Annotated in this window: 100 protein-coding genes and 2 riboswitches (1 of these 102 running past the window's edge); of the genes, 51 read left to right on the forward strand and 49 right to left on the reverse strand. The window is 71.4% G+C overall.

Annotation, left to right across the window (positions count from 1 at the left end):
* The first annotated feature begins 460 nt into the window (after positions 1 to 460).
* The 3 genes from chvE (at position 461) to mmsB (C7C45_RS01860) (ending at position 4,469) form a co-directional block, all read left to right on the forward strand.
* Positions 461 to 1,603: a multiple monosaccharide ABC transporter substrate-binding protein gene (gene chvE, locus C7C45_RS01850; RefSeq protein WP_110561870.1), complete on the forward strand. Its 1,143-nt coding sequence runs from the start codon at positions 461 to 463 to the stop codon at positions 1,601 to 1,603.
* A gap of 80 nt (positions 1,604 to 1,683) precedes the next feature.
* The gene (gene mmsA / locus C7C45_RS01855; protein ID WP_110561871.1) at positions 1,684 to 3,222 is read left to right on the forward strand and encodes a multiple monosaccharide ABC transporter ATP-binding protein; all 1,539 of its coding nucleotides are present in this window, start codon (positions 1,684 to 1,686) and stop codon (positions 3,220 to 3,222) included.
* Positions 3,219 to 4,469 (forward strand): multiple monosaccharide ABC transporter permease, encoded by a 1,251-nt coding sequence (gene mmsB, locus C7C45_RS01860; RefSeq protein ID WP_110561872.1) that lies wholly within the window; start codon positions 3,219 to 3,221, stop codon positions 4,467 to 4,469. Before mmsA (C7C45_RS01855) ends, mmsB (C7C45_RS01860) begins: the two co-directional genes overlap by 4 nt.
* A 597-nt stretch (positions 4,470 to 5,066) precedes the next feature.
* Here the strand turns inward: mmsB (C7C45_RS01860) and C7C45_RS01865 are convergent.
* Positions 5,067 to 6,446 (reverse strand): CBM96 family carbohydrate-binding protein, encoded by a 1,380-nt coding sequence (locus C7C45_RS01865; protein ID WP_110561873.1) that lies wholly within the window; start codon positions 6,444 to 6,446, stop codon positions 5,067 to 5,069.
* Positions 6,447 to 6,661: 215 nt separating this feature from the next.
* Between C7C45_RS01865 and C7C45_RS01870 the strand changes: the two genes are divergently transcribed.
* The 4 genes from C7C45_RS01870 to C7C45_RS01885 all read left to right on the forward strand — a co-directional run bounded on the left by C7C45_RS01870 (position 6,662) and on the right by C7C45_RS01885 (position 11,897).
* Positions 6,662 to 7,948, forward strand: coding sequence for an MFS transporter (locus C7C45_RS01870; protein WP_110561874.1), 1,287 nt, complete (start codon positions 6,662 to 6,664; stop codon positions 7,946 to 7,948).
* A complete protein-coding gene (locus C7C45_RS01875; protein ID WP_110561875.1) occupies positions 7,945 to 8,928 on the forward strand; it encodes a TolB family protein in 984 nt (327 codons plus the stop codon). Before C7C45_RS01870 ends, C7C45_RS01875 begins: the two co-directional genes overlap by 4 nt.
* A gap of 115 nt (positions 8,929 to 9,043) precedes the next feature.
* Positions 9,044 to 10,570, forward strand: a complete 1,527-nt coding sequence (locus C7C45_RS01880) for an alkaline phosphatase D family protein (RefSeq protein ID WP_110561876.1) — start codon at positions 9,044 to 9,046, stop codon at positions 10,568 to 10,570.
* 13 nt (positions 10,571 to 10,583) lie between these two features.
* The gene (locus tag C7C45_RS01885) at positions 10,584 to 11,897 is read left to right on the forward strand and encodes a hypothetical protein (protein ID WP_110561877.1); all 1,314 of its coding nucleotides are present in this window, start codon (positions 10,584 to 10,586) and stop codon (positions 11,895 to 11,897) included.
* A 59-nt stretch (positions 11,898 to 11,956) separates the two neighbouring features.
* Here the strand turns inward: C7C45_RS01885 and C7C45_RS01890 are convergent, their stop codons facing one another.
* The 6 genes from C7C45_RS01890 to C7C45_RS01915 all read right to left on the reverse strand — a co-directional run bounded on the left by C7C45_RS01890 (position 11,957) and on the right by C7C45_RS01915 (position 20,636).
* A complete protein-coding gene (locus C7C45_RS01890) occupies positions 11,957 to 12,883 on the reverse strand; it encodes an ABC transporter ATP-binding protein (protein WP_110561878.1) in 927 nt (308 codons plus the stop codon).
* Positions 12,880 to 15,909, reverse strand: coding sequence for an FtsX-like permease family protein (locus C7C45_RS01895; protein ID WP_110561879.1), 3,030 nt, complete (start codon positions 15,907 to 15,909; stop codon positions 12,880 to 12,882). Before C7C45_RS01895 ends, C7C45_RS01890 begins: the two co-directional genes overlap by 4 nt.
* A gap of 78 nt (positions 15,910 to 15,987) precedes the next feature.
* Positions 15,988 to 16,635, reverse strand: coding sequence for an ABC transporter ATP-binding protein (locus C7C45_RS01900; protein WP_110561880.1), 648 nt, complete (start codon positions 16,633 to 16,635; stop codon positions 15,988 to 15,990).
* A 283-nt stretch (positions 16,636 to 16,918) separates the two neighbouring features.
* Positions 16,919 to 17,485: a TetR/AcrR family transcriptional regulator gene (locus C7C45_RS01905; protein WP_110561881.1), complete on the reverse strand. Its 567-nt coding sequence runs from the start codon at positions 17,483 to 17,485 to the stop codon at positions 16,919 to 16,921.
* A 52-nt stretch (positions 17,486 to 17,537) separates the two neighbouring features.
* Complete coding sequence (locus C7C45_RS01910) at positions 17,538 to 18,203, reverse strand: hypothetical protein (protein ID WP_110561882.1); 666 nt, start codon at positions 18,201 to 18,203, stop codon at positions 17,538 to 17,540.
* Positions 18,204 to 18,233: 30 nt separating this feature from the next.
* Entirely contained in the window at positions 18,234 to 20,636 is a 2,403-nt protein-coding gene (locus tag C7C45_RS01915; protein WP_110561883.1) for a PEP/pyruvate-binding domain-containing protein, read from the reverse strand.
* A gap of 122 nt (positions 20,637 to 20,758) precedes the next feature.
* On the opposite strand from C7C45_RS01915, the gene C7C45_RS01920 reads away from it, so the two are divergent.
* Positions 20,759 to 21,418: a M23 family metallopeptidase gene (locus tag C7C45_RS01920; protein WP_110561884.1), complete on the forward strand. Its 660-nt coding sequence runs from the start codon at positions 20,759 to 20,761 to the stop codon at positions 21,416 to 21,418.
* A gap of 72 nt (positions 21,419 to 21,490) precedes the next feature.
* A complete protein-coding gene (locus C7C45_RS01925; protein WP_110561885.1) occupies positions 21,491 to 21,721 on the forward strand; it encodes a DUF2188 domain-containing protein in 231 nt (76 codons plus the stop codon).
* Between the two features lie 51 nt (positions 21,722 to 21,772).
* On the opposite strand, the gene C7C45_RS01930 is transcribed toward C7C45_RS01925, so the two are convergent.
* The 4 genes from C7C45_RS01930 to C7C45_RS01945 form a co-directional block, all read right to left on the reverse strand.
* The gene (locus tag C7C45_RS01930; protein ID WP_110561886.1) at positions 21,773 to 22,777 is read right to left on the reverse strand and encodes a COG1361 family protein; all 1,005 of its coding nucleotides are present in this window, start codon (positions 22,775 to 22,777) and stop codon (positions 21,773 to 21,775) included.
* A gap of 16 nt (positions 22,778 to 22,793) precedes the next feature.
* Complete coding sequence (locus tag C7C45_RS01935) at positions 22,794 to 23,342, reverse strand: hypothetical protein (protein WP_110561887.1); 549 nt, start codon at positions 23,340 to 23,342, stop codon at positions 22,794 to 22,796.
* 133 nt (positions 23,343 to 23,475) lie between these two features.
* A complete protein-coding gene (locus C7C45_RS01940; RefSeq protein WP_110561888.1) occupies positions 23,476 to 24,498 on the reverse strand; it encodes a DUF4331 family protein in 1,023 nt (340 codons plus the stop codon).
* 163 nt (positions 24,499 to 24,661) lie between these two features.
* The gene (locus tag C7C45_RS01945; protein WP_110561889.1) at positions 24,662 to 25,921 is read right to left on the reverse strand and encodes a glycoside hydrolase family 16 protein; all 1,260 of its coding nucleotides are present in this window, start codon (positions 25,919 to 25,921) and stop codon (positions 24,662 to 24,664) included.
* A gap of 404 nt (positions 25,922 to 26,325) precedes the next feature.
* On the opposite strand from C7C45_RS01945, the gene C7C45_RS01950 reads away from it, so the two are divergent.
* Together C7C45_RS01950 and C7C45_RS01955 are read left to right on the forward strand one after the other, a co-directional pair.
* On the forward strand, positions 26,326 to 26,724 hold the full coding sequence (locus C7C45_RS01950) for a hypothetical protein (RefSeq protein WP_110561890.1): 399 nt from the start codon (positions 26,326 to 26,328) through the stop codon (positions 26,722 to 26,724).
* A gap of 60 nt (positions 26,725 to 26,784) precedes the next feature.
* Complete coding sequence (locus C7C45_RS01955) at positions 26,785 to 27,099, forward strand: VOC family protein (RefSeq protein WP_208641037.1); 315 nt, start codon at positions 26,785 to 26,787, stop codon at positions 27,097 to 27,099.
* On the opposite strand, the gene C7C45_RS01960 is transcribed toward C7C45_RS01955, so the two are convergent.
* Positions 27,071 to 27,937, reverse strand: a complete 867-nt coding sequence (locus C7C45_RS01960) for an alpha/beta fold hydrolase (RefSeq protein ID WP_167454606.1) — start codon at positions 27,935 to 27,937, stop codon at positions 27,071 to 27,073. The genes C7C45_RS01955 and C7C45_RS01960 overlap by 29 nt on opposite strands.
* Positions 27,934 to 28,518, reverse strand: a complete 585-nt coding sequence (locus C7C45_RS01965) for a TetR/AcrR family transcriptional regulator (protein WP_110561893.1) — start codon at positions 28,516 to 28,518, stop codon at positions 27,934 to 27,936. Before C7C45_RS01965 ends, C7C45_RS01960 begins: the two co-directional genes overlap by 4 nt.
* A gap of 134 nt (positions 28,519 to 28,652) precedes the next feature.
* Between C7C45_RS01965 and C7C45_RS01970 the strand changes: the two genes are divergently transcribed.
* The 6 genes from C7C45_RS01970 (at position 28,653) to C7C45_RS01995 (ending at position 36,996) form a co-directional block, all read left to right on the forward strand.
* Complete coding sequence (locus C7C45_RS01970; protein ID WP_110561894.1) at positions 28,653 to 29,831, forward strand: glutathione-independent formaldehyde dehydrogenase; 1,179 nt, start codon at positions 28,653 to 28,655, stop codon at positions 29,829 to 29,831.
* Between the two features lie 544 nt (positions 29,832 to 30,375).
* A complete protein-coding gene (mmsA, locus tag C7C45_RS01975) occupies positions 30,376 to 31,923 on the forward strand; it encodes a multiple monosaccharide ABC transporter ATP-binding protein (RefSeq protein WP_110561895.1) in 1,548 nt (515 codons plus the stop codon).
* Positions 31,920 to 33,218: a multiple monosaccharide ABC transporter permease gene (gene mmsB / locus C7C45_RS01980; RefSeq protein ID WP_110561896.1), complete on the forward strand. Its 1,299-nt coding sequence runs from the start codon at positions 31,920 to 31,922 to the stop codon at positions 33,216 to 33,218. Before mmsA (C7C45_RS01975) ends, mmsB (C7C45_RS01980) begins: the two co-directional genes overlap by 4 nt.
* A 52-nt stretch (positions 33,219 to 33,270) precedes the next feature.
* Positions 33,271 to 34,374, forward strand: a complete 1,104-nt coding sequence (locus C7C45_RS01985; protein ID WP_110561897.1) for a substrate-binding domain-containing protein — start codon at positions 33,271 to 33,273, stop codon at positions 34,372 to 34,374.
* 112 nt (positions 34,375 to 34,486) lie between these two features.
* The gene (locus C7C45_RS01990; RefSeq protein ID WP_110561898.1) at positions 34,487 to 35,749 is read left to right on the forward strand and encodes an ROK family transcriptional regulator; all 1,263 of its coding nucleotides are present in this window, start codon (positions 34,487 to 34,489) and stop codon (positions 35,747 to 35,749) included.
* A gap of 158 nt (positions 35,750 to 35,907) precedes the next feature.
* Positions 35,908 to 36,996: a DNA glycosylase AlkZ-like family protein gene (locus tag C7C45_RS01995; RefSeq protein ID WP_208641038.1), complete on the forward strand. Its 1,089-nt coding sequence runs from the start codon at positions 35,908 to 35,910 to the stop codon at positions 36,994 to 36,996.
* A gap of 48 nt (positions 36,997 to 37,044) precedes the next feature.
* On the opposite strand, the gene C7C45_RS02000 is transcribed toward C7C45_RS01995, so the two are convergent.
* The 3 genes from C7C45_RS02000 to C7C45_RS02010 all read right to left on the reverse strand — a co-directional run bounded on the left by C7C45_RS02000 (position 37,045) and on the right by C7C45_RS02010 (position 39,391).
* Entirely contained in the window at positions 37,045 to 38,025 is a 981-nt protein-coding gene (locus C7C45_RS02000; RefSeq protein WP_110562053.1) for a transporter, read from the reverse strand.
* Positions 38,022 to 38,912 carry an ABC transporter ATP-binding protein gene (locus C7C45_RS02005; RefSeq protein WP_110561900.1) on the reverse strand — a complete coding sequence of 297 codons (891 nt, stop codon included), beginning with the start codon at positions 38,910 to 38,912 and terminating at the stop codon, positions 38,022 to 38,024. Before C7C45_RS02005 ends, C7C45_RS02000 begins: the two co-directional genes overlap by 4 nt.
* A 71-nt stretch (positions 38,913 to 38,983) precedes the next feature.
* The gene (locus tag C7C45_RS02010; protein WP_110561901.1) at positions 38,984 to 39,391 is read right to left on the reverse strand and encodes a GntR family transcriptional regulator; all 408 of its coding nucleotides are present in this window, start codon (positions 39,389 to 39,391) and stop codon (positions 38,984 to 38,986) included.
* A gap of 207 nt (positions 39,392 to 39,598) precedes the next feature.
* Here C7C45_RS02010 and C7C45_RS34700 point away from each other — a divergent pair, with 207 nt between their 5' ends.
* Entirely contained in the window at positions 39,599 to 39,817 is a 219-nt protein-coding gene (locus C7C45_RS34700; protein ID WP_244200192.1) for a hypothetical protein, read from the forward strand.
* Between the two features lie 78 nt (positions 39,818 to 39,895).
* Here C7C45_RS34700 and C7C45_RS02020 read toward each other — a convergent pair whose 3' ends face one another.
* Both C7C45_RS02020 and C7C45_RS02025 read right to left on the reverse strand, forming a co-directional pair.
* A complete protein-coding gene (locus C7C45_RS02020) occupies positions 39,896 to 40,168 on the reverse strand; it encodes a hypothetical protein (protein WP_110561902.1) in 273 nt (90 codons plus the stop codon).
* Between the two features lie 305 nt (positions 40,169 to 40,473).
* Positions 40,474 to 41,442 (reverse strand): hypothetical protein, encoded by a 969-nt coding sequence (locus C7C45_RS02025; RefSeq protein ID WP_110561903.1) that lies wholly within the window; start codon positions 41,440 to 41,442, stop codon positions 40,474 to 40,476.
* A 140-nt stretch (positions 41,443 to 41,582) separates the two neighbouring features.
* Here C7C45_RS02025 and C7C45_RS02030 point away from each other — a divergent pair, with 140 nt between their 5' ends.
* The 4 genes from C7C45_RS02030 to C7C45_RS02045 are packed head-to-tail and all read left to right on the forward strand — an operon-like array spanning position 41,583 to position 45,557.
* Positions 41,583 to 42,695 (forward strand): SMP-30/gluconolactonase/LRE family protein, encoded by a 1,113-nt coding sequence (locus C7C45_RS02030; RefSeq protein ID WP_244200193.1) that lies wholly within the window; start codon positions 41,583 to 41,585, stop codon positions 42,693 to 42,695.
* Positions 42,696 to 42,726: 31 nt separating this feature from the next.
* Complete coding sequence (locus C7C45_RS02035) at positions 42,727 to 43,776, forward strand: nitronate monooxygenase (protein ID WP_110561904.1); 1,050 nt, start codon at positions 42,727 to 42,729, stop codon at positions 43,774 to 43,776.
* Positions 43,777 to 43,819: 43 nt separating this feature from the next.
* Positions 43,820 to 44,908 (forward strand): cellulose binding domain-containing protein, encoded by a 1,089-nt coding sequence (locus C7C45_RS02040; protein WP_110561905.1) that lies wholly within the window; start codon positions 43,820 to 43,822, stop codon positions 44,906 to 44,908.
* 13 nt (positions 44,909 to 44,921) lie between these two features.
* Entirely contained in the window at positions 44,922 to 45,557 is a 636-nt protein-coding gene (locus C7C45_RS02045) for a CG0192-related protein (protein WP_110561906.1), read from the forward strand.
* Positions 45,558 to 45,663: 106 nt separating this feature from the next.
* Here C7C45_RS02045 and C7C45_RS02050 read toward each other — a convergent pair whose 3' ends face one another.
* Positions 45,664 to 47,700 carry a glycosyl hydrolase family 28-related protein gene (locus C7C45_RS02050; RefSeq protein ID WP_110561907.1) on the reverse strand — a complete coding sequence of 679 codons (2,037 nt, stop codon included), beginning with the start codon at positions 47,698 to 47,700 and terminating at the stop codon, positions 45,664 to 45,666.
* Positions 47,701 to 47,920: 220 nt separating this feature from the next.
* On the opposite strand from C7C45_RS02050, the gene C7C45_RS02055 reads away from it, so the two are divergent.
* From C7C45_RS02055 to C7C45_RS33850, 3 genes are all read left to right on the forward strand, one after another.
* Positions 47,921 to 49,018, forward strand: a complete 1,098-nt coding sequence (locus C7C45_RS02055) for a PIN domain-containing protein (RefSeq protein ID WP_110561908.1) — start codon at positions 47,921 to 47,923, stop codon at positions 49,016 to 49,018.
* Positions 49,019 to 49,388: 370 nt separating this feature from the next.
* Positions 49,389 to 49,610 carry a hypothetical protein gene (locus tag C7C45_RS02060; RefSeq protein WP_030335934.1) on the forward strand — a complete coding sequence of 74 codons (222 nt, stop codon included), beginning with the start codon at positions 49,389 to 49,391 and terminating at the stop codon, positions 49,608 to 49,610.
* A gap of 307 nt (positions 49,611 to 49,917) precedes the next feature.
* Positions 49,918 to 50,076 carry a hypothetical protein gene (locus C7C45_RS33850; RefSeq protein WP_167454607.1) on the forward strand — a complete coding sequence of 53 codons (159 nt, stop codon included), beginning with the start codon at positions 49,918 to 49,920 and terminating at the stop codon, positions 50,074 to 50,076.
* Between the two features lie 78 nt (positions 50,077 to 50,154).
* Here the strand turns inward: C7C45_RS33850 and C7C45_RS02065 are convergent, their stop codons facing one another.
* The 4 genes from C7C45_RS02065 to C7C45_RS02080 form a co-directional block, all read right to left on the reverse strand.
* Positions 50,155 to 50,703 (reverse strand): DUF1062 domain-containing protein, encoded by a 549-nt coding sequence (locus C7C45_RS02065; protein ID WP_110561909.1) that lies wholly within the window; start codon positions 50,701 to 50,703, stop codon positions 50,155 to 50,157.
* A gap of 196 nt (positions 50,704 to 50,899) precedes the next feature.
* Positions 50,900 to 51,961 (reverse strand): Gfo/Idh/MocA family oxidoreductase, encoded by a 1,062-nt coding sequence (locus tag C7C45_RS02070; protein ID WP_110561910.1) that lies wholly within the window; start codon positions 51,959 to 51,961, stop codon positions 50,900 to 50,902.
* A gap of 87 nt (positions 51,962 to 52,048) precedes the next feature.
* Positions 52,049 to 52,714 (reverse strand): response regulator transcription factor, encoded by a 666-nt coding sequence (locus C7C45_RS02075; RefSeq protein WP_110561911.1) that lies wholly within the window; start codon positions 52,712 to 52,714, stop codon positions 52,049 to 52,051.
* Entirely contained in the window at positions 52,702 to 53,991 is a 1,290-nt protein-coding gene (locus tag C7C45_RS02080; RefSeq protein WP_110561912.1) for a sensor histidine kinase, read from the reverse strand. The genes C7C45_RS02075 and C7C45_RS02080 overlap by 13 nt, the downstream gene beginning before the upstream one ends.
* A gap of 163 nt (positions 53,992 to 54,154) precedes the next feature.
* Here C7C45_RS02080 and C7C45_RS02085 point away from each other — a divergent pair, with 163 nt between their 5' ends.
* From C7C45_RS02085 to C7C45_RS02100, 4 genes are all read left to right on the forward strand, one after another.
* Positions 54,155 to 54,850 carry an SDR family NAD(P)-dependent oxidoreductase gene (locus tag C7C45_RS02085; protein WP_167454608.1) on the forward strand — a complete coding sequence of 232 codons (696 nt, stop codon included), beginning with the start codon at positions 54,155 to 54,157 and terminating at the stop codon, positions 54,848 to 54,850.
* Positions 54,844 to 56,478 (forward strand): MFS transporter, encoded by a 1,635-nt coding sequence (locus tag C7C45_RS02090; RefSeq protein WP_110561914.1) that lies wholly within the window; start codon positions 54,844 to 54,846, stop codon positions 56,476 to 56,478. The genes C7C45_RS02085 and C7C45_RS02090 overlap by 7 nt, the downstream gene beginning before the upstream one ends.
* A 167-nt stretch (positions 56,479 to 56,645) precedes the next feature.
* Complete coding sequence (locus tag C7C45_RS02095; RefSeq protein ID WP_146247231.1) at positions 56,646 to 56,840, forward strand: hypothetical protein; 195 nt, start codon at positions 56,646 to 56,648, stop codon at positions 56,838 to 56,840.
* A complete protein-coding gene (locus C7C45_RS02100; protein ID WP_110561916.1) occupies positions 56,833 to 59,007 on the forward strand; it encodes a hypothetical protein in 2,175 nt (724 codons plus the stop codon). The genes C7C45_RS02095 and C7C45_RS02100 overlap by 8 nt, the downstream gene beginning before the upstream one ends.
* A gap of 42 nt (positions 59,008 to 59,049) precedes the next feature.
* Here C7C45_RS02100 and C7C45_RS02105 read toward each other — a convergent pair whose 3' ends face one another.
* Positions 59,050 to 59,928, reverse strand: coding sequence for an alpha/beta fold hydrolase (locus C7C45_RS02105; protein ID WP_110561917.1), 879 nt, complete (start codon positions 59,926 to 59,928; stop codon positions 59,050 to 59,052).
* Positions 59,929 to 60,082: 154 nt separating this feature from the next.
* Between C7C45_RS02105 and C7C45_RS02110 the strand changes: the two genes are divergently transcribed.
* Complete coding sequence (locus C7C45_RS02110; RefSeq protein WP_110561918.1) at positions 60,083 to 63,532, forward strand: ATP-binding protein; 3,450 nt, start codon at positions 60,083 to 60,085, stop codon at positions 63,530 to 63,532.
* Between the two features lie 330 nt (positions 63,533 to 63,862).
* Entirely contained in the window at positions 63,863 to 65,437 is a 1,575-nt protein-coding gene (locus tag C7C45_RS02115; protein ID WP_110561919.1) for a Na+/H+ antiporter, read from the forward strand.
* A gap of 15 nt (positions 65,438 to 65,452) precedes the next feature.
* On the opposite strand, the gene C7C45_RS02120 is transcribed toward C7C45_RS02115, so the two are convergent.
* The 5 genes from C7C45_RS02120 to C7C45_RS02130 all read right to left on the reverse strand — a co-directional run bounded on the left by C7C45_RS02120 (position 65,453) and on the right by C7C45_RS02130 (position 70,360).
* Positions 65,453 to 66,196: an amino acid ABC transporter ATP-binding protein gene (locus C7C45_RS02120; RefSeq protein WP_110561920.1), complete on the reverse strand. Its 744-nt coding sequence runs from the start codon at positions 66,194 to 66,196 to the stop codon at positions 65,453 to 65,455.
* A complete protein-coding gene (locus C7C45_RS34385; RefSeq protein WP_208641039.1) occupies positions 66,193 to 66,978 on the reverse strand; it encodes an amino acid ABC transporter permease in 786 nt (261 codons plus the stop codon). The genes C7C45_RS02120 and C7C45_RS34385 overlap by 4 nt, the downstream gene beginning before the upstream one ends.
* A 39-nt stretch (positions 66,979 to 67,017) precedes the next feature.
* Positions 67,018 to 67,947, reverse strand: a complete 930-nt coding sequence (locus C7C45_RS34390) for an ABC transporter substrate-binding protein (RefSeq protein WP_208641040.1) — start codon at positions 67,945 to 67,947, stop codon at positions 67,018 to 67,020.
* Between the two features lie 100 nt (positions 67,948 to 68,047).
* Complete coding sequence (locus C7C45_RS33855) at positions 68,048 to 68,188, reverse strand: hypothetical protein (protein ID WP_167454609.1); 141 nt, start codon at positions 68,186 to 68,188, stop codon at positions 68,048 to 68,050.
* A gap of 32 nt (positions 68,189 to 68,220) precedes the next feature.
* Positions 68,221 to 68,332, reverse strand: a riboswitch (SAM riboswitch).
* A gap of 87 nt (positions 68,333 to 68,419) precedes the next feature.
* A complete protein-coding gene (locus C7C45_RS02130; RefSeq protein ID WP_110561921.1) occupies positions 68,420 to 70,360 on the reverse strand; it encodes an amino acid transporter in 1,941 nt (646 codons plus the stop codon).
* Positions 70,361 to 70,546: 186 nt separating this feature from the next.
* Between C7C45_RS02130 and corA the strand changes: the two genes are divergently transcribed.
* Positions 70,547 to 71,677 carry a magnesium/cobalt transporter CorA gene (gene corA / locus C7C45_RS02135; protein ID WP_110561922.1) on the forward strand — a complete coding sequence of 377 codons (1,131 nt, stop codon included), beginning with the start codon at positions 70,547 to 70,549 and terminating at the stop codon, positions 71,675 to 71,677.
* A 16-nt stretch (positions 71,678 to 71,693) separates the two neighbouring features.
* On the opposite strand, the gene C7C45_RS33470 is transcribed toward corA, so the two are convergent.
* Both C7C45_RS33470 and C7C45_RS02140 read right to left on the reverse strand, forming a co-directional pair.
* Positions 71,694 to 71,885, reverse strand: coding sequence for a hypothetical protein (locus tag C7C45_RS33470; protein ID WP_141908638.1), 192 nt, complete (start codon positions 71,883 to 71,885; stop codon positions 71,694 to 71,696).
* A 243-nt stretch (positions 71,886 to 72,128) separates the two neighbouring features.
* Positions 72,129 to 72,644 (reverse strand): 2'-5' RNA ligase family protein, encoded by a 516-nt coding sequence (locus tag C7C45_RS02140; protein ID WP_110561923.1) that lies wholly within the window; start codon positions 72,642 to 72,644, stop codon positions 72,129 to 72,131.
* A gap of 79 nt (positions 72,645 to 72,723) precedes the next feature.
* On the opposite strand from C7C45_RS02140, the gene C7C45_RS02145 reads away from it, so the two are divergent.
* From C7C45_RS02145 to C7C45_RS02155, 3 genes are all read left to right on the forward strand, one after another.
* The gene (locus tag C7C45_RS02145; protein ID WP_110562055.1) at positions 72,724 to 73,233 is read left to right on the forward strand and encodes a mycothiol transferase; all 510 of its coding nucleotides are present in this window, start codon (positions 72,724 to 72,726) and stop codon (positions 73,231 to 73,233) included.
* Between the two features lie 129 nt (positions 73,234 to 73,362).
* Positions 73,363 to 73,788: an SCP2 sterol-binding domain-containing protein gene (locus C7C45_RS02150; RefSeq protein ID WP_110561924.1), complete on the forward strand. Its 426-nt coding sequence runs from the start codon at positions 73,363 to 73,365 to the stop codon at positions 73,786 to 73,788.
* Entirely contained in the window at positions 73,785 to 75,845 is a 2,061-nt protein-coding gene (locus tag C7C45_RS02155) for an amylo-alpha-1,6-glucosidase (protein ID WP_110561925.1), read from the forward strand. The genes C7C45_RS02150 and C7C45_RS02155 overlap by 4 nt, the downstream gene beginning before the upstream one ends.
* A gap of 82 nt (positions 75,846 to 75,927) precedes the next feature.
* Here the strand turns inward: C7C45_RS02155 and C7C45_RS02160 are convergent, their stop codons facing one another.
* Positions 75,928 to 76,473: a DinB family protein gene (locus C7C45_RS02160; protein ID WP_244200195.1), complete on the reverse strand. Its 546-nt coding sequence runs from the start codon at positions 76,471 to 76,473 to the stop codon at positions 75,928 to 75,930.
* A gap of 106 nt (positions 76,474 to 76,579) precedes the next feature.
* On the opposite strand from C7C45_RS02160, the gene C7C45_RS02165 reads away from it, so the two are divergent.
* Positions 76,580 to 77,497 carry a DUF72 domain-containing protein gene (locus C7C45_RS02165; RefSeq protein ID WP_110561926.1) on the forward strand — a complete coding sequence of 306 codons (918 nt, stop codon included), beginning with the start codon at positions 76,580 to 76,582 and terminating at the stop codon, positions 77,495 to 77,497.
* Between the two features lie 35 nt (positions 77,498 to 77,532).
* On the opposite strand, the gene C7C45_RS02170 is transcribed toward C7C45_RS02165, so the two are convergent.
* Positions 77,533 to 77,904: a hypothetical protein gene (locus C7C45_RS02170; protein ID WP_110561927.1), complete on the reverse strand. Its 372-nt coding sequence runs from the start codon at positions 77,902 to 77,904 to the stop codon at positions 77,533 to 77,535.
* Between the two features lie 177 nt (positions 77,905 to 78,081).
* The gene (locus tag C7C45_RS02175; RefSeq protein WP_110561928.1) at positions 78,082 to 78,711 is read right to left on the reverse strand and encodes a hypothetical protein; all 630 of its coding nucleotides are present in this window, start codon (positions 78,709 to 78,711) and stop codon (positions 78,082 to 78,084) included.
* Positions 78,712 to 78,907: 196 nt separating this feature from the next.
* Here C7C45_RS02175 and C7C45_RS33860 point away from each other — a divergent pair, with 196 nt between their 5' ends.
* Entirely contained in the window at positions 78,908 to 79,078 is a 171-nt protein-coding gene (locus tag C7C45_RS33860; protein ID WP_167454610.1) for a hypothetical protein, read from the forward strand.
* A 132-nt stretch (positions 79,079 to 79,210) separates the two neighbouring features.
* Here C7C45_RS33860 and C7C45_RS02180 read toward each other — a convergent pair whose 3' ends face one another.
* Together C7C45_RS02180 and C7C45_RS02185 are read right to left on the reverse strand one after the other, a co-directional pair.
* Positions 79,211 to 80,467 (reverse strand): SGNH/GDSL hydrolase family protein, encoded by a 1,257-nt coding sequence (locus C7C45_RS02180; protein WP_110561929.1) that lies wholly within the window; start codon positions 80,465 to 80,467, stop codon positions 79,211 to 79,213.
* Positions 80,468 to 80,594: 127 nt separating this feature from the next.
* Entirely contained in the window at positions 80,595 to 81,335 is a 741-nt protein-coding gene (locus C7C45_RS02185) for a hypothetical protein (protein WP_110561930.1), read from the reverse strand.
* A gap of 241 nt (positions 81,336 to 81,576) precedes the next feature.
* Between C7C45_RS02185 and C7C45_RS02190 the strand changes: the two genes are divergently transcribed.
* From C7C45_RS02190 to C7C45_RS02210, 5 genes are all read left to right on the forward strand, one after another.
* Positions 81,577 to 83,634, forward strand: a complete 2,058-nt coding sequence (locus C7C45_RS02190; RefSeq protein ID WP_110561931.1) for a DNA gyrase/topoisomerase IV subunit B — start codon at positions 81,577 to 81,579, stop codon at positions 83,632 to 83,634.
* 113 nt (positions 83,635 to 83,747) lie between these two features.
* A complete protein-coding gene (locus C7C45_RS02195) occupies positions 83,748 to 86,231 on the forward strand; it encodes a DNA gyrase/topoisomerase IV subunit A (RefSeq protein ID WP_110561932.1) in 2,484 nt (827 codons plus the stop codon).
* Between the two features lie 324 nt (positions 86,232 to 86,555).
* The gene (locus C7C45_RS02200; protein WP_110561933.1) at positions 86,556 to 87,146 is read left to right on the forward strand and encodes a hypothetical protein; all 591 of its coding nucleotides are present in this window, start codon (positions 86,556 to 86,558) and stop codon (positions 87,144 to 87,146) included.
* 70 nt (positions 87,147 to 87,216) lie between these two features.
* Positions 87,217 to 88,353: a sensor histidine kinase gene (locus C7C45_RS02205; RefSeq protein ID WP_244200196.1), complete on the forward strand. Its 1,137-nt coding sequence runs from the start codon at positions 87,217 to 87,219 to the stop codon at positions 88,351 to 88,353.
* Complete coding sequence (locus tag C7C45_RS02210) at positions 88,350 to 89,024, forward strand: response regulator (protein ID WP_110561935.1); 675 nt, start codon at positions 88,350 to 88,352, stop codon at positions 89,022 to 89,024. Before C7C45_RS02205 ends, C7C45_RS02210 begins: the two co-directional genes overlap by 4 nt.
* Before the next feature lie 275 nt (positions 89,025 to 89,299).
* On the opposite strand, the gene C7C45_RS02215 is transcribed toward C7C45_RS02210, so the two are convergent.
* The 7 genes from C7C45_RS02215 to pseB all read right to left on the reverse strand — a co-directional run bounded on the left by C7C45_RS02215 (position 89,300) and on the right by pseB (position 96,798).
* Positions 89,300 to 89,935, reverse strand: a complete 636-nt coding sequence (locus C7C45_RS02215) for an alpha-ketoglutarate-dependent dioxygenase AlkB (protein ID WP_110561936.1) — start codon at positions 89,933 to 89,935, stop codon at positions 89,300 to 89,302.
* A gap of 54 nt (positions 89,936 to 89,989) precedes the next feature.
* Positions 89,990 to 91,048: a PseG/SpsG family protein gene (locus C7C45_RS02220; protein WP_110562057.1), complete on the reverse strand. Its 1,059-nt coding sequence runs from the start codon at positions 91,046 to 91,048 to the stop codon at positions 89,990 to 89,992.
* Entirely contained in the window at positions 91,045 to 91,821 is a 777-nt protein-coding gene (locus C7C45_RS02225) for a cytidylyltransferase domain-containing protein (RefSeq protein WP_280101361.1), read from the reverse strand. The genes C7C45_RS02220 and C7C45_RS02225 overlap by 4 nt, the downstream gene beginning before the upstream one ends.
* Positions 91,818 to 93,596: a class I SAM-dependent methyltransferase gene (locus C7C45_RS02230; RefSeq protein ID WP_110561937.1), complete on the reverse strand. Its 1,779-nt coding sequence runs from the start codon at positions 93,594 to 93,596 to the stop codon at positions 91,818 to 91,820. The genes C7C45_RS02225 and C7C45_RS02230 overlap by 4 nt, the downstream gene beginning before the upstream one ends.
* A gap of 205 nt (positions 93,597 to 93,801) precedes the next feature.
* Positions 93,802 to 94,650 (reverse strand): hypothetical protein, encoded by an 849-nt coding sequence (locus C7C45_RS02235; RefSeq protein ID WP_110561938.1) that lies wholly within the window; start codon positions 94,648 to 94,650, stop codon positions 93,802 to 93,804.
* A 10-nt stretch (positions 94,651 to 94,660) separates the two neighbouring features.
* Complete coding sequence (locus C7C45_RS02240; protein WP_110561939.1) at positions 94,661 to 95,818, reverse strand: DegT/DnrJ/EryC1/StrS family aminotransferase; 1,158 nt, start codon at positions 95,816 to 95,818, stop codon at positions 94,661 to 94,663.
* The gene (gene pseB, locus C7C45_RS02245; RefSeq protein ID WP_110561940.1) at positions 95,815 to 96,798 is read right to left on the reverse strand and encodes a UDP-N-acetylglucosamine 4,6-dehydratase (inverting); all 984 of its coding nucleotides are present in this window, start codon (positions 96,796 to 96,798) and stop codon (positions 95,815 to 95,817) included. The genes C7C45_RS02240 and pseB overlap by 4 nt, the downstream gene beginning before the upstream one ends.
* Before the next feature lie 365 nt (positions 96,799 to 97,163).
* Here pseB and C7C45_RS02250 point away from each other — a divergent pair, with 365 nt between their 5' ends.
* The gene (locus C7C45_RS02250) at positions 97,164 to 98,900 is read left to right on the forward strand and encodes a hypothetical protein (protein ID WP_110561941.1); all 1,737 of its coding nucleotides are present in this window, start codon (positions 97,164 to 97,166) and stop codon (positions 98,898 to 98,900) included.
* Between the two features lie 101 nt (positions 98,901 to 99,001).
* Here the strand turns inward: C7C45_RS02250 and C7C45_RS02255 are convergent, their stop codons facing one another.
* Positions 99,002 to 99,511, reverse strand: a complete 510-nt coding sequence (locus C7C45_RS02255) for a peptide chain release factor 2 (protein WP_110561942.1) — start codon at positions 99,509 to 99,511, stop codon at positions 99,002 to 99,004.
* A gap of 100 nt (positions 99,512 to 99,611) precedes the next feature.
* On the opposite strand from C7C45_RS02255, the gene C7C45_RS02260 reads away from it, so the two are divergent.
* From C7C45_RS02260 to C7C45_RS02275, 4 genes are read left to right on the forward strand one after another with little or no spacing between them, the layout of a single operon-like run.
* Positions 99,612 to 99,863, forward strand: a complete 252-nt coding sequence (locus C7C45_RS02260) for an acyl carrier protein (RefSeq protein ID WP_091401397.1) — start codon at positions 99,612 to 99,614, stop codon at positions 99,861 to 99,863.
* Entirely contained in the window at positions 99,860 to 101,134 is a 1,275-nt protein-coding gene (locus C7C45_RS02265; protein ID WP_110561943.1) for an AMP-binding protein, read from the forward strand. Before C7C45_RS02260 ends, C7C45_RS02265 begins: the two co-directional genes overlap by 4 nt.
* Complete coding sequence (locus C7C45_RS02270; RefSeq protein WP_110561944.1) at positions 101,127 to 101,882, forward strand: SDR family NAD(P)-dependent oxidoreductase; 756 nt, start codon at positions 101,127 to 101,129, stop codon at positions 101,880 to 101,882. The genes C7C45_RS02265 and C7C45_RS02270 overlap by 8 nt, the downstream gene beginning before the upstream one ends.
* Positions 101,866 to 102,321: a hypothetical protein gene (locus C7C45_RS02275; RefSeq protein ID WP_244200197.1), complete on the forward strand. Its 456-nt coding sequence runs from the start codon at positions 101,866 to 101,868 to the stop codon at positions 102,319 to 102,321. The genes C7C45_RS02270 and C7C45_RS02275 overlap by 17 nt, the downstream gene beginning before the upstream one ends.
* 379 nt (positions 102,322 to 102,700) lie before the next feature.
* On the opposite strand, the gene pseI is transcribed toward C7C45_RS02275, so the two are convergent.
* Both pseI and C7C45_RS02285 read right to left on the reverse strand, forming a co-directional pair.
* The gene (gene pseI, locus C7C45_RS02280; protein WP_110561946.1) at positions 102,701 to 103,753 is read right to left on the reverse strand and encodes a pseudaminic acid synthase; all 1,053 of its coding nucleotides are present in this window, start codon (positions 103,751 to 103,753) and stop codon (positions 102,701 to 102,703) included.
* Positions 103,754 to 103,889: 136 nt separating this feature from the next.
* Entirely contained in the window at positions 103,890 to 105,059 is a 1,170-nt protein-coding gene (locus C7C45_RS02285; protein ID WP_110562059.1) for a glycosyltransferase family 2 protein, read from the reverse strand.
* A gap of 311 nt (positions 105,060 to 105,370) precedes the next feature.
* Between C7C45_RS02285 and C7C45_RS02290 the strand changes: the two genes are divergently transcribed.
* From C7C45_RS02290 to C7C45_RS02305, 4 genes are all read left to right on the forward strand, one after another.
* On the forward strand, positions 105,371 to 106,606 hold the full coding sequence (locus tag C7C45_RS02290) for an acyltransferase family protein (RefSeq protein ID WP_110561947.1): 1,236 nt from the start codon (positions 105,371 to 105,373) through the stop codon (positions 106,604 to 106,606).
* 92 nt (positions 106,607 to 106,698) lie between these two features.
* A complete protein-coding gene (locus tag C7C45_RS02295) occupies positions 106,699 to 107,133 on the forward strand; it encodes a hypothetical protein (protein WP_110561948.1) in 435 nt (144 codons plus the stop codon).
* A gap of 133 nt (positions 107,134 to 107,266) precedes the next feature.
* Positions 107,267 to 108,037 carry a hypothetical protein gene (locus tag C7C45_RS02300; protein WP_110561949.1) on the forward strand — a complete coding sequence of 257 codons (771 nt, stop codon included), beginning with the start codon at positions 107,267 to 107,269 and terminating at the stop codon, positions 108,035 to 108,037.
* 284 nt (positions 108,038 to 108,321) lie between these two features.
* Positions 108,322 to 108,463, forward strand: a riboswitch (cyclic di-AMP (ydaO/yuaA leader).
* 244 nt (positions 108,464 to 108,707) lie between these two features.
* The gene (locus C7C45_RS02305; RefSeq protein ID WP_110561950.1) at positions 108,708 to 109,529 is read left to right on the forward strand and encodes a C39 family peptidase; all 822 of its coding nucleotides are present in this window, start codon (positions 108,708 to 108,710) and stop codon (positions 109,527 to 109,529) included.
* Between the two features lie 133 nt (positions 109,530 to 109,662).
* Here C7C45_RS02305 and C7C45_RS02310 read toward each other — a convergent pair whose 3' ends face one another.
* The 3 genes from C7C45_RS02310 to C7C45_RS02320 all read right to left on the reverse strand — a co-directional run.
* The gene (locus C7C45_RS02310) at positions 109,663 to 111,333 is read right to left on the reverse strand and encodes a CDP-glycerol glycerophosphotransferase family protein (RefSeq protein WP_110561951.1); all 1,671 of its coding nucleotides are present in this window, start codon (positions 111,331 to 111,333) and stop codon (positions 109,663 to 109,665) included.
* 33 nt (positions 111,334 to 111,366) lie between these two features.
* Entirely contained in the window at positions 111,367 to 112,884 is a 1,518-nt protein-coding gene (locus C7C45_RS02315) for a bifunctional cytidylyltransferase/SDR family oxidoreductase (protein ID WP_110561952.1), read from the reverse strand.
* A 144-nt stretch (positions 112,885 to 113,028) separates the two neighbouring features.
* Positions 113,029 to 113,527 carry the 3' portion of an ABC transporter ATP-binding protein gene (locus tag C7C45_RS02320; protein ID WP_110561953.1) on the reverse strand. Its footprint extends 278 nt past the window's final position, so the window shows 499 of its 777 coding nt (coding positions 279-777); its start codon lies off the right edge, out of view; its stop codon occupies positions 113,029 to 113,031.

The following is a 113,527-nucleotide window of genomic DNA, read 5'->3' on the forward strand; positions in this document are numbered from 1 at the left end:
TGCTCGCCGGTCGGCTGTGCCCGTCGCTCGGCTGTGCCCGTCGCTCGGCGGTGCTCGCCGGTCGGCTGTGCCCGTCGCTCGGCTGTGCCCGTCGCTCGGCGGTGCTCGCCGGTCGGCTGTGCCCGTCGGTCGGCGGTGCCCGTCGCTCGGCGGTGTCCGCCGGTTGCTTTACCGGTCGGCTGCCTGTTCACCGGTCGCACTCCCGGTCGCCGGTTGGCCGTCAATTGCCTGCTGGTCGGCCGCCTGGCCACCGACCGCCGCACCGTCGGTGACGGCCGCCGCGAACCCAGGTATGGTCCGGTCTGGCCGCCGGTGTAACTACTCGGGACGCCTCCGTTACGAGACCGTGACACCGGTATTTCGGATCAAGTGTTGACGTCCCCTATGTGAGCGCTAACACTACCCGAAAGATGACAGTTGGCCCCGGCAGTCGGCGGGGGAGTCCGGAGAGGAGAAGCCCGTGGGCAGGAAATTCCTGATTGCTCTCGGCGGCGCGATGCTGACGCTGAGTATGGCGGCGTGCAGTGGCGGGGGTGCTGGTGGCAGTGGCGACAAGAGTGGCGAAAAGCCTTCTGACCTGACCATCGGCGTCTCGATGCCGACCCAGGTCTCGGAGCGGTGGATCGCCGACGGCAACGCGGTGAAGTCGAAGCTCGAGGCGAAGGGCTACAAGGTCGACCTCCAGTACGCCGGCGACGACATTCCCACTCAGTCGCAGCAGGTCGACCAGATGATCACGCAGGGCGCTGACGTCCTGATCATCGCCGCGATCGACGGCACGGCGCTCAACAGCCAGCTGCAGGCCGCCGCGGCCGCGAAGATCCCGGTCATCTCCTACGACCGACTGATCCGCGGCAGCAAGGACGTCGACTTCTACGTCAGCTTCGACAACTACAAGGTCGGCGTCGCCCAGGGCACCGCGCTGCTCGTCGGTCTCGGCCTGCTGAACAAGGACGGCTCGAAGGGCACGGCCAAGGGGCCGCTGAACATCGAGATCTTCGCTGGGTCGCTCGACGACAACAACACCCAGTACTTCTACGGCGGCGCGATGGACACGCTGAAGCCGTTCATCGACGACGGCACGCTGATCGTCAAGTCCAAGCAGACCACCCCCGAGCAGGCGGCGATCCTGCGGTGGCAGCAGGAGACCGCGCAGAAGCGCATGGAGAACCTGCTCACCTCCAGCTACAACGACGGCTCGAAGGTCGACGGGGTGCTGTCGCCGTACGACGGCATCTCCCGCGGCATCATCACCGCCCTGCAGAACGCCGGCTACGGCAGCGGCGCGAAGAAGCTCCCGGTCGTGACCGGCCAGGACGCGGAGATCGCCTCGATCAAGCTGATCAACGACGGCGTGCAGGGCTCCACGGTCTTCAAGGACACCCGACTGCTGGCCGATCAGGCCGTGAACGCCGCCGAGGCGTTCCTGCAGAAGAAGGAGCCGCAGGCCAACGACACCAAGACGTACAACAACGGTGTCAAGGTCGTCCCGGCGTACCTGCTGCCGTTCGCGACCGTCTACAAGGACGACATCAAGGCGACGCTGATCGACTCCGGCTACTGGACGGCCGAAGAGGTCGCCGCCGGCCAGGCCAAGAAGTAAGTCATTCGTCGGGTCCGGCGGTCACCGCCGGGCCCGACGCGTTGGCGTACCGCGTCCAGACCTGACGGAGGACAGTGACCATGGACGACACCATCCTCGAGATGCGTCGCATCACCAAGACGTTCCCCGGCGTGACCGCGCTGGAGGACGTCACCCTCGCGGTTCGCCGAGGCGAGATCCACGCCATCTGCGGAGAGAACGGCGCCGGCAAGTCCACCCTGATGAAGGTGCTGTCCGGCGTCCACCCGTCCGGCTCGTACGATGGCGAGATCCTCTTCGACGGCAAGCCGATGCAGTTCCGCGGCATCCGGGACAGCGAAGCGAACGGCATCGTCATCATCCACCAGGAGCTCGCCCTGGTGCCGTACCTGTCGATCGCGGAGAACATCTTCCTCGGAACCGAGCGGCGTAACCGTCTCGGGCTCATCGACTGGAACCTGGCCAACGCCGAAGCGGCAAAGCTGCTGGCGTCCGTCGGGCTGCACGAAAACCCTGTCACCCCGGTCATCCAGCTCGGCGTCGGCAAGCAGCAGCTGGTGGAGATCGCCAAGGCGCTGTCGAAGAAGGTGCGTCTGCTCATCCTGGACGAGCCGACCGCCGCCCTCAACGACATCGACTCGGCGCACCTGCTCGATCTGCTGCGGGCACTCCGGGACCAGGGCATCACCTGCATCATGATCTCGCACAAGCTCAACGAGATCACCGCCATCGCCGACTCGACGACCGTCATTCGCGACGGGCGCACGGTGGAGACCCTCGACATGAAATCCGACGAGGTGTCTCAGCAACGGATCATTCGCGGCATGGTCGGGCGTGACCTGGACAGCTTCTACCCCGACCGTGAGTCGTCGCCCGGCGAGGAGGTCCTCCGGATCGAGGACTGGACGGTGCGGCACCCGGTCCAGGACCGGATGGTCGTCGAGGACGTCTCCGTGTCCGTCCGCGCTGGCGAGGTCGTCGGCATCGCGGGTCTGATGGGTGCGGGTCGCACCGAACTGGCGATGAGCGTGTTCGGTCGGTCCTACGGGCGCGACATCCGGGGCCGGCTCTTCGTTCGCGGGCGGGAGGTGCAGGCGCGCACCGTCGCGGAGGCGATCGACAACGGCATCGCCTACGTCACCGAGGACCGCAAGCGCTACGGCCTCAACCTCATCGACGACGTCCGCCGCAACGTCTCCGCCGCCGCGTTGGACCGACTGGCCCGGCTGGGCTGGGTGAACGGCAACGAGGAGATCAAGGTCGCCGAGACGAGCCGGCGGGAGATGAACATCAGGACGCCCAGCGTCATGGCGGTGGTCGGCAAGCTCTCCGGCGGTAACCAGCAGAAGGTCGTGCTGTCGAAGTGGCTGTTCACCGACCCGGATGTGCTGATCCTGGACGAACCCACCCGGGGTATCGACGTCGGCGCCAAGTACGAGATTTACACGATCATCAACCGGCTGGTGGCCGCCGGCAAGGCGGTAATTGTCATCTCCTCCGAGTTGCCGGAGCTGCTCGGGATGTGCGACCGCATCTACACCCTCTCCGCCGGCCGGATCACCGGTGAGATGCCGGTGGCTGAGGCGACTCAGGAGAGCCTCATGGAGCTGATGACCAAGGACAAGGAGCTCGTCGCGTGACCAGCATCAAGACCCCCCCGACGGAGCGCCCGACGCCCGCCGACAGCACACCCGCCGCCGCCCTGCACAGCGGGACGAGCGACCTGCGGGCGCTGGTGTTGAACAACCTGCGGCAGAGCGGAATCTACGTCGCCCTGGTCGTCATCGTCGCGCTCTTCGCGATCATGACCGACGGGGTGTTGTTGAGCCCTGGCAACATCACCAACATCGTCCTTCAGTACTCGTACATCCTGGTGCTCGCGATCGGCATGGTCATCCTGATCATCGGTGGCCACATCGACCTGTCGGTCGGATCGGTCGTCGCGCTGACCGGAGCGGTGTCCGCAGTCCTGGTGATCCAGCAGGACCATCCCTGGTGGGTGGGCGTTCTGGCCGCACTGGCCGTCGGCATCGTGGTCGGCGCATGGCACGGGTTCTGGGTGGCGTACGCCGGCATCCCGGCGTTCATCGTGACCCTGGCCGGAATGCTGCTGTTCCGGGGCCTCACCCTGCGGGTGCTCGACAACATCTCGCTGTCGCCCTTCCCGTCGGAGTACCAGCAGGTCGCGGCGGGCTTCCTCAACGGGCTGCTCGGCGGGCAGGGCTATGACGCCTTCACGTTGCTGATCGGTGCCATCGCCGTGGCCGGGTACGCGGTGAGTGGCTTCCGCACCCGCGTGGCGCGCATCCGCTACCAGCAGCCCGTCGAGTCGTTCCCGCTGTTCGTCGCCCGGGTCGTGCTGGTCGGCGCGGTCCTCATGTACTTCGCATGGCAGCTGGCGCACGCCCGTGGTCTGCCGATCGTGCTGATCATCCTGGCGGTCCTCGTGCTGGTCTACGGCCTGCTCACCCGCCGTACGGTGTTCGGTCGGCAGGTCTACGCGATCGGCGGCAACCTGTCGGCGGCGGCGCTGTCCGGGGTGAAGGTCCGCACCGTCAACTTCTGGATGTTCGTCAACATGGGCTTCCTGGCGGCGGTGGCGGGTGTCATCTACTCCTCGCGGTCGAACGGCGCCCAGCCGGCCGCCGGCAACATGTTCGAGCTGGACGCGATCGCCGCGGCCTTCATCGGCGGCGCGGCGGTCACCGGTGGCGTGGGCACCGTGGTGGGCGCGATGGTCGGTGGTCTGATCATGGCGGTGATGAGCAACGGCATGCAGCTGATGGGCGTCGACCAGTCGACCCAGTCGGTGGTCAAGGGCCTCGTCCTGCTCGTCGCGGTCGCCTTCGACGTCTACAACAAGCGCCGCGCCGGCACGGCCCGCTGACGTCGTAACGGCACGACCGTGGCCCCTGCCCGCTACTGCGGGCGGGGGCCACGTGTCGTTGGGCCGCAATGCGCCACCTCCGCCCCTGCGTCGGCGTTCGGGACTGCACCGACCGAGGGTCTCTGCGCCGATGCCTGAGCCACCCCGTGGGGTCGGCGCACCTCTCGGCGCCCCTGTAGAGCTGCCCCAGATATGGGACGGCGACCTGCGGGGGTGCCTGCGGTGGGTCTGGTAGCCCTGTCTGCGCCGCTGCTGGTGTCGCCTGCGCCGCGGCTGGTGTTGGTCGGCGCCCCTGTAGAGCTGCCCCAGATATGGGACGGCGACCTGCGGGGGTGCCTGCGGTGGGTCTGGTAGCCCTGTCTGCGCCGCGGCTCGTGTTGTCTGCGCCGCGGCTCGTGTTGTCTGCGCCGCGGCTCGTGTTGTCTGCGCCGCGCGGCTCGTGTTGCCTGCGCTGCGGTTCGTGTTGCCTGCGGTGGTCCGGTCGGTGCCGCCCCATATCTGGGGCAGCTCTACAGGGAGCCGGACACACCCTGGCCCCGTCAGGGAGCGACGCGGACGATCCCGCTGCGCCGTGCACGGCGCAGCGGGATCACGCGGTCAGTGGCAGTTGCCGGTACCGCTGTCGTTGTAGGTCTGCCCGGCCACCGGCACGAACCGCCAGTCGTAGCTGCCGGAGTGCAGGGTGAACTTCAGTACCCCCCACGCGGAGCTGTTGCGCGCCTCGCTGTTGGGCTGGATGGTGCCGAAGCCGTAGTGACCCGCACCGCCCATCCCGGCGACGAAGCTGCGCAGGCCCCGGCTGGCGTCAGCGCCGCCGGCCGGGTTCATCGGAGCGAACCGCTCGTACACGTGGTTGTGCCCCCACACCACGACGTCGGCGTTGTAGTCGTAGAGCGCCTGGTACAGCGGACGCGTCGACGTCGACGGCGCGTGGTTGGAGCTGGACGTGAACAGCGGGTGGTGCCAGTACGCCAGCGTGCACGGCTTGCTGCTGGCGGCCAGGTCCGCACGCAGCCACTGTTCCTGCGTCGAGCCGGCCGACATGCTGATGTTCGAGTTCAACGACACGATGTGCCAGTTGCCGAGGTCGAACGAGTAGTAGCCGCGGCCGCTCGGGCCGGCGGACGTACCGAAGTAGTTGTAGTAGCCGGTCGCCCCCGACGTGTTGTAGTCGTGGTTGCCCGGCGACGGGCGGGTACGCGACTTGTGCCGACCCCAGGTGGGCTCGTAGTAGCTGTTGAACTGCGACGCGGTGCCGCTGTCGTAGACGTTGTCGCCGGTGGTGAAGACCGTCCCCGGGATGCTGTCGAGCAGCGTCGCCGTGGCGCTGTCGCCGGAGCCCGAGTCGGCGATGTCACCGGCGCCGACGAAGACCGGGTCCCCGGACTCTGGAGGTGTCGTCGTCCCCGTCGCGACCACCAACTGCGGGGCGTCGGCACCGCTCTCGCGCGTGTCGTAGTAGGCGCCGTCGCCGCTGGCGGAGCTCGCTCCGAAGCTGTACGTGCCGTTGCCGGTGACGGCCGCCGTGACGTCGACCTCGTACCAGCTGTTGCCGCTGACCGCGCCGATCGTGCCGAGGGTGGCCCCGTCGATCGCCGGCTGGTTGTTCCAGGTGGTGCCGGTCTCCGACCAGGTCGTGTTGGACATCCGCCGGAACGTGCCACCGGCGTCGCTGCCGCTGTTGCCGCTGATCGTGCGCAGTCGCAGCTTGGCACTGGTCACCGTGCCGCTGACACCGCTCACCGTGAAGCGCAGGAACGAACGCCGCACGGGCGAGTTGTCGACCACGACCTGGGTGGACGTGCCGTAGTTGGTGGACGCCGTGTCGCTCTGGACGTAGGTGTCGGCGACCGGCGTGAACGTCACGCTCGCCGCCGACGCCGCGCCACCGCCGCTCACGACGACGGCGGCGGTGGCGGCGACGAGCACCACGACCGACCCCATCGTCACCGACGGACGCGGAAATCGAATGTGCATCCAGGACTCCTCTTCTGCGGGTGTAGAGCGAAAGGAATGTAGGAAGGTCGATGGGATGGCGGACGACGGACGGATGAACAGTGCGTCCGGGCAGGCGAATATCTCGATGTTCGAGGCGAGTTCACCCGTGCCACGCCTGGCTGCCACGTGCGGTCCGTTGTGTGCTCTCCGATAAGTACGGACGATGGCTGACCGGCAGCCGTCGATCCGAGGAGATGCGCGTGTACCTGTCGACCGTCTCCCGACCGGTCACCGACCCGCCCGAAACCGGACCACACCGTCGACGGCTCGCGATGGTCAGTGGCAACGTCGTGGCGCTCGGCGCGGTCAGTTTGATCACCGACATCTCCGCCGAGATGGTGGCCGCCGTCCTGCCGCTCTATCTGGTGTTGGGCCTACAGCTCAGCCCGGTGGCCTTCGGTGTGCTCGACGGAGTCCACACTGGGGCGACAGCGCTACTGCGGGTCGTCGGCGGTTACGCCGCAGACCGGTTCCGGCGGCGCAAGCTGATCGCCGGCATCGGTTACACGCTCTCGGCGGTCGCGAAACTCGGCCTGCTGCTCGCCGGTCGGTCGGTGCCGGCGATCGGCGCCGTCATCGCCGTCGACCGGCTCGGCAAGGGCGTACGCAGTGCGCCACGGGATGCGCTGATCACGCTCTCCACGCCACCGGAGGCCCTGGGTCGGGCGTTCGGCGTACACCGGGCGATGGACAGCGTCGGCGCGTTCCTCGGGCCGCTCGCCGCGTTCGCGGTCCTGCTGGTCGTCGGAGAGTCGTACGACGCGGTCTTCGTCACCAGCTTCTGCGTCGCCGCCCTGGCCGTCGTCGTACTCGTGCTCTTCGTCCGTGAGCGCCCGCCCGGTGAGCCGACGGACGGCCCGGACGACCCGAAGGTCTCCGTGCGCGAGGCGTTTGGCCTGCTGCGCAGCCGGCCGACCCGCCGGATCGTGCTGGCCGCGGCCCTGCTCGGGCTGGCCACCATCGGCGACGGCTTCGTCTACCTGCTGCTGCAGCGCCGTGCGGACCTCGACCTGCACTGGTTTCCGCTGCTCGCGGTGGGGACCAGCCTGGCCTACCTGCTGCTCGCCGCCCCGTTCGGCGTGCTCGCCGACCGGATCGGCCGGCTGCCGGTGGTGATCGGCGGTTACTCGGCCCTCGGTGCGGCGTACCTGCTGCTGGCCGGCCCGGTCGACGGTTGGCCGCTGATCGCGCTGACCCTGGCGCTGTACGGCGCGTTCTACGCGGCCACCGACGGCGTACTCATCGCGCTCGCCGGCCCGGTGCTGCCCACTCGGCTGCGGACCACCGGAATCGCGCTGGTGCAGACCGGGCAGGCCCTGGCGTACCTCGTCTCCTCGGTCCTGTTCGGTCTTGCCTGGCAGGCGTGGGGGCCGGGGAACGCGATCCGGGCGGCGGCCGTCGCCGTCGCCGGCGTCCTCGTCGTCACCCTGCTCCTGCTGGCCTCCCCATCCCGTCTCGTCACCCGGAAGGTACCCCGATGACCGCGTTGTCGACCCGAGCGAAGCTCGGCGTGGTTGCCGCCTCGGCGGTCCTGCTGGGCAGCGTGGCGGCCGGCTACGCCGCCACGGCCGCGGAACCGGCCCGAACGCCGCCATCCGCCACCGGCGACCAGGCGGTCACCCTGGAACCCGGCGCCCGCCTGCTGGCGATCACGGACCGGCACGTCTCCACGGTCGCCGCGGCCGACCCCGCCGGGCCCCGCACCGTCTCCGGCCTGGAATGCCTGCGGGTGTACGCCGCGGCCGGCATCGGTGTCTGCCTCAAACCGGAGACCGCCTGGTCGTACCAGGTCGTCGTGCTCGACGCGGCGCTGCGCCAGACGCGGGCGGTCAGCGTGCCGGGCCTGCCGAACCGGGCCCGGGTCTCGGCCTCCGGCCGGATGGTCTCCTGGACCACGTTCGTCGGTGGCGACTCCTACACCTCCAGCGGCTTCTCCACCCGCACCGGGATCCTCGACACCACCACCGGCGCCACGGTGAGTTCGCTCGAAGAGTTCGCGATCACCCGGGACGGCCGGAGCTACCGCAGCCCCGACGTCAACTTCTGGGGCGTCACCTTCACCGCCGACGACAACCACTTCTACGCAACCATGTCGACCGGGGCCACGAGGTACCTCGTCCGGGGCGACGTCGCCGCCCGTACGGTCGAGACGCTGAAGGAGAACGTCGAGTGCCCGTCGCTGTCACCGGACGGCACCCGGGTCGCCTTCAAGGAGGCGATCGACGCCGACCCGGCGAAGGGCTGGCGACTGTCGGTCCTCGACCTGGCGACCATGCGGGTCACCGCGACGGCCGAGACCAACAGCGTGGACGACCAGGCCGCCTGGCTGGACGGTGGGACACTCGCCTACACGAGACGCCAGGACGACGGCCAACCCGACGTCTGGAGCGTCCCGGCCGACGGCTCCGGTACGCCGAAGCTGACCATCCCCGGCGCGGAGTCCCCGGCACCGCTCGGCTGACGGCGGTCGCGGGGCGGCCAGGACACCTGACCGCCTTGGTGCGGACAGCCTTCCGTCACGTGGGATTACGCGCCGAACCCATCGCCGTTCATCGACGTTCTCAAGGCTGTTGACCATGACAAGGCTCAGCCGTCGCATCTTCGTCCTCAGTGGACTCGTGGCCGCCGGTGTCGCGGTCACACCTCGCCAGAGTGCCCGCGCAGCGGTGCCGTACCCCTTCAAACTCGGCGTCGCCTCCGGCGATCCGGCCCCCGACAGCGTCGTCCTGTGGACCCGACTCGCACCGTCGCCGCTCAACGCCGACGGCCAGGGCGGCATGGCCAACGCCGACGTGACAGTGGAGTGGCAGGTGTCCACCACCGACCGGTTCACCTCGCTGGTCGCCTCGGGCTCGGTGGTCGCCCGCTACGCGGACGCGCACTCGGTGCACGCGATCGCCGGTGGGCTCGCCGCCGACTCCGACTACTACTACCGCTTCCGGGCTCAGGGTCAGATCTCCCCGGTCGGTCGGACGCGGACCGCGCCGGCGCCTGGAACCTTCGGCCGCGACCTGGTGATGGCCTTCGCCTCCTGCGCCCACTACGAGGCCGGGTACTACACCGCCTACCGGCGGATGGCCGAGGAGAACCCCGGGCTGATCCTGCACCTCGGGGACTACATCTACGAAGGTGGCGTCGGCAGCTCCGTGGTGCGGCAGCACGTGGGCGCCGAAATCGTGTCCCTGGCCGACTACCGCCGCCGGTACGCGCTCTACAAATCCGACCCGGACCTGCAGGCGGCGCACGCCGCGGCACCCTGGCTGGTGGTGCCGGACGACCACGAGGTGGAGAACAACTACGCCAACATGGTCCGCAACGACAGCAGCCCGACGCTGACCGCCGCGCAGTGGACCGCCCGGCGGACCGCCGCGTACCGGGCCTACTACGAGAACATGCCACTGCGGCCGGCCTCCGCGCCGAGCGGCAACAGCATCCCGCTGTACCGCCGCGTCCGGTGGGGACAACTCGCGACCTTCCACATGCTCGACACCCGACAGTTCCGCGACGACCAGGCCTGCGGTGACGGCTGGAAGGTCTGCGCGGACGCGGACCTGGCCTCCCGGTCCCTGACCGGCGCAACCCAGGAGGCGTGGCTGCTCGACGGACTGGCCCAGCGCTACGGCACCTGGGACATCCTCGGCCAGCAGGTCTTCTTCGCCCAACAGCTCGACGCGAGCGGGGCGGCGAGCATGGACGCCTGGGACGGCTACCGGGCCTCCCGCAGCCGGATCCAGACCGGCTGGCAGCAGCGCGGGGTACGCAACCCCCTGGTGCTCACCGGCGACGTGCACAGGTCCTGGGCCAACGACCTCAAGGCCGACTACGCCAACCCGTCGTCGGCCACCATCGGCACCGAACTGGTCTGCACCTCGATCAGCTCGACCGGTAACGGCAGCGGCAGCACCACCATCCCGAACGCGGCGGCCAACCCGCACCTGAAGTTCTACTCGGACCGGCGCGGCTACGTCCGTACCACGATCAGCCGCAGCCAGGTCCGCGCGGACTTCCGCGCGGTGAACACGGTGACCGAGCACGGGGCCGCGGCGTCCACGGTGCGCTCGTTCGTCATCCTCGACGGCCAGCCCGGCCTGCAGGCCGGGTAGAAGGAGAACCACCATGACCGCATTCACGTCACTGCTCGCCGCGTCCCTTCTGGTGCCGAACGTCGTACCGGCCCCGATCGCCGTCACCGCCGAGGCGATCACCTGGACCACCGCGAACAGCGTTGCCACCGGTGACCAGGATCTGCCCTCCATCGCCATGAACCGCAACGGTCAGGTCGCGGTGGTGTGGGAGGACGACCGGGACAGCACCGCCCCCGAGAACGACACCCACAGCGAGATCTACCTGCGGCTGTTCCGCGACGGTACGCCCGCGTACGAGCTCAAGCTCTCCGGCGGAGGCACCAGCGGGGCCGCCTGGCGACACATCAGCCCCGATGTGGGGCTCGACGACCGGGGCAACGCCGTGGTGGTCTGGGCCGCCGACGGCGACGGCAACGGCGTCTACAACATCCAGTACCGGGTGGTCTCGCCGAGCGGCACGGTGCTCGGCTCGGGGCAGGCCAACGCCAGCGACGCCGGGCAGCAGATCTGGCCGAAGGTGGCCCTCGACCCGGACGGCGCCCCGACCACCGGCGCGGTTGGCTTCAGCGTCGTCTGGGAGGACGTGCAGGGGACCGCACCCGCCACCGTCAAGGCCGCCGGCTTCACTGCCGCCACCACGAAGGCGTACGAGGTGACGGCCTCGCAGACGACGGGGACGCACCACCGCCCCGACGTGGCGGTGTCCGCCGCCGGCGAGGCGCTGGTGGTCTGGGACGAGGACGCCGACGCGAATGGCTCGTACAACATCGGGTTGACCCGGCTGGCCCGGTCCAACGGCGCGGTGGTGCTGTCCCGGCGGACGGCCAACGCGCAGAGCGGCGGGCAGCAGCAGCGGGCCTCGGTGGCGACGAACTTCGCCGGGGACTTCACCGTCGGGTGGGAATCCGACCACACCGGCACCCGGGGTGTCTGGGCGCGATCGTTCACCTCCACCGGCACCGCCCGACACGACGAGGTCCAGGTCTCCACCGGGACCGGAGCCGTCGCCCCCGGCGTCGGCATCGACGACCAGGACAACATCGTGGTGGGCTGGACGGTGTCGGGCACCAACCCGGACGTCTGGGCGCGTGGCCTCAACCCGGACGGCACGCCGACCGGCCGGCTGGCGGCCCAGGCGCTGAGCCAGACCACGACGGGTCGTCAGGAACATCTGGCCGTCGCGACTTCTCCCTGGGGAGAGGTGAGCCTGTGCTACACCGACGACAACGACGGAAACGCCTTCGACCAGGTGCTCCTGGGGTTGGGAGCGACGAACTCGACCTGGCTGATGTCGGCCGACGAACTGCGCCGGCTCAAGGCGCGGAGCAGCACGGCGGCAGGCTGAGCGGATCGGGTCTTCCGGGCCGCGTTCCGCGTAGGGGACGTGGCCCGGGACCCGGTCGTTCAGCCGGTGCGGCGGATCTCCCCCGACGCCGCTTCGTCCCCGGACGACGACGGGCTCGCCACGGCGCGCAGGGTGACCGCCTGGTCGGCGTGGTCGACCTCGAACAACGTGCCGGCCGGGAAGGCCGCGAACGTCTCGGGTGGCAACTGGATCGTGCCGTCGCCGGCCACCACGGCGAAGTCCCGGCCGTCGCGCCCCTCGGCCCCGACCCGGCCGTCCCGGATGGTGACGGCGCGACCCAGCCGGGCACCGACCTCACCGTCGTGGGTCACCACGACCACGGTGGTGCCCCGCTGGGCGTTGACGGTGGCCATCGCCGCGAGCACCTCGTCGCGACCGGACGCGTCGAGCTGGCTGGTCGGCTCGTCGACCAGGAGCAGCCCGGGCCCGGCGGCGAGCCCCTGTGCCAGAGCAGCCCGCTGACGCTGCCCCGGAGTCAGGTCGCCCACCCGCCGAGCGCCGTGACCGCCGAGGCCGACGAGTTCCAGGATCGCCTCCGGTGGGTCGAGCCGACGCCCGGCGATGCGTGCCGCGGGTCGCTGTGCCAACCAGACGTTGCGCGACAGCGACACGTACGGCAGCAGGTTGCGTTCGGCGCCCTGGAGCACCGTGCCGACGGTGGCCCCGCGCAGGGCCGCCAGGCCCTTGGACGAGAGCCGGGACAGCTCGTGGTCGCCCACGTGCACGCGGCCGGCGGACGGTTGCAGGAGCCCGCCGAGGATCGCCACCAGGGTGGACTTTCCCGAGCCGGACGGCCCCACCAGCGCTAGCATCTCGCCCGGCGAGATGTGCAGGTCCACGCCGGAGAGCGCGACGACGTCGCCGGTGCCGGTGGGGTAGATGTGGATGAGCCGGTGGCAGGTGACCGCCACACCCCCGGCCGGCGGCTCGGCGGTCGTCGGCCGTTCCGGCGGCTCGACGGTCATCGACCGCTCCGACGGCGTACCGAGGCGGCGATGACCCGACCGAGCACGACCGCGGTGAGGGCGAACAGCGCGACGGTGGGCACCGCGAACACCAACAGACGGTCGATGTCCGGCCATTCGGGTATCGGGACCGGGGAGCGGCCGTCACTGAACAGCCGTTGCCCGCTTCGGGTGAGCAGCCAGATCACCAGGGTGACGAGACCGCCCGACACGGCGGCGACCGCGACCGGTAACCCGTAGCCGCCGCGGACGGCGCGTGGTGGCAACCCCTGCCGACGCAGCGCCACCAACATGGTCACCCGGGTACGCTGCTCGGCCGCCGCCATCGCGATGAGGCCGGCCGCCCCGATCAGTACCCCGGCCAGCGCGGCGAACAGGTTGAAGCGCAGCGCCAACGCTGGCGCCTGTCGATCGAAGTCCTGGCGGACTCCGGTGATCGTCCGCTCACCGAGGATCGCCAGACCCTGGGCGCGAAGCCGGTCGAGGACGTCGGCGGGCGCGGTCGCGGCCAGCCACACCTCCTTGGTGCCGCTCTGGCCGGACACCGCGATCCGATCAGCGTATTCCAGGTCGACGATCAGGCCGGCGCCACCGAGGTGCGGCAGAGCGTCGGCCACGCCCTCAACCCGGGCCTTTGTCGGTGACCCGTCGACGCCTTCGTGCGGATGAGCCCCGCCGAGCGGCGTCCCCACCGACCGGGTCAGGTAGACGGGCAGCGGGAACGGTGAGTCGGCAACACTGATGCCGGCCGTCGGCGGACCCCCCTCCATCATCTGAAGGGACAGCGCTGGGGACGCACCGCCCCTGGCGCTGAACTCCGAGTCACTCCTCGAGCCTCGCCACCGCTTCAGATCGGCGAACTGCGTACCGGTCAGCACCACCGTGTCGGCGGAGCCATCGCCGCTGCGCAGCTCCTCGAAGTGGACAGCCAAGTTCTGCCAACTCACCTGGGCGACGACTTCCATCTTGACCAGGCGGCACTGCGGTACGCACTCGGGCACCTGAACGACGTACTCGTCGCGCCCCGGCCGGATGTCCGGGCGTGCGGTGACCACCCGGGTGCCGTCGGCGCTGGAGACGGTCACCGCGAGGCGCGGCACATTCCCCCCGAGGGCCTCCGTGTCGAAGCTGGTGGTCGACAGGACGACGGTGAGCAGTCGCCCCCGTAGCAGCACCGGTTCCCCGGGCGGGTCGGGGCGGATGGCACGTGTGATGTCCGCGAAGGACACTCCGTACGACGGATGCGGCGCGGCCACCGCCGCCAGCCGGGCGGAGTCCACGGCGAGCACCGGTGCGCCGCCGTCGGGGAGCCTATTCGTCACGACCGCGGCCATCGCGAAGCGACCCTCGGGATCGGCCTTCCGCACGGCCGTCAACAGGTGTGAACGGGACGTCGCGTCGACCTCGACCACGCGCGCCGCGCCGACCTCCACGACCGCCCGATCGCGGTAGGCGGCCGAGGCGAGCTCGTTCATCGACGCCGTGAAGGCGAGCATGGCGACAGCGACGGTGAGCAGCGCGATCAGTGGCCGGAACCGTGGTTGCCGGGCCACCTGCACCAGGGCGAGGCCGACGGCGGTGCGGCCCCGGGCCAGCAGTGCCGCACCGACCGCGGCGCCGGCCAGCATCGCGACCCGTGCCAGCAACACCGCCGCGGCGAGCGCCCCGGCGACAGGTGCCACGAGGGCCAGCCCGCTGGGCGACCCGCCGGAGCGCAACTGCACCACGGCAGCTGCCGCGATGGACACCGCGACGACGTCGCCGATTGTCGCCCGCCATCCCCGAACCCGAGCCGGCACCCGACGCAGCAGGTCGACGACCGGTGCGGACAGCATCCGAGCCTGGGCCAGCAGCACCGCGGCGAGCGCGCCGGCGGCGCCGATGGCGGCAAAGGCGACAACGTTGGCGTCCAGCGTGACGTCGGCGCGGGCCGGGAGGGTGTGCGCGGCGAGCAGTGTGGCAGCGGCGACGCCACCGAGGCAGCCGAGGGGAATCGCGACCAACGCGGGTACGGCGTGTTCGCCGATCGCCAGCGCCCACAGTCGTCGGCGTTGCACCCCACGGAGCAGGAGCAGACCCTGCTCCGGTCGCCGCTGGTCCGCCGCCGAACCGACCGCGACGAAGAGCACCAGCCAGCAGAGCAGCACGAGCAGCCCGGCGCCCAGCGTGACGCCGTCGGCCAGTTGCGCGCGTTGCCGCTCGATGCGATCGAACAGGCTGGTCGTGGTGGTGCCGGCCCCGAAGCCCTCGCGGTTTCCCTCCCGCTGCAGCTTCATGACCGCGGCCCGCAGCTCCGGCATGGACCGGGTGTCGAGCAGCTTCTCGGTGACGTAGAGGTCGGCCGTCGACCGATGCAGGATGACATCGTCATCGGGCAGGGGAGCGGCCTCGGCGATGAAGATGGCATCCTCGGCGCTGCCCGGGATCGACGTGCCCGGGGTGCCCCCAGTGGCCGGCCGAATGAGCTCCCCACCGAGCCAGAACGGATCGGTCACGTCCAGCGGTCGGTAGATGCCGGTCACCCGCACCGGCACCGCGGCGAAGGTGAAGCGATCGCCGACGGCGACACCGAGCCGCGCTGCGGTGTGCGTGCTGACCATGACCTCGGGGAGCTGGTCTCTCGAGGTGGACCGGGGGCAGGCGCCAGCCACGGCGACCCGCTCACACACCCCCGCCCGGAAGATCAGGCTGGAGGTCACCTCTCCGGCTCGACCGGCGGCGACGCCACCGCTCTGAGCGCCCAGGACGACGTCGAAGCCGGCCGGCGTCAGTCGCATGACCGTGCTGGTGAACACGGTGCGGGTGGGGTCGGTGGGCAACCCCGGATATTCGGCGCCCTCGGCGAGCCGGATGCGAAGCTCGTTGGGCTCCGCAGTGGACATTTCATACCGGGCCAGCGCCTGCCCGGCCGCGGCGACGTAGCTCGGTGCGGCCGCCGCGGCGGCGCTGGCGAGCACCGCGAGCAGGAGCACCGCCAACGCCTGTGCCCGACGGGCCGCGATCGCACCCCAGATGACGGTCAGCATCGGCGCCGAGGATATCGACCCGACCGACCGCCCGCCGCCCCGTCCGGGTGGGCCGAGACCTGCCGGTTACCGGCGCCCTCAGTCGCGGATGATCTCCGCCCGCCCCTCGACGAGGTGCAGCTCCGCCTCGCAGGCGGCGGCCACCTCCGGGTCGTGGGTGGCGAACACGACCGCCGCGCCCCGCCGTGCCTCGCCGTGCAACAGCTCCAGCACCCGCTGCCGGTTGCCCGCGTCCAACTCGCTTGTCACCTCGTCGGCCAGCAGCACGCTCCCGCGCAGGGCCAGACCGCGAGCGACGGCCGTACGCTGCTGCTGGCCACCCGACAACTCCTCGACGAGCTGGTCGGCCTGGCCGGCAAGGCCCAGCAGATCCAGCATCGCGGCGGTCTGCCGGCGGGCGCCGGGTGGTGTCACGCCGTCGGCCACGAGCGCCACCTGCAGGTTCTCGGCGGCCGTGAGAATCGGGGCCAGGCCGTTGTCCTGCGGGATGAGCACGATCCGTTGCTCCACCGCGTGATCACGATCGCGGAGCGGCTGCCCGTCGACAGTCACCGTGCCGTCCCGTGGCCGCAACAACCCCGCCATCGCGTTGATCAGCGTCGTCTTGCCCGCGCCCGACGACCCGGTCAACGCCAGGACCCGTCCCGGCCGGACCGTCAGCGAGATCTCCCGGAGGACGGCCGGAGCGTTGCCGTAGCCCACTGACGCCCCGTGCATGCTCAGCATGTCCCACCGCCCCCTCTTCCGTCACCAAGGATCCGCAGACTGTCACGGCGGGCGAGACCCGCACAATCCCGTCGATCCGCCAGCGATCCGAGGTGGTCAGTCGACCCGGGGTCGCCGCTCGTAGCTGACCAGGGCGGCGAGGAAGGTCGTCAGCAGCCCGAGAGCGGCCAGCGCGGGCCGGGCGAAGTCGACGGCCCCGGCGACCAGCGGCAGGTGCGCCAGCGTGTACGCGTTCGCCGCCGACTGCTGGCGTGTGGGGGGCCAACGCCCGGCTGCGGCGGAATCAGGCGAAGATTAGGTCGAGGTGAGCGTCCAGCGCGCCCAGCGCCTGCTCGGCGGTGTACTGCCCGCCCAGCAGGTAGACGCCGAGCCCTTCCATCAGCGCCAGCAGGCCGGCTGCGGCGGCGTCACCGTGGCCGTCGGGCAGGATCCCGGCGATGAACCCGGTGAGTTGCCGGGTGCCCTCGCGGAGACTGGGCGCGGCGGCCGGACGCACCGCCGTGTAGGCGAGGAACGCGAGCGCCACTCGCCCGTCGTCGCGGGTCCCCTCGTCCAGGGGCAACAGCGCCGCGATCATCGTGCGCAGCAGCAGCCGGGGCGAGGGGTCCACGCCCAGCCGTGCGATCGCCTCGGTGACCCTGACCTGGCTGCGCTCACGTACCACGCTCAACGCGAACGCCATCATCTCGTCCTTGGTGCGGAAGTAGTGCTGCACCATTCCGGCGGACACACCGGCCTCGGCCGCCACATGACGGAGGCTGACGGCCTCCAGGCCCTGATCCGCGGCGACCCGCATCAACGCGTCCGCGATGAGGGTGCGTCGCTCCTGGTGGTCGACCTTCTTGGGCATGGCCTCGATCGTTTCACAGTGGGTGGCCCGGGCACCTCTCCAGCGGCGGTGGCTACCGGCCGACGGTGTTGCGAACGGGGGTGCCGCGAGCGCTGCGGAGCAGGCCGTCCGGGTCGTCGGCGTAGAGCCGCAGCTCGTCCATCGGCGTGGACCCGGTCTTCGACTCCTTGAAGGTCAGCGGTCGGCGCAGCAGGACGTCGATGCTGGTCTGGCTGCCGACCGCGATGGACACCACCCGACGGTCACCCTCCTGCTCGACCTGCACCGATTTGCTCGATGGCAGTGAGCGGTACCGCTTGCGCAGCGCTTCGACATCCGTCCACGGGATCCAGATGTCGATGCCCGAGCTGAGGCGCACTCGCAGCCCTCGGTCACCCACGATGTGTGGATGGATCGTCATGCTGGCGAAGAGCCCGATCATCCAGAGCAGACCCCAGATGCCGAGGCCGAGCACGATCCAGCGGGCGGGCCGCCACGGCACCACGTGGGTGACGACGACATCGAAGATCGGGATCTCCACGACCGACAGGCCGATGAAGATGCCGAGGATCGGTTTGACCACACCGAGGTAGCCGAACGGTTCGTCGCCCGGAGCCAGCGGCAGTGGCCTGCGCCGCGCCCAGAGGTAGAGGCTGCGCCACATCGCGGCCTCGGCCGCGGCCGCGCGGCGCAGCAACGGACCCACCTGCACCCTGGTCGATGCCTTCGTGTCGGTCATTGTCGTCCTCGTCGGTAGGCGGGCGGAGAGTCAGTGGACGGTGATGGTTCCGGCGCCGCCGTCCACGGTGACGAGTTGGCCGGTGGAGATCGTCCGGGTGGCGTCCGGCACGCAGATGACGGCGGGAATGCCGTACTCGCGGGCCACCGTCGGGCCATGCGCCATGATCGCGCCGGTCTCGGTCACCAGCGCCGCGGCGGTGAGGAACAGCGGGGTCCAACCAGGGTCGGTGGTCGCGGTGACCAGGACGTCACCGGGCTCGACGTGGGCGGTGGCCGGGTCGTGGACGACCCGGGCGGGGCCGGTCACCCGACCCGCCGACGCGCCCACGCCGGTGAGCGTCCCGTCGCCGGTGGGCGCCGCCGGCAGGACCGTCTCGACATCCGTGCCGTCGGAGAGCACCGCCACCGGCACCGTGCGTCGGCGCAGCTCCCGCCGGTGCACCTCCCGGCGGGAGGCGACCGTCCCACTGTGATCAACATCCTGGTGTACGGCGGCGTGCACCTCGTCGAGGGTCAGGAACATGATGTCGTCGGGCTGGTCCAGCAGACCCGCGCCGTGCAGGTCGGCGCCGATGAGCAGCAGTTGCCGGCGCGTCTCGCGTAGCGGGTACAGCCCGGCGAACTTGCCGGCTTCGCGTAGGCCGGCCAACGATCGCGCCCGGCGCAGCAGGAACCCGGCCACGGTGCCCCGCACCGGCCGCCGACGGACCGATCGCGTGACCAGCTCCGCCAGCGCCGCCTCGGCGGCGGTGGCGGCCCGCTGGAAGCGCTGGTCGGGGCCCTGCTGCGGATCGGTGACCCGCAGATAGTTGGCGACGGCGGCGAAGACCGGGGTGGGATCTTCCTCCCAGCGGGGCACGCCGAGGTCGACTTCGGCGACGCCCCGATGACCGTAGACGTCCAGGAACGCGGCCATGCCGATGTCGGGCAGCGTTCCGCGCAGATAGCGTGCGGCCAATTCGGTCGGCGGGTTGTCGAGCAGGAGCTGGCGGTGGTCCGTCGCGCCCTGGGCGAGTCGCCAGAGCGCCAGGTCCATGTCGATGGTCACGTTGTGTGGCATTCCGCCCAGCACGGTGTGGATCTCGTCCGGAGTGGCGACGCCCTTGAGCAACGAGGTCGGCAGTGCGGCGGCGAGCATCCCCGCGACGATCGGCCACATGATCGCGTCGGCGCTGTCGTCGGCGTCCCGCGCCTGTACGAAGCGCAGTCGATCGGCTGCGGTCCGCAGGTCGGCGGGGGCGGCCGAGCGTACTCTCATCTGCTCGATCGCCTCGAACATCCGGATCCGTGCGGCCTCGGGACGGGCCAGAGCCCGCAGGATCCCCACCACGGCGCGGCGGGCGGTCCGCAGCGACGCGGCCCCCTGCGCCCCGCCGCGCGCGGTGCCGCCGCGGGTCGGGGCGAACCGAGGATCCGCCAGCACGTGCTGCATCACCGCCTGGGCGCGCGGACCGAAGTCGACCGCCAGGAGCTTCACCAGTCGCTTGCGGGCCGAGGGGTCTCGGGCCAGGTCGGTCAGGTCGCCGTAGAGGCGTCCGCCGATGTCGACGATCTCGACCCGGACGCCGAGTGCGGCGAGCATCGCGGCGATCTGCGTCCGCAGGGTCGACATGCCCATCGGGGTGACCGGTTGCAGCATGCCCTGGACGTGACCGAACTCCAGGTAGACCCGGGGGAGGGGCTTGCCGGTGTCCGGCGGGAGGGGGAACAGGCTGGTGATCGGCCGCGACTGCAGAAGCCACCGGACGCCGTCCGCGTCGATCGCCCACTCCACGTCCTGTGGGCAGCCGAAGTGGGCCTGCAACCGCTCGCCCGTTTCGCGCAGGTCGGTCAGGTGCGCGGACGTCAGGCATCCGGTGTCGTCCCGCGGGACGCCGTCGAGGACGTAGTGGTCCACGGTCGCCGCGCCTTCCACCACGATCGTTCCGAGACCGGCGGCGGCGTCGACCGCCATCTCGTCGCGGCGGCCGGTCAGCGGGTTCGCGGTGAACAGCACCCCCGCCACCGTGGGCGTGATCATGCGCTGCACGACGACAGCCATCCGCACCGCTTGGTGATCGATCTGGCGGGCGTCGCGGTAGGCGGTGGCACGGTCGGTGTGCAGCGAAGCCCAACATTTCCCGATCGCGGCGAGCAGCGCGTCGGTGCCCGTGACGTTGAGGACGGTGTCCTGCTGCCCGGCGAAGCTGGCGTCCGGCAGGTCCTCGGCGGTGGCGCTGGAGCGCACCGCCACCGGACCCGCGCCGAGCCGTTCGTACGCGGCGACGACCTCGGCCGCCGGGATGACACCGAGTCGGTACGCCTCGGTGGTGATGCAGAAGCCCTCGGGGACCCGTTCGCCTCGCCGGATCAGCTCGCACAGCCCGGCGGCCTTACCGCCGACCAGGTCGACCAGGTCGGCGGTCGCCTCGGCCAACGGGATCACGTGCATCGGGAGCCTGCTTCCGTTTGCAATACGTCTGTATTGCATCCCACCGTAGCGCCTTCGCGATGCGACTGCAATGTCACCTGGATGGCGTGCGCCCCCGAGACGAGGCGTTGCCGACATCTGCCATGCTCGGCCCGGTGACGACCGGCAGCCCGAGCAGAGCCCGTTCCCACCGCCGCCCTCGAAGGCGTGCCACCCGCGTCCTCCTCGCGCTCGTCGCGATGGCAGCCGTCCTGGGCATCGCGGTGATCGCGGTGCCGATGCTGCGACCGGCCGGGCCGCGCCCGCTCTTCCAGATGCCGGTTTCCTGTGGCGAGACGTGGCAGCTCAGCACCTACCCCGGTCACGACGACTATGACGTCGATTTCTTTCCGACCGAGGGCGAGGCGTGGGGACGGCCGGTGCTCGCGTCGTACGCCGGCACGGTCACCGTGGCGGGCATCAACGGGTCGCTGGGTAGCCGCACCCCGGAGAACCCGGAGGGTGCCCGAGGGCGTGGCGGCGGCTACTGGGTGAAGATCGATCACGGCGGCAAGTGGGAGACGCAGTACCTGCACATGCTCGAACCGCCCCTGGTCACGGTCGGGCAGAAGGTCGCCCAGGGTGACCAGATCGGGCGGCTCGGCAGCACCGGCAACTCCGGCGCACCGCATCTGCACTACGAGCAGCGCCGAGGTTGGGACAAGGTCGAGACCCACTTCGACGGTACGCCGTCGGGCATCACCACCGACGAACGCGAACAGATCCTCCGGCGGGTGAGCAACAACTGCCCGGCTGTCTCCTGAGGACGCGGTTTGCCCGGCGCGGCTCGGGGCACTGATCTGAAAGACAGTTCAGACGCCAGGGAGGAGCCAGCCATGGTCAAGGGTGACGTCGACACGTACCACGAGGACGGCCAGTGGAAGAACAAGGCGGAGGGCAACGAGCGGGCCAGCAGCACCCATGACGGGAAGGCCGACGCGCAGGCCCAGGGCCGCGAGATGGCCTCCGACCGTGGCGTCGAACACGTGGTCAAGAAGCAGGACGGCACGATCGGCGAGAAGAACACCTACCCGCGCAGCCGCGACCCCCGCGACATCGAGGGCTGACAGCTTCCCGCGGACTGACCTCCTCGGCGCCGCCGACGAGGTCAGTCCGCGTCAGCCCAGCCGGCGACCGGACGTGAGACGTGTCCGTTGTCGACGGGCGAGATGCCAGCCGACCAGCACCACCAGCACCAGCAGTGCCGCGATGCCGGTCGCGTAGGCGAGCCAGACCGCTCGCGGGGACCTCTCGACCGCCATCGGCGCCGCGACGGGTAGGGTGATCCGCCCATCCGCCCTGCGTTCCACCAGCCCGCTGGCGAGGAGCACCTGTACGTCCCAGACGCCCGCGGGCAGGGTCTGGTTGACCTCGATGCGGACCTTGCCGCTCTGGCCCGGCAGGATCGTCACGCCGTTGGTGACCTTGAACGGCCCGGCTTGGACCGCTCCCTTGTTCAACGTCAGGCGCCCGGTCATGTCCAGCGCCCGTTCGCCGGTGTTGGTGACGTTCGCGGTAACCACCGGGAACTCGCCGACTCCGCGCTCGGCGCCCAGGTCGCCGATGCGGAAGTCTGTTGGCGGCTCGCCGCCCGGACCGATGTCGAGGTAGACGCGGACACCCACCCGGTGCACCTGCACGACATTGCCGCCCTGCTTCGTCCCGCTGGTCACCTGCGCCCAGATGGCGGCGTACCGCTCGCCCTTGGACGCGTTCCTCGGAACGGTGATGTCCACCGCGACCGGCTCCCGCTCGCCCGGGGCGAGCTCGACCGCGGGCGTCTTCAGTTTGATCCAGCCGCTGAGCTCGTTGCCCGTGCGGTCCTCGGGAATGGTGAAGGTGGTGTTCTCGACCGACGCGGCCCCGGCGTAGAGCTCGATCTTCTGTGCCACCGGGGAGTCGTTGCGCACCTCCACCCGCCGGTTGATCGTCGCGCCCGGCTTGAGATGGTCGATGATGTAGACCCGGGCGCGCGGATCCTCGGCCCGTTTGGCGGGGATGTCCAGCAGTTGAAGGTTGATCGCGGCAGGGTCGTCCCCCGGCTCGTAGCGCTGCTCCCGCGCGGCAACGGCTGGTGCGGCCGACGTCCCGAACGCTACGAGAGCGACCGAGGCCAGCAGCACCAGCCGGCCGAGCGGCTCAGACCACCGAATGTGTCACCGTCCCGGTGTAGACGCCCTCGACGGTTCCGTCCGGAATGTTCACCTGCAGCGTGGGGTTCCAGCTCGCGAAGTTGTTGCCGGTGCCACCCGTCTTGCTGAAGGCGACCTTCGGGGTATTGATGATCACCGCCTGGGCGGCGGTCGGCTGGCCCGGCGTGAAGGTGCCGGAGCCGGCCGTCCCGGTCGCGGGACCCGACCAGTACAGGACGTTGATGTTCGGGATCGTTTCTCCGGAGCTGCCGCCGCCGGTGACGAAGTCGGTGGAGACGACGGTGGCGGTCCAGTTCGGGGTGAGCGATCCCCGCTGGTCCAGCACGGTGACCGGACCCAGTTGGCCGGAGACGGTTGTGCCCTCGACGCCGTTGCCGATGTTCGCCGTCGCGGGCACCGTGATCGACAGGCCACCGGCGGCGTTGACGGTGAGGGTCACGATCGTGTCGCCCGTCGTGTCCGCGGCGGCTGGCCCGGCGAGGGCGGCGGCTGCGGCGACACCGGCCAGGCCGGCGGCGAGAAGTTTCCTGCGCATCAAGTCTCCTTCGTCCTGGAATCCCCCATGGGATGCACTGAGAAGACTATGCGGGCGATCGGGCGCATATCGGATAAATCGGGCGTTTTCCGACCTGCGGGGAGGCCCGCGAGGTCGCGGAGTGGGTGACCTCTCAGGCCGGCACCACGTACGGGAAGCTCGCGGCGCGGGCGGCCTTGGTGACGTCCGAGGTGAGGCCGGATGTGGTGCCCATGTTGAGGATCAGGGAGAACATCACCTCGGGCGCGTTGTCGGCCATGGTGCGACCGTTGCGGATCGCGAAGCCGTAGTTCGCGGCCGTACCGACCCGGTAGGACAGCAGGTCGGGATAGAGCTGCCGAGCGACGCTCCAGCCGTACGCCTGCGGGTCGGGGGCGGTGCCGTTGGCGGCGACGACGCCGGCGACGGCGGTGGCGATCTCCTCGCCGCCCTCGGTGAGGTCCTTGCTGGGGTGCCGGAAGTTGGCGGGGTCGGAGAAGTCGGTGTCGTGGGGCCAGAAGATCGGCCACATCATCGGGTGCCCGGCGCGGTTGATCTGGCGCCATCCGCCGGCGTCGGTGGCCAGCATCGTGCGGCACCAGACGCCGATCTCGGTGCCGTCGCGCAGCAGCGGCTCGTCATGGGAGACCTCGAGGACGATCGACTCGACGGTCGTGCCGGCGAAGCTGTTCTTGGCCTGGTCGGCTCGCCACGCTGAGCGGTCCACCGGCGAACCGTTCTTGACCGCGCCGTTGATGGTGGCGAGTTCGTCGAGGTCGATGAAGAACGGGTCGGTGATCCGTCCGGCCCAGACCCGGACGTTGCCGCCGGTCGACACCTCGCCGGTGCGCCCCTCGGCGATCGGAGTGCCCATCGCGGCGTCGTCGCGGGCATCCGCTCCGGGGAGCTCGTACAACTGGAGGGCCTGCTTGCCGTCGGCGTCCGGCTCGCCGAAGGCGAATCGGTAGGTCAGCCCCTCCATGTCCGCGCCGTTGAAGTGAATCTTGATCTCGTAGCGCGCCTCGGCGTGGAAGCCGCGTTTGATGTCGGCCTTCGTCACCGAGCTGTTGACGTCCATGACGAACACCGTGGCGCGGTCGCCGTTGAAGACGTACAGGTCGTCGATGTAGAGCTGACCGCCCTGGGCGGCGAGGGGGGTGTCGAGGTGGTGCGACATGAGCTCACTCCCGGAGATGCCTGATTTGGATAAACCAGAACATAGCGGGCATGGGGCTGGTCCCCGCGCCATCGGCGGAATCCCGGCTCGCATAAGGGCCAGGCCAGGCGGTGGGCCGCCCGAAGCTGTTCTCGGACGGCCCACCCCGCTCGTGCCGGCGTCGTCAGACGCGGGACCACTTCTGGTTGGCAGCGCCCACGCAGTCCCACAGGTGCAGCTTGCCGCCGTTGTTGGGGTTGGCCTCCCGCACGTCCACGCACTTGTTGGCGTTGAGGTTGACCAGGTCGCCGGAGGCGTTGAGGGTGAAGCGCTGCGCCGTGTTGCCGTTGCAGCTGACCAGGTTGACCTCGGTGCCGTTCGCGGTGCCGGCCCAGGCGGGGTCCATGCACTTGCCCATCGCGCGGACCGTCCCGTCGGAGGCGAAGGTCCACGCCTGGGCGGCGGTGGTGTTGCAGTCCCAGATCTGCAGCTTGGCGCCCTCGACCGGGTTGGCGCTGGGGATGTCGATGCAGCGACCGCTCTGCGTACCCCTGATCCGGCTGGTGCCGGGAGCCGGGTCGCCGCCGCCACCGGAGGTGTAGCTGGACACCCGGACGTAGTTGACGAGCATCTGCTGCGGGAACTGCGTGGAGCCGTCCGGGTAGCCGGGCCAGTTCCCGCCGACCGCCACGTTGAGGATCATGAAGAAGGGGTGGTCGAACACCCAGCGGTTGCCGCCGAGCCGCGCGGGATCGACCCGGTGGTACTGCACCCCGTCGAGGTACCAGGTGATCGCGTTCGGCTCCCAATCCACCCGGTAGGTGTGGAAGCCGTCCGCGAGCGGCCCGCCGAGAGTGCGGCTGCCGGTGATGCCGCCGCCCCCGGAGTAGCCGGGCCCGTGCACGGTGCCGTACACGGTGTTGGGCTCCCGGCCGATGTTCTCCATGACGTCGATCTCTCCGGCGTCGGGCCATCCGCCGCCGGTGCCGAGCATCCAGAACGCCGGCCAGATGCCCTGACCGCGCGGGATCTTGATGTTGGCCTCGAATCGGCCGTACGTCTGGGTGAAGGTGGCTGCCGTCAGCAGCCGCGCGGACGTGTACTCGCAGCGCCCGTAGTGGCACTGGTAGTTGGCGGGGTTCTCCCGACGGGCGGTGATGACGAGGTTGCCCTGGCCGTCATGCACGGCGTTGCTGGTGCTGTTCGTGTAGTACTGCCGCTCGTTGTTGCCCCAGCCGCTGCCGCCGATGTCGAACCGCCATTTGTTCTGGTCGACGGGCGTGCCGGCGGGCGAGTTGAACTCGTCCTGCCAGGTGATCGGGCCGATGGCGGCCTTGGCGGGGTCGGACTGCGCCGGGACGACGAGCGCCGCGGTGGTCGCGACGAGGGCGACGGCCATGAGTACGAGGGGGCGAAAGCGGAGGCTGGGGCGGGCTGTGAACACGGGAGGCTCCTCAGCGAGGGAGTGGCGGAGGCTGCGTACCGGAAATGGAGAGCGCTCTCTAAAGTGAAGCATGTCGATATCATGTCTTTCTGTCAAGAGTGTTTCCAATGCGACGACCGTCCGTTACGCCCCTGATGTTGGTCGGTGAGCGGCGAGTCGTCGGGATCCGCCACGGCATGATGCCCATCCATGCCTGCGGTCCATGAATCCGGAATGGACGGCACCGACCCGGCGGAAGGGCTGGGCGTCCCGCCGTCGCGGGCCGTGCGTAACTCGATCGCGGTCGAATCGACCCTTCCTATTGCCGTGGGACGTCCACGCGGGACAGGATGGCGAGGCGTGCAGGAAACCTTCTCGTAACTTGCGCGCTGCTGGTCTCTGTCACAAGGAAGTGGGAGTCAGTCATGAGCGACGCGTCGACGGCGCTGGGCGTGCGCCTCTACCCGGATCTGGTCGAGCGGGGTGGTCTGGCCCCCGCGCTCATCGAAACCGGTGCCCGCCACGGGCTCGACCTCGGCCACATCACTGCCCCCGAGCAGGGCCGGAGCCGGTTCACCTGCGCTGAGCTGCACTCCGACCAGGGCGTGGTCTGCGTGGGGCTAGGGTCGCAGGCCCGATACTTCATGATCGACATTCGGGTCTCGGGGGAGGTCCTCGCCCGGGGTGACGTCATGGACCTGCTGCAGGTCGCCCAGGTGGCCTCGGCCTGGCGAGCCGGTCTGACGCTCGCCGAGCTGACCGCCACATTCCCGTTCATGGAGGAGATCAAGCACCGCCCCGCGCCGGTGGCTCAGGTCAGCTAGCCGGCGGAGTCGGCAGGAGTGGCCGTTCAGCGGATAGTCGCCGACCTGCACAGCGCCTCGATGGCAGAGGCGACCGCCTTCTACACCACCGTCCTCGGCCTGCGAATCGTCATGGACCTCGGCTGGATCGTCACGCTGGCCGATCCCGAGCGGCCGGAGGTGCAACTGAGCCTCATGACGGAGGACGCCACCGCGCCCGTCGTCCCGGTGATCTCCGTCGAGGTCGCCGACGTGGACGCGAGCTGCCGGGCGGCGCGCGCCGCCGGGGCCGAGATCGTCCACGACCTGACCGACGAGCCGTGGGGCGTGCGACGGTTCTTCGTCCGAGATCCGAGCGGCCACGTCCTCAACATCTTGGCCCATTCCCACGCGTGACGGACGCGGGTCCGGAGACCTCGGCGAAGAACTGCCGCAGAGCGTCGGCGACCAGGGTGGGCGCCGTCATGGTCACGAAGTGCGACTGGCCCGGCCAGACGACGTGCCGCGCCTCCCGAATCGTCGTCGCGAGCGCGTTCATCGTCGTGGGCATCGGCTCCCACGTGTCGCCGCCGGCCAGCAGAAGGGTCGGCACGGTGATCGAGGACCACCGGGCGATGTCCGTGCTGTCCTCGGCGAGAGCCTCGAGATCGTGCAGCCAGCCGATCGCCGAACGCCGCGCCTCGACCGGGTCGGGCGTCCGGTCGCCCGCCGCGGCGGCGAACGCGGCGACAATCTCCGCCGGAACCCGTGTCACGTCGTTCAACGCCGCTGCCATCGCCTCGGCGTCGTCGCGCTCGAAGGCGGAACGGTACCGGGCCAGCGGGGATGCGATCTCCGCTCCGGCCGCGAAGAGCGGCGGCTCGAAGACGGCCAGCGAACGTATGGCACGCGGATCGGCCAGCGCGGTGTGCAACGCCAGGGTCGCTCCGTAGGACGCGCCGACGAGATGGACCGTCCGGCCCGAGGGCTGGCGCGCCGCCTCGAGAACGGCAATGAGGTCGCCCGTCTCGTCCTTGAAGGACTTCGCGCCGGCCGGGACGTCACTGGGGCCGTAACCGCGTCGGGCCGGCATCCACACCTCGTGGTCGTTGGCGAGGCGCTCGGCGACGGTGGCCCAGGAGTGCAGCCCACCACCCGAGCCGTGCACGAGGACGACGGGGTCGCCGGCACCGAGGCGCCGAACCACCAGGCGGGTCCCGTCGGCGGACTCGACGTACTGGTCGTGGCTGTTCACTTCTGCTCCCGCGTTCCGGTTGGCCAGTTGCTCAGAGTGGTGTGCACCGCGTCGAGGATCGAGTGCCACGACGCGTCGACAACGCGGGGATGCCCGAAACCGTCGGCGTTTTCGAGACTCGCGAAGCCGTGAAAGGTGCTGCGGACGAATCGGATCGCGTCGGTCAGGGCCGGCTCGTCGAGCCCGTACCCGCGCAACATCGCGTAGCTCAGCTCGATCATGCGTAGGTGTCCCGCCGAATTCGTGCCGACCTCGGGCGGTAGCGGGAGCTGCGTCGCGGCGTACTGGCCGGGGTGCGCGGCGGCGAACGCGCGCCAGGCGTTGGCGAAACCGACGAGAGCCTGGTGGCCGGCTCGACCAGCCACGGCGATCGCCAGGTCGTCGGCGAACGCGGCCGCCGCCCGGACGGCGACGTGCTCGATGAGCGCGTCGCGGCTGCGGACGTGCACGTACAGCGCGGCGTCCGAGACGCCGAAGTGCCGCGCCACGGCGGCAACGGTCACCTTCGACAGACCGACCGAGTCAGCCAGCTCGGCTGCGGCGGCCGAGACGCGCGCGCTTGTCAGACCCTGCCGTGGCATAACCAACCTTTGTTCCGCTAGGAATTAACTTAGGGATCCTAAGATAGCACCGGCCGCGCGTCAGGTCCGCAGGGGCATGAACGGCCCGGCCGGGGGAAGACCGGCTGTTCCGTTGCCGAACAGGAGAGCCGGGTATGCGAGCCGTCGTCTACGGGGACGTCCGGACCGTTGAGGTGCGGGAGGTGCCCGACGCGACGCTGGAGGCGGAGACCGACGCACTCGTACGGGTCACCTCCACTGCTCTGTGCGGCACCGATCTGCACATGTACGACGGGCGGACCAGCGCCGAACCCGGGCTCGTGCTCGGTCACGAACCGTTGGGTGTGGTGCAGGAGGTCGGCAGCGCCGTGCAGACCGTCCGCCCGGGCGTCCGGGTGGTGATCCCCACGCACCTGTTCTGCGTGACGTGCGTGATGTGCGCTCGAGGGCTCTCGGCGGCCTGCCTCCGGGCTCGGGCCGAGGGGCCGGGCGCGGCATACGGCTATGCCGGGATGGGTCCCTATCGGGGTGCGCAGGCAGACCTGCTGCGCGTGCCGTGGGCCGACGCCAACTGCGTACCCGTGCCGGGCGAGCCGGGCGACGCGTACGAGGACGATTTCGTGCTGCTCGCCGACGCGTTCGTCACGGGGTGGCACGCCGCCGCCACCCTTGCCGAGGTCGAGCCAGGTGACACGGTGGCCGTGTTCGGCGCCGGCACCATCGGCCTGCTCGGCGCCTACTCGGCGCTGCTGCGAGGTGCTCGGGTGGTCTACTGCGTCGACGGCGTCGACGCCCGGCTCGACAAGGCCGGCGAGGTCGGCGCTGTGCCTGTCGACTTTCGCCGTGGCGACCCGGTCGAGCAGATCCGCGCCGACCGGGCTCGGGCCGGGCTGCCGCTCGGCGAGGAGAAGCTGGGCGGTGTCGACAAGGTCATCGACGCGGTCGGGTTCCAGGCCCGGGACCGGGGGCGTCCCGATCAGGAACGCCCGGACCAGGTCATCTCCGACGCGGCTCGGCTGGTCAACCCCACCGGCGCGATCGCGGTCGTCGGCGTCTACCCGGACCGGGATCCGCATCCCGGCCCTGGCGCGGACGGTCACGAGGATCTCCTCGCGCCGTGGGGGACGCTGTTCAGTAAGGGCGTGGCGGTCCGGTTCGGCCGCACCCACGACCGCCGCTACACCGTGCTGCTGCGCGATCTGGTCGTCGCCGGTCGCGCCCGGCCCAGCGTTGTCGTGACCCACCACGGCACCCTCGCCGACGCGCCGGAGTTGTATCGCAGCTTCGACCGCCGGGAGAACGGGTTGATCAAGGCGGTGCTGCACCCGAGCTGACCGGTTGGCGGCGGCGTCCGCGTCCGCGGTGCGGGCCCCGCGATCTGCGCTTATGGGACGCCGAGGCACTGATCCGTCGTTTGGCGTCTCCTGGCGGGTGATGACCATGGTCGATCCGGCTCTCCGGCAGAGGCGTGGGTCACATGGCCGGTCGAGGCCCGAGGTGGTGCCCTGGGCGCGGAGCGGGAGCCGGTTTCCGATCAAGATCTTTCGATCGCGGCCAGCCCGCGGCGCGCGCGCGTTCGACCGGCTCGTCGCGGATCCTGCCTGGTGGGAGGCCGGTCGGTCGCGCCCGGCGTTGACGGGTGTCGTGCCCCTCGGTCGACAACGTTGTCTGGGACGGGTTAGGGTCCCGGGAGGGGCTGCGGGGACGGCTGTGACAGGCGAACACTGTGCAACGTCGATATTGCCGGATTGTTACATTTTCAACACTCCCTCGCCTTGCGGATGGCCCTACGGCCGCAATACGTTGCCGTCAACAACAAACCAAGTGAAGGTTCAACCTTCCGGAGGCAACGATGACGTTGGCGAGGTGGTACGAGCTATGAGCGACGTGCCGATCCTCCTTGAGATGCGCTCCATCACCAAGGAGTTCCCCGGAGTCAAAGCCCTCTCCGACGTCAACCTGGTGGTTCGCGCCGGCGAGATCCATGCCATCTGTGGCGAGAATGGTGCGGGCAAGTCCACGCTGATGAAGGTGCTCAGCGGGGTCTACCCACACGGCAGCTATTCCGGCCAGATCGTCTACCAGGGGTCGGAGAGCAAGTTCTCCGACATCCGGGCCAGCGAGAGCGCCGGAATCGTGATCATCCACCAGGAGCTCGCGCTCATTCCAGGTATGTCGATCGCCGAGAACATCTTCCTCGGCAACGAGCCGCGCAAGCGGGGCGCGATCGACTGGAAGGCCGCGAACCGGATGGCGCTGGACCTGATGGCCCGGGTCGGTCTGCAGGAGGACCCGGACACCCTGATCAAGGACATCGGTGTCGGCAAGCAGCAGCTCGTGGAGATCGCCAAGGCGTTCGCCAAGGACGTGAAGCTGCTCATCCTGGACGAGCCGACCGCAGCGCTCAACGAGGCGGATTCCCGGCACCTGTTGGACCTGCTGCGCGGTTTCCGCTCCCGCGGCATCACCTCGATCATGATCTCGCACAAGCTGAACGAGATCGAGGCGATCGCCGACCAGATCACCATCCTGCGGGATGGCCGGACCGTGGAGACCCTCGACGTCAAGGCCGACGGGGTCGACGAGGACCGGATCGTGCGCGGGATGGTCGGCCGTGAGCTGAGCAGTCGGTTCCCGGACCACACCCCGAAGATCGGTGACGTCTTCTTCGAGGTCCGCAACTGGAACGTGCGGCACCCGATCTCCGCCGACCGCCAGGTCTGCAAGAACGAGAGCTTCGTGGTGCGCCGCGGCGAGATCGTCGGCTTCGCCGGTCTCATGGGCGCGGGCCGCACGGAACTCGCGATGAGTGTCTTCGGCCGCTCCTACGGGGTGTACGAGTCGGGCACGATCATCAAGGACGGCAAGGAGATCGTCCTGAAGTCGGTCGCCGACGCGATCGACAACGGGCTCGCGTACGTCAGCGAGGACCGCAAGGCGATCGGCCTCAACCTGCTCGACGACATCAAGACGTCGACGGTGGCCGCCAAGTTGTCCAAGATCCGGCACCACGGCGTCCTGAACGAGGTCGAGGAGTACCAGGCGGCCGAGGCGTACCGCAAGGAGCTGCGGACCAAGGCCCCGACGGTCGACGAGGGCGTCTCGAAGCTCTCCGGCGGCAACCAGCAGAAGGTCGTCCTGGCGAAGTGGATGTTCACCGACCCGGACCTGCTGATCCTCGACGAGCCGACCCGCGGCATCGACGTGGGCGCCAAGTACGAGATCTACGGCATCATCCAGCGGCTCGCCGACCAGGGGAAGGGCGTCGTCGTCATCTCCTCGGAGCTGCCTGAGCTGATCGGGCTCTGCGACCGCATCTACACCGTGTTCGAAGGCGCCATCACGGGCGAGATCGCCCGCGCGGACGCCACCCCGGAAAACCTCATGAAGCAGATGACCTCGACGAAGAAGATGGCCACACGATGAGCCGATTGAAGGACCTTCAGAAGAACCTGTTCGGAGGCACGACCTCCAACGCTCGCCAGTTCGGAATGATCTTCACGCTCGTGGCGATCGTCCTGATCTTCCAGGTCTGGACCAATGGGCTGACCCTGCGGTCGGACAACCTGATCGCGCTTTTCCAGCAGAACTCGTACATTCTGATCCTGGCCATCGGCATGCTGATGGTGATCGTCGCCGGGCACATCGACCTGTCGGTCGGCTCCGTCGCCGCCTTCGCGGGCATCCTGGTCGCCAAGTCGATGACCGAGTGGGATCTGCCCTGGCCCGTCGCCATCCTGTTCGGCCTCGCGATCGGCGCGATCATCGGCGCCTGGCAGGGCTTCTGGGTGGCCTACGTCGGGGTGCCGGCGTTCATCGTCACCCTGGCCGGCATGCTGCTGTTCCGCGGTGGCAACCAGTTCATCGGTAACGCCAACACCATTCCGGTGCCGGAGGGCTTCCGGGAGATCGGCTCCGGCTTCCTGCCCGAGTTCGGTCCGAACACCGGCTACAACAACGCCACGCTGCTGCTCGGTCTGGCCGCGGCGGTGGCGGTGGTGTGGCGCGAGCTCCGGGCCCGTAACACCCGCCGGGCCATGGACGCCGACCCGGCGCCCATGTGGGTCTCGATCCTGCGGATGGCCATCATGGTCGGGGTCATCGCCTTCGCCACGCTGCGCTTCGCCAGCGGTCGCGTCGGCACCAGCTTCCCGATCTCCGGCATCATCCTGCTGGTCCTGGTCATCGCGTACTCCTTCTACACCCGCAACACGGCCGGTGGCCGGCACATCTACGCGGTGGGTGGCAACTCCCGGGCGGCCGAGCTGTCCGGCGTGAAACTCAAGCGGGTCAACTTCTTCGTCATGATGAACATGTCCGTCCTGGCCGCGCTGGCCGGCATGATCTTCGTGGCCCGTTCGGCGGCCTCCGGACCGCAGGACGGCAACGGCTGGGAGTTGGACGCCATCGCCGCGGTCTTCATCGGTGGCGCTGCCGTCGCCGGTGGTATCGGCACCATCAGCGGCTCGATCGTCGGTGGTCTCGTCATGGCCGTGCTCAACAACGGCCTCCAGCTCGAAGGTGTGGGCACCGACAAGGTCCAGATCATCAAGGGCCTCGTCCTGCTGCTGGCCGTCGCGATCGACGTCTACAACAAGAGCCAGGGGCGCTTCTCCATCATCGGAAGTCTGATGCGGCCCTTCCGCCGCGACGATCCCGCCGCACCCGTCTCACCGCCGGACGCGGAGCGCGAGCCCGCCAAGGCAGCGGTGTCCGGCTGACGGTCACCGACCTCACCACCCTGTTACACATCCAGAAAGGCAAGTCCTCACCATGCGTAAATTCTTCGGCACGTCGGTGGTCGCCATCAGCGCCGCCGCCATGCTGGCCCTCGCCGGTTGCGGCTCCGGCCGTGACGGCGACTCCGGCTCCAGCGGCGAGGCCGCCAAGGGCTTCGCGGCGAACTCGCTGATCGGCGTGGCCCTCCCGGCCAAGACCTCGGAGAACTGGGTCCTCGCCGGTGACCTGTTCACCAACGGCCTCAAGGAGGCCGGCTTCCAGGGTGACGTGCAGTACGCCGGCGCGTCGACCACGGTCGCCGACCAGCAGGCCCAGATCACCGCCATGGTGACCAAGGGCGCCAAGGTCATCGTCATCGGCGCGACCGACGCCGCGCAGCTGTCGACCCAGGTCGCGGCCGCCCACGCGGCCGGCGTGAAGGTCATCGCCTACGACCGGCTGATCACCAACACCCCGGACCTCGACTACTACGTCGCGTTCGACAACTTCAAGGTCGGCCAGCTCCAGGGCCAGGCCCTGCTGGACGGCATGAAGGCCAAGAAGCCGAACGGCCCGTACAACATCGAGCTGTTCTCCGGCTCGCCGGACGACAACAACGCCGGTGTCTTCTTCGACGGCGCGATGAGCGTGCTCAAGCCGGCGATCGACAAGGGCGACGTGGTCGTCGCCTCGGGTCAGAAGGACGTCAAGCAGACCGCCATCCAGGGCTGGAAGGCCGAGGGTGCGCAGGCCCGCATGGACCAGCTGCTGACCTCGACCTACGGCAGCAAGGAGCTGGACGGCGTCCTCTCCCCGAACGACACGCTGGCCCGCGCGATCCTGACCTCGGTCAAGGGTGCTGGCAAGCCGACCCCGATCGTCACCGGTCAGGACTCCGAGGTCGAGTCGGTCAAGTCGATCGTCGCTGGCGAGCAGTACATGACGATCAACAAGGACACCCGCAACCTGGTGAAGGAGACCATCAACATGGTCAAGGCTCTCCAGGCCGGCAACACCCCGCAGGTGAACGACACCAAGTCCTACAACAACGGCAGCAAGGTCGTCGACACGTTCCTGCTCCCGCCGGTCGCCGTCACCAAGGCGAACGCGGCTGAGGCGTACGCCAACGACCCGAAGCTCGCGCCGCTCACCAAGTAATCACCGCACGGTAGGCAGCAACGCCGATGGGTCCCGGGTCTCCTCTACCGGGACCCATCGTCGTCCTCGCACCCCCGCACCAAGCGGCTTCGACCCGGAAGGAGGTCTGACCGTGGCGACACCCGTCCGGTCCAGGCCAGCCGGCGTCGGCCGCAACAACGAATCCCCGCTGCCGTCGGTCCCCGGCGCCAGCCAGGAGGAGATCCGGCGGCAGAACCTCGGCGCTGTACTGCGCTACGTCCACCTGAACGGGCCGACATCCAGGGCCGAGCTGACCAGCCGACTCGGCCTCAACCGCAGCACCATCGGTGCTCTCGCGGCTGAACTGGTCGCCAGCGGCCTGGTCACCGAGGAGGCACCGACCACCGCGCGCCGCGCCGGTCGCCCGTCGCTGGTGGTCAGTCCCCGCTCCGACCGGGTCTACGCACACGCTCTGAGCATCGACGCGGACCGGCTTCGTGCCGCCCGGGTCGGTCTCGGTGGGCGCATCCTCGACCTGCGTGAGGTCGCCCGACCCAGTGGCATGTCGGCGGGCGACGCCGTCGGGCCACTCGCCGACCTGGTCCGTGACATGGAACGGTCCGTGGCCGCCGACGCGCTGCTGGTCGGCGGCGCCGTCGCGGTCACCGACACCACCCGCGACCCGGACGGCAGGATCCGGATCGCCAGCGTCGACGAGACGCTCGGCACCGCGCTCGAGGCGGAGTTCGGCCCCGGCCCCGGCTTCGTGGCCGGTGACCTGGCGGACATCGCGGGCCTGGCCGAGCACGTCCGGGGCGTGGCGGTGGGCATCGACGACGTCATCTACCTGCACGGCGATCTCGGCATCAGCGCCGGCATCATCGTGGGTGGCCGACTGATGATCGGCCACCGGGGCCACAGCGGCAAGGTCGGCCACATGGTCGTCAACCCGAATGGCCTGCCCTGCGGCTGCGGCTCGCGGGGCTGCTGGGAGACCGAGATCGGCGAAGCCGCGCTGCTGCGGCACGCGGGCCGGGATCCCGGCGACCGCCCGGCGGTGGCCGAGGTGCTGCGCGCGGCGGCGGACGGTGACCCGACCGCCCGGGAGGCGGTCGAGCGGGTCGCCGACTGGCTCGGCTTCGGCGTGGCCAACCTGGTCAACGTGGTCAACCCGGACGCCGTGGTGTTCGGTGGAGCGCTTCGCGACATCTTCACCGCCGGAGCGGACGTCGTCCGGAAGCGGTTGGACACCATGCCACTGCCAGCCTCCCGCGAGCACCTGCGGCTGCGCGCGGCGGCACTCGGCCGCGACGCCGTGCTGATCGGCGCCGCCGAGTTGGCCTTCGACAAGCTCCTGGCCGACCCGCTGAACGTCGGCGTGGCGGGCCAGGTCGGGACCGCCGAGCCCGCATAGCCGCCGCTGCCTGGCAGGTACTCCCACGACCAGGTTTCGGGCAGCCGGAGCCGGCCGTCGGGGAGCACCGACACAACGCCGTGACGTCCCCCGGTGGCCCGGCCCGGCCGGTGGTTGGCAGAAGGGTGATGTCACTCGTTGCCGTTAGGCTCGGCGGCGTGGTTCCCCACCAACTCGACCGCGCGCAGGCACGGCAGATCGCCGTCCGAGCCCAGTTGCTGGCCGACCCCCGGCCGGCCGACCTGCTCACGGTGGTGCGTCAGCTGACGCTGGTGCAGATCGACCCGACGGCCGCCGTCGCCCCCAGTGCGGACCTGGTCTGCTGGAGCCGGCTCGGCTCGTCCTACCAGCCCGCGCAGATGCGGGAGGCCCTCGAACGGGACCGGACGCTCTTCGAGCACCAGGCGATGGTGCGACCGATGGCCGATCTCGGGCTCTTCCTCGCGGCGATGGCGACGTCGCCCGGTCATGAGCGCCACCGCGAGTGGCTGCGCGCCAATGACTCGTTCCGGCGAGACGTGCTCGACCTGCTCGGCCGCTCCGGGCCGCTGCTCTCCCGCGACATCCCGGACACGAGCGCCGTGCCCTGGCCGTCGTCGGGCTGGACCAACAACCGCAACGTCACCCAGCTCCTGGAGTTCCTGGTCCTGCGGGGCGAGGTCGCCATCGCCGGCCGCCAGGGCCGACAGCGGCTCTGGGACGTGGCCGAGCGGGTCTACCCGGCCGGCGTCCCCGTCGTCGAGTTGGAGCAGGCACGCCGGCTCCGCAACGAGCGACGGCTGCGGGCGTTGGGCATCGCTCGGGAGAAGGCGGTGGTCGTTCCCGGCGAGCCGGCCGAGGTCGGCGACGCCGGCGAGCCAGCGGTGATCGAGGGCGTCGCGGGGGAGTGGCGGGTGGACCCGGCCGCGCTCGGGCAGCCCTTCACCGGGCGTACGGCGCTGTTGTCGCCGTTCGACCGGCTGGTGCACGACCGAGTCCGCCTCGCGGACCTCTTCGAGTACGAGTACGTGCTGGAGATGTACAAACCCAAGGCGAGCCGACGGTGGGGCTACTTCGCGTTGCCGATCCTGCACGGCGACCGGTTGGTCGGAAAGGTCGACGCCACGGCCGACGGCCGGCGCGGCACGCTCACCGTGCACGCCATCCACGAGGACGTGCCCTTCACCCCGGAGGTGACCCGGGCCGTGCACGACGAGCTGCACGACCTCGCGTCCTGGCTCACGCTGACCGTCGAGGGCCTGCGCTGACGGGTGCTCGCCGAGGCCCCCGCGCCCCGACGAACACCCGGCGCCGACCTAGGCGATCCGGCGGACCCGGCGGATGGCGAAGTAGAGCAGGAGCGCAGCGAGGGCGACGAAGATGCCCGTCTCGATCCACTGGAACAGCCAGAACCGGTCCGCCGGTTGGTAAAGCTGCCAGTTGTACGCGCCCGGGTCGAGGCCCAGCTCGGACCCGCAGGCTCGGCCGTCCGGGCCCTTGCCACCCGGCGGACACTGGATCCGGGCGTTCTCCGCCACCATCGTCCCGTCGGCGTTCCGGATGCCCATGGAGAGGACCCAGTCACCCCGGCTCAACTCCGGTATCCCGTCCCCCTCGATCGGGAAGGTCTGGGTGCGGGCGGGCTGGTAGTGCGGCCGGGCCAGGATCTCCACGGCTGCCCGTACGCCGATGAACCCGGCCAGGGTGATGCCCATGGCGGGCAGCATCCGCTTCCAGACGGTGCCGGCGGAGACGCCCAGCGCCACGGCGAACAGGGTGTAGCCGATCGGGACGACGCCCTGCAGATCGAAGACGATCATGCCGAGTCGGCCCTCGTGCGCGGCCTGGGTGAGCGGCTCCACCCACCAGGACATGCCCAATCCGTAGCACGCCGCGAGGAGCACGGCGGCCGTGCCGACCAGCCCGAACTTCACCAGGGCCCAGCGGGTCCGGCCGACGCCCTGGGTCCACACGAAGCGGTGGGTGCCCTGTTCCACCTCCCGGGCGACCAGCGGGGCGCCCCAGAACAGGCCGACCAGCACCGGCAGCGTGATCAGCAGTACCGCTACCAGGTTCAGGCTGTCGTACTGATCGCTGAACCGGCGGAAACCCGCGTCGCAGGTCTGCACGGCAGCCTCGCTGAGGGCCACCGGACGAATGCATTCGGCCAGCCCCAGGTCGGCGAAGGTGCTTCGCATCGACAGGCCGATGGGCACCAGCACGGCGGCCAGCACCACGAACCCCAGCAGGGTGTAGAACGCCTGCTTGCGATGTTGCCGCCAGGTCAACCAGATCATGCCGGCACCCCCCACTCGCTGTGCTTGGTCTGCGTGGTGCCGTCGGCCAGGTAGGCCAGGACAACGTCCTCCAGGCTGACCTCGCGCACCGTCCAGGCGGGATCGGTGACCGGCCCGTCGGTGCGGACCAGCAGGGTGGACTGCCGGTCGGTGTGGCTGGCCCGGACCACGGCGGCGACGCCCCCGATAGCGCCGCCGTCGTGTCGGGGGCCGACCAGTTGCCGGTGCTCGGCGACCAGGTCGTCGACCGCGCCGGTGAGCTGCACCTGGGAGGCGTTCAGCACGATCAGGTAGTCGCAGACGCGTTCCAGGTCGGCCAGCAGGTGCGAGGAGAGCAGGACGGTGGTGCCGGATTCCGCGACGCTGCCCATCAGCGACTGGAGGAACTCCCGCCGGGCGAGGGGGTCGAGGCTGGCGACCGGCTCGTCGAGCAGCAGCAGCCGGGGCTGCTTGGCCAGCGCGAGGGCGAGCGCCACCTGGGCCCGTTGGCCGCCGGAGAGCTTGCCGACGGGACGGTCCGGGGGAATGCCGAGCTGCGCCAACCGGGTGCGGGCCAATGCCCCGTCCCACCGCTTGTTCAGCTTGCCACCGGCGATCACCAGCTCGGCTGCGGTGAAGTCCCGGTACAGCGGGGTGTCCTGGGCGACGAAACCGATGTCGGCCAAGCCCTCCGTGTCGCCGTACGGCGATCTGCCGAACACGCGGACCGCGCCCGCGTCGGGCTTGAGTAGCCCGACGGCCAGGTGCAGCAGCGTGCTCTTGCCCGCGCCGTTCGGGCCGACCAGCGCGGCGATCCGGCCGGCCGGCAGGTGCAGCGAGCAGTCCCGCAACGCCCACGTGCTGCCGTACCGTTTGCCCAGCCGGTCTGCTTCTAAGACCATGTCCATCCTCTGTCCTCTCGTTCCGGCGGCGGCGCCGCCCTCGCTGCTGTGCTTGGTGGTTTGCGCGCTGCGCTCACTCAGGCGGGCTCCCTCTGCGGGGCGTCGTCGGCCAGGGTGGCCCGCAGCGTGGTCTCCACCAGGGCGATGACGTCCTCGGCTGTGAGACCCGCGGTCTGCGCCCGGTGCAACCAGGCGACCAGGTCGTCGCGTAGCTCGGCCTGGTTGGGCAGGGACGCGCCAGCCAGCGTGCGCTGGACGAACGTGCCCACCCCGGGTCGGCCGCCGACCAGACCCTCGATCTCCAGCTCCCGGTACGCCTTCAGCACCGTGTTCGGGTTGATCGCCAGGGACTGCGCGACATCCCGGACCTTCGGCAACTGGTCGCCCGGCGTCAGCAGGCCGACCCGCAGCGCCTGTTTCACCTGCTGCACGAGCTGCATGTAGGTGTTCACCTTCGACCGGCTGTCCAGCACGAACTCGATCACTCGTGATGATCCTTCCTGTTGTCCTACGACAGTAGGACTAATAGACAGCATCATTGGTCGCCCGACTGCTGTCAAGCGCGACGCGGCACGCGGCCGACCCGACCCGGCGACCGTGGCGGCACCGGAGGGCCCAAAGGTTGGCACCGACGGGCCAGCCCGATGGGTAGGGGCCGGCACGCGAATCCGTGCGGACCGGGGAGGTGTTCGATGGTCACCAACGAGCTGACGACGTCGAGGGCGACTCCACTACAGGTGGCCCGCGCCCGAGGTCGGGTCCGTGGGCGGCTGGTCCTGCTCGGCCCGGCGTTCGTCGCCGCCGTCGCCTACGTCGATCCCGGGATCATCATCGGTACGGCCACGTTCGCCGTGCTCGGAGCCGGCAGGGATGCGCCGCCGGCTGAGCCGACAAGGGGCGTTGCTGGCTGAGCCGGCGGGGTGGGCATTGCCGGCTGGCAACTCGTGCGGCCTGCCGGTCGCGGCTCGGCGGGCCGCGACCGGTAGCCGTCAGGTGCGGCGGCCCTCGTCGCGGGCGGGGATCTCCTGGCGCTGTTCGAGGGCGTCCGCCGGGTTGGCGTCGGCCGGGAGTGACGTCGCCTCGTCGAGCGTGCCGCCCGGCAGTGCGCCCTGTTCGGCCAGGTCGGCCTCGGACGCTTCGGGGTCGACGTCGCCGGACACCCGGTCCGGCGGCCCGTAGTCGACGGCGTTCTGCCGTTGTTCCAGGGCGTCCGCCTCCGGAGGAGGAAACGTATCGCCCTGCTCGTCCCGGTACGTGCTCATCGGAGCCTCCTACCGGCGGGTGTCGACATGCCGCCGGGCCGCTGCCTACCCGTCACCGGCACACTCACGCCTGGCGGCCGCATCCCGGAGGACAACAGGAGCGTGGCCACGGCGGTCTCGAGGTGGTGCGCTGGCCGTCGGAGCGTGATCCACTCCGCTTCGCCGATGTGGCGGTATCCGCGGGGCGGGATACCGCCACATCCGCGACCTGGAGTGGATCACGCCCGAGTCGCCCGCTCCGCCCCGACAGCCGCGCCCGGCGGCCGCGCCCGGCGGCCGCGCCCGACAGCCGCGTCCGATGGTGGTCAGGCGACCGGCGGCTCGACCGTGGTGACCCGGCGAGCCCCGGCGGCCAGCGTCAGTGCCAGCAGCGCGCACCCCGCGCCGACCAGGAAGAACAGCGAGGCCGCTGGCTGGCCCAGCCACTCCCAGGCCGGGTGCCAGGCCGGGTGTGGCTCGCCCAGGTGGTGCCACAGCAGTTGCGGTGCGGCCAGCAGCACCGGCAGCCACCACAGCACCACGGCCACACCGAACAGGACGTTCACCGTGCCGCGCCGCCGACGTTCCTCGACGCGTCGACTGATCCAGCCGAAGACCACCCAACCCGCGACCGCGCCCAGCAGCGTGCCGAGCACCCCGGCGGGGACCACCGCCGGCGGTGGCGCGCGGTGCAGCTCGACCGAGAGGTAGGTGGATTCGGCGAGGGTCTGTGTGGAGATCGAGGCGTTCAGGATCGTGTCGCCTCGCCGGGCGACCAGGGCGGTGTCGGTGATCGCCCGCGGTGTGGCGCACACCTTGTCCTCGCAGGTGATGCCCTCGGTCACCTGCGGGTCGTACACCCGCCAGCCGGCACCGGTCAGGCGTTCCCGGGCCACCGCGACGATCTGTTCGGCGGGCACCGGTGGGGCGCCGAAGGCGGCGGCGCCGGTGGCGCTCTCCTGATATTCGCCACCGTCACCGAGCACCAGGGTCTTGACGGTGTTCAGGCGCAGCGCGTGCCCGTAGACGACGAAGAGCGCGGGCGGGACGTCGATGTCGCCGAGGTCGTGCCCGGGAAACACCTCGGTCAGGATCGCGCCCGCCTCGGCCCGGTCGGGTTGCGGTCGGGAGGTCTCCCAGGCGGCCCGGCTGGCCAACGCGCCGGTGAAGAGGCCACAGACGACCGCGGCGAGCGGCACCCAGGCGACGGCGGCACCACCGGCCGGACGGCCGAGGCGGCGCAGCAACCGCCCGGACCGGCGGGCCACGGACTTGTCGATCACGGGCATGGTCACCCTTCAGACTGAAGATCAAGCGGGGTGACAGTACATCGACCAGGGGTGTGGGCGGGTACCCGCGAAGAGCACCGCCGGTGGCCGGGATCGGCCAGGATGGGCGGGTGGCCGGGGCACGGCCGCGACGAGGAGGGTTGGCGATGCGGGTACGCGGGCGGTTGACCTGGGCGCGACGTACCCGTGCGGGGGCGGCGCTGGTTGCCGTGCTCGCCGGGGTGCTACCACCGGCCGTGCTGGCGACAGCGAGCGCAGCGGCGGGCACGGCGGTGGCCGGGACGCCGGTGTGCCAGGTGCGCGACGACCGGCTCCGCGAGATCTCCGGCATGGTCGCCACCGACGACGGGTACGTGGTGATCAACGACGGTGCCGACGACGAGGCTCGCCGCCGGATCTTCTTCCTCGACGAGCGCTGCGCGGTGGTCCGCTCGGTCGCCTACCCGTCCCGGCCCCGTGACACCGAGGACCTGGCCATCGGCCGGGACGGCACCGTCTGGGTCGCGGACATCGGCGACAACGACCACTCCCGACCGACGATCGCCATCTGGCGGCTCGCACCGGGGTCGGCCAAGCCGGTGCTGCACCGGATGACGTACCCGGACGGCCCGCACGACGCGGAGGCGTTGCTGCTCGACGCGGCCGGCCGACCGTTGGTCATCACCAAGGGCGGCAGCGGCACCGTCTCCCTGTACGCGCCGACCACCGCGCTGCGGCCCGGCGCGACGACGCCGATGGCCTCGGTCGGCCAGGTGACCCTCCCGAGGACCAGCACCAGCAACCCGTTCCTGTTCCTCGGGCGTGGTGTGATCACCGGCGCGGCGAGCGCGCCGGACGGGCGTCGGGTGGTGCTGCGCAGCTACGCCGACGCCTTCGAGTACGACGTGCCCGCCGGCGACGTGGTCACCGCGCTGACCTCCGGCACCCCGCGGATCACCCCGTTGCCGGACGAGCCGCAGGGTGAGTCGATCACCTACAGCCGCGACGGCCGCTCGTTGCTCACCGTCTCCGAATCCGCCGACCAGCCGCCGGGCACCCGCCCGACGATCCTGCGCTACCCGGCCACGGACGCGGCGGTCCCCGCCGCGGGCCCGACGGGGTCCACCGGCCCGGTGGCCTCCACGTCGGTCCGCCCTGCCGCCGAGGAGGCCGGCAGCGCGGGCGACCGGACCTGGCCGCTGATGGTCGGCGCGGGAACACTGTTGGCACTGTTCGGCCTGGGCGCCGTGCTGTGGTGGCGGCACACCGCGCACCGGTGAGCGAACGCCAGCGGTGCGGCAGGATGAGTGGATGTCCGTGCTGTCCACGTTGCGTCACCCGATCATCGCCGCCCCGATGGCGGGCGGCCCGTCCACGCCAGCGCTCGCGGCAGCCGTCTCCGCGGCCGGTGGGCTGGGCTTCCTGGCCGCCGGGATGATCGACACCGAACGGTTGACCGCCGACGTCGCGGAGGTCCGCGCCCGCACGGAGCGGCCGTTCGGCGTCAACGTCTTCCTGCCCGACCCCGGCTCGGTCGACGAGGCCGCCATCCAGGCGTACGCCGAACGGCTCGCCCCGCAGGCCGCGGCGCGTGGGGTGCGCCTGGGCGAGCCGGTGGGCGGCGACGACGCGTACCCGAAGAAGGTGGCCGCGCTGCTCGCGGACCCGGTCCCGGTGGTGTCCTTCGTGTTCGGTCTGCCCGACCGGGCAGCGGTGGCCGCCCTGCGCGAGCGGGGCACCGAGGTGTGGGCCACGGTCACCCGCCCAGAGGCCGCGACGGCCGCCGCCGACCTGGGCGTGGACGCGGTGGTGGTGCAGGGCACCGAGGCCGGCGGGCATCGCGGCGGCCTACCGGACGACGACGACTACGCGCTGCTGCCGTTGCTCCGACTGGCCGCCGCCCACTGTGACCGCCCGCTGGTGGCCGCCGGCGGCCTCGTCGACGGCCCTGCGGTGGCCGCCGTGCTGGCCGCCGGTGCCGCCGCCGCGCAGCTCGGCACGGCCTTCCTGCGCTGCCCGGAGGCGGGCAGCTCGCCGATGCACCGGGCGGCGGTGGCGAGTGCCACGCCGACCGCGTTGACCCGGTCGTACACCGGCAAGCGGGCCCGGGGCGTGGCCAACGACTTCCTGCGCCAGCACGACGCGGCGGCACCGGCCGGCTACCCCCAGGTGCTACACCTGACGCGTCCGCTGCTCGCGGCCGCCCGGCGCGACGGGGACACCTCGGTCGCGAACCTGTGGGCCGGGCAGGCGCACCCCCTCGCCCGGGACCTGCCGGCGGCCGAGGTGGTCGCCGAGGTGAGCGCCGGTGCCCGAGCCGCGCTGGCAGCGGTGGTCGAGCGGTCGACCCGCTGGGGCTGACCGGCGGCGGCACGGCCGGCAGCGGAACCCGTAGAGTCGCGCCGTGATCGAGATCGGCGCGCAGGTCGACCTGTCCCATCCACCCACCCGGGTCTGGCTCGCATTGACCGATCGGGCGCTGCTCGGCCGGTGGTTCGCCGAGGCCGAAACGGTCGAGGGCGTACCGGACCGACTGCTGCTGCACACGGCCGGGCTGCCCGGCTTCGAGGCCAACGTCGAGGTCGAGGTGACCGAGCGGCAGGTGCCGGGACTCCTCGTGCTGGCCTGCGACGAAGCCGGCCGGCTCAGCGAACTCACCTGCACGGTCACGGCCACCGGGCAGGGCTGCCGGCTGGAGGTACGGGAGGCCACGACCCACGGCGCGTGGTCCGCCGAGCAGCACGAACCACGTGAGCAGCAGCTCCGGCAGTCGCTGACCGTGCGACTGCCGGCCATTCTCGACTGGCTCGCCTTCCAGCAGGTCGACCTGCGACGCAACGACGGCGGGATGACCGCCGAACTGCCGCTGGTCGGCGCGCGTGGACCCGGCCGCGCTCGTCGGCGCCGCCACCAACTGGCCGCGATGCTGGGTGGGGTGGTGGTCTTCGGAGGAGTAGCGGCGTGGGCGGCGCTACCGGACGAGCCGAACCGGAGCGCCGCGCCGTCCTCGACGCCGTCGGTGTCGCCGTCGCCGTCCGGAACGCTCACCGCGCCCACCGCCACGCGGCGGGCGACGCCCTCGGCGCGCCCCTCGCGGACGACCGCGTCGGCGACCGCCCGGCCGAGCCGGAGCGCGTCGGTGCAGCCGTCGCGCCCACCCACGTCGGTGCCCCCGCCCCCGCCGCTGTTGACCGCCCGCTACGACACCGACTCCAGCCGGCTGTTCGGCTACACCGGCGAAGTGGTGGTCGACAACCGCGCCGGCACACCGGTGGGGGACTGGGCCGTGGTGGTCACGCTCGCCGACGGCAGCACCGTGGACGACGTCGACGGTGCGAACTGGCGTCAGAACGGGCAGGCGATCACCTTCACCGGAGCGGCCGTGCCGGCCGGAGGATCGCAGACGTTCCGCTTCGACGTACGCGACAACCGGCCGAAGGCCAGGGCACCAGAGGCCTGCACGGTGGGCGGTAACCCCTGCACCGGCCTCTGACTAGGCTGCCGTCATGGCACTGCTGCACCGGGCGACCCTGCGCCCCACGAAGCTTGAACTGTTGGGAGCCTGGCTGCCCGGCCGACCCTGGTTCGCCGGTCCGTCCGGCGTCGATGTGGTGAGCCGGGGCGCGTACCGCTTCGACGACCCGGCCGGCGAGGTCGGCATCGAGACGATGCTGGTCGGCACCGCGGACGGGCCGGTCCACCAGGTCCCGCTGACCTACCGTGCCGCGCCCCTCGACGGCGCCGACGGCTGGCTGGTCGGCACCGTCGAGCACTCGGTGCTCGGCCCACGCTGGGTGTACGACGCCTGCGCCGACCCGGTGTACGCCGCCGCGCTCGCCCACGCGATCCTCACCGGCGGCGGCCAGGCGGAGGAGTACTTCGAGGTCGACGGCCGGCGCGAGGTGCGCAAGCCGACGATGACGGTTGTCGCCAGCGGCACCGGTGACGCCGACGTGCCCCCGACCGGCGCGGTCCGGCGGGTGGTCGACGGGGACGTCGCCATCATCGGCACCGACTCGGTCGAACTGGTCGTCGTCCGCCGACCCGGCGCCGGGGCCGACGCGAGCGCCGGCGCCACTCTGAGCGGCAACTGGGACGGGCAGCCGACGACCGTGCCGTTGGCGTACGCGAAGACGCTCTGACCTGCTCTGCAGGTGCGAACGCTCTGACCTGCCGTGCAGGTGCGAACGCTCTGACCTGCTGTGCGAATGCGGTGGGCGGCCCGACTCCTCGGGCCGCCCACCGCGTTCACCACCGCGCCGGAGGCGGGGGCGGCGACACGGGTGGCCGGTCGGCGCAGGTGATGGTGTTGGGCAGCAGCCAGGGGGCGAGCCACCCGCCGTCGTTACCGCCGAGGTCGGTCAGGGTGAACTCCGAACCGGCCGGGGTGAAGTGGAACGAACCGCAGTTGTTGACCCCGACCGCGCCCACGTTGCGGGCGTCCACATTGACGAACGAGGCGGACCCCGCCGAGCGGGCGCTGACCACCGAGGTGCCGGTGCCGTCGACCCGGATGTCCCGGAACCGCACGTTGGAGATCGAGTAGAGGTCCTTCACCGGCCAGTCGCTGACCAGCATGATCGCGTTGTAGGTGTTGTCGAGGTACGCGTCGCCGGTCACCTCGATGGCCGCGTCGATGCTCCGGTCCAGGGCGAAGATCCAGATCGCGCCCAGCCCGATGTTCCAGTTCAACTCGTAGGTGCCCGCGCGGGCGGTGGTGTTGTTGCTGATCCGCAGGTGCCCGGTGAACGGCTCCGCGCCGAAGCGGGAACCGGCGTGGATGCCGCTGCCCTCGCGCACGGGATCGGCGATGAGGTTGTGCGAGACGGTGGTGTCCGCGCCGCCGTAGATGGCGATGCCGTTGGCCAGGGTCGGCGACTGCACGGTGTTGTGGTCGAACGTGTTCCGCGCGTTGGCCGTCTTCTCCGACCACATCGCCAGGCCGTCGTCGCCGGTGTTGCGGACGAAGTTGTGCGCGACGACGGAGTCGGTCACACCGGTGTGGAAGTTGAGCGCGTCGGCGATCTGGTCGACGATGATGTTGTTGGTGACCCGGACGTTGCGCATCGGCCCGTCGAACCACAGTCCCGCCTTGGTGTGCCGCAGGTGGAGCCCGTCGATTGTCGAGTCGCTCAGCGCGCCGCCGATGGCGTTGACCTGGTCGGTGTCGATGCGCTCCCGGACGTCCCCCTCGATGGCGAAGCCGGAGAGGTGGACGTTGCGGCTGCCGCCGTCGGCGGCGTCCCGGCCGTAGAACCCGACGCCGGTGTGCACCGAGCCGTCCGGGGCGGGCGTCGGCAGGGCGACCTCGCGGCCCTTGAAGGTGGTGTACCAGTTGCCGGCGCCCTCGATGGTCACGTCGTCGACGATGACGTGCCGGTTGACCTGGTAGGTGCCCGGCGGGACGTACACGGTCAGGTGGGTGCGCCGGGCGAAGGCGATGGCCCGGTCCAGCGCGTCGGCCGAGTCTCGCCGGCCGGTGGGGTCGGCGCCGAAGGCGAGCACGTTCGCCGCGAGCAGCCGGATTCGCGGCGGCGCGACCAACTCGGAGTCGAGCAGGTCGATGACGGTCCAGGCGGCGGCACTACCGGGCGGCGCGGTGAGGCGGATCCGGTCACCGGCCCGGTAGGTGCGCCCCAGCAGGAGCCGCTGCTCGTCGTAGAAGTGGGTGGGCCGAAACGGTGTGCTGATGCTCGGGTACGGGGTGGTGGCCGACGGCACGCACTGGCACTCGGTGATCCACCAGTCCGGGTGCAGCAGCCCGGCCTGAGGGTCGTTGGAGAACGGGTACTGGTTGTAGAGCCACGAGTACTGCGACGTCAGCGTCATGGTGCGCGCGTTCTTGCCGTTGACCGTGACCCGCAGCGGCGCGGTGATCCCACCGCCCTGTGGCGCGTCCGGGATGCTGTACCGCACGGTGATCCCGTTGGCCGCGCTGGGTAGGACGAACTCGACGTACTCGCCGGGGGTGAGCCGGACGGCCCGGCGGCCGGAGGCCTCGGCGGGCAGCGTGTAGGCGGACCGGTCGGGCCCGATGATCTCGCCGGTGGTGCGGGCGTTCTCCGCCTCCTGCTCGACGAAGTCGACGTCCGCGCCGCGTCCGGCGACCAACGCCGGATCGAGGGCGGCCCGGGTGATGACCGGTGTCGCGCCGGAGGCCGCGGGTGGGCCGGCGACGGCCACGGTGGGGCCGAGGATCAGCACGGTGAGGCCGGTCGCGAGCGCGGCCGCGGTGGCCGTCGGCCGGCCGGGGCGTCCCCGCGCCGGCATGATGGCACGAAACATCGGTGACCCTCCTCAGTGGGTGGTGGTGGGAGGTCCGCCCGGCGCCCCCGACGCCCGACATTGATCGCCATGATGCCAGCAGCGAACACTGCGTTGCAAGACAGCAATCGAACAGCGAAAAGAAGCGACAATCAGCCCGCAAGAAATGGACGATTGACGAGTTGGGGTGTCGTGCGTCGCGTGCCCCCCGGCAGCTCACGCCGGGCGTAGGCTGGTCCGCGTGGATCAAGAAGACCGGATCGCCCTGTTCCTCGACTACGAAAACCTCGCGTTGGGCGCTCGCGACCACCGTGGTGGCGCGGCCTTCGACTTTCGGCCCATCGCCGACGCGCTGGCCGAACGAGGTCGGGTGGTCGTCCGGCGGGCGTACGCCGACTGGTCCTACTTCGACGAGGACCGCCGGATGCTCACCCGGTCCCACGTCGAGCTGATCGAGATCCCGCAGCGGATGGGCGCCTCCCGCAAGAACGCCGCGGACATCAAGATGGCTGTCGACGCGATCGAGTTGGCGTTCGAGCGCGACTACATCTCGACGTTCGTGATCTGCAGTGGCGACAGCGACTTCACGCCGCTGGTGCACAAGCTTCGCGAGCTGAACAAGCGGGTCATCGGGGTCGGGGTCGAGGGGTCGACGTCGGCGCTGCTCCCGCCGGCCTGTGACGAGTTCCTCTACTACGACCGGCTGGAGGGTGTGGACATCCCGCCGACCCGCAGCCGGCGCGGCCGTCCGACCCGGCAGGCCGGCCCGGACGTCCGCCCGCCCGAGCCGGAGCAGGAGCTTGAGCGGGAGCCGGAGGTGGACCGGCGACCCGCCGGCGAGGAGCCCGAACGGGACGTGGATGCGCTCGCCGTGCTGGTTGCCCAGACGGTGGCCGGGCTGCAGGGCAGCGCCAACGGCGACGTCACCGCCTCCCGGCTCAAGCGCACCCTGCTGCGCAAGGACCCGACGTTCAGCGAGTCCGACTACGGTTTCCGCACCTTCGGCGAGCTGTTGCGGCACCTCGCCGAACACACCGTGATCGAGCTGGCCGAAGGCCCCGCGAAGGGTGACCCCGAGGTCTCGCTGCCCGAGCACGGCGACCGGGAGGTGGCGTTCGGTCTGCTCCGTGGCGTGGTGGCGGACCTCGGCAGCAGCGGCAACCCGGTGGCGCTGTCCGGTCTGAAGAACCAGCTGCGCCGGGCCCGACCCGACTTCAGCGAGAAGAAGCTCGGCTACCGCAGCTTCCTCCAGTTCTGCAAGGCCGCGGCCACGGGCGGCGTGGTCGACCTCCGGTGGAGCCCCGAAGCCGACGACTACCTGCTGACCACCCAGGGGTAGGCCCGGTCGACCATCGACCGCCGGCGAGCGGGAGTGCCGGAACTTGCTCATCGGGGTGGGCGGTAGGGCTGCGCGAATGGACGCGTCGAGCGCGACGTGGCGGTTCACTCCGGGTGACATGCGGATCACTCAGGAGTGAGGCTCGCCGCACCCAGTCCTGCGGGCCAGGACAGGTTGGTCAATGCCCTCGCCGGTGTGCTGAACGGCAGGTAATCGGGTCCTGATTCGTCGCTCAGGACGGGGAGGATCCCCCGTTGTGGGTCCTCCCCGTCAACGCTTAGACCGAAGTACGCCGGAATTGCGCCTATCGCCCTGGTTCCGACCCACCTGCGACGTACCCCCGGCGCAAAATTTGCTATACGGTCGGCGAATGAAGGTCGAGGAGCATTGGTGGAACGGAGACACGACCCCGCGCGGGCGCCGGGACGTGTATATCCGTACTGACGGGCAGGGTTGGGAGGTCCGCGCCCAGATCGGTGGGGCGTCGGGTCGTGAGCGGGTGCAGCAGTGCCCTAGCCGGGCCTCGGCGGCCATCCTCGCCGACGCCTGGCGCGGCACGCACCCATCCTGGCGTGAGCTGAAGCAGCGCTGATCCGGCACCGGGCCGGGCCGGCAACGCTCCTGGGCTCCAGCCCGGTGCGTACCCCCGGCCGGCCCGGCGCTCGGTTTCCCCCCGCCGACGACGGCTGGCGAGGCTCGACAGGTCATTACCTCTGAAGCGTCAGTGCGGCGATGTCCGCCAGCCCCCAGATCCACTCCGTTTCGGCGATGTGGCGGCATCCGCTCGGCGGGATACCGCCACATCGGTGACATGGAGTCGATAGCGCGTCCGTTTCGTGTCGTCGCCGTCAGACCGGGTACACCGAGGTCCGACCGGTCGTGCCCGATGGAGGTCGCGGATGTCGCAGAGCCCCGACGAAGAGAACCCCAGGCTCGACGAGGAGGCCCGAGAGGCCGAGCGTCGGCTCGGCGACCTCGCCAACCCGTCGAACGACGCACAGACCGACGACGACGCCCGGGTGCCGGATGAGGCCCCTTCCGAGCAGGACGCCGACTAGTGCCCGTCTAAGCTCCCCTCCCGCCCGGGCCTGTCCGGCGGAGCACGCCGGACAGGCCCACGGATCGGTGCAGAGGGCTCAGCGCTTCAGCGTGAAGGTGAAGTCGCCGGAGAGCTTGCCGCTCAACCGGACTGCCGAAACGATGTTCCCCTCCAGGATCAGTCTGTCGACCTGGGCTCGCGAAAGACCGAGACCGTCAGCGATCAGTCGCACCGGCCGGACCGGGATCCGCGCCGCGAAGCGGACCGCGACGTCGATCGTCTCGTGGTCCAGGTGCTCCGATCCGTCGGTGTCGAGACGCCAGGCGTCGTCCCAGTCGAGGGCGATGCGATTGCGGTGCTGCACGGCCGGGTCCTGAAGCAACGCGGCGGTCAGCCCGGGGTCGTTGTGGTGCAGCAGGTCCAGCAACCCCGGTCGGATGGAGCGCACGGTCACCCGCTCCAGGAGGGTGAGCTTGGCTGTCACCCCGCAACCGGTACAGAGCACGAGGAGCCAGGCGTCGATGAGCTTGTGGTTGGCGTTGACGCGGAATTTTCCGCTTGGCCGGAAAAGCTCGGACGCGCACGAGTGGCAACGGCGGCGAACGAGCGGCAGGCAGGTGGGCACGACGGCCCAGTTTCTGAGCACAGAAGGACACCGGTTTCAGTGAGAGATCCGCAGCAAAAGGAGCGCGGCGCACAGGCGCGACGCGCGACACAATCAGCAATCGGGAGGTCTCACAGGGTGTACAACGGAACGTCCTTGCCTAGACGATCTGGTTCCGCTGCACGGTAATGGCGCAGAGCGGCGCTACTCCACCGGTTTTTCGAGCGCCTCGGGCCGGTCAGATGGCCGGGACCGGCAGCACCACGCCCTCGACCGCGGACCGGTGCGCCAACTCGATCAGCTCGACCGTGGCGACCGAGTCCCGAGGGTCCACCGGCATCGGCGTGCCCTCGCGCAGAGCCGTCGCCACCTGCGCGTAGAAGCTCTGGTACGCGCCCGGCTCGGTCGGCACCGACCGCAGCTCACCGTCGACGCCGAGCATGCCGTACCGCTCCGGCGGGACCTCGCCCCAACCCGGCTGGTCCGGCCGGCCGCCGTCGTGCAGCGCCGCCTCCTGCACGTCGAGGCCGTAGCTCGTGTAGCCAGCCCGGTCACCCAGCACCCGCAGTCGCGGCCCGAGCTGGGCGGTCACCGCGCTCATCCACAGATGCGAGTGGACCCCGCTGGTGTGCGTCAACGCCACGAACGCGTCATCGTCGACCAGGGCACCCGCGCGGCGACGGTCCACCTCCGCGTAGACCCGGTCGACCCGGCCGAAGAGCTGCACCGCCTGGTCGATGAGGTGCGCGCCGAGGTCGAACAGGGCGCCGCCGGCCTCCTCGGGACCGGCCAACTCGCGCCAGCCCGGCTTGATCGTCGGACGGAACCGCTCGAACCGGGACTCGAAGCGCAGCACCCGCCCCAACTCGCCCTGCTCCACCAGCCGGCGGAGGGTGCGGAAGTCACCATCCCAGCGCCGGTTCTGGAACACCGTCAGTGGCACCCCACGCTCGGTCGCCTCGTCGATCAGCGCGCGACCCTCCGCGGCGGTCGGGGAGAGGGGCTTGTCGACGACGACCGGCAGCCCGGCGGCCAGCGCCGCCCTGGCCATCGGCACGTGTTGCCGGTTCGGCGTCGCGACCACCACCAGGTCCAATGCGTCCGGCGTACGCCACAGCTCGTCGGCGTCGTCGACCAGGCGGGCGTCGGGGTGCTGCTGCCGGGCCTGCTCGCGCCGCTGCGGATCGCGGGACACGATGGCGTCGAGTCGCAGCCCGGGAGTCGCGGCGATCAGCGGTGCGTGGAACACCCGGCCCGCCAACCCGTACCCCAGCAGACCGACCCGCAGCGCCTCCGCCATGCCGTACCCCTGTCTCCCCGGTCCGCGCCCGGACGTGGCGGCGGCACCGCTTGCCGAATCTACGCCCCGGCCTCAGCCCGCCGCCGGTCAGCTCGCCGGGTCGCTGCGCAGGTAGGTGAGCACCGCGAGCACCCGACGGTTGGTGTCGTCGCTGGGCGGCAGGTCGAGCTTCAGCAGGATGTTGCCGACGTGCTTGCCGACCGCCGCCTCGCTGACGTGCAGGCGGGCGGCGATCGACGCGTTCGACCGGCCCTCCGCGAGCAGCGCCAGCACCTCGCGTTCGCGGGTGGAGAGTGCGGCGAGCGGGTCGCGTGGCCGGTGCAGCAGTTGCCGGACCACGTCCGGGTCGATGGCGGTGCCACCGGCCGCGACCCGGCGCAACGTGTCGACGAACTCGGTCACCTCGGCCACCCGGTCCTTGAGCAGGTAGCCCACCCGCTGGCCGTCGCCGCTGTCCAGCAGCGCCGCCGCGTACCCCGTCTGCACGTACTGGCTGAGCACCACGACCGGCAGGTGGGGCCGCTCGGCGCGCAACGCGACGGCCGCGCGGAGCCCGTCGTCGCGGCGGCCCGGCGGCATCCGGATGTCGGTCAGCACCAGGTCCGGTTGGTGTTCGCGAGCCGCGTCCAGCAGTTCGGGCGCGGAGCCGACGGCGGCGCACACCGCGAAGTCGAAGCGGGTCAGCAGCGCGACCAAACCCTCGCGCAGCAGCACCTCGTCCTCCGCGAGCACCACCCGCGTCACCGCCGGCACGGAAGCTCCACCCGGACCAGGGTAGGCCCGCCGGGCGGACTGGCGAGCAACAGCCGGCCGTCCGCGGCGGCGACCCGGTCGGCGAGACCGGTCAGGCCGGTACCCCGGGTGGGGTCGGCGCCGCCGCTGCCGTTGTCGGACACCTCGACGACGAGGTCCCCGCCAGGCCGGGTGAGGCGCACCTCGGCACGGGTCGCCCCGGCGTGCCGGGCGACGTTGCCCAGTGCCTCGGACACCACGAAGTAGGCGGTGGTCTCCACGATCTCCGGCAACTCGCCGTGCAGGTCGGCGTGCACGGTGACCGGGATGGTGGCGGCGTCGGCCAGCTCACGGACGGCACCGGCCAGGCCGAGGTCGGTGAGGCTCTGCGGGCGAATGCCGTGCACCAGTTGCCGCAACATCACCATCAGGCCCCGGGCCTGGTCGTGTGCCACGGCGAGGGGCCGGGCGGCGGGGGAGTCCTCGGGTACGTCCAGCCGGGCCAGGCCCAGTTGGAGGGTGAGGCTGGTCAGCCGGGGTTGCGCGCCGTCGTGCAGGTCGCGTTCGATCCGACGCCGTTCGGCCTCGTACGCGCCGACCAGCCGGGTGCGGGACCGGGCGACCTCGCGCAGCGCCGCCGCGTCCACCGGTCGCGCCAGCACCCACCGGGCCACGGCGGCCTGGAGGGCGGCGAGCAGACCGAACGCGTAGCAGAAGACCGGCAGAAGCAGCACCGCCACGATCGCGTACGGGATGGCTTCGCCGGTGGTTTCGATCGGCTGCCAGATGACGACCGGCTCGGCGTCGCCAGCCAACCAGGGACTGGTGATCATGCCGAGGTCGAGCAGCACCAGCAGCAGGAGCACCCAGTACGCGACCGGCACGAACCCGCCCAGCCAGAACAGGTACGCCACCTCCCGCCAGGTCGCGGCGCTGCGGTAGCGGGCGACCAGGCCCGGCCACGGCGACGCGGGCAGCGGGCGGCTGTCCACGAGCCGCAGCCGCCACCGCTCGATGGTCGCCACCAGGAAGCTCACGATCGGCGCCAACGCCAGCAGGATGAGGCTGCCGACCCCCAGGAACAACATCAGCGCGATGCTCGGCGGTCGGCCGTGCAGCAGTAGCGCGTTGACGGCGGCCAGCAGGGGTGCGCCGATGACGAGTAGCCCGATGGCGAGCACGCCCGCGATCGGCACGGTGCTGACGAGGTAGGCCAGTGCCCGCCACGGCCAGGCGGAGATCAGCCAGCCGCGGCGGCGCAGCGCCTCGGCCAGGTGACGAGGGTGTTCCGAGGTCATGCCGCAGACGCTAATCGCGACAACCTGGCCGCCCCAGCCGTCCAGATCCACTTTCCGAGGTATGCCCAGCACTACCGGCCGAACGGGTGTGCGGGGTTCGGAAACGGGAAGAACGCGCCGTCACGCGGCGCGCGTGAACTGTCCGGGCGGCGGCTGGAGAGACATGGGTGCCAGAACCTTCGTGGTTGTCGGCGGTACCAGCGGGCTCGGTCTCGCGGTGGCCCGGCTGCTGGTCGACGAGCACCGGGTCGTGGTGTTCGGCAACGTGCCGGGCGAGGTCGCCGCGACGGCCGACGAGCTGGGCTGCGACGGGGCGGTCTGCGACATCTCCTCCGACGAGCAGGTCCGCGAGGGCTTCGCCGAGGTGGTGGAGCGCTACGGCACCATCGACGGGGTGGCGGCGTGCGCGTCGATGTGGGCGGGCGGTGAGCTGACGGAGTTGTCGGTGGAGCACATCCGCCGAGCCGTGGAGATCAACGTTCTGGGCATCACGTACCTGCTGCGGGAGGTGGTGGGGCACCTGCACCGGCAGGGGCACGGCAACGTCGTGTACATCGGGGCGATGGCGCTGGCAGCACCCCGACCCGGCATTCCCGTCTACCGGGCCACCAAGAGCTACGGCAGCAGCCTTGTCGATTCACTGGCCGAGGCCCAGCACAGCAACCGGGTCAAGGTGATGCAACTGCATCCCGGGCCGATGCCGACCCGGCTGCAGGAACGGGTGGGGGCCGAATTCCTGGACGAGGTGTACGCCATGCCCGAACAGGTCGCCACCGAGGTCGTCCGGCTGCTGCTGCTCGAACCCGACGATCTCTACGTCTCCGGTGAGCGGGTGCTGCGCGCGGACGGGCGGTGGTGACGGCGGCGGCCGGACCGAACGACCGTCCGGCCTCGGCATGGGCACCGTTGCGGACCGCCGTCTACCGCAACCTGTGGCTGGCACTGCTCGCCGCCAACATCGGCACCTGGATGCAGACGGTCGGCGCGCAATGGCTGCTGATCCACCACTCCAACGCCTCCACCCTGGTCGCGCTGGTCCAGACCGCCAGCCTGCTGCCGGTGCTGCTGCTGGCGTTGCCCGGCGGGGTGCTGGCCGACAGCTTCGACCGCCGACACCTGCTGATCGCCGTGCAGCTGTTCCTGGTGGCGGTGGCGGTGGCGTTGACGCTGCTCACCCTGACCAACCGGATGCCTCCGGCACTGCTGCTCACCCTCACCTTCGCGTTCGGGGTCGGGCAGGCGCTCACCCTGCCGGCCTGGGCGGCGGTGATCCCGGAGCTGGTGCCACAGGACCAACTGCGGTCGGCGTCCGCGCTCGGCTCGATCAGCGTGAACATGGCGCGGGCGGTCGGGCCCGCGGTGGCCGGTGTGCTGATCGCCCGCGTCGGCGTCGCCCCGGTCTTCGGTCTCAACGCCATCGCGTTCGGAATCTTCGCCTACGCGTTGTGGCGCTGGCGGCCCCGCAGCGCCCGCGCGGTCGAGGTGCCCGAGCGCTTCACCGCCGCGTTGCGCGCCGGCAGCCGGTACGTACGCCACTCGCCGATCGTGCGCCGGCTGTTGCGCCGCGCGCTGGTCTTCGTGATCCCGGCCAGCGCGCTGTGGGCGTTGCTGCCGTTGGTGGCCAACCGGCGGCTGGGCCTGGGCTCCGGCGGGTACGGGCTGCTGCTGGCCGCCCTCGGGGTGGGTGCCATCGTCGGCGGTGTGTTGTTGGCCGTGATCCGCACCCGACTGTCGGCCAACCAACTCCTGCTGATCGCCGGGGCGCTGTTCACCGTGGCGCTGACCGTGGTCGGTACGGTGCGGGTGGTGCCACTGGTGCTGCTCGCCCTGCTGCCCGCCGGGATGGCCTGGGTGACGGTGCTGGCCAACGTCAACGCCGAGATGCAGCTCTTCCTGCCCAGTTGGGTGCGGGCCCGAGGGCTGGCGGTCTACCAGGTGTTCTTCGCTGGTGGGCAGGCGGTCGGCGCGCTCGTCTGGGGGTTGGTGGCCGACGTCGGCGGTCTGGTCCTCGCCTATCTCGCGGCGGCGGCGCTGATGCTGGTCGGCACCGTCACGAGTCGGATCTGGCCGTTGCCGAACCTGCGGTCGGTGAACCGCGAACCGGCGGCCTACTGGCCGCAACTGCACCTGGTGCACGAGCCGGACCCGGGGGTGGGGCCGGTGCTGGTGACCGTGCAGTACACCGTCCGGCCGCAGCAGACGCAACCGTTCCTGGCGGCGATGGACCTGGTCCGCGCCGCGCGGCAGCGGACCGGCGCGATGCGCTGGGGGCTGTTCCGCCCGGCGGAGACGACGGACCGGTTCGTCGAGGTGTACCTGGTGCCGTCGTGGGGCGAGCACCTGCGCCAGCACGGCGGCCGGTTGACGGGCGAGGACCGTGCGGCCGAGGAACGGGCCCGGGAGTTGACCGACGGCGAGTTGGAGGTGCGGCACCTGGTGCCCGCCGCCGCCGGCCCGGCCCTGTCCGACGACCGCGAGGCCGTGTGACCGCGCCCCGCCCTCGCCCGGCGTACGGCGTACGCCCCGTTGTTAGGAATGGCCGCACCACCGCTCTCCGACCCGACCGTCGGGCCTGGCGGAACCCACCCGGCACCGGTCGTCCAGGTGGTACGACTTGGGCGGCGGTGGCAGCTACGGGCCGGGGAAGGGTGGCGATGGCGAACGGGCTTCCGGGGCGGCTGCCGCGACGCCGGGAGAATCCGCGGCGGGCGTCGTTCCTGGAACCCTTGTTCGACCTGGCGTTCATCGTCGCGCCGACCCGGCTGTCCCGGGCCGGGTTGCTCCCGCTGATCGTCGTGCGCGACGCGGTGCCCGGGCTGTGGCGACCAGCTCGGCGGACCGATGGATGACGGTTCACCGCCGCACCGCGAGCGGGCGGGACGGCACGACATCGTCGAGTTACGGGTGCACGGCGTGTCGGGGGCGCGACCGGAGAAGATCCTCGGCCGGGCGCACGTCACGCAGGTCGCCGGTGACCGCAGCGGCGGCTTCCACCGCCCGGTCGGGTCCGACTCCACCGGGCCGGACGGGTTGACGCTGGAGGCGTACCGGTGGGGGGACCTGCCCTCGGGCACCGTGGCCCGGACGCGATCGCTGGTCTTCCTGCTGCCGTTCATGCTCAGCAACGTGGCGGTCTGGATGCGGCCGACCGGCCGTCGCAGCGGCGCCGGGGTCACCGTGCTGTGCCGGCTCCTCGCCCTCAACCTCACCGTGTTGTACGTGGCGTCCAGCGCCGGGGTGGCACTCGACCTGCTCGCCTGGCGGTGCCTCGGCGCGGCCCCGTGCCGCGCGCCCTTCGACACGGTGGCCGGGCTCGACGGACGGCAGGTCGGCACCCGGCTGGCGCTGCTCGCCCTGCTGCCGATCGCCGCCGTCGCCTTCCTCCGGTTGCTGGGCACCCGGCGGCCGCGCCCGGCGGGCAACCCGCTGTGGGCCGTCGAGCCACTGGTGGGACGGCTGCGGGCGATCCACGTCGCCGCCGCGTTCGCCGTGCTCGACCTGACGCTGCTCTCGGCCCGTGCCGCTGGCGGTCAGACGGCCTCGACGACCGTGTTGCTGGCGCTCAACGCGGCGGTGCTGCTGGTCTGCTCCGGTCTGCTCGCGATCCCCGGGCTGCTGGACCGGGCGGCGGCCAAGCGGATGGTCACCCGGGCCGCCAGCACGGTGGGCGTGGTGGCCGTTGGCCTGAGCGCGGCCACCCTCCTGGCCGTCGCCCGGGACCAGCGCGCCTGGCCGACGTCGGACGGGCTGCCCGGCTACGCGGCCATCGCCAACTGGGCGCTGTTGGGCCAGATGACGCTGCTGGTGGCGCTGAGCGGACTGGTGCTGTGGCACCACGGCCGCGCAGAGCGCAACAACGCGCTGCCGCGGGGTCTGGGCGCGGCGGTGGTCGCGGCCATCGGGGTCGGCCTGGCCGGCGCGTTCGCCGCCGACCTCGTCTACCAGAGTGGGGACCTGCTTGGCGGCTACCGCGGCGACGGCGGGCCGCCGGTGCCGTACCAGTGGGCCATCCTGTCGTTCTTTCTGCACGCGACGGCCGGCGTGGCGCTGTGCGGGGCGTTGACTCTCCTGTCTCGGCGCCGCCGCTGGCGGGCGGCGGCGGCGATCACCGACCGCGACTTCCCGACGGTGACGCCCGCGGCCGCTGGGCGGCTGCGGCAGGCGACGGAAGCGGTCGCCCGTGCGCGGTTCGCCGAGTGGCTGGGGCTGCTCGCCGTCACGTACGCGGCGCTCGCGGTGATCGGCCTCGCCAGCAATCTGCTGAGGCTGTTCGACCTGGCCCCGGCCCAGTTGGTGCGGCGACTCTTCGGGCTCCCGGCCGGGGCCGTCGACATGGGGCTGGCCATGGGCAGCACCCTCGTCGCCGTGGTGGTCCTGGCACTGCTCCTGGGTGGGGTGTTCGCCTACCGAACCGCGTGGTTCCGCCGGCACGTCGGCATCCTGTGGGACCTCGGCACGTTCTGGCCCCGGGCCGCGCACCCGTTCGCACCCCCGAGCTACGCCGACCGCGCGGTGCCGGAGCTGGCCGACCGGATCACCCAACTGGCCGAGCGGCACCGCGGGGTGTTGCTCTGTGGGCACAGCCACGGCTCCGTGCTGCTGGCCCTCGCGGTGCTGCGGTTGCCCCCGCGGGTACGCCAGCGCGTCGCGCTGCTCACCTACGGGTCGCCGCTGGATCGCCTGTACGCCCGCCTCTTTCCGGCCTACCTGAACGAGAAGGTGCTGCGCATGGTGGGGGAGCGGGTGGGGTGGCGGTGGCTCAACCTGTGGCGGGACACGGATCCGGTCGGCGGCTGGATCTTCGCCCCGAACCGGCCCGGCGATCCGCCCCCGGATCCGGCCGATCCGGCCGCCCGGGTCGACCGGCGGTTACGGGATCCATGGGACCTGCTCGCGCCGCCGGCGGAGCACCACCCGCCGGCGGTGCAGGGGCACCATCCCGGCGAGTCCGACCCCCGGTTCCGGGCGGCGGTGCGCGAACTCGCCGGACGACTCCTCGACACCGACGGCGGCTGAGCGCTCGGTCACCACCGCCCGGATCCTGGGCAGGATCCTCGATCAGCGGGTGAGCAGGGCGCGCAACTCCCGGACCACCTCGGCCGGCGCCTCCTCGGCCATGAAGTGCCCGCAGGTGACCGTCCGGTGCGTCAGGTCCGACGCCCACGACCGCCACAGCCCCGCCGCGTCGTAGCCGAGCGCCGCGCCCCAGTCCTGCTGGAGCACGGTCACCGGCATCCGCAGCTGGTTGCCGGCCGCCCGGTCAGCGCTGTCCTGGGTGACGTCGATACCGGCCGACGCCCGGTAGTCGGCGACGATGGACGGGACCGCGTTCCGGGACGCGCGTAGGTACGCGGCCCGCACGTCCGCCGGAAGGGCTTCCGGGTCGCGGGTCCAGACGTCCAGGAAGTGACCGAAGAAGGCGTCCGGGCTGGCGCCGATCAGCTCCTCGGGCAGGCCGGGCGGCTGCGCCATCAGGTACAGGTGGAACGCGACCGCCGCGGTGGCGCCGCGCAGTACGTCCCACATGTCCAGAGTCGGCAGTACGTCGAGCAGGGCGAGCTGGCTGATCGCCTCCGGATGGTCGAGACCGGCGCGGAACGCGACCAGGGCGCCCCGGTCGTGCCCGGCCAACGCGAACCGTTCGTGGCCGAGCGCGTCGGCCAGGGCCACGACGTCGGCGGCCATGGTGCGCTTGGCGTATCCGTTGCCGTCGGTGTCGACCGGCTTGTCGCTGTCGCCGTAGCCGCGCAGGTCGGGGCAGATGACCGTGTGGTCGGCGGCCAGGTCGGCCGCGACGTGCCGCCACATGAGGTGGGTCTGCGGAAAGCCGTGCAGCAGCACGAGAGCTGGCCCGGAACCCCCCACTGCGGCGTTGAGCGTCACACCGTCGGCGACAGTGACGCGTCGGTAGTCGAAACCGTTGATCCTGGGGTCCACGGGGAACCTTCCTGGTGAGCAGAGCCGGCTGGGGGCAGTGGCCCGTCGCCGCCGTACGTCGTCGAGCCTGCCCGGCGGCGATCAGCAGATGGTCAGTGCCGAATCAGTGCGGGCAGGTCGCCGTCGCCTGCGCCGACCCGCCTAGATTGGTGCCATGACCAGGCAGCCAACGGCACCTGTCGCGGTGACGTTCGGCGTGCTCGGGCCGGTGACCGCCGCCACCGAGCGCGGCCCGGTCCCGCTCAGGGGGCACCGGCAGCGCCTGGTGCTGGCCCGGCTGTTGATCGCGCACGGCCGGGTGGTGCCGGTGGATCGCCTCGTCGACGACCTGTGGGAGGTCGCGCCGGACGGGGCGGTGGGCGCGATCCGGACCTTCGTCGCCGACCTGCGCCGGGCACTGGAACCCGATCGACCGCCCCGGCAGCCGCCCCGGATCCTGGTCACCGAACCACCCGGGTACGTGCTGCGGGCCGCACCGGAGGCGGTGGACGCCGGCCGGTTCGAGGCGGCCGTCGGCGAGACCGGTCTCCTGCTGGCGGCGGGACGTCCCGCGCCGGCCCTGGCTGCGCTCGACGCGGCACTGGGGCTCTGGCGCGGCCCCGCGTACGCCGACTGCGCGAACGAGGCATGGGCGGTCGCGGAGATCAACCGACTGGACGAGCTGCGGATGCTCGCCGTCGAGCGGCGGGCGGAGGCGCTGTTGGCGTTGGGTCGGCCGGACGAGGCCGCCGCCGACCTGCCGGCCCACCTCGCCCGCCATCCGCTGCGTGAGGACGCCTGGCGGCTGCTCGCGGTGGCCCGGTACCGCTCCGGCCGGCAGGGCGACGCGCTGGCCGCGCTGCGTGCGGCCCGCGACGTCCTGGTGACCGAGTTGGGCGTGGATCCGGGTCCCGAACTGCGGCGGCTCGAAGCCGACATCCTGGCCCAGGCACCGCACCTCACCCCCGCTGTGGCCGTTGCGGCCGAACCCGTTCGAGGTGGCGGGCCGGGATCGGTGGCGCAGCGTTCGTTCGTCGGCCGCGATGCCGAACTGGACCGGCTGCGGCGGGCCGCCGAGGCCGCCACCCAACGCCAGCAGCCCACCCTGGCGCTGCTCAGCGGTGATCCGGGCGCCGGCAAGACCGCGCTGGCGGAAACCCTGACCCGGCGGCTCGCCGCCGAGGGTTGGATCACGGCGTGGGGACGCAGCCCGGAGTACGAGGGCGCCCCGGCGGCCTGGCCGTGGACCCAGGTCACCGACGCGCTCGCCGGTTCGACCGGAGCCGTCGAGCCCGCCGGAGCCGTCGAGCCCGCCGGGTCGGTCGATGGCCCGGGTGATCCGGCCGGGGCGCGGTTCCGGCGGCAGCGCGCGGTGGCGTCGCTGGTCTCGGCGGTCGCCGACCGGGGACCGGTGCTCCTGGTCCTCGACGACCTGCACCGCGCCGACGGCGACACCCTGGACCTGTTGACCGCCCTGCTCACCGGCCCACAGCCGGCCACCGGGCCGGTGCTGATCCTCGGCACCTACCGGGCCACCGAGATCAGCCCGGAGCTGACCGCCACCCTGGCCCGCGCCGCCCGGTTGGAGCCGATCCGGGAGTATCTCGCCGGCCTGCCCGCGCCGGCGACCGGCGAGTTGGCCCGCGCCGTCGTCGGGGCGGAACTGGACCCGGGCACCGTCGGGTTGATCCACCACCGCAGCGGCGGCAACCCGTTCTTCGTCCGCGAACTGGCCCAGTTGTACGCGGGCGAGGGCGAGGCGGCCCTGGTCGCGGTGCCACCCGGGGTACGCGACGTGATCCGGCACCGGTTGGCACAGCTGCCCGCGCCGACCCGTACCGTGCTGCGGCAGGCAGCCGTGCTCGGACGCGACCTCGACCCGGAGGTGCTCAGCGCGCTGGCCGGTGATCCTGCGGCGGTGCTGGACGCGGTGGACCGCGCCCTGCAGGCCGGGTTCCTCAGCGAGCGGGAAGACGACGGGCGGCTGCGCTTCACCCACATCCTGGTCCGCGACACGCTCTACGCCGACCTGTCCGCGCCGCGCCGCGCCGCCTGGCACGCGGCCGTCGCGGAGGTGCTGCGACAGCGGCAACCCATCGAACCCGCTGCCCTCGCGCACCACCTGCTCCGCGCCGGTGGCCCGGTCGCTGCCGGTCGTGCTGGGGCGTACGCCCGCACGGCCGCAGAGCAGGCCGAACGCGATGGCAATCCGCACGAGGCGGCCCGCCTGTGGGGGCAGGCGCTCGAGGCGTACGACCGCGCCGGTGGGGTGGCGCAGCGCGAGCGGTTGACCGCGCTGCTCGGGCTGGGACGCGCGCTGGCCGTCACGGGCCGGCTGGCCGAGGCGCGGCGACGGCGGGCCGAGGCGATCGCCGCAGCCGAAACCGTCGGCGACCCACTGCTGATCGAGGAGGTGTTGGCGGGCTTCGACGTGCCCGCCATCTGGACGCGCAACGACGACGACCTGCTCTCCGGGCACATCGTCCGAGCCGTCGAACAGGCGCTGACCGCTCTCGGCCCAGCCGGCTCGACCGGCTCGACCGGCTCGACCGGCTTGACCGGTCTGACCGACTCGGCCGACTCGGCCGGCTCGGCCCGCTCGGCTGGCTCGGCCGGTCTGACCGGCTCGGCGCAGCGCAGCCGGCTGTTGAGCACCCTTGCGCTGGAGCTGCGCGGCACCACCACCGATCGTGGTCGCCGTGCGGCGGACGAGGCCGAGACGATCGCCCGGACCCTCGGCGACCCCGGGCTGCTGGCCTTCGCGCTCAACGCCCGCTTCATGCACACCTTCCAGCGGGTTGGTCTGGCCGGTGCGCGGGCCCGGATCGGCGCCGAACTGGTCGACCTGGCCGCCCGACAGCAACTGGTGACGTTCGAGGTGCTCGGGCACCTCGTCCTGGTCCAGGCCAACTGCGCCCTGGCCGACCGGTCCGGCGCCGACGCGCACGCCCACGCCGCCGACCGCCTCGCCGAGCGGTACGAGCTGCCGTTGGTCGGTGTCTTCACCCGGTGGTACGCCGCGCTGCGGCTGGCGCTGGGTGGCGACCGGGACGCCGCGGCAACTGCGTACCGGGCCGCCGCCGAACGACTGCCCTCCGACGCCATGCCGGGCCTGGCCCAGGGGTTGCTGCCGCTCGCCCTGCTCGGCCTGCGCCTGGCCGACGCCGTGAGCGACGACCCGCTGGCAGGTGACGCCCGGCTGGTCCCCGGGCGGCGACCGATTCCCGGGCCGGACGACGAGGACTGGGCGCGGCTGGACTGGGGCCCGCACGAGCCCTGGGTCCGGCCCCTGCTGCTCGCTGCCGCCGACGATCCCAGCGCCGCCCGAACGGCGCTGCGGACCCTGCCGGACGGACCGCACGACCTGCTGCGGGAGGTGCGGCTGTGCCTCACCGGCCGGGCGGCGCTGGCCATCGGCGACCGGCCCACCATGGAACGCGTCGCCGCCGCGCTCCGCCCGGCCGCCGCCGAACTGGCTGCCGGCAGCGGGGTGGTCACCGTCGGCCCGGTGGCCGGGCACCTCGCCGATCTGGCTGCTGCCCTGGGCCGCGACGAGGAAGCCGCCGGGCACCGCCGTGCCGCGCGGCTGCTCGCCGCGCGCGTCCGCGCCGACGACCCAACCTGAGGGCCGGTCCAGGGGTCACGTCATGCGAGATCTTGGACAGTTACCGTCTTGCGCGAACGGTAACTGTCCAAGATCTACGAACAACACATCGCGATGTCGACCAGACCCGGGAACCCCGCCGGCCCGCATCCCGGGTTGTGGGGTACCGGCCAGCGGTCGGTGCTGGTGCGGGGTCAGCTGTTCCAGCGGTGCCCGTACCCGTGCCGGACGACACGCCCCCGCGCTCGGGCTACCCGGTGACTTGCCGGTTTCCGCCGGAACCGACCGGCGGGTGCGGTCAGATGGAACCACCGGCGCGTCCGCCGTCGGCCATGGTCCGAGGGGGTACGCGTGGACGTGCTCGTCCTGATCGTGGTGCTGGGCGCCACCGTCCTGGTCGGTACCACTCTCGGCGGTCGGTACCGGGTCGCGCCGCCGGTTCTGCTCATCGCGTTCGGGGTGTTGCTCGGGTTCGCGCCACCGTTGTCCGAGGTGACCCTGGAACCGGACCTGGTGCTGCTGATCTTCCTGCCCGCGATCCTGTACCGGGAGAGCCTCACCATCAGTCTGCGCGAGATCCGGGCCAACCTGCCGGTGATCGGGCTGCTCGCCGTGGTGCTGGTGGTGCTCACCATGGTCACGGTGTCGTTCACCGCGCAGGCGTTCGGGGTGAACCCCGCCGCCGCCTGGGTGCTCGGCGCGGTCCTCGCGCCGACCGACGCCGCGGCGGTCACCGGCCTCGCCAAACGGCTGCCCCGGAAGCTGCTCACCACCCTGCACGCGGAAAGCCTGATCAACGACGGCACCGCCCTGGTGATCTTCGCGGTGGCGGTCGGTCTGCTCGCCGGGGGTGCGACGCCGGGTGCGCTGGGGGTCAGCGAGGAGTTCGTCGGGGCCAGCGTCGGCGGCGTGCTCGCCGGTCTGCTGGTGGGGGCCGCCGTGGTGCTGATCCGTAAACGGCTCGACGATCCGCTGCGCGAGGGCGCGCTGAGTGTGCTGACACCGTTCGGGGCCTTCCTGCTCGCCGACTCGGTGCACGCCAGCGGTGTGCTGGCGGTGGTGGTCGCCGGACTCATGCTGGCCTACGCCGGCCCACGGGTGATCCGGGCCCGGTCCCGGGTGCTGGCGTACGCGTTCTGGGACCTGACCACGTTCCTGATCAACGGCGGGCTGTTCGTCCTGCTCGGCACGCAGATACCCCGGGCGGTACGGGGCATCAGCAGCACCTCGCCCGGACGGGCGCTGGTGATCGTGCTCGCGGTGACCGTGGTCGTCCTGGCCACGCGGCTGCTCTTCATCTATCTGACCACGCTGTCGGCGAGGTTGCGGCGCCGCCGGATGGTGATCGAGGGCCAGGGGCCGTCCGGCTGGCGGGTGGGGACCGTCGCCGGCTGGTCCGGTTTCCGGGGTGCGGTGTCGCTGGCAGCCGCACTGGCCGTCCCGACGATGACGGTCGCCGGTCGACCGGTGGTCGAACGCGACCTGATCATCTTCGTCACCGCCCTGGTGATCGTGCTGATCATGCTGCTGCAGGGCACCACCCTGCCGCAGGTGGTGCGCTGGGCGGGGTTGGTCGGCGACCCCGAACGTGTCGACGAGGCCCGCAATGCCCGGCGGCGGGCCACCGAGGTGGGCCTGGCCGCCCTGCCCCAGGTCGCCGCCGAGGTCGGTGCCCGGGAGGAGTCGGTGCGCCGGCTGCAGGCGGAGTACCAACGCCACCTGGAGGACGTCAACGAGAGCGGCGGAAACACCGCCGAGGAACGTCGCCTGGAACGCCGACTGCGCCTCGGGGCCCTCGCGCACAAGCGGCGGGAGATCACCCGCCTGCGCGACAGCCGGGAGATCGACGACCTCGTGCTGCAGGAACTCCAGGCGGCACTGGACAACGAGGAGATCCGGCTGTTGGGACGTGAACCCAACGACTGATCGCGGTCGACGGGCTCAGAGCACCTGGGCGAGGAACCGGCGTAGCCGGGGATGCTCGGCCCGTTCGAAGATCGCCTCCGGCGGCCCGGCCTCCAGCACGACGCCCCGGTCCATGAAGGCGACGGTGTCGGCTACCTGCCGGGCGAAGCCCATCTCGTGGGTCACCACCACCATGGTCATGCCCGCGGCGGACAGGTCGGCCATCACCCCGAGTACGCCCTTGACCAGCTCCGGATCGAGCGCCGAGGTGGCCTCGTCGAAGAGCATCACCTCGGGCCGTAGCGCCAGCGCCCGGGCGATCGCCACCCGCTGCTGCTGACCGCCGGAGAGCTGCGCCGGCCGTGCGTCGGCCTTGGCTGCCAACCCCACCAGCTCCAGTTGGGCCCGGGCGACCGCCTCCGCCTCGTCCTCGCCGAGCTTGCGGAGCCGGCGCAGCGCGAGGGTGACGTTGCGCAGCACGCTCATGTGCGGGAAGAGGTTGAACTGTTGGAAGACCATGCCCACCCGTTGCCGCAACGCGTCCGGGTCGTCACCCAGCACGCTGCGCCCGTCCAGCAGCACGTCGCCGCGGTCCGGCTCGATCAGCCGATTGATGGTGCGCAGCAGGGTGGACTTGCCCGACCCGGACGGGCCGATCACACAGGCCGTCGCCCCGCGCGGCACGGTGAGGTCGACACCGCGCAGCACCCGGTTCGGCCCGAAGGCGAGGTGCACGTCGCGTACGTCGAGGCTGACCGAGGTGGTCGTCGCCGTGGTCATCGCCGGTCTCCTTCGGTCGCGACGGGCAGCACCGACGCGAGGTCGTCGTCCTGGTCGTCGTCGGACGGTGTGGTGGCCGGCCGGCCGTTGCGCAGCCGCCGGTCGATCCAGTTGACGACGTGTGTCAGCGGGACGGTCAGCACCAGGTAGCACAGCCCCGCCAGCAGCAGCGCGGACTCGTTGCCGGTGGTGGCCGCGTAGTCCTGCCCGATCCGGAACAGCTCCCGCTGACTGGCCACCAGGCCGAGGAAGTAGACCAGGCTGGAGTCCTTGATCAGGGCGATGAGCTGGTTCACCCAGGCGGGCAGCACCCGCCGGATGCCCTGCGGGATGATCACCAGCCGCATCGCGTCGGCCCAGGAGAAACCGAGAGCGCGGGCACCCTCCAACTGGGCGGCCTCCACCGACTGGATGCCGGAGCGGAAGATCTCCCCGATGTACGCGGCCGCGATGAGCGACAACGCCAGGATCCCCAACGGGTAGGGGTCCGGCCCCCAGACCTGCATGCCCAGCGGGGCCAGCCCGACGCCGATCAGCAGGATCGTCGCCGCGGCCGGAAGCCCTCGGAACACGTCCGTGTAGACCCGCGCCGGCCAGCGCAGCCACCGGCTGCGGGAGATGCCGGCGACGGCCAACAGCAGGCCCAGCACCGAGCCGAGCAGGGCGGCGGAGACCGCCAGGATCAGCGTGTTGGGCAGCCCGACGGTCAACATCTCGGGCAGCGCCTCGCGCATCGCGTCGATGTCGAAGAAGGTCTCCCACAGGGTGCTCAACGGATCCATCGGTCGCCTCTCCGGTCGCCCTGCTCGCTCGTCACCGGATCAGGAAGCAGCCGACGCGGACGCCGACGGCGTGGCTGCCGTGGACGCCGACGGCGTGGCTGCCGTGGACGCCGACGGCGTGGCTGCCGCGGACGGGGCCGACACCGTGCCGCTGCCCGGCTTGAAGTCCGCCGGGATCGGCCGGCCGGGGTAGTACTGCGCCTGCAACCGGCTCCAGGTGCCGTCCGCGATGACCTCGTCGAGGCCCTTGTTCAGTGCATCGCGCAGCTTGTCGCCGCCCTTGGCGACGGCGTACGCGGTCGGTGCCGGGCTGAGCTGCTTGGCCGCAACGGTGATCTTGCCGTTGCTGTCGGCGGCCGACTTCTCGCCGATCTCGGCCGGGGCGATCCACGCGTCGGCGGTGCCGGCCTTGAGCTGGTTGATCGCGCCGTTGTAGTCCGGCACCCGCACCGGGTCGAGCTTCTCGCCGGTGGCGTAGTCGTCCTGGACGGTGCCCTGCACCACCACGACCCGCTTGCCGGCGAGCTGGTCGAAGCCGGTGATCGGCGAGCCGGCCGGGACGTCCAGGCCGAAGTAGCCGAAGTCGTAGCCGTTGCCGAAGTCGACGGTCTTCTTACGCGCCTCGGTGATGGTGATCGAGGAGCTGCCGACGTCGAACTTGTGGTTGTTGACCTGGGAGAGCAGGGCGGAGAAGTCGGTGCCGACGAACTCGACCTTGAGGCCGAGCTTGCCGGCCACGGCGGTCAGCAGGTCGTTGTCGAAACCGGTGAACCGGCCGTCCTTGAGGTAGACGTTCGGCGGGGCGTCGGTCAGCGTGCCGGCCCGCAGCACGCCCGGCTGCGCCAGGCCGTACGGGTTGGCGGTGGCGTCGGCCGAGCTGTCGTTGCCGCAGCCGCTGAGCGTGGTGGCGGCCAGGATCGTGGCCGCGCCCAGGGCGGCGGCGCGGGTCAGGGCAGGAAGAAGTCGCACGGGTGTCTCCGAAGGGTGGTGTCTCGGTGGGCACGGGCGTGCGCCACCGACGGGACGCCCGATGGGCGTACCGGTGGGAAGGAGTTCGGGAAGGGGTGTGCTAGAGCGCGATGCCGCGACGACAGGCGGCGCTGCACATTCGCATCATGTCCACGTGCCGTCGCCGGGTCAGTGCCGGCGAGGGCCAACCGGAGCAGACGTCCGCGACGCCGGTCGGTGGGGCGGTGCTGAGGATGCGCATGGGTCTCCCGGGTCTGTGCTGACCTGGGTGCCAGGCCACGCTTGCACCGGCGTCGTGCCGGTGCCTGGTCTTCACCCGGGGCACCCCACCGCGGAGGAGGGTTGCCGGCCAGCGAGCCGGGGCTTCGCGCTGGCACTCATGACCTGCGGCGAGGCTAGCAGCACGCCCGGGTGGGTCGTCCAGTCGTTATGACCACGCTCACCGTGCGCGACGAGCTGCCCCGCCCGCAGGTCAGCCGGCGTGCACGTGCGGTCGACGGTGCGGGTCGGGCTCCTGACGGCGCAGGATCTCCCGGGTCACCGAGGCGATGGCACCCTGTCCGAACGCCAGGTAGCGCAGGAAGTTGCGAGCCGGTCCGCCCTCGGACCACTCGAAGTAGATGTGGGGGCGCCGACGGCTGCGGTCGCGGATCTCCAGCAGCAGGGCGGCGAGCGCGGTGGGCACCGAGGAACTGGCCAGGCTGAGCACCGGGAAGCGGCCGTCGGCCACGCTGCCGCGTACCAGCAGCCCGGTCTCGAAGTCGGACGGGTCGGTGACCTGGACCTCGACGAAGATGACGTCGCTGTCATCGGGGAAGTCGTTGTCCGCCATGGTCTGTGCCAGCTTGGCGCGGTACTCCGCCTCGTCGCGCCGGTCGGGATCGTGGGCGATGAGCCGGATTCGCCGTCCGGCACGTTCGTCGATCATCCGGGTCGCGACCGCGTCCAGCTCGACGCGGTCCACGCGCAGCTCATAGGCCCGCATCAGCCGGGACAGCACCGACACCACGATGAATCCGCCGATGAAGCAGGCCGCGATCTTGACACCGTCGGGGCGTTCCACCACGTTCGCCAGGGTGGTGTAGACGAAGATCACCGCGATGACGCCGAACGCGATGGTGCGGCCGCGCTGACGCCGCCGCACCGCCGCGAGCGTCACCGCCGTCGCCGCCGACGTGATCAGCACCAGGACACCCGTGGCGTACGCGCCGCCCTGCGCGTCCACGCTGGCCTCGAAGACGACCGTGATCAGGAACGCCACCGCGATGAAGACCAGCACCAGCGGCCGGATGGCCCGCGCCCAGGTCGGTGCCATGCCGTAGCGGGGCAGGTAGCGAGGTACGAGGTTGAGCAGACCGGCCATCGCCGACGCCCCCGCGAACCACAGGATCCCGATGGTGGACAGGTCGTAGATGGTGCCGAACACCTCCCCGAGGTGCTCGTGCGCCAGGTAGGCCAGCGCCCGGCCGTTCGCCGGTCCGCCCGGCCGGAAATCCTCCGCCGGGATCAGCACGGTGGTCGTCACGCTGCTGGCGATCAGGAAGGCGCTCATGATCAACGCGGCGGTGGTGAGCAGTCGGTGCGCGCCGCGGATCCGGCCCAGCGGTCGAGCCTCGGAGTCCTGCGGGTCTCCTCGGACGCTCGGCATGACCGCCACCCCGGTCTCGAAGCCGGACAGGCCCAATGCCAGTTTCGGAAAGACCAGCAGCGACAGCCCGACCACCAGCCAGGGATCGCCGTGGCCGGTGGTCAGCGTGGTGGTCCAGTCCCCGACCGCGCTCGGGTGCGTCACGACCCGCCACAGCGAGTCGGCCATCACCACCGCGTTCAGCGCCAGGTAGACCGCGACCAGGACGACCGCGATTCCGATGGCCTCGCCGAATCCCTTGAGGAACACCGCGCCCAGCAGCGTCAGCAGCAGCAGGGTGAGCAGCACCTCGTGCCCCTTGAGCCCGCTCGGCAAAAAGGGGTTCTCATCGATGTGCGCGGTCGCGTCGGCGGCCGACAGGGTGATGGTGATGATGAAGTCGGTGGCCGCGAAACCGAGCAGCACCAGCACCAGCAACTTGCCCGGCCAGTAGCTCAGCAGGCGTACCAACATCGCGATCGAGCCCTCACCGTGCGGGCTCTCTACCGCCACCCGTCGATAGACCGGCAGCGCACCCAGCAGGGTCACCAGCACCAGCACCAGGGTCGCCACCGGCGACAGCGCCCCGGCGGCCAGCGCCGCGATGCCCGGCTGGTAGCCCAGTGTGGAGAAGTAGTCGACGCCGGTCAGGCACATCACCTTCCACCACGGGTGGTGCCGGTGCTCCGGCGGACGCCCGTGCGGCCCCGGGTGCTGCACGACCTGCTCCGAGCCGGCGTCGAGCAACCACCCCCGCAGCCGGCCGCCGCGCCTGTCGACCTTCATCGGCGCGTCCCCCGTCATCCCGCCCGCGGTCACCGTGAGTATCCGCCCGTCCAGCCGCGCCCGTCCGCCGGTGCGCGGAACTCGCCCGCCGCCCGCTCGGGTTTCGGGCCAGAGACAGGGGGGAAACAGCGCCCCCGGCCTGGCGGGATCACGCCGGACCGGACGTCACCGGGGAGGGGGCAGAGCATGGTCGGTGGCCGTCGCTCCCGCCCGGGTGGTGGTTTCGGTCGCCAACTCGACGAGTACGAGACGAGGGATGGCAGCCCGCCCCCCGCGGAGTCGCCCGATCCACCCGCCGGTGGCCTGGTGGACAGCGCCGTCTACGTCCGCGGGCACCGGTTCGCCTCGCCGTCCGGCCTCGCCGAGACGTACCGCTGCCTGCAGGAGCAGGACTCCGCGATGGCCTGGATCGGGTTGTACCGGCCCGACATCGGCCAGATCACCTCGCTGGCCCGGGAGTTCCGGCTCCACGACCTGGCGGTCGAGGACGCGATCAACGCCCACCAGCGACCCAAGCTGGAACGGTACGGGCACACCCTGTTCGTGGTGTTGCGTGCCGCCAGTTACGACGACCTGCGGGAGGAGGTCGAGTTCTCCGAACTGCACCTGTTCATCGGCCCGGGGTTCGTGGTCACCGTCCGACACGGTGAGGCACCGGATCTGGCCTCGGTGCGGCGGCGGATGGAGACCGAGGCGGCGATGCTCGCCCGGGGGCCGCAGGCGGTCCTGTACGCGATCCTCGACCAGGTCGTCGACGGGTACGCGCCGGTGGTGGCCGGGCTGGAGAACGACATCGACGAGATCGAGACGCAGGTGTTCGGCGGCGACCCGAACGCCAGTCGGCGCATCTACGGCCTCAGCCGGGAGGTCATCCAGTTCCAACGGGCTGCCCGCCCACTGCTGAGCGTGCTCGACGCGCTGGCCGACGGCGCCGGCAGCGCCAGCACGGACGAGGAACTGCGCCGCTACCTGCGCGACGTGACCGACCACCTGACGCAGGTGGTGGAGCGGGTGGACGGTTTCCGGCACCTGCTGCAGAACATCCTCACCGTCAACGCCACCCTCGTCTCGCAGCAGCAGAACGAGGAGATGCGCAGCCTCACCGCGGCAAGCTACGCGCAGAACGAGGAGCTGAAGAAGGTCTCGTCCTGGGCGGCGATCCTGTTCGCTCCCACGCTCATCGGCACCGTGTACGGGATGAACTTCGTCCACATGCCGGAGTTGAACTGGCGCTTCGGCTACCTGTTCGCGCTGCTGCTGATGCTGCTGGTCTGCGGCACCCTCTACGTGATCTTCAAGCGGCGCGGCTGGCTGTGAACCGCGCCGCGGGGGATCACTCGATGCCGCGCAGGATGTGGCGTTCGTCCTCGACGTCGTCGTCGCCGGCACTGATCCGACCGAGTAGTACGGCGGCGGCCCAGATCGTCAGCGGCGTGGCCGCCCCGGTCATGCCTCCGCCGGTCCGGTCGTCCCGGGTCTGGCTCCGCTCCGCGCGCGGTGGCCTGCGCTGAGCCTGCATAGGCACTGCCCCTCTCGTCGAAGCCGCCTCAGCGGCGCGGGGTGTGCCCGCGCCACCGGCGTGGGAGCACCCGCGCTCGGGCAGGTCACCACCGGTGCGGCATCCATGTCGAACCATCCCATGCCGAGCCGCATCAGCACCGCTTCTTTTCGGTTTCCCGACTGTCGCCCGCCAAACCGGACATTTCGCCAAGTCGGTGAGCTGGACCGGGTGCTGCGGTTGGGGAGCGCAACAGGTGGGCGCTCCTGCTCAGGGCAGCGGGTGGGCGATGTCGCGGGCGTGGTCGGTGAGTGCCGCGCCGACCACGGTCGCGGCCAGCGGCAACACCTCAAGGCAACGCCGCACCGCGGCGGCCATCAGCGCGTTCGGCACCCGCATGGAGAGCGTGCAGTGCGGCACCCAGCGACCCGGCTGGTAGTGCTCGGCCAGTCCGATGCCGGCGGCGGTGAGCCGGTCGTACACCATGCGTTGGTGGGTCAGCAGCTCCGGTGTGGGCGCCGGGCCGAGCCAGAGCACCCGACCGACGAACTGCCCGGCGTGCTGGAAGTCGAGTCGCAGCGGGGCGGCCACCACCGTTGCGCGCAGCGCCTCGGCGACCTGCTCGGGGTCGAACCGGGGCGCCACCGCGAGCGAGATGTGCGGCCGGTGGCGCTGCTCCCACAGCGACCGCATGCTCTGCACACCCTCGGCCTCCAGCGCTTCCCAGAGCACCCGGATCCGCCGGGTGGCGTCCGGGTCCAGATACAGCTCCAACGCCGCGACCACGCGATCACCGTAGCGGTCGAGGTTTGATCGGTCCCTGCCGGCGGTACTGGATCGGAAGGCTGACCAGGAAGGCGTGTCCGTGGACGTGAGTGACCTGCTGACCGAGACGTACGACCGGCTGCCCGACCTCGTTCGCGCGGCGGTGGACGGGCTGAGTCCCGAGCAGTTGCGCTGGGCCCCCGGCCCCGGCGCCAACTCGACCGGGTGGCTGGTCTGGCACCTGACCCGGGTGCAGGACCACCACGTGGCCGACCTGCTCGACGTCGAGCAGGTCTGGGTGAGCGGCGACTGGGCGGGCCGGTTCGGGCTCGCCGCCGACCCGGACGACACCGGCTACGGTCACTCGGCTGCCCAGGTCGCGGCGGTGCGGCCGGAGAGCGCGCAGGCGCTGATCGACTACTACGAGGCGGTCTCGTCGCGTACCGGATCGTTCCTGGCCGGCCTGCGTCCGGCGGACCTGGACCGCGTGGTCGATGAGGCGTGGGATCCGCCGGTCACCCTTGGCGTCCGGCTGGTCAGCATCGCCGAGGACGACCTGCAACACGTCGGCCAGGCCGCCTACGTGCGCGGCCTGATCGAGGCCGACTGACCTGCCCGCCGAGCAGGCGGCCCCACGTCGACCCGCCGTGCTGAGGTCGGCCCTCACCCGATTCGGGTGAACCGAACTCACCCCGCCATGGGTGATCCTTCCGAAGAACCGTGGGGGAGGGGACACCTGATGGGCGTGACGGCGGCGCAGTACCTGCAACAGTTGGACGCCGGCCGGCGACCCGATCTGCCGGAAACCACCGCCGGGACGCTACGGCTGGACTTCCGCGGCGACGGCTGCACCGATCACTGGTACCTGACCATCGGCGACCAGCACGTCCGGGCCACCCGTAGCGCGGACGACGCCGACCTGGTGGTCAGCGCGGAGCGGACGACCTTCGACCGGATGGCCAACGGCGAGCTGCACCTGGCTCAGGCTCTGCTCAGCAACGAGCTGGCCGTCCGGGGCGACCTGCGTCTGTTGACGCTGCTGCGGCGGATCTTTCCCGGGCCGAGCGGTGCCCGTCATCCGCGCGAGCTGGGGCGGGCCGCGGTGGCCGGTCGGGCCGGGTCGTCCGGTCGGGCCGGGTCGACCGGTCGGGGTGAGCGGCCATGAGGCAGGAACTGGTGCACGTCATCGCCGGCAACGTGTTCGCGATCAGCGACGCCCAGGGTGACATCGAGCTCGATCCGCATGCGCCGGTCGGTCTCTTCGCGTTCGACACCCGCTTCCTGTCCCACTGGGTTCTCACGATCGACGGCGAACGGATCAACGCGCTCTCCCGCGACGACATGACGTACTTCGAGACCCGCTTCTTCCTGGTCCCGGGCGCGGCGAGTCACTACGTCGACGCCGATGTGTCGATCATCCGGCACCGCTCGGTCCACGACTGTTTCCACGAGAAGATCACCGTGCTCAACCACGCGTCGCAGCCCGCCGAGTTCACCGTACGGATGGAGATGGCGAGCGACTTCGCCGACATCGTCGAGGTCGGGCAGCTCAGAGAGCGAGCCGTGCAGATCGCCGTCGACCCCGCGGCCAACCGCCTCGTGCTGCGCTACGAGCGGGAGCGGTTCGCGCGCGAAACCACTGTGCAGAGCACCGCTCCGGTCGAGGTGGACGAGGGCGGGATGACGTTCCGGATCCACCTCGCCCCCGGAGGAACGTGGGAGACCGACCTGCACGTCTCCCTGACCATCCAGGGTGAGGCCGGCCAGGACCTGCGCGCCGGCCTGCAGTCGCACCAGCAGGCCGTCCGCGGGACCATGCGGGAGGACCTCGCGGACTGGCTGGACCGGGCGCCGCACCTGGTGGCCGAGCGGGGCGGGCTGGAGGAGACGTACCGGGGCAGCCTGGCCGACCTGGCGGCACTGCGGTACCAGCCGCTGGCGTCCAGCGAGCGGGTGCCGATCGGTGGCCTGCCGTGGGCGATGGCGTTGTGCGGACGGGACAGCATCATCACCTGCCTGCAGACGATGGCCTTCACTCCCGAGTTGGCCCCCGCGACGCTGCGGACGCTGGCGCTGTTGCAGGGCGGTCAGCTCGACGACGAGCACGACGAGGAGCCGGGCAAGATTCTGGCCCAACTTCGCTACGGCGAGTCGGCCGCGTTCGGCGAGCGGCCGACCGCGTTGTACTACGGCGCGGCCGACACCACCCCCCTCTTCGTCGTCCTGCTCGACGAGTACGAGCGCTGGTCCGGTGACGCCGACCTGGTGCGCGAACTGCGCCACCCGGCTCGGATGGCCCTGGACTGGATCGACGAGTACGGCGACCTGACCGGTGACGGCTACGTGCGCTACCAGCGCCGGAACGAGCGCGGCGGCGCGATCAACCAGTGCTGGAAGGACTCCGCGGACGCGATCGTCGACGCACGCGGCCGGCAGCCCGCCTTTCCCCGCGCCACCTGCGAGTTGCAGGGCTACGCGTACGACGCGAAACGGCGTGGCGCTCGGCTGGCCCGGGAGTTCTGGGGCGACCCCGCGTACGCCGACCGGTTGGAGCGGGAAGCGGCAGCGCTGAAGGACCGCTTCAACCGGGACTTCTGGCTGCCCCAGCAGGAGCACTACGCGCTGGCGCTCGACCCGTACGGCGAGCCGGTCGACGCCCTGTCGTCGAACATCGGGCATCTGCTGTGGAGTGGGATCGTCGCGGACGACCGTGCGGAGGCGGTCGCCGAGCACCTGGTCGGGTCGCGGTTGTTCAGTGGCTGGGGGGTGCGTACCTTCGCCACCGGGCAACGCGGGTACGACCCGGTGGGCGCACATCTGGGCGGGGTGTGGCCGTCGGACAACGCTCTGATCGCCGCCGGGTTGCGCCACTACCGTTTCGACGTGCAGGCGGCACGGATCGCGGCCGGCATCTTCGACCTGGCGCAGACGCTCGGCGGGGCAGTGCCGGAGGTGATCGCCGGCTACGACCGCAGCGTGACGAAGTATCCCGTCCAGTTGCCGTCGGCGGGTCGCCCGCAGTCGTGGTCGTCGGGGGCGCTGCTGATGCTGCTGGGCACCACGCTGGGGCTGCGGCCCACCGGCGACGATCTGTTGGTGAACCCGGCCGTGCCCGGGGGCTTCGGCCGGCTGGAACTGCTGGACATCCCTGGCCGCTGGGGTCACTCCGACGCCTATGCGAGGGACCGAACCGCCAGCCCGCACCGGCCCAGGGCCAAGTGAGCCCTGCCGCCGGTCGATCACCCGCGCCCCACCGGCCGGCGTCGGGACGTGCGATGGCCGGCGGGGGCAGGGCCGGACAGGGTCAGCCCATGGTCTTCGCGCCGTCGATCGACTCCCGCAGGATGTCGGCGTGCCCGGCGTGCTGGGACGTCTCGGCGATCAGGTGCAGCAGCACCCGGCGGACCGTCCAACTCGCACCCGGCTCGAACCAGGGTGCCTGCGGCAGCGGGTGCGCCGCATCCAGGTCGAGGGTGCCGATCAGCTCGTCGGTCTGGTCGGCCACCTCCCGGAACCGCTCGACCAGACCGGCGAGGGTCGCACCCGGCGCCATCCGGAACTGATCGACCCAGTCGATGGGCTCGCGCTGCATCGCCTCCGCGCCGCCCTGGGCGAAGAGCATCCACCGGTGCTCGCAGTCGGCCACGTGCTTGACGAGACCGCCGAGGCAGAGCTCGCTGACGGTGCTGCGGGTGGCCGCCTGCTCGTCGGTGAGACCGTCCACTGTCTGCAGGAGGAAACCCCGGTGCCGGCGGAGCGTCTGCAGCAGGTCAGCCCGCTCCCCGGTGAGCTGCTCAGTGCTGGGCATGGTGCCACCCTTCTCGTTGTCGAGCGAACCCTCGATGTCCACTGCGCGCCACCGTAGGACGAGGCACCGACAATTCCGGGGCGCGACACGAGGGCGGCATGGGCCCCAGCGGTTGCCGATCCACGCCCGTAGCGGTCCACTGGACGACATGGGTGTGATCAAGGTGGGCACGTCGTCCTGGGCGGACCAGTCACTGCTGCGCTCCGGGTGGTACCCGCGCTCGGCCAACACGCCGGCCCGCCGGCTGGGCTTCTACGCCTGCCGGTTCCCGCTGGTCGAGGTGGACACGTCCTACTACGCCGTCCCCGTTCCGGAAACCACGCAGGGCTGGGTCGACGCCACCCCGGACGACTTCACCTTCGACGTCAAGGCGTTCAGCCTCTTCACCGGCCATCCGACGCCGGTCGCCGCGCTACCCCGGGACCTGCGGCCGGCCGACGGCCCGAGCCGGATCCGCCGCCGTGACCTGCCCGAGCGGGCGTACGACGAGCTGTGGGACCGGTTCCGCGCGGCCCTCGACCCGATCGCGGCGGCCGGCAAGCTGGGCGCGGTGCTGCTGCAGTTCCCACCGTGGCTGGCACGCGGCGCGGCCGCCGAACGCCGGATCGTCGAACTGGCGCAACGGTGCCGACCGTGGCGGGTCGGCGTGGAGCTGCGGCACGGCTCGTGGTTCGACGGCACGGCCGCGACGGACACTCTGGATCTGCTGCGCGCGCACGACCTGTCACTGGTGTGCGTCGACATGCCCCAGGGGCACCCGTCGTCGGTGCCACCGATCCTGACCAGGACGGCGGAGCCGGCGATCGTCCGGTTCCACGGCCACAGCGACGCCTGGGGCGACGGTGACAAGCAGGAGAAGTTCCGGTACGCGTACGCCGATGACGAGCTTCGGCACTGGGCCGGGCTGCTGGCTGAGCTCGCCGGTCCGGCCGACGACCTGCACGTGCTGTTCAACAACTGCTGTGCCGGTCAGGCCCAGCACGACGCCACCCGTCTGGCGCAGCTGCTCAGCGAGACGATGCTCGCCGACCGGGCCGTTCCGGCCCAGGCCACGTCGACTGGCTGACGGACGCGCCCACGGGTCCGGGCACGGGGGTGGCGTCAGGAGCGTCGGCCCCGGCTACGCAGGGCGTCCTGCGTCGAATCGCCGATGTCCGCGTCGTCGGGGAAGGTCCGGCCGCTGGGCGCCGGATTCGGTGGGGCGCCCGGTCCGGCCATCGTCGTACGGGTCGGCTCCACCGAGCCGAAGCCATGCCGTCCGGCCGGGTCTGACCGGCCGGCCGGGGCGCCCGCGCGTCGCTCCCCGCGGCGTCCCTCGGATACCGCGGTCGGCTCGCTGCCCTCGTCCATCGGCGAGTCCTCGTCGGTGCCCCAGGGGGCGTCGGCGTCGACGCCGTCGCTGGTGCCCCACGGTTTGGTTGCTTCCGGCTCCAGCGGGTCGTTGTCCCCGCCGCGTCCCTTGTGCGCCGTCATGGCCACCCCGCTCGTCGGTCCGCCGCTACCGGCGGACGCCGTGCCGTCCTCGGGCCGTGCCTGCCCACCCGGATCTCAACGCACGACCTGCGTTGTCCGTCATTCCGGTGAGCGCGCGTAGGGCCGGCCAGCGCCCCGCCGTCGAGGTGGCGGCGGGACGCCGGCCGGCCCGACGCCTCAACGCCCGGCCATCGCCATCGGCCGCTTGCCATTGCTCATACCGGCCATCTTGATCATGCTCTTCGAGGCGCCCTTCATCGCGCCGCCTCGACCGAGGATGCCCTTGAACACCTGGCCGGGCTTCTGCTGCTCACCCATGTACGCGGTGACCACGACCAGGGTCCCGGTCAGCGCAGGGATGGCCCACTGGAGCAGCTTCATCTGCCGCTGCGAGGAGGCCACGCTGGCCGGGGTCTGGTGGTTCGGCTCGGTGGTGCCGCTGACCGGTGAGGCGCCAGCCTTCTCCAGGCGCATGCCGATCAACCGGCTGTAGCCGGTCACGGCGAGCGCGCCAATCGTCAACGCCGTCTTGATGGCGCTGGTACGGCCGACCCCGGACTGAGCGGCCACACGTGGGCTCTCCGTCACCAGTTCGCCGACCGCCCCGGCCAGGTGCGCGCCGATGGCGGCGGCGTTGACCGGGGTCCATCTGGACCACCCGGCCGACGCGACCGAGAGCCGCTGGGTCGAGTCGCTGATTTTCCCCGCCGCGCCGTTGACGCCGAAAGCACCCATGAGGGAGCCGCCGAACCAGGCCGCGAGGCCCAGGTCGTGCATCGAGCGCAGTGCGGTATGCCGTTCGGACATGTGATCCCCTTCCGCCGTGTTGGGCGCTGCGGCTTACCCGCCGCCCGGGCGGCTAACCCCGTCGCCCACCAGCCGATCCGCCCCGCGCCGGCACGAGGGGGACATTCGGTTGTCGCGGTGCCGCAGCACCGCCGACAGGAGTCGTCCGCGTGGTGGCGGGTAGATCCCGAGCGACGCTGACGGAGAGGGGAACGGGATGTCGCAGCCGGACGAGAGTCGGGAGAAGACCCCCAAGACCGACGCGGTGCTCATGCACCCGGACAACGACCCACACAAGAGCACCAAGGGGGCCGCGCCGCGCAAGGATCACGCGAAGATCCAGGTGGAGCGCGACGGCGAACTGGTGCCGCTGGACCAGGACGAGTGAGCCGACCGGTACGGCTCAGCGGCGCGGCAGGTCGTCGGCGAAACGGGCGATCCGCCGCGCCAGCGGGGTGCTCGCGCGGACCCACGTGACGGAGGCCCCGCCGGTCGGCGGGGCCTCCACATGGTGACGCGGTCAGGAGACGGAGATCGTCCCGTTGCCGGCACGGACGCAGGACACCGCGCGGGCGGCGGTGACGGCGGCGCCGGCGAGGCACTGGCCGAGCACCTGGTGCCCGGTGGCGTTCGGGTGCCACGACTCCTGGCAGGTCTGGAAGTAGCTGACGCAGGTGTTGGCGATCCGCTGGATCGCGATCTTGTCCTTGCCGGCGAGGCTGGTGACGAAGGTGCCGGTCGCGCCGTCCTGGAGCCGGATCGGTGTGGCCAGCGCGCCCGTCGGGCTGCTCGTCTGCTCACAGAGACGGGCGCCGTTGAAGGCCTGCTGCACGTTCAGGTACACCAGGTCGTCGGCCGGGAACTCGGCCGCCAGGGTGTCCCGGGTGGACTTCACGATGCCGCCGAGACCCTGCGAGAAGCGGTGCCCGGGCGCCAGGCTGGCCCGGTGGATCGGGCATCCGGCCGCGTACCGCTCGGCACCCAGGTCGCGGAACTTGTCCCGGGTGTCGTCCCGGCTGTCCTCCTCGTGGAACTGCGGGTTCAGGTCCAGCGGCAGCGGGTTCGTGTAGTCCTGGAACACCACTCGGTGCTGACCGTCCGCGTCCACCTGGTCGAGGGTGGTCAGGATCTGGCGTACGGCGGCGGTGGTCTCCGCGGTCGCGGCGCTGAGCTGTGCTGCGGTGGCCAGGTCGGCGTCCGTGCACGGCTTCTGCTCGACCGGGCCGTTCAGGTACGCCCAGAACTCCCACCAGCCGGTCCAGGCGTCGGCGATGAACCGGTTGGCGCACTTCTCCGCGACGCTGCCGAAGGTGAACGAGCTGTTGTTGGAACCCAGGCCGATCAGCACCAGGTCGATGTCCTGGGTCTGCGCGACGGCGCGGAGCTGGTCCAACTGCGCGGCCACGGTGCGGCCGTTGGTACGCGCCTGCGAGGCGTTGGCGATGTCGTGTGGTTGGCCGCCGGAGCAGGCCAGGTTGAACCGGTTCTGGATGCCCGGCAGGTTGGCCTGGTGGAGCGAGGCGTTCGCCGATCGGTGGCAGAAGAACGCGTTGTCGTTCGGCGCGGTCCAGCCGGGGAAGCCCTGGGCGACTCCGTTGATGTCGACGACCGGGGTGTACGCCCCGGCACCCTCGCCACTGATGAAGCTGTCCCCGAGTGCCACCGCGGCGGTGGGAGGCGCGGCGGACGCGGGTGCGGGCAACGCGACGGCGGTCGACAGCGCGGCCAGGGCGATCGTTAGCCCCGCGGCGAGCGCGGTACGTCGGAACCTGGGCATGGGGGCTCCCATTCATCGAAAGATGAAAGACTCTCTGAGAGCGCGATCAGATCACCCTCGTGCGACGGGCGTCAATGGCCCGTAACGGATTCGTTCGATGAAAGACATGCACGCCTCGACGTGCGGTTCACCTCGCCGAAGTGGGCTCGCTCGCCCGGTCGTGGCGCCGCAGCACGGCCGCGCCGACGGCGTTCAGACCGACACCCCAGATCAGCAGGACGCACAGCCACTGCACCCAACGCAGCAGGCTCATGTCCCCCGAGAGCAGGTTGCGCACGCTGCCCAACGGAGTGAGCCACGCCTGGGCGGGACGGAGGGCGTCCACGCTCAGCGCCGCGAACAGGCCCAGCGGCAGCACGATCGTGGCGACGAACGCGATCACTGTCGAGCGCAGCAGCAGCCCGAGCCCGGTGCCCACCAGGCCGGCGCCGATCTGCGTCAGCACACTGCCCACCGCGATCGTCCCGGCGTGCCGCCATGCGTCATCGGCGATGTCAGCGGGGGTGAAGGCGAGCGTCGCGGCGCAGATCAGCACCCCGACAACGCCGATGACGACGGCCGGCAGGCACACCGCCAGCACCGTCGGCGCGACCCGGGCGGCGCCGCCCGCCCGCCGCAGGTCGTGCACCAGCAGGATGCCGAAGAGCGGCGTCACGACCGACATCAGGCTCTGGGCGGTGTCCGACAGCGCGGCGAACGTCCGGTCGGCGGGAGCCGCCGCCGCGACCAGCACCACCGCGGCGAGCAGCCCGGCCAGCAGGGTGCCCACCAGCAGCCACCGCCGGGCGCGCGTGCCGATGGCACGCTGGAGAGGGCTTCTCGTCGTCACGTCCACCACAATCGCCTCCAGTCGATGCGCCAGCGGCATCCGGCCGGTCCCAACCCTGCCGCGATCATGGGCCAGCGTAGCGGCGGAGGTTTCTCTGCGTGGTCCCGTGATCACCGGTTGGGCTGTTGGTTGGCTCACGTCCGCAGGCTCACGCGCGGCGGGTCGGAGCGGGGGCCACGGGAGTTGTCCTAGCCTCGGGCTAGGCTCGCTCCGGCGCGCCACGCCGGCTGATGTCGCCGGTGACCGGCAGCACACCGCCGAGACCGGGGAGTACGACCAGTTGACCGCAGAGCCTGACACCCTGTACGGGGCCGATGACCTCACTCACCTTGAGGGGCTGGACGCTGTCCGCAAGCGGCCCGGCATGTACATCGGTTCCACCGACAGCCGTGGCGTGGGTCACCTCGTCAACGAGATCCTCGACAACTCCACCGACGAGGGTGTCGCCGGTCACGCCAGCAACGTCGAGGTGACACTGCACGCCGACGGCTCGGTGCAGGTCGACGACGACGGCCGGGGCATCCCCACCGACGTGCACGCCAAGTCCGGCATCTCCGGCGTCGAGCTGGTGCTCACCCGGCTGCACGCCGGCGGCAAGTTCGGCGGCTCCGGTTACAAGACCTCCGGCGGCCTGCACGGCGTCGGCGCCTCGGCGGTCAACGCGCTGTCCCACCGCTTCGACGTGACCGTCCGCCGGGCCGGCAAGGTGCACGCGATGTCCTTCCGGCACGGCGTCCCGGGCATCTTCGACGGCGACGGCGCGGACGCGCCCTTCACCGCCGGCCCCGGGCTGCAGGTCATCGGGGCGATGAAGCGCGGCCAGCGCACCGGCACCTCGATTCGCTGGTGGCACGACGCCCGCTACTTCGAGACCGGCGCCGCGCTCGACGTCGACGCGGTCCGCACGAAGCTGCGCAACACCGCCTTCCTGGTTCCCGGCGTGACCTACCTGCTGCGTGACCTGACCGGCGAGGCCCCCGCCGAGGAGCGGTTCCACTACCCCAACGGGCTCAGCGACATGGTGGAGTTCCTCGCGCCGGCCGGCGACCGGCCGGTCTCCGGCATCCTGCTGGTCAACGGTGAGGGCACATACCGGGAGAACGCCGCCGACGCCAACGGCGTCATGCAGTCCAACGTGCAACGGCGCGCCGAGGTCGAGGTGGCGTTCCGGTGGGGCACCGGCTACGAGCGCACCGTCGAGTGCTTCACCAACACCATCCGCAACGCGCACGGCGGCACGCACCGCAAGGGCTTCGAGCGGGCCCTCGTCCGCGCCCTCGCCGACGCGGTCCGCAACACCCGCGGTCTGCTCAAGGCCAAGGAGGAGCCGCCCACCCTGGACGACGTCCTGGAGGGGATGACCGCGGTGGTGCACGTGCGGATCCCCGAGCCGCAGTTCACCTCGCAGACCAAGGACGAGCTCTCCACCCCGGGCATCACCAAGGTGCTCCAGGGGTTGGTCGACGCGCACGTCAAGGCCTGGCTGGAGGACCGACGCACCAAGGCCGAGGCGCGCACCGTCCTGCAGAAGATCGTCGACGCGGCGCGGGTGCGGCTCACCCAGAAGCAGCAGAAGGACGCCGCCCGGCGCAAGACCGCCCTGGAGGGCGCGTCCATGCCGCCGAAGCTGGTCGACTGCCGAGCCACCGGCATCGACCGCAGCGAGCTGTTCATCGTCGAGGGCGACAGCGCGCTCGGTACGAGCCGGATGGCTCGATCCTCCGAATACCAGGCGTTGCTGCCGATCCGCGGCAAGATCCTCAACGTGCAGAAGGCCAACCTCCAGCAGGTTCTGGACAATGCCGAGTGCGCCGCGATCGTGCAGGTCCTCGGGGCCGGCTCGGGGCGTACGTTCGACCTCGCCTCGCTGCGCTACGGCCGCGTGCTGATCATGGCCGACGCCGACGTGGACGGCGCCCACATCCGGACGCTGCTGATCACCCTCTTCGCCCGCTACATGCGCCCGTTGATCGAGGCCGGTCGGCTCTACGCCGCGATGCCGCCCCTGCACAAGATCACCACCAGGGGGCGCAACCCGCAGACCGTCTACACCTACACCCAGGCCGAGATGGAGACGACGGTCCGCAAGCTGGAGAAGGCCGGCAAGCAGATCGTCACGCCCATCCCACGCTTCAAGGGCCTCGGTGAGATGGACGCCGACGAGTTGTGGGACACCACGATGAACCCGGCCACCCGTGCCGTCCGCCGGATCACCCTCGACGACGTCGACGCCGCCGAGCGGATCCTCGAACTGCTGATGGGCGAGAAGGTCGAGCCGCGCCGCAACTGGCTCATCGACTCCGCGGATCGGGTCGACCGGGAAGCGATCGACGCATGAGCGAGCGGCAGCGAAGCGAATCATCGAGACAGCGCGATGGTGCCTCATGCCGTTGCGTAGCGCAGCGAAGCGACGGCATGAGCACCCGTTCCGTTCGAGTGGAGAGCTGAGTCATGGCACGGCGCAAGGAAAACAAGGTCGACCTCTCCTCGTTCGACCAGGCCGGCGCGCGAGTCTTCGACAACCCGTTGGTCACCGAGGTCTCCGACTCCTATTTGGAGTACGCGTTCTCGGTCATCCACTCCCGCGCCCTGCCGGACGCCCGCGACGGCCTCAAGCCGGTGCACCGGCGCATCCTCTGGTCGATGTACGAGCAGGGCTACCGCCCCGACCGTGGGCACGTGAAGTCCGCCCGAATTGTCGGCGATACAATGGGTAAGTACCATCCGCACGGCGATACGGCGATCTACGACGCCATGGTCCGCCTCGCGCAGGACTTCTCCCTCAACGTGCCGCTCATCGACGGGCACGGAAACTTCGGATCTCCGGACGACGGCCCGGCCGCCTCGCGCTACACCGAGGCACGGATGTCGCGGGAGGCGATGCTGCTCGTCGGTGAGCTCGGCGAGGACACCGTCGACGTCGAGCCCAACTACGACGGGTCGCTGACCCAGCCGACCGTGCTGCCGGCCGCCTTCCCCAACCTGCTGGTCAACGGCGCGTCCGGGATCGCGGTCGGCATGGCCACCAACATGATCCCGCACAACCTGGCCGAGGTGGTCCAGGCGGCTCGTTGGCTGATCAACCACCCGGACGCCAGCCTGGACAAGCTCATGGAGTTCGTTCCCGGCCCCGACCTGCCCACCGGCGGGGTGCTGCTGGGCCTGGACGAGGTGCGCCGCGCGTACGAGACGGGGCGCGGCGTGGTGCGGATGCGCGGCAAGGTGGAGATCGGCCCGATCGAGGGCAGTCGGGGTCGCCAGGCCATCACCGTTGTCGAGCTGCCCTACGGCGTCGGCGCGGAGAAGGTCATCGCGGCCGTCACCAACGAGGTCACCAAGACCAAGCGGCTGACCGGCATCGCCGACGTCAAGGACCTCACCGACCGGGAGAGCGGCACCCGACTCGTCATCGAGTGCAAGGTGGGCGTCAACCCGCAGGCGCTGCTCGCCGACCTCTACCGGCTGACCCCGCTGGAGCAGTCGTTCGGCGTCAACAACCTGGTCCTGGTCGACGGGCAGCCGCGCACCCTGGGTTTGAAGGCGCTGCTGGAGGTGTTCCTGGCCCACCGGTACGAGGTGGTCACCCGGCGCACCTCGTACCGTCGGCGCAAGCGTCAGGAGCGGCTGCACCTGGTCGACGGTCTGCTGATCGCCCTGCTGGACATCGACGAGGTGGTCCGGCTGATCCGGGGCAGCGATGACGCGCAGGCCGCGAAGGACGGGCTGATGAGCCGCTTCGGTCTCTCCGACATCCAGGCCACCTACATTCTGGACACTCCGCTGCGCCGGTTGACCAAGTTCGACCGGATCGAGCTGGAGACCGAGCAGGAGCGGCTGTGCACCGAGATCGCCGAGCTGAGCGCGATCCTCGACGACGAGCGGGTGCTCAAGAAGGTGGTCTCCGACGAGTTGGCGGCCGTGGTCAAGCAGTTCGCCACCGAACGACGTACGACGCTTGTCGACGGCGACCTCAAGGAGGTGCTGGCCGCGTCCGCGCCGGCCGGTCCGCTGGAGGTCGCCGACGACCCGTGCCAGGTGATCCTCTCCGCGACCGGGCTGGTCGCCCGGACCGCGGCCGAGTCGGAGGAGAGCGCCGAGGGGCGCCGACGCAACGGCCGGATCAAGCACGACACGGTACGCGCGATCGTGCACTCCACCGCCCGTGGTCGGGTGCTGTTGCTGACCAGTGCCGGTCGGGCCTTCAAGGTCGACGTCCTGCCGCTGCCGGTGCTGCCGGAGCAGGCCGGCACGGTGTCGCTGCGGGGCGGCATGTCCGCGGCCGAGTTGGTGCCGCTGGAGGCGGGGGAGACCGTCGTCGGCCTGGCCCCGCTGGGTGGGCAGGCGGAGGGCTCACCGGGTCTGGCGCTGGGCACCCGGCAGGGCGTGGTGAAGATCTGCGCGCCGGAGTGGCCGGTACGGTCCGACGAGTTCGAGGTGATCGGTCTGCGTGCGGGCGACGAGGTGGTCGGGGCGACCTGGCTGACCGACGGCGACGAGACGCTGACCTTCGTCACCTCGGAGGCGTCGCTGCTGCGCTTCCCCGCCGCGCTGGTCCGCCCGCAGGGCCTCAAGGGTGGCGGCATGGCCGGCATCAGCCTGCCGGCCGGAGCGCGGGTGGCGTTCTTCGGCGCGGTACGCACCGACGACCCGGGGCATGGCGAGCCGATGGTGGTGACCTCCACCGGGGCGACGGTCAAGGTGACGCCGTTCAAGGCGTACCCGGCGAAGGGCCGGGCCACCGGCGGCGTGCGCGCACACCGCTTCCTCAAGGGTGAGACGGACGTGGCCGTCGCCTGGGTGGGTCCGCGCCCGGTCGGCGCGACCGGCACCGGTGACCCGGTGGAGCTGCCCGCGGCCGACCCACGCCGCGACGGCAGCGGCTTCGCGGTGATGCTCGGCCCAACGGTGGTCGGCCACCTCATCGAACGCGACTGACTCCACCAGGTCGCTCTCGTCGATCATGCACCTGTCGCCAGCCCACCTCGGTACCTGGCGGCAGGTGCATGGTCGGTTGGCGGGCTCGCGGGTGCGGTGCGCGTGAACGGGTGCCGCGGGAAGCCCCGTGGTGTCTCGCCCCCGCGGCGGAGGTGCACACGCCTACGAGGAGGGCTCTCCTACGTGCGAGGGAGGCTCTCATGCGTGCGGGCGAGGCAGCGGGCCCTGTCAAGATCGGTCGGCCGCGCGATGCCGTCAGGGCGGTGAAACGGGAGGCTTGACCACGTCGAACACACGGCGCAAGCACCCCGAGGAGACACCACAATGGAGTTCCGCCCCGCTTTCATCGCCGCCCCGGTCCTGGTGATGAGCTATGGCATCATCCGGCTCGTCGACGGCTTGGACGGCGAGCGTGGTCCCGGCCCGGCCTGGACCATCGGGCACCTCGCGTTCATCGGCGCGCTCGTCGCGTTCATCTCGGTGTTCTGGCAGATGCGCCGCATGACTGGTGGTCGGGTCCTGGCGACGGTGTTCGCCACGGCCGGCACCTTCGGTGCGCTGGCGCTGATCACCCAGTTCTCGATCGACCTGGTAGCCGGCTTCCTGGCCACCGACAACTACGGCATGAGCATGACCATTCACCAGGTACGCACCCTGCCGGGTATCGCGCAGTTGGCCTACGACTTCGGGCCCTACGCCTTCTATCTCGGTCAGCTCGCGTTGGTCGTCCTGCTCGCGGTGCAGCGCCGGGTCAAGGTGTGGACGCCGGTTCTGGTGCTGGCCGACCTTGCCACGCCGTTCATCGACAAGGACCTGATTCCGCTGGGGTCGGTCCTGCTGCTGGTCTCCTTCCTTCCGCTGGCCCGCCGCACCACCGCCGCCACCCCGGCGAACCCGGTGCCCGCCCTCGTTTGAGCGGCAGGTCGCGAGCCGATCCCCCCGGGGCCGGGGGATCGGCTGCCCGTGGGGAGGAGGGTCACGGATCATGCACACTGTCGCGATGTCGTTCGCCCGCTTCGTGCGTACCACCAATCCGTACGTGGTGGACGCGGCGATCGCCGTGTTCGTCCTCGTCGCGGTGTCGCTGCCGTTCGTGCTCCCTCGGCCGGGCAGCGCGCCTGGGCTGCTGGCGTACCTGCTCACCGCGGGCACGGCGATCCCGCTGATCTGGCGCAGGCGGGTGCCGTTCACCGTGTTGGTGGCGGTCGCACTGGCCACGATCGCGGGCAAGGCTGTGGACGCGCCAGGGCAGCCCCTCGCGTACGGCGGGCTGGTCGCGCTCTACACGGTCGCCGCAGTGGGAGGTCGCCGGCAGCGCTGGGGCGCACTCGCCGCGACCTTCCCGGGTGTGGCGGCAGGGGTGGCGTTCAACACCAACCGCATCAGCGAATACTTCTACACCTTCCTGGTCTTCTTCACCGCGTACGTCCTTGGTCGACTCAGCCACGCTCGCCAGGAGCGCGCGACCGCCCTGGAAGACCGGGCGCTTCGGGCTGAGCGTGAGCGTGAGTTCGAGGCCGATCAAGCCGCCGTACGCGAGCGGGCCCGGATCGCCCGGGAGATGCACGACGTGTTGTCGCACGCGGTGAGCCTCATGATCGTGCAGGCCGAGGCCGGGCCGGTCGCGGTGCGTACCGCCCCGCACCGAGCCGAGGCGGCGTTCGAAGCGATCGCCGCCGCCGGCCGTGACGCCATGGTGCAACTGCGTGGCATGCTCGGCCTGCTGCGCGCGGAGGCCGGGCCCCGCAGTCCGCAGCCCACCCTGGCCCAACTGCCGCCGCTGATCGACGGAGTCCCGGCGGCCAGCCTGCGGGTGACCGGTGAGCAACGCCCGGTGTCGGCCGATGTGGAACTGGCGGCTTACCGCATCGTCCAGGAGGCCCTCACCAATGCCGTCAAGCACGCGGCGGCCAGCACGGTCGACGTCCACCTGGACTGGTCACCCGAAGCCCTCACGATCACCGTGGCCGACGACGGCGTCGGAACCAGTGGCCCGGGTGGCGGACACGGCCTCGTCGGCATCCGGGAACGGGCGATCGCCTGCGGAGGCGCGGCGAGAACCGGGCCGGACGTCGGTGGACGCGGGTTCACCGTCGAGGTTCGGCTACCCTTCCCGGCGTGACGATTCGGGTGGTGATCGCGGACGACCAGGAACTCGTCCGCAGCGGATTCGCCATGATCCTCGACGCCCAACCGGACATCACCGTCCTCGCCGAGGTCGGGGACGGCGAGGCGGCAGTGGCCGCCGTTCGGGAGCACCGGCCGGAGGTGGCGCTCCTGGACATCAGGATGCCGACGATGGACGGGATCGAGGCCGCTCGTCGCATCTGTGCCGACGCCGGCAGCCGGGTCATCATGCTCACCACATTCGACCAGGACGACTACATCTACGAGGCGCTCTACGCCGGGGCCAGCGGCTTCCTGCTCAAGGACGTACGCCGTGAAGACCTCGTCCACGCTGTCCGGGTGGTGGCCTCCGGCGATTCGCTGCTCGCCCCCTCGGTCACCCGGCAGATCATCGCCGACATCGCCGGTCGCCACCGGTCTGGTCAGAGTCGGCCGGCCGACGGGGCCGACGCCCGCCTCGGCGTGCTCACCACCCGCGAGCGGGAGACCCTGCACCTGCTGGGCCGAGGTCTGTCCAACGCGGAGATCGCCCAGACCTTGGTGGTCAGCGAGCACACCGTGAAGACCCATGTCAGCAGCGTGCTGACCAAACTCGGCCTCCGAGACCGCGCCCAGGCGGTGATCTGCGCCTACGAGACCGGCCTGATCGCCGTCGGCGAAGACTGAACACCCTCCCTGTCCCTCCCCAGCCCTGCTCCCTGTCCCCTCCCCTTCCTCGTCGATCTTGCACTTGGTGTCGCGACATTTGCCGCAACTGGGGCAAAGCGACGTCTGAAAGCGCAAGATCGGCGGACGGACGGACGGACGGACGGGCGCGCGGGCGGACGGGCCGGCGGGCGGGCGGGCCGGCGTGGCGGGCGTGGCGCGCGGGCGTGGGCGTACGGGTGGGTGGGTGTGGGGTGTGCGTGTGGTGGGCGCGCGGGTGGGGCGGGAGTGCGGGGCTAGGCGACGTTGTGGGGGCGGAACTGGACGCTCACCCGGGGCCCCACCGGGCGGGTGGTCTTCGGGATGGCGTGCTCCCAGGTGCGTTGGCACGAGCCGCCCATCACGATCAGGTCGCCGTGGCCCACTCCGAAGCGGAGGCTGTCGCCACCGCCGCGCGGGCGTAGCAGCAGCGGTCGGGGTGCTCCGAAGGAGACGATCGCGACGATGGTGTCGCTGTGTGCGGAGCGGCCGATGGTGTCGCCGTGCCAGGCGACGCTGTCCCGCCCGGACCGGTAGAGGCACATGCCTGCGGTGACGAAGGGTTCGCCCAACTCGGGCGCGTAGTGCCGGGTCAGCGCGGCCCGTGCCTCGGTGAGCACCGGGTGGGGCAGTCGGGCCTCGCCGCCGTACCAGCAGAGCAGGCGGGGCACGTCGACCTCGGTGTCATACATGGTGCGCCGTTCGGCACGCCAGGGCACCTCGCTGAGCAGGGTGTCGAGGACCGTGTCGGAGCCGCGCACCCAACCGGGAAGGTGGTCGACCCAGGCGCCCCGGCTGAGCTGGTGTCGGCGGAGCTGGCCGGGCAGCGGCCCCAGGGTCGGCCCGGCGTCGGCCAGGTCGAGCATCGACGGCTGGTAGGCGGCCTGCGTCATTCGGCCACCCTAGCAGCACTTTCGTACACCCGTGCTAGGGATGACCCGCTGCGATCAGTCGGTGACGGCGGCGCCGCGGACGGCGTCGAGCACCGCCTCCACGACCCGTGCCCGGCCCTGCCCGTCGACGGTCGACCAGGCCTGCGCGCCCAGCGTCGCGCGCCGCCGCGGCGAACTGAGCAGGCCGTGCAGGGTACGCGCCGCCGTCGCGCGGGCGGCTCGTCCGGCGATCCCGGCGGCGGTCAGCTCCGGCAACTCGCCGAGGCCGGCGGCCAGGCCGTGCCGCACCACCCGGGCGTACGACTCACGTTGGTTGTCGACCACGCAGACCAGCGCGGCGGGTGCGCCGAGGCAGCAGAGTTCCCAGGTGGACGTGCCGGCGGCGCTGACCACCAGGTCGGCTTCGGTGATCAGCGTCGGCAGCGAGCTGGTGGGCGGGACCGGCCGGATGATCTGCCCGCGGCCGGGGACGACGTCCTCGACCTCCGCCTCGATCTCGGGTCGGCCGACGACGACCGTGAGGTCCATCGGGTGGCCGGTGGCCACCAGCACCCGGGTCAGGACCGGTGCCGCACCGACCGCGTCGGTGCCGCCGAAGAACGCCAGCACCCGGGGTCGGCTGACCGTCGTGGCGGGCGGGGGGACCGGTGGCCGGGCGGTGATCACGGAGTCACGCAGCAGGGCGTACCCGCTCCCGGCGAGCAGCCGCCCGGGCAGCTCCGGCAGCTCCGCTCCGAAGTTCTGGTCGAGGTAGAGGTCGGCGACCTGGCCCCGGCTGTCTCCGTCGATCACGGCGAGGGTGAACACGCCGGCGGCGCGGAGGGCGCCCGCCCCGGCCGGGTCCAGCTCGTAGGAGTCGAGGACCAGTACGTCCAGTTCGTGCCGGCGGGCCGCCTCGACCAGTTCGGCCGGCGTGTCCGGGCCCGGGTGCAGGGGAATGCCCCGCGTGGCGAGCTCCGCGGTGGCCCAGGGGAGCCGCTCGACGGTGCCGAACACGGCGACGTGGGCGCCTCGCGCGAGGAACTCCTCGGCGAGCGCGAGGCAGCGGACGAGATGGCCGACGCCGCGCTTCGGTCCGGCGTCGCAGCGCAACCCGACGCGGAGGGTGCTCAGGACTCCTCCAACTGCTTCTGACGTACGTCCGCGTTGAGCGCACGCAGCCGGGGCTGCCCGTGGAGCCAGTCGGCGAGTTTGGCCAGTGGCACGCTGACGTCCCCGAAGTGGTCGATGACGGCGCTGACCAGCGCCCAGTCCTGCTCGGTGTCGAGGGTCAGCCGCAGCTCGGAGCGGTCCGGGGTGAGCGTCACACCGAGCACCCGGAACAGCTCCGGGTGGGTGTACGCGTACGAGGTCACGTGCACCCGGTGGTGGTCGGTGGCGAGTCGGCCCAGGGTGCGCAGCGTCTCCGCTCGGATGATCTCGACGTCCAGCCCTCGGGGCAGGGTGCGGGCGATCGACGTGCTCGCGTAGTCCAGCCCGGGAACCGCCCGGTACACCGACGCGACCAGGGTGATGATCTCCGGGTCGAGCAGCGGGCAGTCGGCGGTGAACCGCATGACCGCGTCCCCCGGGTGCGCCGCGAGGGCACCCACGAACCGATCCAGTACGTCGTCGACCGGCCCGCGGTGGCACGGGACGCCCAGCCGCTCGCACTCGGCGACCACGGCGTCGTCGACCGCGTCCGTGCTGGTGGCGACCACCAGGTCGGCCAGAACGCCGCTGTCGCGGGCGGCGCGCACCACCCGGCCCAGCACGGATCGCCCGGCGAGCGGGCGGAGCACCTTGCCGGGCAGCCGGGACGAACCCATCCGGGCCTGCACGATGCCGACGATCCGGGGCCCCGCGCCGTCCGTCGGGGTCGACCCGTGCACCGGTACGCCGGTCACTGCTGTTCCTCCTGCCGCTGTGGGCCGAGCGCCGCGATGGCCCGGCGCTTGGCGGCGCGGGCACCTCGCTTGGCCAGCCGGGCCGGGGTGATGGCGAGCCGGCCCACCCGGTAGCTGAGCGATCCGCTGAGCAGGCCGATCGTCGTCTCGGCCCGCCGCAGCGCCCGTTCCCGCGAGGTGAGCAGCTCCTCGGTCCACGCGGTCAGCGCCGCCAGCCGGGTGAGCTCCTCGCGCTGCCGCAGCCACGCCTCGCGCAGTTGCTGGTAGCTGTCCGCGCCGACCGGCGGGTCGGTGGGCGCGACGGCGTGCAGCTCGGTGGCGAGGTTGACCCTGCCGTCGTGGTCCAGCCCGTGCAGGGCGGCGGCGATGGCCGCCTCGGCCTCCACCGCCTCGGCGACGGTCGTGCGGTCCACGTCGTGGCCGGCGAGCCCACCGAGCACCACGGTCAGACCGGCGACGTCGAGGGTGGACGACCACGGGTGGGCGTATCCGCCGGTGAGCAGGCTTGCCGCGAAGCGCCACAGCCCGCGGGCCAGCACCACGTCGGCGGGAAGCGCGTCGGTGGCCCGCCAGCTCGGGTCGAGCACCGTGTAACGCGCACCGTCGACGACCACGTTGTCGGTGCCGGCCAGCGCGGCGGCGCCGGCGATTCGGCCGTCGGTGTCGGCCTGGTCGGTGAGCCAGCCCGCGTACCCGTGCAGCAGCGTGCGCAGGGTCGCCAGGTCGCGGCGCAGGGCCGCGTCGAGCAGCAGGGTACGCAGCAGCCGGCCGGACGGCACCGGCCCGGACAGCGCGTCCGCGTCCCGGTACGCGGCCTCGCGGCTGGCGAACGGCGCGGCGGCCGGCACGTTCGTGGCGGTGGCCGCGGTGAGCCCCCACCGCCATCCCGAGGGGCCGTGCAGCACCTCCAGTACGCCGATCCCGGGTCGCCCGGTCTGCACCAGCGCCACCGGCAGGTCCTCCTCGGCGGACGGCGTGGCCGGGGCCGCGGGCCCGGCGGGCCGGTGGGCGAGGATCAGCCAGCCCGGTGCGAGGTCGGCGGCACGTCCGGCGTGCAGCGCGTCCACCGCCAGCCGGGCCGGGTCCTGGAGCACCGTGGCGCCGGTGAAACCGCCGGCACACGCTCCGTGCAGCACCGCGTCGAAGAGGCCGGAGCCGCGGTCGGAGTCGAGGTCGTCGGCGTCGAGCAGCGCCGTCGGGGTGTTGGCATCGGGGTACGCGGCCCAGCACGCGGCCGGCTGCAGCTCCGCTGCGGTGAGCCGCTCGCGCAACTGGTCCCGGTTGGCCGGGTGGGTGCGATCGAGCACCCCGCCGATGGTCCACTCGGAATCGTCCCGGCCGGCGTACCAGGGGGTGGTGGCGACCAGCCGGTGCAGGCCGAGCGGGTTGTCCAGGCGCAGCAGCAACGCGCCACCCGGTCGTAGGGCGGCGACCAGTCGCGCCAGCACGCCGTCCCAGCCGAGCCGGGTGCCCTCCACCGACTCCACCGGGTCCAGCCCGGCGGCGGCGATCACCACGTCGTACGTCTCGTCGTCGGGCAACCCGGCCGGGCCACCCACCACCACGTGGGCGGCTCGCTGGGCCAGCGCGACCGCGTCCGGGTGGCTGCGCAGCAGGCAGGTCACCTCGGCGTGGCCGAGCTGGTCGAGCAGGGCCGGGTCGTGCGGCCCGGCCACGAGGACGCGAGCGCCGGGCGGCACGAGCCGGGCGGCCAGCGCGGCGACGGGCCCACCGTCGGCCAACCGCTCCTGCGGCAGGTCGGACCAGGCCAGCATCTCGCCGCCCGGCAGGGTGATCCGGCCGGCGGGTGCCGTCGCAGAGGCTGTCGGGGAACCCTGCAGCGGCTGCGACGGGCCCGGCCGACGACCGGCGGCGTTGGAGTGTGATCCGGATACAACACCGGTACCCGGATCACACTCCGCCTTGCCGGATCGCCGCCTGGACTCCGCCTCGCTCGCCCCGGGGTTCCCCGACAGCCTCTCAGTCGTCACGGTGGTCCTCTTCCTCCTGGAGGTTCGCCCAACCGAGCAGCTCGCGCAGCTCTGCCGGGGTGCAGCGGTGGTCGGTGCCCAGCTCGGCGCGGGCGATCTCGACCGCGGTGGACAGGTCGACCGTGGCGCCGTGCAGCTCCGGCCACTGCCGCCGGATCCGGGCGGTCCCGCCGAAGGTCGGGTCCTCGTTGGACAGGATCATCGGGTCGCCGTAGACCGCCGGTTCGCATCCCGCCGCGATGCCGTAGAAGATCGCACTGGTCAGCCGGTTGGATGCTACCCGGCGGTGGCGGCGCAACTCGGTCAGCTGCCTGTCGAGGAACTCCGGGTCGGTGTCCTTCCACCAGTGCCCCCGGTAGCCGTGGCAGATCACCCGGAACCCGGCGCGCTCGTAGAGGCGACGGACGCTGCGCATCCGGTACTCGTGCCAGTAGAGGCAGACGGTGACCGGGCCGGGCTCGGTCTCCTGGATCAGCGCGATCAGCTTCCGGTGGTCACCCTTGACGTGCTGGCCCTCCCAGCCGTGGAACGGGTACCAGATGGTGCCCTCCCGCTCCTCGGCCGGCGGTTCCTCGGGGCGCATGGCCAGCAGGTAGCTGAACGGGGCTCCGATGACGACCACGTTGCGCCGCCCCACCGACCAGGCCCGTCGGCGGGTCTGTTCCGACCAGAGCAGGCTCGGGGTGCGCTCGGCGTACGGGTGACCGGGGGCCAGGCCGTCACCGATGTTCCAGCCGTGCTGCACGTACCCGTTGATCCGCGGTGGGTGCCGGTCGCCGAGACCGGCGTAGCGGGCCAGCACGTGCGCGTGGCCGTAGAAGTGGTTGGCGTGGTGCATCAGGTTCCCATCAGGCGGCGGTACGCACCGAGCCGACCCGTAGGGCCGCGGTCAGCGCGTCGATGACGCGATCCTGGTCGGTGTCGCTGAGTCCCGGGTAGAGCGGCAGCGACAGCTGCTGGGAGTAGAACGACTCGGCCACCGGGCAGGATCCGCGCCGGTAACCGAGGTCGGCGAAGGCCGGGTGCCAGTGCACCGGGATGTAGTTGACCTGCACGCCGATGCCGGCGGCCCGCATCCGGTCGTACACCTCGCGGCGACGCCCGTCGAGCACCCGGATCGGGTAGAGGTGCCAGGCCGGGTCGGCCCAGGACCTGCGTGTCGGCAGCAGCACGCCGTTCAGGTCGGCCAGCGCCTCGTCGTAGCGGGCGACGAGGGCGGTCCGTCGCGCCTTGAACTCGGCGAGCCGGCGCAGTTGACTGCGGCCCAGGGCGCAGAGCACATCCGGCAGGCGGTAGTTCAGCCCGAACTCGTGCACCTCCTGGTGCCAGCCGCCCTCGTCCGGGAAGCGCAGCTCGTCGCGCTCGCGCACCATGCCGACGCCGCGGAACCGGCGGGCCCGCTCCAAGACCTGCGGGTCCAGTGCGGCGACCGCGCCGCCCTCGGCGGTGGTCAGGTTCTTGGTGGGAAAGAACGAGAACGTGGTCAGGTCGGCAAGCGAACCCACCGGCCGGCCGTGGTAGGTCCCGCCGATCGAGTGCGCCGCGTCGGCGAGGAGCAACGCGTCGCTGCCCACCAGCGACTTGCGGAGCGCGTCGTAGTCGGCGGGGTGGCCGGCGTAGTCGACCGCGGAGACGACCTTGGTCCGCGAGGTGACCGCGGCGGCGGCCGCCGCCGGGTCGAGGCAGAAGGTCTCGTCCTCCACGTCGGCGAAGACGATCTTCGCCCCGAGGGCGACCGCGCTGCTGGCGGTCGCCACGAACGTCATCGGCGGAACGACCACCTCGTCACCCGGGCCAACCCCGGCAGCCGCGTACGCCACGTGCAGCGCCGCGGTGCCGTTGGAGACGGCGGTGACGCCGACCCCACCGGTCCAGGTGGCGAGGTCGGCCTCGAACGCGTCGACCTGCGGCCCGGTGGTGAGCCAGTCGCCGCGCAGCACGTCGGCGACGGCGGCGATGTCGTCCTCGGTGACCGACTGCCGGCCGTACGGGAGCATTCCCGTCATGCGGTGAGGCCGAGCATGTCGCGTAGCTGCTCGACGGTGAGCCACTCGTCGTTGGTGTCCGACTGGTAGGCGAAGCCGTCCGGCACCGGGTCGCAGTCGACCGGCGGCTGGTAGCCCCAGGTGGCGATGGTCGGCTGGACGATGAACCGGCCGTCGGCGCGCAGCGTCCGCCGGCTGTCGTCGGGCGCGATCATCTCCTCGTGCAGCTTCTCGCCCGGCCGGATCCCGATCTCGTGGGTGGTGGCATCCGGGGCCACGGCCTCGACCAGGTCGAGGATGCGCATGCTCGGGATGCGCGGCACGAACAGTTCGCCACCCTGCATCTGGTCGAACGAGTCCATGACGAACTGCACGGCCTGGTCGAGCGTGATCCAGAAGCGGGTCATCCGCTTGTCGGTGATCGGCAGGCTCTTGCCCTCGGCGGCCAGCCGCCGGAACAGCGGGACGACCGAACCGCGGCTGCCCACCACGTTGCCGTAGCGCACGACGGCGAACCGGGTGGGGTGCTGGGCGGCGTAGTGGTTCGCCGAGACGAACAGCTTGTCGCCGACCAGCTTCGTCGCGCCGTACAGGTTGATCGGGCTGGACGCCTTGTCGGTGGAGAGCGCGATGACCTTCTTGACACCGGCCTCGATCGCGGCGTCGACGACATGCTGGGAACCGGTGATGTTGGTGGCGATGTACTCGGAGGGGTTGTACTCCGCGGTGTCCACCTGCTTGAGCGCGGCGGCGTGCACCACGTGGTCCACGCCGTGCATGGCCCGGGTGAGGCGGTGCCGGTCCCGGATGTCGCCGATGAACCAGCGCAGCCGGGGGTCGTCGCCGAGCTGCTGGCGCAACTCGTACTGCTTGAGCTCGTCGCGGGAGAACACGACCACGCGGGCCGGGTCGGCCTCGGTGAGGATGTGCCGGAGGAAGGTCCTGCCGAAGGAACCCGTTCCCCCGGTGATCAGAATGGACGACCCATTCAACTCACTCAATTTGGCGCTCCCGTGATCGTGGATGAACGGGCGGCCCTCGGCCGGCCGACCGGGGTGAGACGCTAGCCATGGCGGGTTAACTCCCCGACGCTCACGGGTGAACCACGACCCCTGCTCCTGTGAATGCCGAGCACCGCGTAGGCAAACACTGTCGACCAAAACGCAATGGGCCTGACCAGGTCGGATCCGGCCGTTACAGTGACCGCGCGAGTGACCCGGTGGCGCTGTCCGCAGCCGGTTCCCGCGTTCACCCGACATCCGCACCGGCTCGGTGCGAACGGATCACCCCCGAGCGTCACCCGTGCAGGCCGACGTGCCCGCCGGTCTGCGCGGGCCCGGTCCGGCCGGCAATTCTGGAGGCGTTGATGGCATCCGGTAGCGACGTGATCGAACGGCCGGCGGTTGCGGCGGAACCGACGGACTCGGCACCCGCGCGACGCTGGCTGGTGCCGGTGCTGCTGGTCGTCGGTTGGGTGCTCAGCGTCGCCTGGCGGATGTGGCTGTCCCGGCACATCGTGCTGCCGATCGCGCACACCGACGAGGACAGCTACCTGAACACCGCCCGCGCGCTGGCGGGCGGGCCGGGCGGCTTCAGCAGCGAGAACGACCTGCTGCGCCGGGTCGGCTACCCGATGCTGATCTCGCCGGCGTTCCTCGGCGACCGGGATTTCAGCGACAGCTACCGGATCGTCCAGCTGATCAACGCGATGGCGAACTCGACGCTGCTGCCGCTGGCGTACCTGCTCGGTCGTCGTCTGCTCCGGTTGCGCCGGTCGTACGCGCTGGCGAGCGCCCTCGCGGCGGCGACCCTCCCGGCCACCGTCTTCTACGCGGGCATCGCCATGATCGACACGGTGATGGCGCCGCTGGTGGTCGCCTGGCTGCTCGCCGTGCACCGCTGGATCGGGCGGCCCGGCCCGGTCGCCGCCGCCACCGTCGGTCTGCTGGTCGGCGGGTTCCACCTGCTGCACTCCCGCGGCCTGGTGATCGTGGCGGTGCACGCCGGGTTGGTCCTGCTGCTGTTCGTCCGTCGCCGGATCAGCCCACCCGCGGTGCTCGCCGCGCTGCTGCCGGTGCTCGCCATGGCGCTCGTGAACGAGGCCGCCATCCGCTACCTCGGCAACAAGGTCTACCTGCTCGGCAGCACCCCCGGCGGTGGCACGGTCGAGGCGGTCGCCTCCATCCAGGGTGTGGTCCGGGTCAGCGCGGGCGTCACCACCCAGCTCTGGTACCTCGTGGTGATCACCTTCGGGATGGCCGGAGTGGCCTGGGCCGCCGCCGTCCGCGAGCTGTGGCGCCCACGGCACGGCGACGCCGCCCGCTGGACGATGGGCGTGGCGCTGGTGGTGACGCTCGGGGTGGCCGGCGGGTCATCGGTGATCCTGGCCGGCATCACCGGCAAGCCGCTGGACGCGATCTACGGCCGCTACGTGCAGATGCTGGCGCCGTTCTGGCTGCTCGTCGGGCTCGGCGTGCTGCTCACCGCCGGCCGCCGGGTGGTGCTGCGCCGGGCGGCCGTCGCGGTGGCCCTGCTGATCGGCGGCGGTGCGCTGATCGCCGCCCGACTCGCCTACGTGGCCAGCCAGGGCCACCGGTTGCGCTACGGCGGTTTCAGCGCCCCGGACCTGGCGGCGTTGACCGCGGGCTGGCGGGAGATGCGGCCGGTGGTCGGCTCGCTGGTCGGCATCGCCGGCTGTCTGCTGCTCGTCGCGGCCGTCCTGGTGCCCCGACTGCGGTTGCCGATGTTCGGCGTCCTCGTCCTGGTCAACCTCGCCACCATGCAGGTGATCGACCAGCACGTCGTGCGGTCGGCCATCACCAGCACCGCGCCGACGCCCCGGGTGGCCGACGTCGGCGTACGCCCCGGCGAGCGGGTGTGGGCCTCGACCGGTGTGCACTACGTCCTGCGGTTCAACCTCAGCCACCAGGTGACCTGGACCGACGTGCGGTGGTTCGGCCTCGGGCAGCCGCCGGCCGCGGCGCAGGTGGTGTTCGCCCGCTGGGCGCCCGGGGCGGCCGACGACTGGGACGGCACGGCGTACGGCTTCGTCCGGCTCGGCGGCAACCCGGCGCAGCACTGGGCGGCCTGGCGGCGGGCCTGAACCGCCGCGCCCCGGTGGACACCACTATTCGTGAACGGCGGATGTCCACCGGGAGCACCGACGGTTAATGATTTCGGTCCGATGCGGATTGGCTACGACAATCAGCGTTGACGGCGGTCGGCCCGCGCCAGGGAAATCGGGATGACGGTGATTTCCCGGCCGTCGGACAGCTCCTGCCGGGGCGTGCCCTCGACGAATCGGAAACGCCGGTTCATCTGTCGTACGACGGTATTGTGACCGAGCACCTCGCCGTCGAGCCGGTCCAGGTGCAGCCCGTCGAAGGCGTACTCGACGGCCTCCCGCATGACCCCCAGCCAGGCGGGCAGCGTCTCACTCCGCCGGTCCAGCCCGTCGGCGTCGAGATAGAAGCCCCACGCGCCGGTACGGGGGCCGTCCAGCCGCAGGTCGAAGAAGGTGACCACGCCGCAGGGCAGGTCGTCGCGGACATACATCAGCACCCGCCGGGACGGGTCGTCCCGGACCGTCGACCACCACCGCGCGTGCTCCTCGACGGTGATCTCGTGGCTGGTTTTGCTGACCTGGCGGTTGGTTTCCTGATTACGCCAGGACAACATCAGGTGAACGTCGTCCGCCGTCGCTTCGCGCAGCACGTGCGTCTCGCTTTCTTATCTGTTCACGTCGGGTCCCGGCACCTTACCCGGGCCCACCGGGAAAGCAGATATGCATTCGTTGGGTTGTAGACTGCGGCGCATGAACGAATTGAGTCGCGCGCAGATCCGCGACCTCATGGCTCAGGTGCTGAAGAACCAGGACAAGGAGCTGCCCGCGGACGACGCGGCGCAGTTGCGGGAGATCGGCTTCCGGTCGCTCGACTTCTCCGAGCTGGCCCTTCGGGTGGAGGACGAGACGGGGGAGGAGCTCAACTTCGACGCCCCCGGCCTGCGCCGCATCGCCACCGTCGGAGACGTTCTCGATTTCCTCGTCGAGCTTCAGCACCAGTGACCGTCGCGACGACCCGTAGCGCCGCCTCCGGGCACCCGGAGCCGGCCGGCGTCGACAACCGGGTCGTCGTCGGTGGCGCCGCGCTGACCTGGCGTTCGCTGCCGCTGCCGACGCTGTCCGACCCCGTGGCGGTGCTCGCCCACTCCGCCGTGCACGCGCTCACCGCCGCTCGGCAGCACGCCGTGCACGGCACTGAGCTGCTGCTCAGCACCGCGAGTCGGGTCGACGCGGCGATGCGTACGGAGCTGCTGGAGGCCGGGTTCACCGTTGGCGTCCTCGACGACGACGGGCTGCGCCCGCACGCCCCGGCCCGGCCGCGAGCCGCCGATCCTGGCCGGCTCTGGCTGCTGACCTCGGGCTCGACGGGGCGTCCCAAGCGGGTCGGGCACACTCTCGACACACTGACCACCGTGCGGGCCGAGCAACCCGATCGGACCTGGCTCTGCCCGTACGCCCCCGGCACGTACGCCTGGTGGCAGGTGGTCACCCTGTCGCTGACCCAGCCCGGCCAGCACCTGGTGGTGGTCGAGCCGGACGAACTGGACGACTGGCCCACGGTCGCGGCCGCGCACGGGGTCGACGCCGCCTCCGGCACCCCGACCTTCTGGCGCCGCACCCTCTACCGGGATGCCGCCGCGCTGGCCCGGGTGCCGTTGCGCCAGATCACCCTGGGCGGGGAGCCGGTGGACCAGGCGATCCTGGACCAGCTGCGGGAGGTCTTCCCCACGGCCCGGATCTCCTGGATCTACGCCTCCTCCGAGGTGGGGGCGTCCATCGTGGTGCACGACGGGCGGGCCGGTTTCCCGGTCGACTGGCTGGACCGGGAGGCCCCTGGTCGGCCGACGCTCTCCGTGCGCGACGACGAGCTGGTGGTCACCTCGCCGTACCACGGCGCCGGGTTGGCCGGCCCGATCCGCACCGGGGACCGGGTGCAGGTGCTCGACGACCGGGTGCTGATCACCGGCCGCCTGGACTCCGACGAGATCAACGTCGGCGGCAGCAAGGTCTCCGCCGGCGTGGTCAGGGGCGTGCTGACCGGGCATCCGGCGGTGGCCTGGGCCCGCGTGACCGGTCGCCGCGCCCCGGTGCTCGGGCGGATGGTGGTCGCCGAGGTGGTCCTCACCCCCGCCGGTCCCGGCGACACCAACGTGCCCGACGAGGGCGCGCTGGTCCGCTGGTGTGCCGACCAGCTTCCCGAGCACGCGGTGCCACGCCGGATCCGCGTACTGACCGAGATCCCCGTCAAGGAGACCCTGAAGAGCGATGTCTGACCCCGCCGACACCCAGCTCGTACCGCCCAGCACCGTGGTCCTCGTCTCCGGCGGTTCCCGTGGCCTGGGCCTGGCCATCGTCACCGACCTGCTCGACGCGGGCGTCAAGGTGGCCGCGTTCGCCCGCACCATCACGCCGGAGCTGGAGAAGCTCGCCGCCGACCATCCGGACCGGGTGCACGTCGGCTCGGTGGACGTCACCGACCTGCGCGCCGCGCAGAGCTTCGTCCGGGAGGTCGAGCAGCACCTCGGCCCGATCGACGGCATCGTGAACAACGCCGCCATGGGACAGGACTCCCTGCACGCGCACACCGCCACCGACGACATCGCCCGGATCATCGAGACCAACCTGACCGCCCCGTTGCAGCTGACCCGGCTGGTGATCCGCCGGATGCTCGGCAAGGGCCTGCGCGGGCGGATCGTCAACATCACCTCGATCTGCGGGCAGCGCGGTTTCCCGGGTCTGGTCGCGTACTCGGCCACCAAGGGCGGCATGGACGCCGCCACGCGCTCGCTCGCCCGGGAGCTGGGCGGCCGGATGCTGGTCAACTCGGTCGCGCCCGGCTTCTTCGCCTCGGAGATGTCCGCCGTGCTCGGCCCGACCCAGCTCGACCAGATCGTGCGCCGCACCCCGACCGGTCACCTGACCGAGCCGGTGGAGGTCACGCCGGTGGTGCGGATGCTGCTGCGCGAGCACACCAACATCAACGGCCAGGTCATCGTGGTGGACGGTGCCGCCTCCATCTGACCTGGACCGGCTGGTCCGGCCCCGTCCGGTGCCAGGGCTGCTCGCCGTCGCCGAACAGCACCTGCGCATCGGCGCACCCGCCGACCTGACCGACGCGGTGACCCGCAGTCACCTCGACGACGGACGTTGCGTCGGCTGGTACGGCCCGCGGACACCGGGGTGGCGGGTGGCCATCGACGCGGAACGCGCCGACGCCGCGGTGCCCCCGACGCTGGCCCGCCGGTTCGGTGTGGAGGACTTCTGGGCGCGGTGGACCCGTGCCGAGTGCTGCTGCAAGCTGGCCAACGTGCCGGTGGCGGCGTGGTGGCGTCGCCACGGATTGAGTACGCCGGCCGACGGGTCCGCGGTCTGGCGGACCCTCTGGCTGGCCGACCTGGTGATCACCGTCGGCTTCGTCCCCGACGGTCGGGGTGCTGCTGTCGGCGGCTGCTCCCGGTAGAGCTGCCCCGCGTGTGGGGCGTCGTCCGTTGTTGGGTGCCCGGTCGGGTGTGGGCTGGTGCCGGTGGTTGGGTCCTGTAGAGCTGCCCCGCGTGTGGGGCGTCGTCCGTTGTTGGGTGCCCGGTCGGGTGTGGGCTGGTGCCGGTGGTTGGGCCCTGTAGAGCTGCCCCACGTATGGGGCGTCGCCCGTCGTTGCATCCCGGACGGGTGCTCGCGGTGGTCGGTCTGCCCGTGCCGGTTCGTGGTGCGTGCGGTGGTCGGCTGCTTCTGCCCCAGATCTGGGGCAGCTCTACAGGCGCTCAGGGGAGTCCGCCGGGCCGGGCTGCACCGCTCGGCGGCCCGGCCGGCGGACGACGGTCAGACGACGGTCGGACGACGGGTCAGATCAGGTCCCAGCTCAGGGGAGTGCCGCGTGGGACGTCGGTGGCGAAGGTGCGGCCCAGCACCCGGTCGATCTCCACGGGAGGCAGACCGCCGGCGGGCCGGATCGACCGCACGTTCCGCGCGGTCACCGGGTCACCGGCGCGGACGTCCTCGACCACGAAGAGGGAACGGCGGAAGCGCAGCCCCTCCTGCTCGGCCGGGGTTGGGCCGATCGCGGTGCCACCCAGCGCCGCGTACGCGCGGCCGGACTCGGCGACCAGGGCCGCGAGCTCGGCCGGGTTCAGCGAGAAGTCCGAGTCGACACCGCCGTCGGCCCGATCCAGGGTGACGTGCTTCTCGATGAAGCAGGCGCCCAGCGCCACCGAGGCGACCGCCACCCCGATGCCGGGCGTGTGGTCGGAGAGCCCGACCGGCACGTCGAACGCGCCGGCCAGCACCGGCAACCGGCGCAGGTTGCTGTCTGCCGGCGGGGCCGGGTAGGACGCGGTGCAGGCCAGCAGGACGATGCCCGCCGCGCCCGCGTCGCGGGCGGTACGCACCGCGGCGTCGATCTCGGCGACCGTCGCCATCCCCGTGGAGATGACCATCGGCTTGCCGGTGCTGGCCACGAGCCGGATCAGTGGCAGGTCGACCAGCTCCGACGAGGCGATCTTGTACGCGGGCGCGTCCAGCGACTCCAGCAGCTCCACGGCGGTGGCGTCGAACGGCGACGAGAAGACGGTCAGGCCCCGTTCGCGGGCCCGCTCGAAGATCGGGGCGTGCCACTCGTACGGGGTGTGCGCACGCTCGTAGAGGCGGTACAGGTTCTCCCCGCCCCACAACTCATGCCCGCTGGAGATCCGGAACGCCGGGGTGTCGACGTCGATCGTGATGGTGTCCGGCCGGTACGTCTGCAGCTTCAGCGCGTGCGCCCCGCTCTCGGCCACCGCGTCGACGATGGTCAGCGCCCGGTTCAGATCGCCGTTGTGGTTGCCGGACATCTCGGCGACCACGAACGGTCGCTCCCCGGCACCGACCAGGTGCGGTCCGATCTTGATTGTCGCCGTCATTCCGACCTCTGCTCAGGTACGCCCGCACCGCGGTGCGGTGGTGCTGTCGTCGTCGTCCACCCAACGAGCGGACGACCTGGAAAACCAGGGCGCCGGGAGCCGACCCGGCCCCCGGCGTGGTGTGTGGCGGGGACGGTCACGGTAGGCGGCCCCCGGCCAGCGCGTCGCGCCGCTGCGCCGTGGCGAGCCCGTCGTTCCGAACTGTCGCGGCGGCACCCGCCCCTCGGCCCGGGTCCTCGTCGGCGCTGACCGAGGCGGGACCGGCGCCGGTCGACGGGCCACTCCGCCGGAGGCGACCAGCGACCCGGTGAGCCCGGCGCAGCGCCGAGTACGCCAGCCAGTCGCCGCGCCCGACGAGGCGGTGCTTGAGCCCGGTCACGCCGGAGGGCAGTGGATACCCGCCGGTGGGCAGGTACCGACGGTAGTGCTCGGCGGCCCGCTGGAAGAAGTCCCGCCGCAGGTGCGGGTGCAGCCGGTCGTCGTTGCCCACCACCACCAGGTAATGGTTGATCATCAGCTGGAACAGCTCGGCCTGCAACCGCTCGTCCGGGTGTTTGCGCGCGACCCAGTCCAACAGCCGCTCGTACTGGTCGAACGCGTCGAAGTGTCGCCCGCTGCGGGTGGAGGTGATCGCACCCTGCCGACCCTGCCGGTACAGGTAACAGACCCGGTCCAGCACGGAGATCTTCTCCGCACCGATCAGCAGCGGATGGCTGAACGGGATGTCCTCGTACCAGCCGGGGAAGAAGCGCAGCTCCAACTGCTCCAGGAAGTCCCGGCGGACCACCTTGTTCCAGGCGGTGTGCTGCACCCGTAGCAGTTGCGGTTGGTCCTCCAGACGGGTCACGGCGGGAATTCCGCGCAGCAGGTGACTGCTCGCGTCGACCTCCCGCCGGCCGTCCTCGTGCACCCGCAGGTGGTCCAGCATCAGCACGTCGGGCTGGTGCTGGCGCAGTCGGTCCAGCACCTCCGGGATCGTGCCCGGCGGCAACCAGTCGTCGCTGTCGAAGAACCAGACGTACCGGCCGGTGGCCACGTCGAGCCCGGCGTTGCGGGCCAGCCCCAGACCCACGTTGCTGCTCAGGTGCACGACGCGGACGCCGTCGTGTCCGGCGGCGTACGAGCGGAGCATGTCGCCGCAGCCGTCCGGGGAGGCGTCGTCGACGGCGATCAGCTCGACCGCGTCCGACTCGCCCGCCGGGACGTCGGCCCGGATCGATTCGAGGCACTGGTACAGGTACGCCTCGACGCCGTACACGGGCACGACGATGCTCAGCAGCGGTGCGTGCGTCGGCTCAATGACCACGCCCGCCACCTTCGACGACCCGGGTGGCCGGCCCCGGAACCACACGTGGCCGCTGATGGTGAAGTCTCTGAACTCCCGCCCAGCAGAAGGTTAACGTCGACCGCCGGGCGGTTCTCCGACCCGGGAGACGGTGGCCTGCCCGCCCGGCAGTCGGCTGGTGGGACGCGTCCGGTTCACCCAGGAGTGACCCGGTAGGGTGCCCCGGGTGCGGCCCTGCCGGGCCGTCGCGGGCGTCGCCGTCGCGCCGTCCGACGCCGCGCCGAGGAGGATACGGACGTGCTGGTGACCCTGCCGAGCTTCGGAGTCCCGGCATGACGAGCGCCGCAGCGGTGGCAACGACCCGGCCCGCGCCCGCGCCAGCCCGACTGCCCTCGCTGACCGGGCTGCGGTGGATCGCCGCGCTGCTCGTCTTCGGCTTCCACGCGGGCACCATGCGGATCATCGCCGAGCCGGACTACAAGGCGGTGGTCGACGCGCTGTTCACCCTCGGCCTGTCCGGGGTGCAGTTCTTCTTCATCCTCAGTGGTTTCGTGCTGGTCTGGTCGGCCCGCGCGGGCGACTCCCGGCGTACCTTCTGGCGGCGCCGGGTCGCCAAGATCTACCCGAACCACCTGGTGCTGTGGGGGGCGGCGCTGCTGGTCGCCTGGTGGTTCGCCGACCCGGTCGTGCCCGCGGCCGCGCTGGAGAACGTGCTGCTGTTGCAGGCCTGGGACCCCCGGCCGGGCTGGTTCTACAGCATCAACACCGTGAGCTGGTCACTCTCCTGCGAGTTCTTCTTCTACCTGTGTCTGCCGCTGGCGTTGCCGCTGCTGCGCCGGGCCCGGCCGAAGCTGCTCTGGGTGCTGATCGTCGCGTTGCCGCTGCTGATCCTCGCGCTCTGGCCGGCCCAGCAGTTGGTGCCGGAGGTGAGCCGGTGGTGGTTCACGCAGATCTTCCCGCCCGTACGGTCGCTGGAGTTCTGGTTGGGCGCGGCGGCGGCCGAGTTGATGCGCCGTGGCCTCTGGCGTGGTCCGGGGCTGACGGCGGCCAGCGTGATCTTCCTGGGCACCTGGGTGGCGGCCGCGGAGTGGATCCGTGCCGAACTGTGGACCACGCTGCTCGCGGTCGCGTACCTGCTGGTGATCACCGCCGCCGCGGACGCGGACGTGCGGGGCAAGCGTTCGCCGTGGCGGTCCCGGCCGCTGGTCTGGCTCGGGGAGGTGTCCTTCGCCTTCTACCTGGTGCACGTGCTGGTGATGACGAGCGTGCTGCGCCTCAGCGGTGACTGGGGGACCGGCTTCGAGGGCTGGCGCGGCCCGGCCGCGGTGCTCGGTTTCCTGCTGGTGAACCTGATCCTCGCCGGGTTGTTGCACCGCTTCGTCGAGACCCCGATGATGCGCCGACTCGCGCCGCGTCGTCGGGCCCGGCCGCCCATCCCCGAGCAACGCACGGCCGGAACCCAGGTCACCGGCGACGAGGCCCACCACACCGACGGCGTGGGGACGCGGGCCGAGGCCGGCGGGGCCGACCAGGCTGGCAGCCGATCATCGTACGTCGACTCGCGCTGACACCGTCCACCCTGGTCAGCAGGGTCGGCGCGGCGTACGCCGACACGCCCGTGGCCGGTGCGTCCAGGTCGGCGTGGCGGTAGCGTGGGGACGTGCTCCCGGTCGCGCTCACCTGTCCGCTGTGGTGGGTGGCGCGCTGGGCTACGCGGGTGCTGACCAGCCTCGCCGTGGTGGCGGCCCTGGCGCTCGGCGCGGGCGCGGCCTCGGCCGCCGTGCCGACCGCGAGCGCCGTGCCGACCCCGAGCGCCGCGCCGGCACCGAGCGCGGTGCCGTTCGCGCCCGGGGCGCTGGTGACGTCCTGCCGGCCCACCTCGCCGGAGGCTGCGGCGCATCCGGCCCAGGTGGTCCGAGCGGGGGCCGGCGAGGCGTCCTCCCCGGCCGGGTCGGTCGACTCGCAACCAGCGCCGCCCGGAGGCCTGGGCACCATCGCGACCGGCGTGCTGCCGGTGTGCGCGGCCGGATCCGACCGGCTGCCTCTCGTCGACGGCCCGCACGGCTGGGCTCCCCGGGGCCCACCCGGGCGCTGAGTCACCGGGACGAGCGTCCCGTCGCCGCGCCCTGTCGACCCACCAGCTCCGCACCCCGCCGATCCGTGGTCCACCGTGGCCACCTGGCCGGTGGGGCTCCCCATCGCTTTGCTCTCTCCCCGAGGTGCCGACCATGGAGACCATCGTCTTCTACCAGTTCGTGACCGAGGTGCCGCAGGCCGCGGCCATCTGGTCGACCCTGTTCCTGCTGGCACTGGGCGTGCTCGCCGTGCTGGTCGCCCGCCCCGAGCGGGAACGGCCCACGGACGATCCGCTCCCGGCCGCGCCGACCGCCCGCGAGGTGGCCGCGGCCGAGGCCGTCGACCTGCGCCGGTACGCCGAGGAGGTGACCGTCGCAGCGGCCGGCGCGGCCCGGACGGCACGGCGGCGACGCGACGCCTGGCTCACCGCCCAGGAGCAGGTGGAGAGGGCCTGGGCGGGGTACGACGAGGCGGACACCGCCGCCCGACGCTTCGCGGGGTCTGCGGCGCTGCCCACCCCGCACACCCCCCGGACCCCCGCCGAGTACGCGTCCCGGGAGCGCTACCTGCACCGCGCGGCGACGGCGGCGTACTGGCGGGGCGACCTGACCATGGCGCAGCTCGGTGACGTGTTCTCCCACCGACACGGCTGGGATCCCCGACGGCACCCGGTCGAGCAGGAGGCGCTGCTCAGCCGGACGATCCGGGACGCGAGACTGGCCGACTACCAGGCCGCCGCCACCGAGGAGCGGGCCGCCTGGCGGGACGCGGAACTGGCCGCCGAGGCGGCGCGCACCCTCGCCGAGGAGGCGTACGCGGCGGCGGCCCGGTTGCGGCCGAGCCCGGCACCCGCCCGACGGGCGGCGAGCGGCGTGTCCCGGCCCGCCCTCGTGGCCCGGTGGCGGCCGGCTCGTGTGGGTTGAGCCCGATCCGTTACGTGAGCCCCGTCACGCCATTGGAAAATCGGGCGTCCGGCACGATCGGCTCGATCCTTCCCGGGATTGTGGCCGCATTATCGGCGGCCTGTCCGGTTGTCGCCCACAGGCGTCACCGTAACCGGTTGTCCCATCGAGTCACGTCATCGGCAATACGCGCAGAAATTGTTGCGGCAAATCGGGTTTACGCAGGTGGGCCTTGCTTGGCAGGGTGCGAGTGGGCCAGTAGTGTCGTCCCGTCCGGTGCGGTAACCGATCGCAAGAGGCGACGCCGCGCCGACCCGCTCAATCGTGATCAACGAACCGGGGACCCATCAGTAAGTCCGGGGTGAATCCGCGAGCCACGGCCCGCGGTAGGGCGATCTTCCCGCCCGAATCCGTCAGCTAACCCGGTAGGCGGTGTCGGAAGGAGTTCCCAACTCGTGCAGCACCTTTCCACCCTTCGGTTGTTCCCTCGCCTCCACGGCGCAGCGGTGCCCCCGCTCACCCGTCCAGTGACGGTGAGCTGACCCCCCGGGTCATCGCCTTTCCCGCCCGGCCGCGCCGGGCGTTCCCCTGAGCGGTTCACCATCCGCGGACCACGGTCCGTGCGCTGACGCCTGCCCGGATACCGGTCCGGCCGCGGTGTGCCGCTCTCCCCCCGATCCGTGGAGGACCCGTGAAGCACACCATGCAGCGTCAACTCCGACGCTTCGCCACCCAGCGTCCGTACCAGATCGCCGCCGCCTCCGCCGCGGCCCTCGTGATCGCCACCACCACCGGCGCTCTGCTCGCCACCGCCGACGACGCTCCGGCCAGCCAGCGCACCGCGACCACGGTCGCCGAGATGCGCAGCGACACCGTCGCCTCCCTCGGCGAGGCACGCGACGCGTCCCCGTCGGCCAGCGCCGCCCCGGCCACCAGCGCCGCGTCTCCCGCCGCCAAGGCCAGCAGCAACCCGGACCTGACCCGTAAGCCGGAGCCGCCGAAGCCGCCCGCGACCAAGGTGCTCAAGTACGAGTACGAGGCGCAGAACACGTACTACAACTGCGGCCCGGCGGCCACCCGCAACGCGCTCAGCGCCACCGGCATCGACCGCACCCAGGAAGAGCTCGGTGCCGAACTCGGCACCACCGAGATGGGCACCAACTCGGCCGAGGACACCACCCGGGTGCTCAACGCCGAGGTGAAGGGCGCCCCGTACCGGACCCGGATGTTCGCCGGCGCACCCAGCCCGGCGCAGATGGACCGGCTGCAGGCCGACGTCGTCAAGGCCATCACCGACGGCCGGGGCGTGGTGGCCAACGTGGTCGGCGACGCCACCGACACCGACGGTGGCTGGCACTCCTACGGCGGCGGGCACTACATCGCCGTCGTGGGTTACAAGGACAACGGCCGGACCGTGCGGATCGCCGACTCGGCGAACCCGGCCGACCCGTCGTACTGGATCACCACGATCGACCTGGCCAACTGGATCGCCAGCCGGGGCTACTCCGCCTGACCCGGGCACGTTGACCGCCGCGGGCGCCGTCCCTCACGAGGGGCCGGCGCCCGCGGTGTCTTTCCCGACGCGTGCGGCGTGCGCGGCTGGCCGCGACCCGTGCTGGCGCTGCTGGACGCGTACCGGTGAGCGGTCATGCCTGTGCGGACGCGGTCAGTTCCTTCGCGGGCGCCAGCTCCCGGCGCGCGGCGGTCAGGAACGCCTCGGCGTACGAGTCGGCGGGGAAGTCACCCAGGTAACGCCGGCGGGTGGCCCAGCGCTCGGCGGCCAGCGGGTCGGTGTCCAGCAGAGCGGTCAGCACGTCGTCCACGTTGGACATGTCCCGACGCAGGACGTAACCGGACGCGGCCAACGGGAAACGCTCGGTGAACCGAGCGCCCTCGTCGCCCATGTCGGTGACCGCGTACGGCTTGCTGGAGTAGAGGTAGTCCGAGATGACCCCGGAGACGTCGGAGACCAACGCGTCCGATCGGTTCACGCACTCGGTCAGGCTCAGCTCCCGGGCGGCCGCGCCGATGACGTGCTGGCGTCCGCTGCGGGCCCGGTCGGCCACGAGTAGCTCGGTCAACCGGCCGAGTTGGCGGGCCGACGCCGGGTGCTGCGCCGTGTACGGGTGGGCGCGCAGGATCACCGTCGCGCCGCGCTCCAGCAGCCGCCGCAGCAGGGCTTCGGCCACCGGCAGCGAGCAGTAGTCGGCGTCGGCGTGGTGCCCGGTCCAGGTCGGGGTGTAGAGCACCGTCGGTTGCGCCAAGCCCCGCGCCGGCTCCGGGCGTACCGTGATCGACTCGACCTGCGGGCGGCCCACCACCACGAACTTCTCCGCCGGGATCTGCACCCCGGCGCGGGCGTACCTGTCGATCGCCGCTGGCCCGGCCACGAAGATCCGGTCGAAGATCCCGGACACCGGGTTGGCGCTCGGCGCCTTGTCGCTGTCGCCGTGGTGCAACTGGACGTGGGTGAGCTGGGTGAAGCGGACGCAGTGGCTGTTCTTCGCCCCGTGGTTGACGTAGAACGCCACCCGCAGGCTCGGCACCAGCGCCTCGTCCATCGCCCGCAGGGTCGGGCAGTAGACCACCGGCGCGTCGGTGGCCGCCGCGATCGGGGCCAGGAACTCCGGCTCGCGCAGCACGACCAGGAACGGCCGGCCGATCCGCTCCAGGTACGGCAGCCACATGGTGACCTGGTATTCCGAGCCGGGAGGCGCGGAGAAGTAGAGCAGGAACTCCGGCTGGTGCCGGCGCAGCGCGCGAGCCACCGGCCCGCCACCTGCTGACGGCCGGAACCGCCGCCGGGCCAGGTCCAGTGCGACCACACCGGCGCCCGCGCCGACCAGCAGACTGGCGGCCAGCGCCACGCCAGCCGGCAGCGCGAGGGCCGCAGCGAGCGCCACCACGGCGAGCAGCCCGAGCAGGGCGGTGCCGAGCCGGTCGGCGATCAGCGGCGTCCAGGCGCGTACCGGCAGATTGGCGGCCCGGATCTCCAGGTTGCCGGCGCTGCGCAGCGGCCCCACCAGCAGCACCAACCCCAGCAACACCAGCGCGGTGGCGACCAGCGTGAGGTTGAGCCCGTCACCCAACTGCCGGGCGTAACCGACCAGGACCGCGGCGGCGATCAGCGTCGTCTCCGCGACGAGGTCAGCGGTGCGCCGGATCCGCTGCTCGGCGGCCGAGGCGGCCAACGCGGCGACGGCCAGCGCCAGCCCCCAACCGGTGGCGCCGGTGAGCGCCAACACGACGAAGGCCAGGACGGCCAACCCGGTGCTCAGACACCGGGCAGCCAACTTTCGGACCAGGTCGCCGCGCATGTCGCTCCGTTCGTGGTTCCGCAGCCGTCGACGTCAGTTCGCGGACGCCGCGCTGGCCGGCGCCTCGACCTGATCCGGCCCGGACTGGGCTGGCACGGTCGGCGTGGGCCCGTCACCGGGCGCCCGGCGTACGTCGATCACCTGGCCGGTCAGGTCGGAGATCAGCACGTCCAGTGACGACTGGGCGACTGCCTCGGCGGCGAGCAGGGTGTGCTCCGGCTCCTCGCCGAACGCCCGCGTCCGCATCGGCGTGGCGGTCCGCTCCGGGTTGATGCAGTTGACGCGGACGCCGACGTCGGCCCACTCGTCGGCGAGCGCCTGGGTGAGGTTGACCAGGGCCGCCTTGGTGGCCGAGTAGAGCGCGTAGCGGGCCCGGCCCCGGGTGTAGGAGCTGGACGTGTAGAGCAGCAGCTGGCCCTTGGTCTGCTGCAGGTACGGAAGGGCCTGGCGGGCGATGGTCACCGGACCGACGAAGTTGACCTGGAGCAGCCGGTCCATGGTCTCCTCGTCCATCTCGGCGAGGGCGCCCTTCTCCAGGATGCCGGCGGTGACCACCACGTGGTCGATCCGGCCGGTGGCCTCGAAGGCGGTCGTCAGTGCGGCCTCGACGTCCGCGGCCCGCTCCACGTGGGTGCCGGTGCTGGAACGGCTGAACGGGAAGACCTGGGCGCCGTAGCGGCGGGCCAGCTCGGTCAACTCGTGGCCGATGCCGTAGCTGCCGCCGAACACCACGATGGTGCGGCCGGTCAGCTCCTCGCTGTAGCTGCGGTGGTCGGTCAGCCGGGGCGCCTGCGCCGCGGCGAGCTGGAAGAGCTTGTCCGCCAGGTGCACGTCGACCGGGTGGGTGACCTTGATGTTCTCGTCCGAGCCGTCGATCACCTTGATCGGGGTGCCGGGCAGGTAGCGCAGCACCACGCCGCAGTCGTCGGTGGCGGCGAAGTCCGGGTCGTCCTCGGCGATCCGGTACGCCTCACGGATCGTGGGGGAGCGGAACGCCTGCGGGGTCTGCCCACGGCGCAGCCGGGAGCGCACCGGAATGTCGGTGATGCAGTCGTTGTCGTCCACCTGGATGATCGTGTCCGCGGACGGAATGGCCACGTCCACGGCGTCGTAGGTCCAGAGCGCGTTGACGCACTCGCGCACGATCCTGCCGCTGAGCAGCGGGCGCACCGCGTCGTGGAAGAGGATGTTGCAGTCCGCCGGGCCGACCGCGTCCAACGCGATCCGGGTGGTGGCGTTGCGGGTGTCACCGCCCTCGATCACCTTGGTGACCTTGCGCAGGCCGGCCTTCTCGACGATCTGCCGGGCGTCGTCGACGTGGCCGGTCGCCATCAGCACGATGATCTCGTCGATCTCCGGCGCGGCCTCGAAGACTGCCAGGGTGTGCTCGATGATCGGCTTGCCGGCGATCTTCAGCAGTTGCTTCGGGATGCCGAGGCCCAGCCGGGTCCCGGTGCCTCCGGCCAGAACCACCGCCACTGTCCGTGAGGGCCGCCACGGCACCGAGGTCTCCGCTGCGGCGTCCGGGCCAGTGGTCTGGTCCTGCGTCATTGCCGGATCCTCACTCTCAGGGATGGTTAACGGAAAGTTCCGCCCGAGCGGCGACGGAATGAACCTTAACGCGCGGACCGCGCCGCCCCAACGCGGGCGACGCGGTCCGTGGAGCTGTGTCGATGTCGGCAGTTCGCCGGCAGGCTACTTGCTGTTCGCGTACGCCTCGTAGGCCCGGATGACCTCGTCGGTGGGCCCGTCCATCCGCAGCACGCCCGATTCCAGCCAGATCGTTCGTTCGCAGGTGTCCCGTACGGAGGAGAGCTGGTGGCTGACGAGGAACACCGTGCCCGCGCCCTCCCGCAGCTCCCGCACCCGCTGCTCGCTGCGCTTGCGGAAGCCCTTGTCGCCGGTGGCGAGTGCCTCGTCGATGAGCAGCACGTCGTGCTTCTTCGCGGCGGCGATGGAGAACCGCAGCCGGGCCGCCATGCCGGAGGAGTACGTCCGCATCGGCAGGCTGGCGAAGTCGCCCCGCTCGTTGATCCCGGAGAACTCGATGATCCCGGCGGCCTGCTGGGCCACCTCGTCCGGGTGCATGCCCATGGCCAGGCAACCGAGGGTGACGTTGCGCTCCCCGGAGAGGTCGTTGAGCAGGGCGGCGTTCACGCCCAGCAGTGACGGCTGCCCCTGGGTGTGGATCGCG

It is taken from the genome of Micromonospora arborensis, from assembly GCF_003205615.1.
GTDB classification, from domain to species: domain Bacteria; phylum Actinomycetota; class Actinomycetes; order Mycobacteriales; family Micromonosporaceae; genus Micromonospora; species Micromonospora arborensis.

What these genes read in the sequence shown, in the direction of transcription:
- mmsA (WP_110561871.1), top strand. Translation starts at nt 1,684, where the DNA reads ATGGACGACACCATCCTCGAGATGCGTCGCATCACCAAGACGTTCCCC.
- C7C45_RS01865 (WP_110561873.1), bottom strand. Translation starts at nt 6,446, where the DNA reads ATGCACATTCGATTTCCGCGTCCGTCGGTGACGATGGGGTCGGTCGTG.
- C7C45_RS01870 (WP_110561874.1), top strand. Translation starts at nt 6,662, where the DNA reads ATGCGCGTGTACCTGTCGACCGTCTCCCGACCGGTCACCGACCCGCCC.
- C7C45_RS01875 (WP_110561875.1), top strand. Translation starts at nt 7,945, where the DNA reads ATGACCGCGTTGTCGACCCGAGCGAAGCTCGGCGTGGTTGCCGCCTCG.
- C7C45_RS01880 (WP_110561876.1), top strand. Translation starts at nt 9,044, where the DNA reads ATGACAAGGCTCAGCCGTCGCATCTTCGTCCTCAGTGGACTCGTGGCC.
- C7C45_RS01885 (WP_110561877.1), top strand. Translation starts at nt 10,584, where the DNA reads ATGACCGCATTCACGTCACTGCTCGCCGCGTCCCTTCTGGTGCCGAAC.
- C7C45_RS01890 (WP_110561878.1), bottom strand. Translation starts at nt 12,883, where the DNA reads ATGACCGTCGAGCCGCCGGAACGGCCGACGACCGCCGAGCCGCCGGCC.
- C7C45_RS01895 (WP_110561879.1), bottom strand. Translation starts at nt 15,909, where the DNA reads ATGCTGACCGTCATCTGGGGTGCGATCGCGGCCCGTCGGGCACAGGCG.
- C7C45_RS01900 (WP_110561880.1), bottom strand. Translation starts at nt 16,635, where the DNA reads ATGCTGAGCATGCACGGGGCGTCAGTGGGCTACGGCAACGCTCCGGCC.
- C7C45_RS01905 (WP_110561881.1), bottom strand. Translation starts at nt 17,485, where the DNA reads ATGCCCAAGAAGGTCGACCACCAGGAGCGACGCACCCTCATCGCGGAC.
- C7C45_RS01910 (WP_110561882.1), bottom strand. Translation starts at nt 18,203, where the DNA reads ATGACCGACACGAAGGCATCGACCAGGGTGCAGGTGGGTCCGTTGCTG.
- C7C45_RS01915 (WP_110561883.1), bottom strand. Translation starts at nt 20,636, where the DNA reads ATGCACGTGATCCCGTTGGCCGAGGCGACCGCCGACCTGGTCGACCTG.
- C7C45_RS01920 (WP_110561884.1), top strand. Translation starts at nt 20,759, where the DNA reads ATGCTCGGCCCGGTGACGACCGGCAGCCCGAGCAGAGCCCGTTCCCAC.
- C7C45_RS01925 (WP_110561885.1), top strand. Translation starts at nt 21,491, where the DNA reads ATGGTCAAGGGTGACGTCGACACGTACCACGAGGACGGCCAGTGGAAG.
- C7C45_RS01935 (WP_110561887.1), bottom strand. Translation starts at nt 23,342, where the DNA reads ATGCGCAGGAAACTTCTCGCCGCCGGCCTGGCCGGTGTCGCCGCAGCC.
- C7C45_RS01940 (WP_110561888.1), bottom strand. Translation starts at nt 24,498, where the DNA reads ATGTCGCACCACCTCGACACCCCCCTCGCCGCCCAGGGCGGTCAGCTC.
- C7C45_RS01950 (WP_110561890.1), top strand. Translation starts at nt 26,326, where the DNA reads ATGAGCGACGCGTCGACGGCGCTGGGCGTGCGCCTCTACCCGGATCTG.
- C7C45_RS01955 (WP_208641037.1), top strand. Translation starts at nt 26,785, where the DNA reads ATGGCAGAGGCGACCGCCTTCTACACCACCGTCCTCGGCCTGCGAATC.
- C7C45_RS01965 (WP_110561893.1), bottom strand. Translation starts at nt 28,518, where the DNA reads ATGCCACGGCAGGGTCTGACAAGCGCGCGCGTCTCGGCCGCCGCAGCC.
- C7C45_RS01970 (WP_110561894.1), top strand. Translation starts at nt 28,653, where the DNA reads ATGCGAGCCGTCGTCTACGGGGACGTCCGGACCGTTGAGGTGCGGGAG.
- mmsA (WP_110561895.1), top strand. Translation starts at nt 30,376, where the DNA reads ATGAGCGACGTGCCGATCCTCCTTGAGATGCGCTCCATCACCAAGGAG.
- mmsB (WP_110561896.1), top strand. Translation starts at nt 31,920, where the DNA reads ATGAGCCGATTGAAGGACCTTCAGAAGAACCTGTTCGGAGGCACGACC.
- C7C45_RS01985 (WP_110561897.1), top strand. Translation starts at nt 33,271, where the DNA reads ATGCGTAAATTCTTCGGCACGTCGGTGGTCGCCATCAGCGCCGCCGCC.
- C7C45_RS02000 (WP_110562053.1), bottom strand. Translation starts at nt 38,025, where the DNA reads ATGATCTGGTTGACCTGGCGGCAACATCGCAAGCAGGCGTTCTACACC.
- C7C45_RS02005 (WP_110561900.1), bottom strand. Translation starts at nt 38,912, where the DNA reads ATGGACATGGTCTTAGAAGCAGACCGGCTGGGCAAACGGTACGGCAGC.
- C7C45_RS34700 (WP_244200192.1), top strand. Translation starts at nt 39,599, where the DNA reads ATGGTCACCAACGAGCTGACGACGTCGAGGGCGACTCCACTACAGGTG.
- C7C45_RS02020 (WP_110561902.1), bottom strand. Translation starts at nt 40,168, where the DNA reads ATGAGCACGTACCGGGACGAGCAGGGCGATACGTTTCCTCCTCCGGAG.
- C7C45_RS02030 (WP_244200193.1), top strand. Translation starts at nt 41,583, where the DNA reads ATGCGGGTACGCGGGCGGTTGACCTGGGCGCGACGTACCCGTGCGGGG.
- C7C45_RS02035 (WP_110561904.1), top strand. Translation starts at nt 42,727, where the DNA reads ATGTCCGTGCTGTCCACGTTGCGTCACCCGATCATCGCCGCCCCGATG.
- C7C45_RS02045 (WP_110561906.1), top strand. Translation starts at nt 44,922, where the DNA reads ATGGCACTGCTGCACCGGGCGACCCTGCGCCCCACGAAGCTTGAACTG.
- C7C45_RS02050 (WP_110561907.1), bottom strand. Translation starts at nt 47,700, where the DNA reads ATGTTTCGTGCCATCATGCCGGCGCGGGGACGCCCCGGCCGGCCGACG.
- C7C45_RS02060 (WP_030335934.1), top strand. Translation starts at nt 49,389, where the DNA reads ATGAAGGTCGAGGAGCATTGGTGGAACGGAGACACGACCCCGCGCGGG.
- C7C45_RS33850 (WP_167454607.1), top strand. Translation starts at nt 49,918, where the DNA reads ATGTCGCAGAGCCCCGACGAAGAGAACCCCAGGCTCGACGAGGAGGCC.
- C7C45_RS02070 (WP_110561910.1), bottom strand. Translation starts at nt 51,961, where the DNA reads ATGGCGGAGGCGCTGCGGGTCGGTCTGCTGGGGTACGGGTTGGCGGGC.
- C7C45_RS02080 (WP_110561912.1), bottom strand. Translation starts at nt 53,991, where the DNA reads ATGACCTCGGAACACCCTCGTCACCTGGCCGAGGCGCTGCGCCGCCGC.
- C7C45_RS02085 (WP_167454608.1), top strand. Translation starts at nt 54,155, where the DNA reads ATGGGTGCCAGAACCTTCGTGGTTGTCGGCGGTACCAGCGGGCTCGGT.
- C7C45_RS02095 (WP_146247231.1), top strand. Translation starts at nt 56,646, where the DNA reads ATGGCGAACGGGCTTCCGGGGCGGCTGCCGCGACGCCGGGAGAATCCG.
- C7C45_RS02100 (WP_110561916.1), top strand. Translation starts at nt 56,833, where the DNA reads ATGGATGACGGTTCACCGCCGCACCGCGAGCGGGCGGGACGGCACGAC.
- C7C45_RS02110 (WP_110561918.1), top strand. Translation starts at nt 60,083, where the DNA reads ATGACCAGGCAGCCAACGGCACCTGTCGCGGTGACGTTCGGCGTGCTC.
- C7C45_RS02120 (WP_110561920.1), bottom strand. Translation starts at nt 66,196, where the DNA reads ATGACCACGGCGACGACCACCTCGGTCAGCCTCGACGTACGCGACGTG.
- C7C45_RS34385 (WP_208641039.1), bottom strand. Translation starts at nt 66,978, where the DNA reads ATGGATCCGTTGAGCACCCTGTGGGAGACCTTCTTCGACATCGACGCG.
- C7C45_RS33855 (WP_167454609.1), bottom strand. Translation starts at nt 68,188, where the DNA reads ATGCGCATCCTCAGCACCGCCCCACCGACCGGCGTCGCGGACGTCTGC.
- C7C45_RS02130 (WP_110561921.1), bottom strand. Translation starts at nt 70,360, where the DNA reads ATGAAGGTCGACAGGCGCGGCGGCCGGCTGCGGGGGTGGTTGCTCGAC.
- corA (WP_110561922.1), top strand. Translation starts at nt 70,547, where the DNA reads ATGGTCGGTGGCCGTCGCTCCCGCCCGGGTGGTGGTTTCGGTCGCCAA.
- C7C45_RS02150 (WP_110561924.1), top strand. Translation starts at nt 73,363, where the DNA reads ATGGGCGTGACGGCGGCGCAGTACCTGCAACAGTTGGACGCCGGCCGG.
- C7C45_RS02155 (WP_110561925.1), top strand. Translation starts at nt 73,785, where the DNA reads ATGAGGCAGGAACTGGTGCACGTCATCGCCGGCAACGTGTTCGCGATC.
- C7C45_RS02165 (WP_110561926.1), top strand. Translation starts at nt 76,580, where the DNA reads ATGGGTGTGATCAAGGTGGGCACGTCGTCCTGGGCGGACCAGTCACTG.
- C7C45_RS02170 (WP_110561927.1), bottom strand. Translation starts at nt 77,904, where the DNA reads ATGACGGCGCACAAGGGACGCGGCGGGGACAACGACCCGCTGGAGCCG.
- C7C45_RS02175 (WP_110561928.1), bottom strand. Translation starts at nt 78,711, where the DNA reads ATGTCCGAACGGCATACCGCACTGCGCTCGATGCACGACCTGGGCCTC.
- C7C45_RS33860 (WP_167454610.1), top strand. Translation starts at nt 78,908, where the DNA reads ATGTCGCAGCCGGACGAGAGTCGGGAGAAGACCCCCAAGACCGACGCG.
- C7C45_RS02180 (WP_110561929.1), bottom strand. Translation starts at nt 80,467, where the DNA reads ATGCCCAGGTTCCGACGTACCGCGCTCGCCGCGGGGCTAACGATCGCC.
- C7C45_RS02185 (WP_110561930.1), bottom strand. Translation starts at nt 81,335, where the DNA reads ATGCCGCTGGCGCATCGACTGGAGGCGATTGTGGTGGACGTGACGACG.
- C7C45_RS02195 (WP_110561932.1), top strand. Translation starts at nt 83,748, where the DNA reads ATGGCACGGCGCAAGGAAAACAAGGTCGACCTCTCCTCGTTCGACCAG.
- C7C45_RS02200 (WP_110561933.1), top strand. Translation starts at nt 86,556, where the DNA reads ATGGAGTTCCGCCCCGCTTTCATCGCCGCCCCGGTCCTGGTGATGAGC.
- C7C45_RS02205 (WP_244200196.1), top strand. Translation starts at nt 87,217, where the DNA reads ATGCACACTGTCGCGATGTCGTTCGCCCGCTTCGTGCGTACCACCAAT.
- C7C45_RS02215 (WP_110561936.1), bottom strand. Translation starts at nt 89,935, where the DNA reads ATGACGCAGGCCGCCTACCAGCCGTCGATGCTCGACCTGGCCGACGCC.
- C7C45_RS02230 (WP_110561937.1), bottom strand. Translation starts at nt 93,596, where the DNA reads ATGCTGGCCTGGTCCGACCTGCCGCAGGAGCGGTTGGCCGACGGTGGG.
- C7C45_RS02235 (WP_110561938.1), bottom strand. Translation starts at nt 94,650, where the DNA reads ATGCACCACGCCAACCACTTCTACGGCCACGCGCACGTGCTGGCCCGC.
- C7C45_RS02240 (WP_110561939.1), bottom strand. Translation starts at nt 95,818, where the DNA reads ATGACGGGAATGCTCCCGTACGGCCGGCAGTCGGTCACCGAGGACGAC.
- C7C45_RS02250 (WP_110561941.1), top strand. Translation starts at nt 97,164, where the DNA reads ATGGCATCCGGTAGCGACGTGATCGAACGGCCGGCGGTTGCGGCGGAA.
- C7C45_RS02260 (WP_091401397.1), top strand. Translation starts at nt 99,612, where the DNA reads ATGAACGAATTGAGTCGCGCGCAGATCCGCGACCTCATGGCTCAGGTG.
- C7C45_RS02270 (WP_110561944.1), top strand. Translation starts at nt 101,127, where the DNA reads ATGTCTGACCCCGCCGACACCCAGCTCGTACCGCCCAGCACCGTGGTC.
- pseI (WP_110561946.1), bottom strand. Translation starts at nt 103,753, where the DNA reads ATGACGGCGACAATCAAGATCGGACCGCACCTGGTCGGTGCCGGGGAG.
- C7C45_RS02290 (WP_110561947.1), top strand. Translation starts at nt 105,371, where the DNA reads ATGACGAGCGCCGCAGCGGTGGCAACGACCCGGCCCGCGCCCGCGCCA.
- C7C45_RS02300 (WP_110561949.1), top strand. Translation starts at nt 107,267, where the DNA reads ATGGAGACCATCGTCTTCTACCAGTTCGTGACCGAGGTGCCGCAGGCC.
- C7C45_RS02310 (WP_110561951.1), bottom strand. Translation starts at nt 111,333, where the DNA reads ATGCGCGGCGACCTGGTCCGAAAGTTGGCTGCCCGGTGTCTGAGCACC.
- C7C45_RS02315 (WP_110561952.1), bottom strand. Translation starts at nt 112,884, where the DNA reads ATGACGCAGGACCAGACCACTGGCCCGGACGCCGCAGCGGAGACCTCG.